This is a genomic window from Pseudomonas sp. MSSRFD41, from assembly GCF_014230245.1.
GTDB lineage: Bacteria > Pseudomonadota > Gammaproteobacteria > Pseudomonadales > Pseudomonadaceae > Aquipseudomonas > Aquipseudomonas piscis.
Genome location: NZ_JACKZK010000008.1, coordinates 1 through 115,343, shown reverse-complemented (window position 1 = coordinate 115,343; position 115,343 = coordinate 1). Strand labels below are relative to the sequence as shown.

General features: G+C 63.0%; 87 protein-coding genes, 1 tRNA gene, 2 pseudogenes and 1 CRISPR repeat array (1 of these 91 running past the window's edge). Of the genes and pseudogenes, 37 read left to right on the top strand and 53 right to left on the bottom strand.

The features are described from left to right. Window positions 1-103: pseudogene (locus tag H7A76_RS14535) on the bottom strand (FagA protein) (it extends 293 nt beyond the left edge of the window). 902 nt (window positions 104-1,005) lie between these two features. Here H7A76_RS14535 and H7A76_RS14530 point away from each other — a divergent pair. From H7A76_RS14530 to H7A76_RS14505, 6 genes are all read left to right on the top strand, one after another. After that, window positions 1,006-1,542: a fimbrial protein gene (locus tag H7A76_RS14530; protein ID WP_185699128.1), complete on the top strand. Its 537-nt coding sequence runs from the start codon at window positions 1,006-1,008 to the stop codon at window positions 1,540-1,542. A gap of 167 nt (window positions 1,543-1,709) precedes the next feature. Next, the gene (locus H7A76_RS14525; RefSeq protein WP_185699127.1) at window positions 1,710-2,492 is read left to right on the top strand and encodes a molecular chaperone; all 783 of its coding nucleotides are present in this window, start codon (window positions 1,710-1,712) and stop codon (window positions 2,490-2,492) included. Window positions 2,493-2,506: 14 nt separating this feature from the next. Continuing rightward, the gene (locus H7A76_RS14520; protein WP_185699126.1) at window positions 2,507-5,086 is read left to right on the top strand and encodes a fimbria/pilus outer membrane usher protein; all 2,580 of its coding nucleotides are present in this window, start codon (window positions 2,507-2,509) and stop codon (window positions 5,084-5,086) included. A gap of 86 nt (window positions 5,087-5,172) precedes the next feature. After that, window positions 5,173-6,171, top strand: coding sequence for a fimbrial protein (locus H7A76_RS14515; protein ID WP_185699125.1), 999 nt, complete (start codon window positions 5,173-5,175; stop codon window positions 6,169-6,171). A gap of 85 nt (window positions 6,172-6,256) precedes the next feature. Continuing rightward, entirely contained in the window at window positions 6,257-6,757 is a 501-nt protein-coding gene (locus H7A76_RS14510; RefSeq protein ID WP_221775231.1) for a FimD/PapC C-terminal domain-containing protein, read from the top strand. Between the two features lie 83 nt (window positions 6,758-6,840). Then, complete coding sequence (locus H7A76_RS14505) at window positions 6,841-7,821, top strand: fimbrial protein (RefSeq protein ID WP_185699123.1); 981 nt, start codon at window positions 6,841-6,843, stop codon at window positions 7,819-7,821. Between the two features lie 231 nt (window positions 7,822-8,052). Here the strand turns inward: H7A76_RS14505 and pmbA are convergent, their stop codons facing one another. After that, window positions 8,053-9,399, bottom strand: coding sequence for a metalloprotease PmbA (gene pmbA / locus H7A76_RS14500; protein WP_185699122.1), 1,347 nt, complete (start codon window positions 9,397-9,399; stop codon window positions 8,053-8,055). Window positions 9,400-9,507: 108 nt separating this feature from the next. On the opposite strand from pmbA, the gene yjgA reads away from it, so the two are divergent. Then, complete coding sequence (gene yjgA / locus H7A76_RS14495; protein ID WP_185699121.1) at window positions 9,508-10,029, top strand: ribosome biogenesis factor YjgA; 522 nt, start codon at window positions 9,508-9,510, stop codon at window positions 10,027-10,029. A gap of 49 nt (window positions 10,030-10,078) precedes the next feature. Here yjgA and tldD read toward each other — a convergent pair whose 3' ends face one another. From tldD to mreB, 8 genes are all read right to left on the bottom strand, one after another. Then, the gene (tldD, locus tag H7A76_RS14490) at window positions 10,079-11,521 is read right to left on the bottom strand and encodes a metalloprotease TldD (protein WP_185699120.1); all 1,443 of its coding nucleotides are present in this window, start codon (window positions 11,519-11,521) and stop codon (window positions 10,079-10,081) included. A 26-nt stretch (window positions 11,522-11,547) separates the two neighbouring features. Beyond that, the gene (locus H7A76_RS14485; RefSeq protein WP_185699119.1) at window positions 11,548-12,387 is read right to left on the bottom strand and encodes a carbon-nitrogen hydrolase family protein; all 840 of its coding nucleotides are present in this window, start codon (window positions 12,385-12,387) and stop codon (window positions 11,548-11,550) included. A 58-nt stretch (window positions 12,388-12,445) separates the two neighbouring features. Beyond that, the gene (locus H7A76_RS14480) at window positions 12,446-16,249 is read right to left on the bottom strand and encodes a YhdP family protein (protein WP_185699118.1); all 3,804 of its coding nucleotides are present in this window, start codon (window positions 16,247-16,249) and stop codon (window positions 12,446-12,448) included. Between the two features lie 75 nt (window positions 16,250-16,324). After that, entirely contained in the window at window positions 16,325-17,782 is a 1,458-nt protein-coding gene (gene rng, locus H7A76_RS14475) for a ribonuclease G (RefSeq protein WP_185699117.1), read from the bottom strand. A gap of 56 nt (window positions 17,783-17,838) precedes the next feature. After that, entirely contained in the window at window positions 17,839-18,435 is a 597-nt protein-coding gene (locus H7A76_RS14470) for a Maf family protein (RefSeq protein ID WP_185699116.1), read from the bottom strand. Between the two features lie 43 nt (window positions 18,436-18,478). Continuing rightward, entirely contained in the window at window positions 18,479-18,970 is a 492-nt protein-coding gene (gene mreD, locus H7A76_RS14465) for a rod shape-determining protein MreD (RefSeq protein ID WP_022642310.1), read from the bottom strand. Then, entirely contained in the window at window positions 18,970-20,058 is a 1,089-nt protein-coding gene (mreC, locus tag H7A76_RS14460) for a rod shape-determining protein MreC (RefSeq protein WP_185699242.1), read from the bottom strand. Before mreC ends, mreD begins: the two co-directional genes overlap by 1 nt. Before the next feature lie 142 nt (window positions 20,059-20,200). Beyond that, window positions 20,201-21,238 carry a rod shape-determining protein MreB gene (gene mreB / locus H7A76_RS14455; RefSeq protein WP_022642308.1) on the bottom strand — a complete coding sequence of 346 codons (1,038 nt, stop codon included), beginning with the start codon at window positions 21,236-21,238 and terminating at the stop codon, window positions 20,201-20,203. A gap of 211 nt (window positions 21,239-21,449) precedes the next feature. Between mreB and gatC the strand changes: the two genes are divergently transcribed. From gatC to H7A76_RS14425, 6 genes are all read left to right on the top strand, one after another. Next, the gene (gene gatC, locus H7A76_RS14450; RefSeq protein WP_022642307.1) at window positions 21,450-21,737 is read left to right on the top strand and encodes an Asp-tRNA(Asn)/Glu-tRNA(Gln) amidotransferase subunit GatC; all 288 of its coding nucleotides are present in this window, start codon (window positions 21,450-21,452) and stop codon (window positions 21,735-21,737) included. Window positions 21,738-21,753: 16 nt separating this feature from the next. Beyond that, window positions 21,754-23,205: an Asp-tRNA(Asn)/Glu-tRNA(Gln) amidotransferase subunit GatA gene (gatA, locus tag H7A76_RS14445; protein ID WP_185699115.1), complete on the top strand. Its 1,452-nt coding sequence runs from the start codon at window positions 21,754-21,756 to the stop codon at window positions 23,203-23,205. 10 nt (window positions 23,206-23,215) lie between these two features. Then, window positions 23,216-24,661: an Asp-tRNA(Asn)/Glu-tRNA(Gln) amidotransferase subunit GatB gene (gene gatB, locus H7A76_RS14440; RefSeq protein WP_185699114.1), complete on the top strand. Its 1,446-nt coding sequence runs from the start codon at window positions 23,216-23,218 to the stop codon at window positions 24,659-24,661. A gap of 109 nt (window positions 24,662-24,770) precedes the next feature. Further along, window positions 24,771-25,145 (top strand): septal ring lytic transglycosylase RlpA family protein, encoded by a 375-nt coding sequence (locus tag H7A76_RS14435; RefSeq protein WP_185699241.1) that lies wholly within the window; start codon window positions 24,771-24,773, stop codon window positions 25,143-25,145. Between the two features lie 48 nt (window positions 25,146-25,193). Continuing rightward, entirely contained in the window at window positions 25,194-26,258 is a 1,065-nt protein-coding gene (locus H7A76_RS14430) for a calcium/sodium antiporter (RefSeq protein ID WP_185699240.1), read from the top strand. Next, window positions 26,255-26,635, top strand: coding sequence for a carboxymuconolactone decarboxylase family protein (locus tag H7A76_RS14425; protein WP_185699113.1), 381 nt, complete (start codon window positions 26,255-26,257; stop codon window positions 26,633-26,635). The genes H7A76_RS14430 and H7A76_RS14425 overlap by 4 nt, the downstream gene beginning before the upstream one ends. A 40-nt stretch (window positions 26,636-26,675) precedes the next feature. Here the strand turns inward: H7A76_RS14425 and H7A76_RS14420 are convergent, their stop codons facing one another. Further along, a complete protein-coding gene (locus H7A76_RS14420) occupies window positions 26,676-27,617 on the bottom strand; it encodes an AEC family transporter (RefSeq protein WP_185699112.1) in 942 nt (313 codons plus the stop codon). Window positions 27,618-27,862: 245 nt separating this feature from the next. On the opposite strand from H7A76_RS14420, the gene H7A76_RS14415 reads away from it, so the two are divergent. Together H7A76_RS14415 and H7A76_RS14410 are read left to right on the top strand one after the other, a co-directional pair. Continuing rightward, window positions 27,863-29,500 (top strand): phospholipase, encoded by a 1,638-nt coding sequence (locus H7A76_RS14415; RefSeq protein WP_185699111.1) that lies wholly within the window; start codon window positions 27,863-27,865, stop codon window positions 29,498-29,500. 13 nt (window positions 29,501-29,513) lie between these two features. Further along, window positions 29,514-29,705 carry a hypothetical protein gene (locus H7A76_RS14410; RefSeq protein WP_022642299.1) on the top strand — a complete coding sequence of 64 codons (192 nt, stop codon included), beginning with the start codon at window positions 29,514-29,516 and terminating at the stop codon, window positions 29,703-29,705. 65 nt (window positions 29,706-29,770) lie between these two features. Here H7A76_RS14410 and H7A76_RS14405 read toward each other — a convergent pair whose 3' ends face one another. The 3 genes from H7A76_RS14405 to H7A76_RS14395 all read right to left on the bottom strand — a co-directional run bounded on the left by H7A76_RS14405 (window position 29,771) and on the right by H7A76_RS14395 (window position 33,412). Continuing rightward, complete coding sequence (locus H7A76_RS14405) at window positions 29,771-31,498, bottom strand: ABC transporter ATP-binding protein/permease (protein ID WP_185699110.1); 1,728 nt, start codon at window positions 31,496-31,498, stop codon at window positions 29,771-29,773. Between the two features lie 98 nt (window positions 31,499-31,596). After that, window positions 31,597-32,157 (bottom strand): response regulator transcription factor, encoded by a 561-nt coding sequence (locus tag H7A76_RS14400; protein WP_053138573.1) that lies wholly within the window; start codon window positions 32,155-32,157, stop codon window positions 31,597-31,599. Continuing rightward, window positions 32,150-33,412 carry an ATP-binding protein gene (locus tag H7A76_RS14395; protein WP_185699109.1) on the bottom strand — a complete coding sequence of 421 codons (1,263 nt, stop codon included), beginning with the start codon at window positions 33,410-33,412 and terminating at the stop codon, window positions 32,150-32,152. Before H7A76_RS14395 ends, H7A76_RS14400 begins: the two co-directional genes overlap by 8 nt. Window positions 33,413-33,662: 250 nt before the next feature. Between H7A76_RS14395 and H7A76_RS14390 the strand changes: the two genes are divergently transcribed. From H7A76_RS14390 to H7A76_RS14340, 11 genes are all read left to right on the top strand, one after another. Continuing rightward, on the top strand, window positions 33,663-34,382 hold the full coding sequence (locus H7A76_RS14390) for an SIMPL domain-containing protein (RefSeq protein ID WP_185699108.1): 720 nt from the start codon (window positions 33,663-33,665) through the stop codon (window positions 34,380-34,382). 223 nt (window positions 34,383-34,605) lie between these two features. Next, window positions 34,606-35,169, top strand: coding sequence for a helix-turn-helix domain-containing protein (locus H7A76_RS14385; protein WP_185699107.1), 564 nt, complete (start codon window positions 34,606-34,608; stop codon window positions 35,167-35,169). Between the two features lie 704 nt (window positions 35,170-35,873). After that, window positions 35,874-37,499 carry an ABC transporter substrate-binding protein gene (locus H7A76_RS14380; RefSeq protein WP_185699106.1) on the top strand — a complete coding sequence of 542 codons (1,626 nt, stop codon included), beginning with the start codon at window positions 35,874-35,876 and terminating at the stop codon, window positions 37,497-37,499. Between the two features lie 263 nt (window positions 37,500-37,762). Beyond that, window positions 37,763-39,364: an ABC transporter substrate-binding protein gene (locus tag H7A76_RS14375; RefSeq protein WP_185699105.1), complete on the top strand. Its 1,602-nt coding sequence runs from the start codon at window positions 37,763-37,765 to the stop codon at window positions 39,362-39,364. 169 nt (window positions 39,365-39,533) lie between these two features. Further along, on the top strand, window positions 39,534-40,910 hold the full coding sequence (locus H7A76_RS14370; protein ID WP_185699104.1) for an OprD family porin: 1,377 nt from the start codon (window positions 39,534-39,536) through the stop codon (window positions 40,908-40,910). 79 nt (window positions 40,911-40,989) lie between these two features. Continuing rightward, window positions 40,990-42,585 (top strand): ABC transporter substrate-binding protein, encoded by a 1,596-nt coding sequence (locus tag H7A76_RS14365; RefSeq protein ID WP_185699103.1) that lies wholly within the window; start codon window positions 40,990-40,992, stop codon window positions 42,583-42,585. 72 nt (window positions 42,586-42,657) lie between these two features. Continuing rightward, on the top strand, window positions 42,658-43,668 hold the full coding sequence (locus H7A76_RS14360; protein ID WP_185699102.1) for an ABC transporter permease subunit: 1,011 nt from the start codon (window positions 42,658-42,660) through the stop codon (window positions 43,666-43,668). Between the two features lie 11 nt (window positions 43,669-43,679). Beyond that, the gene (locus H7A76_RS14355) at window positions 43,680-44,591 is read left to right on the top strand and encodes an ABC transporter permease subunit (protein WP_185699101.1); all 912 of its coding nucleotides are present in this window, start codon (window positions 43,680-43,682) and stop codon (window positions 44,589-44,591) included. A 10-nt stretch (window positions 44,592-44,601) separates the two neighbouring features. Beyond that, window positions 44,602-45,570: an ABC transporter ATP-binding protein gene (locus H7A76_RS14350; RefSeq protein WP_185699100.1), complete on the top strand. Its 969-nt coding sequence runs from the start codon at window positions 44,602-44,604 to the stop codon at window positions 45,568-45,570. After that, the gene (locus tag H7A76_RS14345; protein WP_185699099.1) at window positions 45,570-46,550 is read left to right on the top strand and encodes a peptide ABC transporter ATP-binding protein; all 981 of its coding nucleotides are present in this window, start codon (window positions 45,570-45,572) and stop codon (window positions 46,548-46,550) included. The genes H7A76_RS14350 and H7A76_RS14345 overlap by 1 nt, the downstream gene beginning before the upstream one ends. Before the next feature lie 212 nt (window positions 46,551-46,762). After that, the gene (locus tag H7A76_RS14340) at window positions 46,763-47,194 is read left to right on the top strand and encodes a DUF2087 domain-containing protein (protein WP_185699098.1); all 432 of its coding nucleotides are present in this window, start codon (window positions 46,763-46,765) and stop codon (window positions 47,192-47,194) included. 75 nt (window positions 47,195-47,269) lie between these two features. On the opposite strand, the gene H7A76_RS14335 is transcribed toward H7A76_RS14340, so the two are convergent. The 10 genes from H7A76_RS14335 to H7A76_RS14290 all read right to left on the bottom strand — a co-directional run bounded on the left by H7A76_RS14335 (window position 47,270) and on the right by H7A76_RS14290 (window position 65,605). Beyond that, the gene (locus H7A76_RS14335) at window positions 47,270-49,525 is read right to left on the bottom strand and encodes a PhpK family radical SAM P-methyltransferase (protein ID WP_185699097.1); all 2,256 of its coding nucleotides are present in this window, start codon (window positions 49,523-49,525) and stop codon (window positions 47,270-47,272) included. Window positions 49,526-49,569: 44 nt separating this feature from the next. After that, a complete protein-coding gene (gene sbnB / locus H7A76_RS14330) occupies window positions 49,570-50,601 on the bottom strand; it encodes a 2,3-diaminopropionate biosynthesis protein SbnB (protein ID WP_185699096.1) in 1,032 nt (343 codons plus the stop codon). Between the two features lie 23 nt (window positions 50,602-50,624). After that, on the bottom strand, window positions 50,625-51,908 hold the full coding sequence (locus tag H7A76_RS14325; RefSeq protein WP_185699095.1) for a condensation domain-containing protein: 1,284 nt from the start codon (window positions 51,906-51,908) through the stop codon (window positions 50,625-50,627). A 3-nt stretch (window positions 51,909-51,911) separates the two neighbouring features. Continuing rightward, window positions 51,912-53,669, bottom strand: a complete 1,758-nt coding sequence (locus H7A76_RS14320; protein ID WP_185699094.1) for a non-ribosomal peptide synthetase — start codon at window positions 53,667-53,669, stop codon at window positions 51,912-51,914. Window positions 53,670-53,730: 61 nt separating this feature from the next. Then, window positions 53,731-54,684, bottom strand: coding sequence for a 2,3-diaminopropionate biosynthesis protein SbnA (gene sbnA, locus H7A76_RS14315; RefSeq protein ID WP_185699093.1), 954 nt, complete (start codon window positions 54,682-54,684; stop codon window positions 53,731-53,733). Next, entirely contained in the window at window positions 54,650-60,745 is a 6,096-nt protein-coding gene (locus tag H7A76_RS14310; RefSeq protein ID WP_185699092.1) for a non-ribosomal peptide synthetase, read from the bottom strand. Before H7A76_RS14310 ends, sbnA begins: the two co-directional genes overlap by 35 nt. 42 nt (window positions 60,746-60,787) lie before the next feature. Further along, the gene (locus H7A76_RS14305) at window positions 60,788-61,570 is read right to left on the bottom strand and encodes an ABC transporter permease (protein WP_185699091.1); all 783 of its coding nucleotides are present in this window, start codon (window positions 61,568-61,570) and stop codon (window positions 60,788-60,790) included. Beyond that, window positions 61,570-62,361, bottom strand: a complete 792-nt coding sequence (locus tag H7A76_RS14300) for an ABC transporter permease (RefSeq protein WP_185699090.1) — start codon at window positions 62,359-62,361, stop codon at window positions 61,570-61,572. The genes H7A76_RS14305 and H7A76_RS14300 overlap by 1 nt, the downstream gene beginning before the upstream one ends. Continuing rightward, window positions 62,358-63,356, bottom strand: coding sequence for an ATP-binding cassette domain-containing protein (locus H7A76_RS14295; RefSeq protein ID WP_260497978.1), 999 nt, complete (start codon window positions 63,354-63,356; stop codon window positions 62,358-62,360). Before H7A76_RS14295 ends, H7A76_RS14300 begins: the two co-directional genes overlap by 4 nt. Window positions 63,357-64,021: 665 nt before the next feature. Continuing rightward, window positions 64,022-65,605: a peptide chain release factor 3 gene (locus H7A76_RS14290; RefSeq protein ID WP_185699088.1), complete on the bottom strand. Its 1,584-nt coding sequence runs from the start codon at window positions 65,603-65,605 to the stop codon at window positions 64,022-64,024. A 455-nt stretch (window positions 65,606-66,060) separates the two neighbouring features. Here H7A76_RS14290 and H7A76_RS14285 point away from each other — a divergent pair, with 455 nt between their 5' ends. From H7A76_RS14285 to H7A76_RS14265, 5 genes are all read left to right on the top strand, one after another. Next, complete coding sequence (locus H7A76_RS14285; protein ID WP_185699087.1) at window positions 66,061-66,777, top strand: ABC transporter permease; 717 nt, start codon at window positions 66,061-66,063, stop codon at window positions 66,775-66,777. Between the two features lie 24 nt (window positions 66,778-66,801). Next, the gene (locus H7A76_RS14280) at window positions 66,802-67,695 is read left to right on the top strand and encodes a glycine betaine ABC transporter substrate-binding protein (protein ID WP_185699086.1); all 894 of its coding nucleotides are present in this window, start codon (window positions 66,802-66,804) and stop codon (window positions 67,693-67,695) included. A 12-nt stretch (window positions 67,696-67,707) separates the two neighbouring features. Next, window positions 67,708-68,376, top strand: a complete 669-nt coding sequence (locus H7A76_RS14275; protein WP_185699085.1) for an ABC transporter permease — start codon at window positions 67,708-67,710, stop codon at window positions 68,374-68,376. Continuing rightward, window positions 68,373-69,530, top strand: coding sequence for a betaine/proline/choline family ABC transporter ATP-binding protein (locus tag H7A76_RS14270; protein ID WP_185699084.1), 1,158 nt, complete (start codon window positions 68,373-68,375; stop codon window positions 69,528-69,530). The genes H7A76_RS14275 and H7A76_RS14270 overlap by 4 nt, the downstream gene beginning before the upstream one ends. 653 nt (window positions 69,531-70,183) lie before the next feature. After that, the gene (locus H7A76_RS14265; RefSeq protein WP_185699083.1) at window positions 70,184-71,347 is read left to right on the top strand and encodes a type III PLP-dependent enzyme; all 1,164 of its coding nucleotides are present in this window, start codon (window positions 70,184-70,186) and stop codon (window positions 71,345-71,347) included. Between the two features lie 69 nt (window positions 71,348-71,416). On the opposite strand, the gene H7A76_RS14260 is transcribed toward H7A76_RS14265, so the two are convergent. Genes H7A76_RS14260 through H7A76_RS14245 form a run of 4 tightly spaced genes read right to left on the bottom strand, consistent with a single transcriptional unit; the run spans window position 71,417 to window position 73,480 of the window. Further along, complete coding sequence (locus tag H7A76_RS14260) at window positions 71,417-71,695, bottom strand: type II toxin-antitoxin system RelE/ParE family toxin (RefSeq protein WP_185699082.1); 279 nt, start codon at window positions 71,693-71,695, stop codon at window positions 71,417-71,419. Beyond that, on the bottom strand, window positions 71,692-71,955 hold the full coding sequence (locus H7A76_RS14255; RefSeq protein WP_085596340.1) for a CopG family ribbon-helix-helix protein: 264 nt from the start codon (window positions 71,953-71,955) through the stop codon (window positions 71,692-71,694). Before H7A76_RS14255 ends, H7A76_RS14260 begins: the two co-directional genes overlap by 4 nt. Before the next feature lie 55 nt (window positions 71,956-72,010). Continuing rightward, window positions 72,011-72,796, bottom strand: a complete 786-nt coding sequence (locus tag H7A76_RS14250; protein ID WP_185699081.1) for a tetratricopeptide repeat protein — start codon at window positions 72,794-72,796, stop codon at window positions 72,011-72,013. A gap of 3 nt (window positions 72,797-72,799) precedes the next feature. After that, window positions 72,800-73,480: a Fe2+-dependent dioxygenase gene (locus H7A76_RS14245; RefSeq protein ID WP_185699080.1), complete on the bottom strand. Its 681-nt coding sequence runs from the start codon at window positions 73,478-73,480 to the stop codon at window positions 72,800-72,802. A 208-nt stretch (window positions 73,481-73,688) separates the two neighbouring features. On the opposite strand from H7A76_RS14245, the gene H7A76_RS14240 reads away from it, so the two are divergent. Both H7A76_RS14240 and H7A76_RS14235 read left to right on the top strand, forming a co-directional pair. Continuing rightward, the gene (locus H7A76_RS14240; protein WP_185699079.1) at window positions 73,689-75,962 is read left to right on the top strand and encodes a TonB-dependent receptor; all 2,274 of its coding nucleotides are present in this window, start codon (window positions 73,689-73,691) and stop codon (window positions 75,960-75,962) included. 152 nt (window positions 75,963-76,114) lie between these two features. Further along, window positions 76,115-78,646 (top strand): sulfite reductase flavoprotein subunit alpha, encoded by a 2,532-nt coding sequence (locus H7A76_RS14235; protein WP_185699078.1) that lies wholly within the window; start codon window positions 76,115-76,117, stop codon window positions 78,644-78,646. 25 nt (window positions 78,647-78,671) lie between these two features. On the opposite strand, the gene H7A76_RS14230 is transcribed toward H7A76_RS14235, so the two are convergent. The 10 genes from H7A76_RS14230 to ptsP form a co-directional block, all read right to left on the bottom strand. Then, window positions 78,672-80,213, bottom strand: coding sequence for an alkaline phosphatase (locus H7A76_RS14230; RefSeq protein WP_185699077.1), 1,542 nt, complete (start codon window positions 80,211-80,213; stop codon window positions 78,672-78,674). Window positions 80,214-80,443: 230 nt separating this feature from the next. Further along, window positions 80,444-80,891: direct repeats of the CRISPR family, unit length 28 nt; unit sequence TTTCTTAGCTGCCTATACGGCAGTGAAC. Between the two features lie 130 nt (window positions 80,892-81,021). Continuing rightward, entirely contained in the window at window positions 81,022-81,585 is a 564-nt protein-coding gene (gene cas6f, locus H7A76_RS14225) for a type I-F CRISPR-associated endoribonuclease Cas6/Csy4 (protein WP_185699076.1), read from the bottom strand. Between the two features lie 3 nt (window positions 81,586-81,588). Next, entirely contained in the window at window positions 81,589-82,611 is a 1,023-nt protein-coding gene (gene csy3, locus H7A76_RS14220; RefSeq protein WP_185699075.1) for a type I-F CRISPR-associated protein Csy3, read from the bottom strand. 18 nt (window positions 82,612-82,629) lie between these two features. Then, on the bottom strand, window positions 82,630-83,613 hold the full coding sequence (gene csy2, locus H7A76_RS14215; protein ID WP_185699074.1) for a type I-F CRISPR-associated protein Csy2: 984 nt from the start codon (window positions 83,611-83,613) through the stop codon (window positions 82,630-82,632). Then, entirely contained in the window at window positions 83,606-84,958 is a 1,353-nt protein-coding gene (gene csy1, locus H7A76_RS14210) for a type I-F CRISPR-associated protein Csy1 (protein WP_185699073.1), read from the bottom strand. Before csy1 ends, csy2 begins: the two co-directional genes overlap by 8 nt. A 66-nt stretch (window positions 84,959-85,024) precedes the next feature. After that, complete coding sequence (gene cas3f / locus H7A76_RS14205; protein WP_185699072.1) at window positions 85,025-88,117, bottom strand: type I-F CRISPR-associated helicase Cas3f; 3,093 nt, start codon at window positions 88,115-88,117, stop codon at window positions 85,025-85,027. A 405-nt stretch (window positions 88,118-88,522) separates the two neighbouring features. After that, window positions 88,523-88,900 (bottom strand): hypothetical protein, encoded by a 378-nt coding sequence (locus tag H7A76_RS14200; protein WP_185699071.1) that lies wholly within the window; start codon window positions 88,898-88,900, stop codon window positions 88,523-88,525. Between the two features lie 930 nt (window positions 88,901-89,830). Next, window positions 89,831-91,588 (bottom strand): PTS fructose-like transporter subunit IIB, encoded by a 1,758-nt coding sequence (locus H7A76_RS14195; RefSeq protein ID WP_185699070.1) that lies wholly within the window; start codon window positions 91,586-91,588, stop codon window positions 89,831-89,833. Window positions 91,589-91,599: 11 nt separating this feature from the next. Further along, entirely contained in the window at window positions 91,600-92,541 is a 942-nt protein-coding gene (gene pfkB, locus H7A76_RS14190) for a 1-phosphofructokinase (RefSeq protein ID WP_185699069.1), read from the bottom strand. Beyond that, the gene (gene ptsP / locus H7A76_RS14185; RefSeq protein WP_185699068.1) at window positions 92,541-95,402 is read right to left on the bottom strand and encodes a phosphoenolpyruvate--protein phosphotransferase; all 2,862 of its coding nucleotides are present in this window, start codon (window positions 95,400-95,402) and stop codon (window positions 92,541-92,543) included. Before ptsP ends, pfkB begins: the two co-directional genes overlap by 1 nt. A gap of 297 nt (window positions 95,403-95,699) precedes the next feature. Between ptsP and cra the strand changes: the two genes are divergently transcribed. Next, window positions 95,700-96,695 (top strand): catabolite repressor/activator, encoded by a 996-nt coding sequence (gene cra, locus H7A76_RS14180; RefSeq protein ID WP_185699067.1) that lies wholly within the window; start codon window positions 95,700-95,702, stop codon window positions 96,693-96,695. Window positions 96,696-96,698: 3 nt separating this feature from the next. Continuing rightward, window positions 96,699-97,490, top strand: coding sequence for a TatD family hydrolase (locus tag H7A76_RS14175; RefSeq protein WP_185699066.1), 792 nt, complete (start codon window positions 96,699-96,701; stop codon window positions 97,488-97,490). Here H7A76_RS14175 and H7A76_RS14170 read toward each other — a convergent pair. The 6 genes and pseudogenes from H7A76_RS14170 to H7A76_RS14150 all read right to left on the bottom strand — a co-directional run bounded on the left by H7A76_RS14170 (window position 97,476) and on the right by H7A76_RS14150 (window position 103,905). Then, window positions 97,476-97,847 carry a hypothetical protein gene (locus tag H7A76_RS14170; protein WP_185699065.1) on the bottom strand — a complete coding sequence of 124 codons (372 nt, stop codon included), beginning with the start codon at window positions 97,845-97,847 and terminating at the stop codon, window positions 97,476-97,478. The two genes, H7A76_RS14175 and H7A76_RS14170, sit on opposite strands and share 15 nt — an antisense overlap. Window positions 97,848-98,009: 162 nt before the next feature. Further along, window positions 98,010-98,714 (bottom strand): methyl-accepting chemotaxis protein, encoded by a 705-nt coding sequence (locus H7A76_RS32800; RefSeq protein ID WP_409519187.1) that lies wholly within the window; start codon window positions 98,712-98,714, stop codon window positions 98,010-98,012. A 153-nt stretch (window positions 98,715-98,867) separates the two neighbouring features. Next, a pseudogene (locus H7A76_RS32795) lies at window positions 98,868-99,071 on the bottom strand (HAMP domain-containing protein); the annotation flags it as partial. Between the two features lie 1,147 nt (window positions 99,072-100,218). Continuing rightward, entirely contained in the window at window positions 100,219-101,055 is an 837-nt protein-coding gene (gene ampE, locus H7A76_RS14160) for a regulatory signaling modulator protein AmpE (protein WP_185699063.1), read from the bottom strand. Next, entirely contained in the window at window positions 101,052-101,612 is a 561-nt protein-coding gene (ampD, locus tag H7A76_RS14155; protein ID WP_185699062.1) for a 1,6-anhydro-N-acetylmuramyl-L-alanine amidase AmpD, read from the bottom strand. Before ampD ends, ampE begins: the two co-directional genes overlap by 4 nt. A 64-nt stretch (window positions 101,613-101,676) precedes the next feature. Continuing rightward, complete coding sequence (locus tag H7A76_RS14150; RefSeq protein ID WP_185699061.1) at window positions 101,677-103,905, bottom strand: DUF1631 domain-containing protein; 2,229 nt, start codon at window positions 103,903-103,905, stop codon at window positions 101,677-101,679. A gap of 362 nt (window positions 103,906-104,267) precedes the next feature. Between H7A76_RS14150 and nadC the strand changes: the two genes are divergently transcribed. Then, complete coding sequence (nadC, locus tag H7A76_RS14145) at window positions 104,268-105,116, top strand: carboxylating nicotinate-nucleotide diphosphorylase (RefSeq protein ID WP_185699060.1); 849 nt, start codon at window positions 104,268-104,270, stop codon at window positions 105,114-105,116. A gap of 63 nt (window positions 105,117-105,179) precedes the next feature. On the opposite strand, the gene H7A76_RS14140 is transcribed toward nadC, so the two are convergent. Beyond that, window positions 105,180-105,476, bottom strand: a complete 297-nt coding sequence (locus tag H7A76_RS14140; RefSeq protein ID WP_031320853.1) for a DUF6388 family protein — start codon at window positions 105,474-105,476, stop codon at window positions 105,180-105,182. A 298-nt stretch (window positions 105,477-105,774) separates the two neighbouring features. Here H7A76_RS14140 and H7A76_RS14135 point away from each other — a divergent pair, with 298 nt between their 5' ends. Beyond that, the gene (locus H7A76_RS14135) at window positions 105,775-106,188 is read left to right on the top strand and encodes a hypothetical protein (RefSeq protein ID WP_185699059.1); all 414 of its coding nucleotides are present in this window, start codon (window positions 105,775-105,777) and stop codon (window positions 106,186-106,188) included. Between the two features lie 53 nt (window positions 106,189-106,241). On the opposite strand, the gene H7A76_RS14130 is transcribed toward H7A76_RS14135, so the two are convergent. From H7A76_RS14130 to rimP, 8 genes are all read right to left on the bottom strand, one after another. Continuing rightward, a tRNA-Thr gene (locus H7A76_RS14130) sits at window positions 106,242-106,317 on the bottom strand. 128 nt (window positions 106,318-106,445) lie between these two features. After that, a complete protein-coding gene (gene pnp, locus H7A76_RS14125) occupies window positions 106,446-108,551 on the bottom strand; it encodes a polyribonucleotide nucleotidyltransferase (protein WP_185699058.1) in 2,106 nt (701 codons plus the stop codon). Window positions 108,552-108,749: 198 nt separating this feature from the next. Beyond that, complete coding sequence (gene rpsO / locus H7A76_RS14120) at window positions 108,750-109,019, bottom strand: 30S ribosomal protein S15 (RefSeq protein WP_022642180.1); 270 nt, start codon at window positions 109,017-109,019, stop codon at window positions 108,750-108,752. A gap of 140 nt (window positions 109,020-109,159) precedes the next feature. Continuing rightward, window positions 109,160-110,077, bottom strand: coding sequence for a tRNA pseudouridine(55) synthase TruB (gene truB / locus H7A76_RS14115; RefSeq protein WP_185699057.1), 918 nt, complete (start codon window positions 110,075-110,077; stop codon window positions 109,160-109,162). A gap of 3 nt (window positions 110,078-110,080) precedes the next feature. Then, the gene (gene rbfA / locus H7A76_RS14110) at window positions 110,081-110,482 is read right to left on the bottom strand and encodes a 30S ribosome-binding factor RbfA (RefSeq protein ID WP_185699056.1); all 402 of its coding nucleotides are present in this window, start codon (window positions 110,480-110,482) and stop codon (window positions 110,081-110,083) included. Between the two features lie 159 nt (window positions 110,483-110,641). Next, entirely contained in the window at window positions 110,642-113,155 is a 2,514-nt protein-coding gene (gene infB / locus H7A76_RS14105; RefSeq protein ID WP_185699055.1) for a translation initiation factor IF-2, read from the bottom strand. A gap of 26 nt (window positions 113,156-113,181) precedes the next feature. After that, the gene (gene nusA, locus H7A76_RS14100; RefSeq protein ID WP_185699054.1) at window positions 113,182-114,663 is read right to left on the bottom strand and encodes a transcription termination factor NusA; all 1,482 of its coding nucleotides are present in this window, start codon (window positions 114,661-114,663) and stop codon (window positions 113,182-113,184) included. A 47-nt stretch (window positions 114,664-114,710) separates the two neighbouring features. Further along, window positions 114,711-115,169, bottom strand: a complete 459-nt coding sequence (rimP, locus tag H7A76_RS14095; RefSeq protein WP_053137000.1) for a ribosome maturation factor RimP — start codon at window positions 115,167-115,169, stop codon at window positions 114,711-114,713. Window positions 115,170-115,343: the final 174 nt, after the last annotated feature.

The following is a 115,343-nucleotide window of genomic DNA, read 5'->3' as shown; positions in this document are numbered from 1 at the left end:
GCTCGATCAGACGGGGTTCGTCCGGGTCCAGTGCGCAACGGATCTGGCGGCTCATCCAGCGCCAGCTTTCAAGGTAAGGCTGCTCGTGCAAGGCAGAACTCATGACCTGGGCTCATTGAATAATGGTTTTCATTATTAAATGATATTGAGAATCAAATCAATCTAGCTGTACAAATTTTATCCAGAGCTTGTAGCCGTCTCAACCCTCACTGCCGAGGGAGGAATCTGTCCATCGCAGCCATGCTTGACGAAAACCCGAAAGGCAAAATTTGCTGCAAATGTGCGCAAGGTCGCCCCCCGGCCATTTCGTGGCCCCACATCCGAGATTAAGCGATCTCGACAAGTGATAATTGGAACTCAAATTAAAATCTGCAAACACATATCAAAGTATTTAACTCCCGCACGAACAATTACTTTTTCCAATAACACGAACAGTCCGCCCAGATCGGCAAATACTGCAGCTCCCTACCTACTGAAAACTTAATTGCAAAAGTTTAACATCCTAAACTTCACGAACACCTGGCACACTCAAACTCAACAATATTGGCTGCTCGACATCCGGTTCGAGAACCCTCGCCTAGAAATTAAAAAATAAATGGCCTCGGCATAAGGCTTATGCTTGAGAACTGCCTGATTCACCTCAGTCGTGAAACGCCCACAAGTTCAGCCAAAATCAGCAATGACTAGTAGCACCGCGAAACTCAACGCGCAAACACATAACTATCACAACGCAAGACTTAATTGGTATCAGTAGCTCTGATGGTGCCTGAGGAAAAATCCCACTCAAGGCAGAATACTTGTCCTATATCGTCCGAACAGTAAATTCTCGATCCTTCACCGCACCCAATGCGCCAGCCCCCTTCAACTAATAAGACCCCAACTCAACCCTACCCCAATGATTCGAAATAAATGCCACTAGGACTAACACAAGAGAGGTCAATTTCTAGACACATAAAACGACAGTACTCACTACCCCTAAACAATTTTTAATTCTTCGAGAATAAAATGAAAAAACTCATTATCACCAAGCTTTCCGCTACAGCCGTCATCGCTCTCATGTCCCAGGCAGCACTCGCTGCCGATGGGACGATCAACTTCTTTGGAGAAATCGTCGATACCCCTTGTTCGATCTCTCCCAACAGCCAAGTCTTGACTGTTCCGCTAGGCAAGGTTTCACGTGCGACCCTGGATGGCGGTGCTGGCAAGAAAGCCACACCAGCACGCTTCAGCATCGAGCTACTGAATTGTGGCGCAAGCGCCAAAGGGGCGACATTGACCTTTAACGGCACCACCGATACGACCGTATCGGACAACCTGCGCATCGGCGCGAATGAAATGTCAGGCGGATCAGCCACCGGTGTAGCGATAGAACTCGGTGACTCCGCTGGTACCAAAATCCCGGTAGGTTCCGAATCGGCCCAATACACCCTGGTCCAGGGTGACAACCCCCTGAAGTTCCAAGCGGTCTATGTTTCCACTGCCGACAAAGTAACAGCCGGTACAGGTAACGCGACTGCTCAGTTCACAGTGAACTACAAGTAATACTGAATTCGCCCAGTTGTCTCGCAGACGGCTGGGCGATTTTTGTGCGCATTAATAAGTACATACTTTCGCCAGACCGCCTTTAACAAGTTCACATATAGGAACCCAGGAGTTTTAACTCCTGCGATGAAGCGTGTTTGGCGGCCAGCAATTATCGGGATAGATTCATGCTGAAGAAGAATGGCTTGAGATTGGCCAATAAACTTTTATTCGGTGCCGGCTTAGTAGTTTTTGCAGCAGCACCTGTTTTCGCGAGTGTGACCCTTGGTGGTACACGAGTGATTCTAGGCGAGCAGGATCGAGAAGCATCCATTCCGGTAAAGAACGCTGGTCGAGCCCCCTATGTGATACAGGCATGGGTCGATGCCGGCGAGGGAAAGACCAAGACTCCGTTCGTGGTCACCCCTCCGTTGTCGCGCCTGGATCCAGGAATGGAGAACATTCTACGCATCATGCGAATCTCCAATAATCTGCCAACCGATAGAGAGTCCGTATTCTGGTTGAACGTCAAGGAGATTCCAGAAAAAGCAAAGGAAGACAACGTTCTTCAAATTGCAATGCGCACACGCATCAAGTTGTTCTATCGGCCATCAGACCTGGAAGGCAAGCCTGCAGAATCACGTCATAAATTGAAGTGGGCAGTCATACCAGGGAAGAACAACGCAAACTCAGTGTTGAAGATAGAAAACCCAACACCCTACCACGTCACATTTACCAGCTTGAAGATCAATCAGGGCCAACAGGAAATCAACGCGCAGATGGTTCCTCCCAAGGGAGAATCCATTTATTCATTGAATGCAGTACAGATACAAAAAAGTATCGATGTCAGATTCACCACAATCAATGACTACGGTGGGGAGACACTAGAAGAACGGGCGACAGTACCCGTTGCAGTCAATCCGATCGTCTTACCTATCGAGCCGGTCACAACGCTGACCGTTAAGCAATGATGGCTCGCAGGGTCATGACAGTGACCTCTTCTTTCAACCCTACTTCCGCACGCGCAGTGGGATTACCGCTGTGTGCCTTCGTATTCGCGATGGCCAGTCAAGGTGCATTCGGCAAGAGTCAGGCGGGTACTGTATTCAACGAGCAATTCCTCAGCATCGGTGGCGACCAGCCAAGTGCCGACCTGTCGGTGTTCTCGTTTGGCAACCGCGTTTTGCCGGGTATCTACAGGGTGGACGCGGTGCTCAACGACAGTAGCATCGGACAAAACGAAGTGCGCTTCATCAAGCAGGAGGACGATGCACAGGACGCTAAACCTTGCTTGACGCGTCCCCTGCTCGAGGGCTGGGGCGTAAATATGACCGCTTTCCCGGCAATGGCGACCACGCCGGCCGATACCTGTATTGATCTGGGCAAAGCGATCGCACAAGCCACTGTAAGTTACGACGCCGGCAACCAGCGTCTTTTCCTGGGCATCCCGCAGGCGGCACTCAAGCGCTCCGCACGTGGCGCCATCAGCCCGGATCGCTGGGACAAGGGCATCAACGCAGCCATGCTCGACTATCAACTCAGCTTCTCGCGCTACGACGGTAATAACCTGCGCGGGAATACCGCCAGCCCTGTGCAGCAGAACGTTTTCGATAGCACGACTGCGCCCAACAGATTGGAGCGTGATACCTACTTCGGTGGTTTTCGCGGCGGTTTCAATATCGATGACTGGCGCTTCCGGCATTTCTCGACCTACAACCGCAGCATGGATGGGCAAGGTCGCTGGCAGGCCATCAATACCTACTTGCAGCGCGATATTGCATCGATTCGCGGCCAGTTGGTCATTGGCGACGGCAATACGCCGGGTAACTTCTTCGATAGCGTGCAGTTTCGCGGCGTACAACTGAGTTCCGATGACGCGATGCTCCCGGACAGCCAACAAGGATACGCACCCACCATCCGAGGCGTGGCACAAACCAACGCGCGGGTAGAAGTACGCCAGAACGGCTACCTCATCTACAGCACCTATGTCGCCCCCGGACCTTTCGTACTGGACGACCTCTACCCTACTTCGTCGAGTGGAGATCTCGAAGTCATCATCACTGAATCGGACGGGCGCGAAACGCGTTATGCACAAGCGTTTTCCGCCGTGCCAACGCTGCTGCGCGAAGGCTCCTGGCGCTACAGCGCCACAGCTGGCCAGTATCGTAGTGGCTATGGCTCATCGCGAGGCAAGGAACGCCCGACGCTGGTGCAGGGCACTCTCGCGCGCGGCCTGGCACAGGATTTCTCGATTTACGGTGGGACCATCCTCGCGGATAAATATCAATCCGCATTGTCCGGGGTAGGCAAGAACCTGCGCAGTTTCGGCGCGCTCTCGTTCGACATCTCCCATGCCCGCACCACTGACCGAGATGATCAAACGTTCAACGGCCAGTCGTTGCGTTTTCTGTACGCCAAGACGTTCGAGAAGACCAATACCAACTTCCGCGTTGCCGGCTATCGATACTCCACCAGTGATTACCGGACGCTCCAGGAAGCGGTTCAGATGCAGGATGTGCTGGATGGGCGACTCTTCAACAACCGTCGCAACGAATTGCGTTTTGAACTGGCGCAATCGCTGGGCAAATGGGGAACGCTTCACACCTCGGCTCGCCAGCAGAGCTATTGGAACAGCAACTCCAGGGATCGCCTGGTCCAGGTCGGTTACTCCGGTTCCTACCAGAAGCTGAGCTTCAACCTGTTCTATAACCACAGCACCCACCTGGACGCTGCCTCCAATCGCCAGCTCATGCTGACGCTGTCCCTTCCACTGGGCGATACACGTTCCAGCGCGCAGTACATGGTGATGAAGGACAACAACGACCAGCTTGTCCAGCAGGCGAGCGTGTACGGTTCGGCCCTCGACGACAACCGCCTGACCTACAACGTGACGGGCGACGATTCGAACCAATCGGGCACCAGCAGTAGCGCGAACATGAGCTACCTGTCGTCCATTGGCCGGCTTGACCTTGGACGCTCGCAAGGCCGTGGCTACGGCCAGACCACCATAGGCATGGCCGGAGGCGTGCTGGTACATGGCGAGGGACTGACTCTTTCCCAGCCCCTGGGTGAAACCATCGCACTGGCCCAGGCCCCCAAGGCCAATGACGTCGGCTTCGAGATCCGCCCTGGCGTGCGTACCGACAAATCCGGTGACGCCGTGATTCCCAACCTGAGTCCATACCGAGTCAACCGCCTGGCGCTGCTGACCGGCGATTTGGGCGACGAGGTAGAAGTCAAGAATGCGGCCCTGGACGTCGTACCGACCCGAGGCGCCGTGGTGAAGGCCAAGTTCGCCACATCGGTCGGCTACCGCCTGATGATGACACTGACAAACAAGGACGGCTCGCCGTTGCCATTCGGTTCCAAGATCGAGAATGAACTCGGGCAGGAAGTTGGCATTGTCGGTCCAGACGGACAGGCCTTCGTGACCGGTGCAAGTGAAAAAGGCAACCTGCGGGTGATGTGGAGTCGAAATGAGAAAGATCAGTGCACGATACCTTACCAATTTACCAAGAATGAAAGCCCAAGACCGATTCGCGAACTAAGCGGACAATGCCATTGACTCTTTCTCCAAACTCAATACTTAAACCCTCCAAGCATTAGCATCATTCAATGCAATAAAATTCATATAACATCAAGGCATCCCACATGAGCAGTTTGATCGCCAAATATTCAAAGATACTGTGCATTGGACTTTTCGTATTCGGCGTATCCGCTGGGTCCAACGCGGCTTGTTATGCACTACCGCAATGGACTCTGAAAACAGCAATGCTGGATATTGGAAAATTAAATATCCCACTAACTTCAAAAGTAGGAGATATTCTGTACACAAAAACAGTCAAACCATTTATCCCCGAGCAAATGACTTATATCTGCAAAGACGGCGGCGGCATACTTTCATTTCGAATAACCAAAGACTATGGACTAGCTCCAGGCTTTCAAAACGTCTACACCACGGATGTTCCTGGAGTAGGTGTACGCTTTACTTTGATATCGCCTACTGAAAGAGAATATATAATTCCTTTTACCACTAATAGGGGCGAAGCCAGCTTGTGGTTTAATTCAAAGGAAGGCCTTAATATTAAAATAATAAAAATCGCAGAAAAAACCGGCTCCGGTACATTAGCAGGAGGTATATATGCTGAATATTCCGGAGATGGAGACAACAAAGCTCTCGCTCGAATAATGTTGGCAGGCGGGGAAGCCTCCGTCATCACTACTCCCCCATGCGTTGTTTCGAATGAGTCAAAATTTGTTCAAGTACCATTAGGGAAAATCTCCCTGTCAATGTTCAATGGGGTAAACAGCACAGCAGTAGGGTCCAACTTCAAAATTCGCCTGAACTGTAATGTCAGTGCAAACACTACGATAAACACTGTTTACTTAAAATTCGATGCCAACAAAAAAGACCCGAATGGCAGGGATGGCGTCATCTTGCTCGATGACAGCCAGACCAGCGCAAAGGGCGTGGGCATTCAGATTACAGACAGCCAGCAAACTCCAATAAAGTTCGGACAAGATACTTTCGTTGGTCCAGCCCTGAATACATATGATCTTAACTACACGGCAAGGTATATCCAGACACTTAACACCATTACACCTGGGCAGGCAAACGGCACGGCCTTCTTTACTATCGAATACAAGTGATCAGAACGATTCACTCCAGACACCCCCGACACTTCACCCGGTCCGCGCGAGCATACTGGTCTCAAAGAAACACACAGAAAATCAAATGGGTGAAACCATCGCACTGGCCCAGGCCCCCAAGGCCAATGACGTCGGCTTCGAGATCCGCCCTGGCGTGCGTACCGACAAATCCGGTGACGCCGTGATTCCCAACCTGAGTCCATACCGAGTCAACCGCCTGGCGCTGCTGACCGGCGATTTGGGCGACGAGGTAGAAGTCAAGAATGCGGCCCTGGACGTCGTACCGACCCGAGGCGCCGTGGTGAAGGCCAAGTTCGCCACATCGGTCGGCTACCGCCTGATGATGACACTGACAAACAAGGACGGCTCGCCGTTGCCATTCGGTTCCAAGATCGAGAATGAACTCGGGCAGGAAGTTGGCATTGTCGGTCCAGACGGACAGGCCTTCGTGACCGGTGCAAGTGAAAAAGGCAACCTGCGGGTGATGTGGAGTCGAAATGAGAAAGATCAGTGCACGATACCTTACCAATTTACCAAGAATGAAAGCCCAAGACCGATTCGCGAACTAAGCGGACAATGCCATTGACTCTTTTTCCAAACTTAAAACTCAACCCTCGAGCATTAATATTATTCAATACAGTAAATTTATATAACATCAAGGCATCTCAAATGAGCAGCTTAATCACCAAATATTCAAAAATACTGTGCATTGGACTTTTCGCATTCGGCGCATCTTCAGGGGCCTACGCGGCTTGTCGCGCACCAGAAAAATGGACTCAGGTAACAGCAATGCTGGATATTGGAAAATTAAATATCCCACTGGAGTCAAAAGTCGGAGATATTCTGTACAAAAAATCCGTCAAGCCACTTATTCCCCCGCTAATTCCCCACATCTGCAAAAACGGTGGCAGTGTTTCATTTCGAATAACCAAAGACTCTGGACTAGCTCCAGGCTTTCAGAAAGTTTATACAACGGATGTTCCTGGAGTAGGTGTACGCTTTTCTTGGGGAAGAACTATAATCCCATATAGCGGTTTTTATAGCGAAGGTAGCTGGTCTATTCCAGCAGCGGACATGTTTACTATTGAGATAATAAAAATCGCAGATAAAACCGGCTCCGGTCCATTAGCAGGAGGTATATATGCTGAGTATTCCGGAGATGGAGACAACAAAGCTCTCATTCGTCTAATGTTGGCAGGCGGGGACGCCTCTGTCATCACTACTTCCCCGTGTATTGTTTCGAATGAATCAAAATTCGTTCAAGTTCCATTAGGAAAGATCCCCCTATCAACGTTCAGGGGAGTGAATAGCACCACAGCAGGATCCAACTTCAAAATTCGCCTGGACTGTAATGTCAGCGCAAAAAGCACGATAAACACTGTTTACTTAAAATTCGACGCCAACAAAAAAGACCCGAATGGCAGGGATGGCGTCATCTTGCTCGATGACAGCCAGACCAGCGCAAAGGGCGTGGGCATTCAGATTACAGACAGCCAGCAAACTCCAATAAAGTTCGGACAAGATACTTTCGTTGGTCCAGCCCTGAATACATATGATCTTAACTACACGGCAAGGTATATCCAGACACTTAACACCATTACACCTGGGCAGGCAAACGGCACGGCCTTCTTTACTATCGAATACAAGTGATCAGAACGATTCACTCCAGACACCCCCGACACTTCACCCGGTCCGCGCGAGCATACTGGTCTCAAAGAAACGTACAGAAAATCAAATGTAAGGGCCGCTCGCCAACAACAATGAGCAGCCTCAACCACGCTAAGGCGAACTTGGAGTAGCCCTGAGAATTTGTGCGTGAAAGTCATGCAATAAAAAACGCCACCTGCAAAGGTGGCGTTTGTTTATCGAAGCTTGCCGCAATCAACTACCGGCAACGGTCATGCGTTCGATCAGTACCGAGCCGGTGCGGATGTTGCTGCGCAGCTCCAGGTCGTTACCCACGGCGACGATCTGCTTGAACATATCCCGCAGGTTGCCGGCAATGGTCACTTCCTGCACCGGGAACTGAATCTCACCGTTCTCTACCCAGAACCCGGCGGCGCCCCGGGAGTAATCCCCAGTGACCATGTTCAAGCCCTGCCCCATCAGCTCGGTGACCAGCAGCCCACGCCCCATGCGTCGCAGCAAGGCGGCCTGGTCTTCATCGCCATGGGTGACGAACAGGTTATGCACGCCCCCGGCGTTGGCGGTGCTTGGCATGCCCAGCTTGCGTCCCGAATAAGTGCCCAATACGTAGGACACCAACTCGCCATCCTTGACGAAGGGCTTGGCGTAGGTGGCCAGGCCATCGCCATCGAAGGCCGAGCTGCCCATGGCGCGCAGCAGGTGCGGACGCTCGTCGATGGTCAACCATTGCGGGAACAGCTGCTGGCCCAGGGCGCCCTCGAGGAACGACGACTTGCGATACAGGTTGCCGCCGGAAATCGCCCCCAGGAAGCTGCCGAACAAGCCGCCAGCCAGCTCGGCGGAAAACAGCACAGGGACTTCGCAGGTAGGCACCGGACGGGCGCCCAGGCGGCTGGCGGCACGTTGGGCCGCACGCTGGCCGATGCTCACCGGATCCGCCAACAGTTGGCCCTGGCGATTGACGTCATACCAGTAGTCGCGCTGCATCTGGCCATCGGCCTCGGCGATCATCACGCAACTCAGGCTGTGGCGGGTGGATGCGTAGCCACCGATAAAGCCGTGGCTGTTGCCATATACCCGGCAGCCCTGGTGAGTGTTCAGCGTGGTGCCGTCGGCATTCTTGATTCGCGCATCCGCGGCAAAGGCCGCCGCCTCACAGGCCAGGGCTTGCTCGATGGCCTGCTCGGGAGTGATGTCCCAGGCATGGAACAGATCGAAATCCCGCACCTCGCGAGCCATCAGGGACGCATCGGCCAGGCCCGAGGCTTCGTCCTCGGAAGTATGCCTGGCAATCGCCAGGGCCGCGGCCACGGTTTCACGGATGGCGTCCGGGCCACTGGCGGAGGTGCTGGCCGAGCCCTTGCGCTGGCCCACATAGAGGGTGATGCCAAAGCCCTGGTCGCGGTTGAACTCCACGGTCTCCACTTCCCGCTGGCGCACCGAAGTCGACAGGCCCTGTTCCAGGGAGACCGCCACTTCACAGGCGCTAGCTCCCTGGCGTCGCGCTTCGGCGATGATCTGCTCGACCTGCTCCTGCAATGCCGGCAAAGCCTGCGGGCCGACGCTTTGTGCTGCACTCATGGTGTTCTCCACTCAAATTCTGCTTTCGATTAAGGCCGGCGAGCGACCGGGCCGGACAAGCGGCCCTCGACTGGTTATCATGGCGGCGTTTCTTTGCGGACTGCCACCATGGTTGATTCTTACGACGACTCCCTCGATGGGGAGAAAAGCAAATCCCAGGTCAAACGCGAGCTGCATGCTCTGGTTGATCTCGGCGAGCGCCTTACCACTCTCAAGCCCGATCTGCAGGCCAAACTGCCATTGACCGACGCCCTGCGTCGGGCCCTGGCGGAAGCCCCCAAGCATGTCGCCCATATCGCCCGTAAACGCCACCTGCAATTCATCGGCAAGCTGATGCGGGACCAGGACATCGACGCCATCTTGCAGTTGCTCGATCAACTCGATGCCTCCACCCGGCAATACAACGAACGCTTCCATAACCTGGAACGTTGGCGCGACCGCTTGATCGCCGGCGGCGACGACGTGCTGGACAAGTTCGTCAGCGAATACCCCGAAGCCGATCGCCAGCAACTACGCTCGCTGATCCGCCAGGCCCAGCACGAGGTGGCCCATAACAAGCCCCCTGCCACCAGCCGCAAGATCTTCAAGTACATCCGCGACGTCGACGAGACCCAGCGCGGCCTGCGCTGAGCCTTGTTCCGGCTGGGCCGCCCAGGCAGCCCAGCCGTCCCTTGCCCAATCACGCCCCTGTGCCGCCCACCGTGATCGCATCGATCTTCAGGGTCGGCTGGCCGACGCCTACCGGTACGGACTGCCCGTCCTTGCCGCAGGTGCCGACGCCACTGTCCAGGGACAGGTCGTTGCCCACCATCGATACCCGGCTCATGGCCTCCGGGCCGTTGCCGATCAGGGTCGCGCCCTTGACCGGCGCGGTGATCTTGCCGTCCTCGATCAGGTACGCCTCGCTGGTGGAGAACACGAACTTGCCGCTGGTGATATCCACCTGGCCGCCGCCGAGGTTGGCGCAGTAGATGCCCTTCTTCACCGAGGCGATGATGTCCGCCGGGTCGCTTTCGCCGCCCAGCATGTAGGTGTTGGTCATGCGCGGCATGGGCAAATGGGCATAAGACTCTCGACGACCGTTGCCGGTGCGGGCCACGCCCATCAGGCGCGCATTGAGCTTGTCCTGCATATAACCCTTGAGCACGCCGTTCTCGATCAAGGTGGTGCACTGGGTGGGAGTGCCCTCATCGTCCACGCTCAGCGAACCACGACGCCCGGCCAGGGTGCCGTCGTCAACGATGGTGCAGAGCTTGGAGGCGACCATCTCGCCGATGCGGCCACTGTAGGCCGAACTGCCCTTGCGGTTGAAGTCGCCTTCCAGGCCGTGGCCCACGGCTTCGTGCAACAGCACCCCGGACCAACCGGAGCCCAGTACCACGGGCAAGGTGCCGGCTGGAGCCGGAATCGCTTCCAGGTTGACCAGCGCCTGGCGCAGCGCCTCGCGGGCGTAACCCATGGCCCGGTCCTCGCTGAGGAAATAACGGTAGTCGGTACGCCCGCCACCACCATGGCCACCACGCTCGCGCCGGCCGTTCTGCTCGACGATGACGCTGACGTTGAAGCGCACCAGCGGCCGTACGTCCGCCGCCAGGCCGCCATCGGTGGAGGCCACCAGGATCCGTTCCCAGACCCCGGCCATGCTCACGCTGACCTGCTGGATGCGTGGGTCCAGGGCCCGGGTCGCGGCGTCCACGCGCTTGAGCAGCTCGACCTTCTCGGCACGGCTGATGACCTCCAGCGGATTGTCCGGGGCATACAACTGCGCCACGTCCTGGGTAGAGAACGCCTGTACCTTGCCGTTCTGTCCGGCCCGGGAAATCGAACGCGCCGCGCGAGCGGCCTGGCCGAGGGCCTCCAGGGTGATCGCATTGCTATAGGCGAAACCGGTCTTCTCGCCGGACTGCGCGCGCACCCCGACACCCTGGTCGAGGTTGAAGCTGCCTTCCTTGACGATCCCGTCCTCCAGCGACCAGGACTCGGAAATCTGCCCCTGGAAGTACAGGTCGGCAGCATCGATGCCCGGACCTGCCAGGTCGCCCAGCACGCCTTGCAGGCTTTCGATGGTCACGCCGCCAGGGGCTAGGAGATGTTCACTGACTGAGGACAACAACCCGCTCATATGCTTTGGCCTTAAATTCGTCGTACTTATGCAAGCCGTTGAACGCCTTGCGAGAAAATGCGCCGGTGGCTGAACACCGGCATCCGCGCCCGGATGGACGCCTGTTCGCTGCTGTCACGCTCGGCCAGCAGCACGCCTTCGCCCTGGTCCTGCTCGGCCAGCACCCGCCCCCAGGGGTCGACGATCGCCGCATGCCCGTAGGTCTCGCGGGGACCGGGGTGCACTCCGCCCTGGGCCGCCGCCAGCAGGTAGCACTGGGTCTCGATGGCCCGGGCACGAATCAATACTTCCCAGTGGGCGGCCCCGGTCACGGCGGTAAAGGCCGAGGGCGCGGTGATCAGCTCTGCCCCGGCAGCGCGCAATTCGCTGTAGAGCTCGGGAAAACGCAGGTCGTAGCAGACCGTCAACCCCAGGCGCCCCACCGGCGTATCCGCCACCACCACCCGGTTCCCATGAGCATAGTCATCGGATTCGCGATAGCGCCCGCGATTGTCCGCCACGTCGACATCGAACAGGTGCAGCTTGTCGTAGCGCGCCACCACTTGCCCCTGGTCATCCACCAGTAGCGAGCAGGCATTGGACTTGGCCTCGGGCTGATCCTGGGGTGGCAACGGCAAGGTGCCGGCGACTATCCATAACCTGAGGTCGCGGGCGGCCTGTTTCAACCAGGGCAGGATCGGACCTTCGCCCAGGGCTTCGGCGCGCCCGATGGCGGCCATGTCCCGGCGGCCCATGGCGGCGAAGTTTTCCGGCAGCACCGCCAGCTTCGCCCCACCGGCAGCGGCTCGCTCCAACAGGCCGCGGGCCTGTGCCAGGTTGGCCAGCACAGCGCTCTGGCTGACCATTTGAATCACCGCAAGAGACATGGCGAACTCCATATTGGGTAGAGCGCCATGCTACTCCATGGACGCCAGCCGAGAATGCTCAAAACGGCTTGTCGAAGGTGATCTTCGGCTCTTTCCACGGCCCCTTGACGTTGTACTTGACGCTGGCGAAGCGCGCTACGCGGTCGCCGATCAGCTTGTCGATCAGGAACAACGCCCCGCCCACCGCCGGGGCCCCGACGATCAGGGCAGCGATCGGCAGGTTGTTGGTCACCGGCAGGGTCACCAGCAGCTTGGCGTCCACCCGGTCGGCCACCATGTCCAGGGTGCCGTTGAGCTCCAGGTTGCTCGATGGGCCGGTGAGCGCGATGGGTTCCCGGGTGACGTACACCCCATTGCTGGCCGCCAGCACGCCCCGCACCCGGTCGTAGCTCAGGCCCTTGCCGAACAGGTCGGAGAAGTCCAGGCGCAGGCGCCGGCCAATGGAGTTGAAATTCAGCAGGCCGAACACCCGCAGGGCCTGGGCACCGCCTTCGACCTCGACGAACTGCCCCTTGCTCAGGGTCGCATCGAGGCTGCCGGAAAAGCGCTTCAAGCCAACCCAGGCCGGCGAGCCAGGCCAACGGCCATCGACGTCCAGGTGAAAGTCCTCGCTGGTGACCGTAGGGGCAAAGCCCCAGCCCTTGAGCACATCAGCCAGGTTCCTGCCGCCGATGCGCCCCCGGTACCAACTGCTGCTGGCACCGGCCTGCCCCTCCCAGCCGCCCTCGCCTTCGAGCAACATGCCCTTGAGCCCGAGGTTCAAGCTATTGAACGACATGCCCGTGGGCGTGGGCCGGACCTTGAGCGCCCAGCGGCCAATCAGGTCCGGGCCCTGGAACAGCTGGGCAATGGAGATGTCCAGCGGCGGCACGTTCTTGGGGTCCACCGAAGCCAGGGGATCAGGAGCGTTTTCATCGGCCTGGACCGTCGGGTCGACAGCCGGCAGGCGGATGTACTGCATGTCGATGGCCATGGGCGCCGCCTTGGCGTCGGGAATACCGACATTGCCCTTGGCCTGCTGGCTATCGATCTGCAGCTCCCAGGCGCCGGGCTTGCGAGTCAGTAACAAGTTGACCTGGTCCAGGGTGCTGCCGAAGGCCGTGAGCTTGCCGACCTTGAAGTCCGCACTGCTGAGCAATTGCTTGGCACTGCCTCCAGGATCTTGCCCGGCATAGCGGTCGGCCAGGGCCTTCCAGGGTTCGACATCCAGCTCCGACAACACGCCTCGCACCCGCAGGCCCTTGACCGTCGGCAACTGGGCATCGCTGCCACCGAGGAACAACTCCCCCCGGCCTTCGGCGAACTTGCCAGTGGGCGCGGCGAAGGTGAAACCCGCCAGGTCGCCGTAACTGAACCAGTAGCGACGCTCGGCCCCTTGCAAGGTCATGCGAAACACGCTGTTGCGCCCGGTATTGGCGGACATGCCGAATGGCGCCGGCAGGTCCACCACGGCGCCCTTGAGGCTGGAGCTGACCATCAGCTGGCTGTCGGCGCCATCGAGGTTCAACTGCAACTGGAACGGCAATTCGCCAGACACCGGCAATGGCTGGCTGACCTGCAACCAGTCGGTAAGCTTCTTGACCGCCACCTGTCCCTTGGCCACCACCCGGGTAGTGAGCTTGCCGGCGCGGCCATCGGCGAAGATCTGCGCCGTCAGCGGCCGCTCGAAAGCCTGGGCACTGATCCCATCGCCACTCAAGCCCTTGGCGCTGTCGAAGCGGAAGTCGCCCTTGAGCTGAGTCAGCTCCAGCGGTGGCTCGCTGAGCTTGAGACGGGCCTTGTCGGTCTTGAAGTCCACCACGATCTTCGGCTCTTCGCCCTTGGCCAGGGGGATATCCAGGTCCACCTTGCCTTGCAGGTCGCCCTCGCCTTGCCAACCCGCGAAGGTCGAGGCGGTGCCGATCGGCGCCTCCTGGAGGATCTTCAGGCCATCGCCCAGGCCACCGGCAAAGTCGCCGTCGATGTACATGTGCGAGCTTTGCCCGTCCGGCGCATGGGGGATGTTGACGAACACATCGCGCACCTTGGTATCGAGCAACTGGCCCTTGCTGGCGACGATACGCACCCGGCTGCCTTCGATGAACACATCGCCGTTGACCTTGGTCAGGTGCGGCCAGCCCGGCTGGAAGGCCAATTCGGCATCATGCACCTTGAAGAACAGGCTGATGCTGCGCGCGGCCTCGATGGCGTCGTGGTTCAGCGAGCCCTGGTACTGGAAGAACCCCTGGTCCACCGCGCCCTTGAGGATCGCCGTGCGCAGCCATTCATCCACCGCCGGGTTGAGCACCTGGGGCAGGTACTTGGCGGTATAGCGCCCATCGCCGTCCACCAGGCCGACCCGCAGGTCCATGTAGTCTTCCTGGGCATGATCGAAGTGCAGGCGGATCAGGAAGTCGCCGGCGATCTTGCCTTCCTCGCCCAGCACCTTCAGATAGGGGGCGATCAGGGTGAAACCTTCCTGGTCGAGCTTCCAGGTCAACGTCGCGTTGGCCTGGATGTACTGCCAGGGCTTGGCGAAGATCGGGTACAGGTGCAAGGAGAAGTCCTTGCTGTCCATGCGCAGCTCGCCCTTGCCCAGGTTGCCGCTGATGCTGCCACTGACGTTACGTGCCGCGGGAGCGCCGTGGTAGGCATCGAAACCGACACGATCGAGGTTGGCGGCGAAACTCAGGCGCTCGTCGCCGGTGGCCTGGGGTCGGTAGTCCAGCAACACATTGCGCAGCCCGCCAGTGACCTTGAGGTGGTCGACAGCCGTGGCCACGCCCTCGGGCAAGGGGGCCAGCGCATCGAGGATCGGGGTGATGGGCGCCAGGTCCAGGCGGTCGGCTTGCAGGTGCCAGAGTTCTTCGTTCTGCCCGCTGGCGTTGCGCTGCTGCAATTGCAGGCGCGATTCCCAACGGGTCTGCCCCAGGTTCAAGGCCAGGGAGTCCAGTTGCACTTGCAGGCCCTGGGCGTTGCGCTGCAGGTTGGCGTTGAGCGCCAGGTTCTTCAGGGTCACCGGGGTGCGCGCGGCGTAGGCTCCGGTCAGTTGCGGTGCATTGAGGCGCAGCGCCGCGCTTTGCACGGTGCCCTGGCCCCAGCTGAGCCACAGTTCGCCACCGGCCTTGAGCTGCGAGAACTTCCATTGCTGGGTCAGGCGCGGTGGCAGCCAGCGGGCCCAGTCGCTTTGCGGCAGGCTCAGATACAGCTCGGCCTGGGCATCGCGCCAGGCCTCGGCGCGGATCCGCGTGCGCAGGCTCAAGGCCAGGGGCTGGCCGTCCGGCAGGTTCAGACGCAAGTCCAGGCGTTGCCGGCTAGGTCCGGTGCGCAAGTTGAGGCCGACATACGACAGGGCGAGCGGCTGGTGATCGCGGGGCAGCAAGGTGACCTGGCTGTCCAGCACCGAGAGTTCCGCCAGTTGCTGCAAGCGCGACAACAGTTGTGCCGGCTCCATGGGCTGGTCTTGCTGCACCGGCAGGCCTTCGAGCTGCCACTGGCCGTCCGCGCCTTCCTTGAAGCTCAGGCTCAGGCCGCTGAGCTCCAGATGACCGATCCGCAAGTCACGGGCCAAGAGGCTGCCGAGCATGTCCGGGGCGACGCTGACCCGATCCAGGCGCAGGGCATTGGCACCCTCGCCCACCATCACGTCATGGGCCACAAGGATCGGCGACAGGCCGCTCCAGCGCCCCTCCAGGCTGCCGATATGCACGGGCAGGCCGACGGCGTCCTGGACCTTGGCCTCGACCTCGGCCTGGTATTCGGCTACCAAGGGCGTCAGCTCCCGACCCAGGCTGACGTACAGGGCAGTCGCCACCAGCGCCAGCGCACAGAGGCCCAGCCCCCAGCGGATCAGTGTGGTGAACAAGCGGATCAGCCGCTCCATGTCAGTTGGCTCCCATGGCAAATGTCATGCAAAAAGCTGAAGCCAGCCGTTTCCAATCATGTAGAACACGCGGAATCAGAGCAGCACCACGTCGTATTGTTCCTGGGAATACATGGTTTCGACCTGGAACCGGATGGTGCGGCCAATGAAACCTTCCAGCTCCGCGACATTGCCCGACTCTTCATCGAGCAGGCGGTCGACCACCTTCTGGTTGGCCAGTACCCGATAACCTTCGGCCTGGTAGGCCCGGGCCTCGCGGAGGATTTCGCGGAATATCTCGTAACAGACGGTTTCCGGGGTTTTCAACTTACCCCGTCCCTGGCAGCTGTTGCAGGGCTCGCAGAGCACCTGCTCGAGGCTTTCCCGGGTACGCTTGCGGGTCATCTGCACCAGGCCCAGTTCGGTGATGCCGATGATGTTGGTCTTGGCGTGATCGCGCTCCAGCTGTTTTTCCAGGGTGCGCAGCACCTGGCGCTGGTGCTCTTCGTCTTCCATGTCGATGAAGTCGATGATGATGATCCCGCCCAGGTTGCGCAGGCGCAGCTGGCGGGCGATGGCCGTCGCCGCCTCCAGGTTGGTCTTGAAGATGGTTTCTTCCAGATTGCGATGGCCGACGAAGGCGCCGGTGTTGACGTCGATGGTGGTCATGGCCTCGGCCGGGTCCACCACCAGGTAGCCGCCGGACTTGAGCGGCACCTTGCGCTCCAGGGCTTTCTGGATTTCGTCCTCGACCCCGTACAGGTCGAAGATCGGCCGCTCGCCCGGGTAGTGCTCCAGGCGGTCGGCGATTTCCGGCATCAGCTCGGCAACGAACTGCGTGGTCTTCTGGAAGGTTTCCCGGGAGTCGATGCGGATCTTCTCGATCTTCGGGCTCACCAGGTCACGCAAGGTACGCAAGGCCAGGCCCAGGTCCTCGTAGATCACGTTGGGCGCGCCGATGGTCTTGATCTGCGCACCGATCTGGTCCCAGAGCCTGCGCAGGTAGCGGATGTCCATCATGATCTCGTCGGCGCCGGCCCCTTCGGCGGCGGTGCGCAGGATGAAGCCGCCGGCCTCCTGGATGCCTTCCTGGGCCACGCAGTCGCTGACCACCTGCTTGAGGCGCTCGCGCTCGGCCTCGTCCTCGATCTTCAGCGAAATGCCGACGTGGGCGGTGCGCGGCATGTACACCAGGTAGCGCGAAGGGATCGACAACTGGGTGGTCAGGCGCGCGCCCTTGGTGCCGATGGGGTCCTTGGTGACCTGTACCACCAGGCTCTGCCCTTCATGGACCAGGGCACTGATGCTCTCCACCGCCGTGCCCTCGCGGGTGGAGATTTCCGAAGCATGGATGAAGGCCGCGCGGTCCAGGCCGATGTCGACGAAAGCCGCCTGCATGCCGGGCAGAACCCGCACCACCTTGCCCTTGTAGATATTGCCGACGATGCCGCGACGCTGGGTACGTTCGACGTGGACCTCCTGCAGCACGCCGTTTTCGACCACCGCCACCCGCGATTCCATCGGTGTGATGTTGATCAGAATCTCTTCACTCATGGCAAGGTCTCGTTCGGACGTGTTCATGGAGGGCCGCATGGGTCGGATGGAATGCCTTAGTGCACTGGAACGTCTTGCCAGCAGGAAATGCCGAAATCACCGAGCAGTTCCGCGGTTTCGCACACCGGCAAGCCGACCACGGCGGAATAGCTGCCATTGAGCCCTGCCACAAACACCGCTGCAAGCCCCTGGATCGCATAACCACCGGCTTTGTCCCGGGGTTCGCCACTGGCCCAGTAGCGCGTCGCTTCCTGTTCGCTGATCGAGCGGAACCGTACCAGGCTGCGGACCACCCGCGCCTGGCTGCGCTGGCCATCGAGCAGGGCGACCGCCGTCAGTACCTCGTGCTCGCGCCCGGAAAGCGCCATGAGCATCCCCAGGGCGTCGGCCTGGTCCCGCGGCTTGCCGAGGATGCGGCCATCGAGCACCACAGCGGTATCGGCGCCCAGGACACAGGCCGTGGAGTCGCGGGCCAGTGCCGCGCGACCGGCCGCCGCCTTGCCACGGGCCAGGCGCTCGACATAGGCGGCGGGGGATTCGGCGGCCAGTGGGGTTTCGTCGATGTCCGCGCCGATGACGGTGAACGGTACGCCGATCTGGGTGAGCAATTCACGCCGGCGCGGTGAGCCGGACGCGAGGTAGAGCGGATTCATCAAGACATCTCCCTGTCGAGGTGCGGGCCAATGCCTGACCGGCTCAGTTGATCTTGAAACGCCGGCGCAAACCGCGCAGGCCGAAGCTGACCCAAGGCCACAACAGGGCGCTGACCAGGGCCGGCAGGACCACCGCCAGGGTCGGCTGGCGGTTGCCGGTCAGGGCACTGAGCCAGAGTTGCACCAGCTGCGCCAGGCCGAAGATCACCAGGATCACCAGGCTCTGCTGCCACATCGGGAAAATCCGCAGGCGCTGCTGCAAGGACAGCACCAGGAAGGTGATCAGGGTCAGGATCAACGCGTTCTGCCCCAGCAACGTGCCATACAGCACATCCATGGCCAGCCCCAGGCACCAGGCAGTGACCATGCCCACCTTGTGCGGCAGGGCCAGGCTCCAGAATGCCAGCAGCAAGGCCAGCCACAGGGGCCGCAGGATCTCCATGAACTGCGGCATCGGCGACACGCTGAGCAACATGCCCACCAGGAATGTCAGCCAGACGATCCAGCCGTTATTCGAATAGGTAGTGCCCGCCATTATTCTCTTCCTCCGGTGGTGGCCGGTGCTGCGGCTGGCGGCTTGGCGGCCGCCGGCTTCACCACGGGTTTATGGACCGGCCTGGCCGGAGCATGGGCCGCGGGCTTGGCCGGGGTCGCCGGGGTCGCCGGCGTGGGCGCTGGAGCGCTGGCCGGTGCCGTCGTCGCTGGTGCGGGCTTGGCGACCGTGGCCGGTACAGCGGCGCCACCTTGCTGGTCCTGGGCCTCCTGGGCCTGGACCGCGTCATTGGCGCGCTCTTCGGCGGTACGCGAGTCACTGAATACCAACAGCAGGTAGCGACTGCGGTTCAGCGCCGCCGTGGGCACCGCGCGGACGATGGCGAACGGTTGGCCGGAGTCGTGGATCACTTCCTTGACGGTAGCCACCGGGTAGCCGGCGGGGAACCGCTGACCCAGGCCGGAACTGACCAGCAGGTCGCCTTCCTTGATGTCCGCGGTATCGGCCACATGGCGCAGTTCCAGGCGCTCCGGGTTGCCGGTACCACTGGCGATGGCGCGCAGGCCATTGCGATTGACCTGTACGGGAATGCTATGAGTGGTATCGGTGAGCAGCAGGACGCGCGAGGTATAGGGCATCAACTCCACCACCTGGCCCATCAGGCCACGGGCATCGAGCACCGGCTGGCCAAGGAACACGCCATCGCGCTCACCCTTGTTGATCAGGATGCGATGAGTGAAGGGATTGGGGTCCATGCCGATCAGTTCGGCCACTTCGACCTTTTCGTTGACCAGTGCCGAGGAGTTGAGCAGCTCGCGCAGGCGTACGTTCTGCTCGGTCAGGGCCGCAAGCTTCTGCAGGCGCCCCTGCAGCAACAGGTTCTCGGTCTTGAGTTTTTCGTTTTCGGCGACCAGTTCGGTGCGGCTGCCGAATTGGCTGGCCACGCCTTGCCATAGCCGTTGCGGTAGATCGGTGATCCAGTAGGACTGCATCAGCACCAGCGACATCTGGCTACGCACCGGCTTGAGCAGTGTGAAGCGCGCGTCGACCACCATCAGCGCGATCGACAGCACGACCAGCACGAGGAGGCGCACGCCCAGTGAGGGGCCTTTGGCGAAAAGCGGTTTAATAAGCCGCTCCTCCCAGGCAAATGTTGTGTCTATTCATAAGGCGTCGAACCGGCCTGGATGCAGATTGACAGAAGATAAACGCGACAGGCAGCACTGCAAAGTGCTGCCTGTGAGCGCAACAGCATAGATGCCAGCAGCGAAGTTATTCGCTGGAGAGCAGGTCCATGGTGTGTTTGTCCATCATTTCCAATGCACGGCCACCGCCGCGAGCGACACAGGTCAGCGGGTCTTCGGCGACGATCACCGGCAGGCCGGTTTCCTGGGCCAGCAGCTTGTCCAGGTCACGCAGCAGCGCGCCACCACCGGTCAGCACCAGGCCACGCTCGGCGATATCCGAAGCCAGTTCCGGAGGCGACTGTTCCAGGGCGCTCTTCACTGCCTGAACGATGGCGGCCAGGGACTCTTGCAGAGCCTCCAGCACTTCATTGGAGTTCAGGGTGAAGGCACGCGGCACGCCTTCGGCCAGGTTACGGCCGCGCACGTCGACTTCGCGCACTTCGCCGCCCGGGTAGGCGGTGCCGATTTCCTGCTTGATGCGCTCGGCGGTGGACTCGCCGATCAGGCTGCCGTAGTTGCGACGCACGTAGGTGACGATGGCTTCGTCGAAGCGGTCGCCACCGACACGGACGGACTCGGCATACACCACGCCGTTGAGGGAGATCAGGGCGATCTCGGTGGTACCGCCACCGATATCCACGACCATCGAGCCACGGGCTTCCTCGACCGGCAGGCCGGCACCGATGGCGGCGGACATCGGCTCTTCGATCAGGAACACTTCACGGGCGCCGGCGCCAAGGGCCGACTCACGGATGGCGCGACGCTCAACCTGGGTGGACTTGCATGGAACGCAGATCAGCACCCGAGGGCTGGGCTGCAGGAAGCTGTTTTCATGAACCTTGTTGATGAAGTACTGCAGCATCTTTTCGCAGACGCTGAAATCGGCGATCACGCCGTCCTTCATCGGACGAATGGCAGCAATGTTGCCCGGAGTACGACCGAGCATGCGTTTGGCTTCGGTACCAACCGCCACAACACTTTTCTGATTACCGTGGGTCCGGATGGCTACGACAGAGGGTTCATTCAGGACAATACCGCGCTCGCGCACGTAAATAAGGGTGTTGGCAGTGCCCAGGTCAATGGAAAGATCGCTGGAAAACATGCCACGCAGTTTCTTGAACATGGGAAAGGGACCCTAGGCAACGCGTGGGTAAAAAAGTGCGGCAAACTCTAACAACGACAGGGATTTTGGGCAAGGCGCCAATATGTTAAATTGGCGGCTTTTCTGTGCACCAACCCCCACAATCGCGGCCGTAAGACCGTAGAAATACGGTAGTGTTCCGACAATCTGACACGCGGACGATTTCCGCTTTTGTTTTCCACTGGAGAATCCCATGGCGCTTGAACGCTCCGATGTGGAAAAAATCGCTCATTTGGCCAGCATCAAGCTCAATGAAGGCGATCTTCCACACATCACCTCCGCCCTGAACAGCATTCTGGGGCTGGTGGATGAAATGCAGGCAGTCGATACCGACGGTATCGAGCCGCTGGCCCACCCCCTGGAAGCCAGCCAGCGCCTGCGCGCAGACGTTGTGACCGAGTCCAACCATCGCGAGGCCTACCAGTCCATCGCGCCAGCGGTCGAAAACGGCCTGTACCTGGTTCCGAAAGTCATCGACTAAAGGGAAAGAGCCTGCAATGCACCACATGACCCTGGCCGAGATCGCCCGCGGACTCGCCGACAAGAAATTCTCCTCCGAAGAACTGACCCGCACCCTGCTGGCGCGCATCGCCCAGCTCGACCCGCAGATCAACAGCTTCATCAGCCTCACCGAAGACCTCGCGCTGGCCCAGGCCAAGGCCGCCGATGCCCGTCGCGCAAGCGGCGAGAGCGGCGCCCTGCTGGGCGCGCCGATCGCCCACAAGGACCTGTTCTGCACCCTGGGCATCCGCACCAGCTGTGGCTCGAAGATGCTCGACAATTTCAAGGCACCCTACGACGCTACCGTGGTCTCCAAGCTGGCCGCCGCCGGCACCGTGACCCTGGGCAAGACCAACATGGACGAATTCGCCATGGGCTCGGCCAACGAGTCGAGCTGGTATGGCGCGGTGAAGAACCCGTGGAACCTGGAACACGTACCGGGCGGCTCGTCCGGTGGTTCCGCCGCCGCCGTGGCCGCGCGCCTGCTGCCGGCCGCCACCGCCACCGACACCGGCGGCTCGATCCGCCAGCCGGCTGCGTTCACCAACCTCACCGGCCTGAAGCCGACCTATGGCCGCGTGTCCCGCTGGGGCATGATCGCCTACGCGTCCAGCCTCGACCAGGGCGGCCCGCTGGCACGCACCGCCGAAGACTGCGCGCTCCTGCTGCAAGGCATGGCCGGCTTCGACCCGAACGACTCCACCAGCATCGATGAACCCGTGCCCGACTACAGCGCCAGCCTCAACGGCTCGCTGCAGGGCCTGCGCATCGGCGTGCCGAAGGAATACTTCAGCGCCGGCCTCGACCCGCGCATCGCCGACCTGATCCACGCCAGCATCAAGGAGCTGGAAAAGCTCGGCGCGGTGATCAAGCAAATCAGCCTGCCGAACATGCAGCACGCGATCCCGGCGTACTACGTGATCGCCCCGGCGGAAGCCTCCTCCAACCTGTCGCGTTTCGACGGCGTGCGCTTCGGCTACCGCTGCGAGAACCCCAGGGACCTGGAAGACCTGTACACCCGCTCCCGTGGCGAAGGCTTCGGCAGCGAAGTGCAGCGCCGGATCATGGTCGGTGCCTACGCGCTGTCCGCCGGCTACTACGACGCCTACTACCTCAAGGCGCAAAAGATCCGGCGCCTGGTGAAGAACGACTTCATGAACGCCTTCGAGGAAGTCGACGTCATCCTCGGCCCGACCACGCCGAACCCGGCCTGGAAACTCGGCGCCAAGAACAGCGACCCGGTCGCTGCGTACCTGGAAGACGTCTACACCATCACCGCCAACCTCGCCGGTCTGCCGGGCCTGTCCATGCCGGCAGGTTTCGTCGATGGCCTGCCGGTGGGCGTGCAACTGCTAGCCCCGTATTTCCAGGAAGGCCGCTTGCTCAACGTTGCGCACCAGTACCAGTTGAACACCGACTGGCACACCCGCACCCCAACCGGCTTCTGAGGAGACACACATGCAATGGGAAGTCGTGATCGGGCTGGAGATCCATACCCAGCTCACCACTCAATCGAAGATTTTCTCCGGTAGCTCCACCGCCTTCGGTGCCGAGCCCAACACCCAGGCCAGCCTGGTGGACCTGGGCATGCCCGGGGTGCTGCCGGTGCTGAACCAGGAAGCGGTGCGCATGGCGGTGATGTTCGGCCTGGCGGTGAACGCCGAGATCGGCCAGCACAACGTGTTCGCCCGCAAGAACTACTTCTACCCGGACCTGCCCAAGGGCTACCAGATCAGCCAGATGGACCTGCCGATCGTCGGCAAGGGCCACCTGGACATCCCCCTGGAAGACGGCACCGTCAAGCGCATCGGCATCACCCGGGCGCACCTGGAGGAAGATGCCGGCAAGAGCCTGCACGAAGAGTTCAACGGCGCCTCCGGCATCGACCTGAACCGGGCCGGCACGCCGCTGCTGGAAATCGTTTCCGAGCCTGACCTGCGCAGCGCCAAGGAAGCCGTGGCCTACGTCAAGTCGATCCATGCCCTGGTGCGCTACCTGGGGATCTGCGACGGCAACATGGCCGAAGGCTCCCTGCGCTGCGACTGCAACGTCTCGATCCGGCCCAAGGGCCAGGCCGAGTTCGGCACCCGCTGCGAGATCAAGAACGTCAACTCGTTCCGCTTCATCGAGAAGGCGATCAACTCCGAGGTCCAGCGCCAGATCGACCTGATCGAGGACGGCGGCAAGGTGATCCAGCAGACTCGCCTGTACGACCCGAACAAGGACGAGACCCGTCCGATGCGCAGCAAGGAAGAAGCCAACGACTATCGTTACTTCCCCGATCCGGACCTGCTGCCCGTGGTCATCGAGGACGCCTTCCTCGCCCAGGTGCGCGCCACCCTGCCGGAGCTGCCACCGCAGAAACGCGAGCGCTTCCAGGAGCAGTTCGGCCTGTCGGTCTACGATGCCAGCGTGCTGGCCTCCAGCCGCGAGCAGGCGGACTACTTCGAGAAGGTCGCCAACATCGCCGGCGACGCCAAGCTGGCGGCCAACTGGGTCATGGTCGAGCTGGGCAGCCTGCTGAACAAGCAGGGCCTGGAGATCGACCAAGCCCCGGTATCGGCCGAGCAACTGGGCGGCATGCTCCTGCGCATCAAGGACAACACCATCTCCGGCAAGATCGCCAAGACCGTGTTCGAAGCCATGGCCAACGGCGAAGGCAACGCCGACGAGATCATCGACAAGCGTGGCCTCAAGCAGGTCACCGACACCGGCGCGATCTCGGCGGTACTGGACGAAATGCTCGCGGCCAACGCCGAGCAGGTCGAACAATATCGCGCCGCGGACGAAGCCAAGCGCGGCAAGATGTTCGGCTTCTTCGTCGGCCAGGCGATGAAGGCCTCCAAGGGCAAGGCCAACCCGCAACAGGTCAACGAGTTGCTGAAAAGCAAGCTCGAAGGCTGACCGGGACATGAAGCCGTGGCTTGCCAGTCGAAACGCGGTCCGCGTACCGCCATTCTCGCTGGCAAGCCCTCCTTCCCCATCGATGCCCGCCCACCCTTTTCCCATGCGCCTGCAGGCCTTGCTCGGCGCCTGTGCCCTGCTGGCATTGCTCGGCGGCTGCGCCAGTAGCCAACTGGTCGATCCCCGGGGTTATGACGAGACCGGAACCGCCTCCTACTATGGCGCCCGGCATCACGGCAAGCGCACCGCCAGCGGCGAAGCCTTCGACCAGAACGGCCTCACCGCCGCCCATCGCCAGCTGCCCTTCGGCACCCGGGTGCAAGTCACCAACCTGGCCAACGACAAGCGCGTCGTGGTCCGCATCACCGATCGGGGCCCGCACACCCGCGGCCGCCTGATCGACCTATCCCGCAGTGCCGCCCAGCAGTTGGACATGCTGCGCAGCGGAACCGCGACAGTACGTGTCCAAGCCCTCAGCGACTGATACCCGGAGTTCACCATTACCGCCTTCGCCGAACTGCCCCTGCTCAGCCTGATCCAGCTCATCAGCGGCCTGCTGATGCTGGTCGCCGGTGCCGAGCTGCTGGTCCGCGCGGCCGTGCGCCTGGTAGTCCGCCTGCATGTGCGGCCGCTGATCATCGGCCTGACCATCGTCGCCTTCGGCAGCAGCGCCCCGCAACTGGCCATCAGCCTGCAAGCGACCTTGGGCGGCAGCACCGATATCGCCGTGGGTAGCGTGATCGGCAGCAGCATCTTCAACATCCTGGTGACCCTGGGCCTCTCGGCGCTGATCATTCCGCTGCGGGTTTCCCGGCAACTGGTGCGCCTGGACATCCCCTTGATGATCGGCGCCAGCCTGCTGGTGTTCGCCCTGGCCTCCAACGAGCACCTGGGCCCACTCGACGGTGCGCTCCTGCTGGCGGCGCTGGTGCTGTACCTGGCCCTGTTGTCGCGCCAGTCGCGCCACGCCAAGCGCCTGCCCCCTCCAGCGCCACCCGCGCGCAAGCACCCGGCGCCCTGGTTCAGCAGCCTGCTGCTGATCCTCCTGGGCCTGGGCCTGCTGGTATTCGCCGGGCACTTGCTGCTGGGCGCCGCGATCACCGTGGCCGACGACCTGGGCCTGTCGGAGCGGGTCATGGGCCTGACGGTGATCGCCGTCAGCGCCTCGCTGCCCCAGCTGGCCACCTCGCTGCTGGCCGCCCTGCGTGGCCAGCGCGATATCGCCGTGGGCAACGTGATCGGCAGCAATCTGTTCAACCTGCTGGGGGTCCTGGGGTTCACCGCCCTGGTGGCGCCCACGCCGCTGTCGGTCTCGCCCAATGCCCTGGATTTCGACCTGCCGGTGCTGCTCGGCGTCGCGGCCCTGTGCCTGCCGGTGTTCTATTCCGGCTACCGCGTAACCCGCGCCGAAGGCTTGCTGCTGCTCGGCCTGTACCTGGCCTACGGGCTGCACCTGATGTCCTTCACGACCGGCATGCCCCTGGCGGGCAAGCTGGAGCGCCTGATGCTGTTTTTCATCCTGCCCGCGCTGGTGGCGTTCCTGCTGTTCAGTTCGCTACGGGCCTGGCGCCGTCAACACAAGAGGGAAACGCCATGAGCGAAAACCATAAAAGCGGTCTGCAAATGCGTCGCCAGGTGATGGGCGATGCCTTCGTCGACCGCGCCCTGGGCAACGCCACCGAGTTCAGCCAGCCCTTGCAGGATTTCGTCAACGAACACGCCTGGGGCGGGGTCTGGAACCGCGAAGGCCTGCCGCTCAAGACCCGCAGCCTGATCACCCTCGCGGCCCTGACCGCCCTCAAGTGCCCGCAGGAACTCAAGGGCCATGTACGCGGCGCGCTGAACAACGGCTGCACTGTCGAAGAGATTCGCGAAGCGCTGCTGCACTGCGCGGTGTATGCCGGAGTGCCGGCGGCCATCGATGCCTTTCGCGCCGCCCAGGAAGTGATAGACGCCTACCAGCAGGACCAGTGATCTCTCGTCGCCGGTCGCCCCTGCGCGCCGGCGAACCTCCCTAGATCCAGCCGCCCCACTGCAGCAGGAAGATCCCGATATTGGTGGTCACTGCCGCCATCACCGTGGTGATGACGATGATCGCCGCCGCCAGTTCATGATTGCCGTTGGCCGCCCGGGCCATGACGAAGCTTGCCGCCGCGGTGGGGCTGCCGAAGTACAGGAACAGGATTCCCAGTTCGGCGCCACGAAAGCCGCACAGCCAGGCCCCGAGAGTCGCCAGCGCCGGCAGGCTGATCATCTTCATCAGGCTGGAACTGATGGCCATCCGCCCACTGTTGCGCAAGGCCGCCATGGACAGGGTGCCGCCGATGCAGATCAGCGCCAGCGGCAGGGTCATCTGCGCCAGGTACTGCCCCGAAGTCTCGAGCCAGCCAGGCAGGCCGATCTGCCAATAGGCGAACGGCCCAGCCACCAGCACGCTGACGATCAGCGGGTTGCTGATCACGTTCTTGAAGATGCTCCAGGGGTCGGACTTGATCACCGGGCTGTAGACCGCCAGGACGATGGTCGACAGGGTGTTGTAGAAAAGGATCACCAGCGCCGCCAGCACCGCTCCCAGGGAAATGCCATAGCTGCCATACATGCTGGCCGCCAGGGCCAGGCCGATGATCGCGTTGTTACCGCGAAACGCTCCCTGGGTATAGATGCCGCGATCCTCCCGCGGACAACGCCAGATCGCCCAGAGCCAAGCCAGGGCGAAGCACGCCAGGGTGGCCAGGGAAAAATACACCAGCACCCCGGGCTTGAGCGACGAACGCAGGTCGGCGTGGACGATCCCCAGGAACAGCAACGCCGGCATGGTGACGTTGAACACCAGGGCCGAGGCGGTATGGATGAAGTTGTCGTTGATCCAGCCCACCCGCTTGAGCAACAGGCCCAGCAACAGCATGGCAAAGACGGGCGCGGTGATCGTCAGCGTTTCGAAAAAGATGGCCAGCATGGGCGGGTGGACCTTGAGCCTGTCGTCAGGCGGCCAATGATAATCCAATCGTCCCGCGACCGCCCGAGGCTCGAGCCGCCAGCCCTTGGGCCAGAGGCCTGGCCTCCACTCCAGGCGGGGCGAAAAAACGTCGTGCCCCGGATGATTGCCATCTTGACGGGAAATGATTTTCGTTTATTCTCGAATTTAACTGTACATATATACAGTTAAATTCAAATAACCCATGACATATCAAGGAGCTAGAAATGTCAGGAGTCTCTGCACAGAAGCAGCAACCGCAACACGCCGGCAAGATCATCGCCGACCTGGACCGCCTGTTCACCGAACAAGGCATCGCCCTCAACGGCGATGGCGACAACCTGGTACTGGTCGCCGACGGCCACCACACCATCAAGTACCACCGCCCGGAACACCTGCCGCGTGCACCACAGCCCGTAGCGCCGGGCAAGCCATCGCTGCGTTTCGAAGGCGGCGAGCACACCGCCATCGGCGACAGCACCCTGCTGCGTTTCGCCAAGGACGCCCCCGCCATCCCTGCCTGGCAGGTCGAGCTGCACCTGCCCAACGGCCTGGCCCTGACCTACGGTCAGGTCGTCGCCCTGGGCGGTGACTTCTACGGTATTCCCGACCAACCGATCTGCGATGGCGCGACCCCGGCCGAACGAGTGCAACGCTTCATCGCCGCGTTCAATTCCCTGGCCGTGCTCCCCGCTGCCAAGGACGAGGCCCGGCAGATCCTGGCCGTGATGCAGAAGGAAATCGTCGCCGCCAACCAGGCCATCCGTGACGGCAAGCAACCCCACGAGGCCTATGACGCCCTTGGCGACAGCCTGTCCGAGGAATGGAACAAGATCACCGGCGGCGGCAGCGCCGTTTCCGCCCTGTTCCCCCTCGGCCGCTACCTGAAGCTGGCCGCCAACAACGCCGACCATTTCGGCGAATGGGCCCTGGCGGCCTACACCGCCGGCCATACCGCCGCCCTGCAGCAAGCGGTGCAGGCAGGCAAGGCCGCGGATGACAAGCAACTGGAACTGGCCTATGCGATGAGCGCCTTCGCCGACCACTTCCTGACCGACCTGTTCTCCGCCGGCCACGTACGGGTGCCGCGCAAGCAGGTGGCGGCGGTGGTCACTCCCAGCGACCTGGGTTCGCTGATCACCCGTTTCATGCATGACGAGGACAGCAAGTTCGGCCTCAATGTCAGCAACGCCCAGGGCGACCGCTGGCACTCTTACGGCGACAAACGCTATTTCGACAGTGTCGACCACCGCAATCGCCAGCTGGTGAAACTGGCGGTCCAGCGCTCGGCCGACGAGATCTTCGCCAGCTACCTCAGCGGCAGCCTGCCGGCCCCGGCCAGCTATGCGGCGCTGAAAGTGGTGCCGGACCTGAACGCCGCCAAGAGCGGCAACTTCTCGCCACTGTTCGTCACCAAGGGCGACCAGGTGCTGCGTCGCAGCGACGTCAACAACCTCAACGACAGCAAGACCATCGACAACTGGTGGGGCTGGAGCACCTACCTGCTGCTCAAGAACTACAGCCCCAACAAACCGGCGGGCTACCTGGAAACCCCCGGTGCGGTGCCTTCGATCGTCGCCGATGGCTGGCAGAGCCACACCCCCAGCGAGCCGAACTGGCTGCCGGGCCACGCGGTGCGCTACGCCGTCAGCGAAACCAATGGCTTGAACGAGTCGTACATCGGCCCCTGGTCGGCCTATGTCGAGCTCGGCGACAGCTTCCAGCCGACCCTGGCGATCCCGGCCGGCACCAGCAACAGCGGCGCCAGCGGGCGCAATGTGTTCCGCCAGTTCCGTGGCGGATCACCGGAGCTGATCGGCTCCATCGACAAGAACGCCACCCGCTTCATCGACCGCAACGCCTGACAAGGACATCACCATGGCTATCAATCTGAACCTGCAACTGGCCTCTGGCCAATCCCTCAAGGGCGCTCCGCTGGAGCTGCTGCTCAACGGCGCGCCCATCGCCCGGGCCAGCGTCGACGAACGCGGCAACGTGGCCTTCAACGCCAAGCCGGGCAGCGGCCAGCTGGCGGTGCGGGTCGACCGCACGATCCTCAAGAACGGCTGACGCCCGCGAAAAAAGGCCCGCACGGCAGCAGCTGCCGGGCGGGCCTTCGTACATCCGGGCGGTGATCAGGCGCTCAGGGTCTGCTCCACCAATTGGCCCTGGTCGATGCGAACATGCCGCGGATGGAAACGCTTGAGGCTGCTGCGGTGGCCGACACTGACGATGCTCAATCCCGGCAGTTGGTCGATCAACGCCTGGTACAACGCCGCCTCGTCTTCTTCATCCATGGCCGAGGTGGCCTCGTCCATGTACAGCCACTGCGGCGCATACAGCAGCGCCCGGGCAAAGGCCAGGCGCTGCTGTTCACCCGGAGAAAGCATGCGCTGCCAGTGATTGCGTTCATCCAGGCGCGGTACCAGATGCGCCAAGCGGCAAGTGTCCAGCACTTGCTCGTAGCGTTCCTGGGCATAGCTGTCGCCCGCTTGTGGGTAACTCAGGGCCTCACGCAGGCTGCCAATGGGTAGGTAGGGTTTTTGCGGCAGGAACAGCGCACGCTGGTCCGGCAAGCGGATATGGCCGTGGCCCGCCGGCCACAAGCGCCCCATGGCCCGCAGCAGGGTGCTCTTGCCACTGCCGGAACGACCGCTGAGCATCAGCCGCTCGCCCGGATTCACGGTCATCTGCGCACCGGCCAGCAGGTGCCGGCCATCGGCCAGGTCCAAGCCCAAGTCATGCACTTGCAGCTGCTCGCCCTCGGTTTGCACGTCGATGGCCGGGGGGCGTTCCTCGTTGTCGCTCATGGCCTGGCGGAAACTCAGCAGACGGTCGCAGGTGGCGCGCCAGGCGGCGAGGTCGGAATAGGCCGTGATGAACCAGCTGAAGTTCTCCTGGACGTTGCCGAAGGCCGAGTTGATCTGCATCAGCTCACCCAGCTCGATCTTGCCGGCGAAGTAACGCGGAGCGGCGACGATGAACGGGAAGATGATCGCGATCTGGCCATAACCGGCCGTGAAGAAGGTCAGGCGCTTGGACACTTTCATGATGTCCCAGAAGTTGTGCCAGACCTTGCCGAAACGACTGCTCAGGCGCTGGTTCTCGTTCTTCTCGCCGTCATACAGGGCAATACTCTCGGCGTTTTCCCGGACCCGCACCATGGAGAAACGCAGGTCGGCCTCGAAACGTTGCTGCTGGTTGTTCAGGCCGATCAACCGGCGCCCGATCAGGTGGGTCAGCCAGCTGCCGACCAGGGCATACACCAGGGCGCACCAGAACATGTAGCCGGGAATGGTATAGCCCAGCACCTCGATGCTGCCGGACACGCCCCAGAGGATGATGGAAAAGGACACCAGGCTGACCAGGTTGCGGATCAGCCCCAGGCCCAGCGCCAGGGTGTTGGTGGTGAAGCTGTTGAGGTCCTCGGAAATCCGCTGGTCAGGGTTGTCGGTGTAACCGCCCTGCTCCAGCTGGTAGTAGTTCTTGTTGTCCAGCCAGCGGGCGAAATGCTTCTCGGTGAGCCAGGCCCGCCAGCGGATAGTCAGCATCTGGGTCAGGTACAGGCGGTACACCGCGCCCAGGATCGCCACCGCGGCAATACCGCAGAAATACAGGATCAGGTGCCAGAATGCCGCTTCGTCCTTCTTCTGCAAGGCGTTGTAGAAGTCCTTGTACCAGCTGTTGATCCATACCGAGATGGCCACGCTGAACAGCGACAGGCCGATCACCGCGATCAACAGCAGCCAGGCCTTGCCCTTTTCCTCGCTGCGCCAGTAGGGCACGGTCATGGCCCACACCCGACGGAAGAATTGCCCGCGCACGGCATCGTTGACCGCGGAGTATTCAGCGTTCTGATTCATCATTGGAGCTCGATTGAGAGGGGGAAAGCGTCGAGCCGATCATAGTCGATCGGCTCGCTTTTTCACCTGCCCCGGGGGACATGGGCACCCGGCGCGGATCAGCGGCGGACGGGGCGCTTCTGCAGCTTGCGCTGCAAGGTACGGCGATGCATGCCCAGGGCCCGGGCAGTGGCGGAGATGTTGCCTTCGTGCTCGGTCAGCACCCGCTGGATATGCTCCCATTGCAGGCGGTCCACCGACATCGGGTTTTCCGGTACCAGGGTGTCGAGGTCGGCATGCTCGGACAGCAGCGCGGCCAGTACATCGTCGGCGTCCGCCGGCTTGCACAGGTAGTTGCAGGCACCGCGCTTGATCGCCTCCACCGCGGTGGCGATGCTCGAGTAGCCGGTGAGGATCAGCACGCGCATCTCCGGGTCCAGCTCCAGCAGCTTGGGCAGCAGCACCAGCCCGGAATCGCCGTCCATCTTCAGGTCCAGCGCGGCGTAGTCCGGCAGGTCCTGCTGGGCCAGCGCCAACCCCTCCTCGGCGGAACCCGCGGTGCTGACGCGAAAGCCCCGGCGACTCATGGCCCGCGCCATCACGCGGGTAAAGGTAGCGTCATCATCCACCAGCAACAGGTGCGGCAGTTCCTCGCCTTCGACTTGGTTCTCTTCACTCATGGTCGTCTCCTCGGGCGGCACGGGGCAGGCGCAGCTCGGTGAGCGTACCGCCTTCCTCATGGCTGTAGAGTTTTACTGAGCCACCAGCGCGGGTCACGCTGGCCTTGCTCAAGAACAGGCCCAGGCCGAAACCTTTGCCCTTGGTGGTAAAAAACGGTTTGCCAATCTGCTCGGCGATGGCCAAGGGTACTCCGGCGCCGTGGTCGCGGATACTGATGGTCAGGTCCTCCGCATTCCAGTCCAGGCGCACCTCCAGGCCTTCTGGGCAGGCGTCGGCGGCATTGTTGAGCAAATTGAGCAGGGCCTGGGTCAGGTCCGGTGGCGGCGCCAGGCGTGGCGCCGGGCCCTGGCCCAGCAGGTGGAAACGATAGCTGGCTTCCGGACGCATCAGGTGCCAGCGGTTCAGGGCTTCGTCAAGCCACTGGGTGACATCTTGCATCTCTACCGCCATCCGCCGATTGGCTTCGGCGGCGCGCACCAATTGCTGCAAGGTTTCCTTGCACAGCTTGACCTGGTCCTGAAGCACGGACAGGTCATCCTGCAGCAACGGATCGGGATGGTCCTGGCGCATTTCCTTGAGCAGCACGCTCATGGTCGCCAGCGGCGTGCCCAGCTCATGGGCGGCCCCGGCGGCCTGGGTAGCCACGGCCAGCAGCTGCTGGTCGCGCAGCCCTTCCTCGCGGCGGATCGCCCGCAGTTCTTCCTGGCGCCGCAGCTCCTCGGCCATCCGTGTGGCAAAGAAGGTAATCACCGCCGCAGCCAGGGCAAAGCTCAGCCACATGCCGTAGACCTGCAGGTTCTCGCGGGCGATGGGCAGGGTCTGCAAGGGATAGAACCACGCCAGCAGCAGGGTATAGAGCGCCAGGGCGATTCCGGAAAGCACCACCGAATAGCGCCAGGGCAGGGTCACCGCGGCGATGGTCAGGGGCACCAGGTAATAGGAGACGAAGGGGTTGGTGGAACCGCCGGAGAAATACAGCAGCACGCTGTGGATAAATAGGTCGCAGGCCAGTTGCAGGGCATATTCCAGCTCCGTCACCGGCCATGAAGTGCGCAAGCGGATAGCGGTGAAGGCGCACAGCACCATGGAGAACACCAGGGTGATGCCCAGTTGCAACCAGGGCAGCGGCAGCAGGTCCAGCCAGTAGGCAAGCCCCACCGAACCGGCCTGAGCGGCCAGAACCAGGGTGCGGATGAAGGTCAGGCGCCAGAGGTTCTGGCGGGTTGCGGACAGCAATTTTACGGGGGCGAGCATGAGCTCTCCTGATGAGCGCTCCAGGGCAATCGGCGGGAGTATAACCAAGCAGCCCCCGGCACAGGCAAAACTGCGGCAAAGCGCCACAGGAAAAGCAGCGGCAAGCTTTGAGCTACAAGCACAAGTCCCGGAATAAGGGACGCCAAGATGTATCAAAGTTGTAATGGGTGCAACTGGGAATAAAAGCTAGAGTCTTATCGCTCACGCAGGCGCGAACCTTTGGCTTGCAGACCGCACTCAAGGAGATCCCATGCAGCACTTCACCCGCAGCGTCGCCCTTCTGGCCCTTGGCGCCGGCACCCTCACCAGCCTGCCTGCCCTGGCCGCCGATGAATTGCACTACAACCAGGTTTCCCTGCGTGCCGAAGCCAGCCAGGAAGTGGCCCGGGACTTGATGATCGTGACCCTCTACAACGAGGCGCAAAACTCCGATCCGGCCAAGCTGGCGGCAGACGTCAGCACCACCATGAACAAGGCCCTGGAGCAGGCGCGGCAGGTCAAGGGCATCACCCTGAGCCAGGGCAGCCGCAACAGCTATCCGATCTACGACAGCAAGGGCCAGAAGATCACCGGCTGGCGCGAGCGCGCGGAACTGCGCCTGGAAAGCGCCGACTTCGCCGCCCTGTCCAAGCTGACCGGCGAGTTGCTGGCCAACCTGAAGATGGACGGCATGGACTTCGCCATCGCTCCCGCAACCCGCAAGGCCAGCGAGGATGCCCTGCTCAAGGACGCGGTCCAGGCATTCAAGGCCCGGGCCCAGCTGGCGACCGAGGCACTGGGTGGCAAGGGCTACAAGATCGTCAGCCTGAACCTCAACGCCGATGGCTATCCACAGCCCTACCTGCGCGCCCCGATGATGAAGGCCGCCAGCGCGGACTTCGCCTCCGCCCCCGTCACCCCGGAAGTCGAGGCGGGTACCAGCAAGGTCAACATGACCGCCGACGGCGCCATCGAAGTGCTGATGCAATAAGCCCTATACCCTCCACGCAAAACGGCGACCCCGTGCAAACGAGGCCGCCGTTTTGTGTTTCTGCCTGTCGTCAGGCGAATTAGGAAAACTCCCCCTGTTGTGTATGAATCCAACCGGCGAGGTGATGTTACAGTGACGTCCCCGTCATGAATCTGTCATACGTTATTGACGTCCACCGGATACACACCGGGTAAACTGCAGCTTTCCAATAAGAGTCTCTTCAATGACCGCAGATCGCATCGGCGAACGCCTGCGCCGCTATCGCCGCGCCGCCAAGAAAACCCTGCGCCAGATTGCCAGCGAGTCCGGTCTGACTGCCAGCTTTCTCTCCCAGGCAGAACGCAATCTCACCGGGGTGTCCATCTCATCCCTGGTCAACATCGCCAAGTCCCTGAACGTCCCGCTGAACGCCCTGTTCGACCAGCCCATCCAGGCCCAGCCCGATTCCCACGACGGTGAGCGGGTGCGCTATACCATCGAGGGCCAGCCGCTGGCCTATGAGCGCCTGTCCAGTTCCTTTCCCGGGAACATGATCAACGCGGTCAAGATGAACATATCAGTGGGATATCAATCAGAACTCATCTCCCATGATGGGTCGGAGTTTTCCTACGTTCTCTCTGGACAGATCGTGTACACCATCGAAGGCCGGCAATACCCCCTCGGCCCCGGCGACTCGGTGCACTTCGACGCGACCAAGGCCCACTTCCTGGCCAATGTCGGCGATGGACCGGCAGAGGTCCTGACCGTCACCACCATGGGCCTGTTCGACGACCATCCTGCCTCCTGAAATCCATCCCCGCCAAGCCTGCCGAACCTCAAGGACGAGGCTTTGCGCAGGAGAAAAGTTAGCCATGCTTAATTTTCGTTGACCGCAATTTCAGCATGACTTAATTTCGGCATCGGCGAGTGGCCATGCAAGCACATGACAGGCACTCGTCAGCGCCGCATAGGGTCCATGGGTTCATCCATTTCCCATGGCAAGGCGAGTTGCCACGGCCCACAAGGCCACCCTCAGGTAAGCCCTAGAAAAAGAAAAAATGAGGTTTGCATGTGTAAGTTCCAACCATTCCAGGTTTGGCAGGCCGCCGGTCTGAGCCTCGGCTCCCCGCTGCCCCACGCCGTTGGCAACCATTTCCCCTCTTCTTCCCTTCCGGCCGCCAAGGCGTTGCAGCTCCCCTGCGGGGCCGCCCGTGCGCCGGAAAATCCGCTACGCAAGCCGCTCGCCGTCCGCCCGGGGCGCGCACCATTACGGGGCACGACCGTCCATGCATGCCCACCCAAAAGGCGGAAAATGCACCATAAAGAACCGGCGCAAACGATCAAATGCGTCAAGATTTATACAAATGCGTCATTACTGTACGTTCGTTCCACTCTTTGATACCCGTGTCGGCCCCGCATCTTGCATTGGGTATGGGGCCTGCATAAGTATCGGCGGGTCGACTCACAAGGTCGCCCTCAACACCAACAACGACAACAAATCCTGAGGCCACCATGTTCAAACAAGCAGTCATTCCGTTTTTAGTCAGCGCCGGTCTGCTGGCCAGCGCCCCCATCGCCCAGGCGGCGACTAATCTGGTGTTCTGCTCCGAGGGCAGCCCTGCCGGTTTCGACCCGGGCCAGTACACCACCGGAACCGACTTCGACGCCTCGGCCGAGACCCTGTTCAACCGTCTCAGCCAGTTCGAACGTGGCGGCACCGCGGTGATCCCGGGCCTGGCCACCAGCTGGGACATCTCCGAAGACGGCCTGACCTACACCTTCCACCTGCGCGAAGGCGTCAAGTTCCATACCACGCCGTACTTCACCCCGACCCGCAACTTCAATGCCGACGACGTGGTGTTTACCTTCACCCGGATGATCGACAAGGACATGCCGTTCCGTAAGGCATACCCCACCGAGTTCCCGTATTTCACCGACATGGGGATGGACACCAACATCACCAAGATCGAGAAGCTCGACGACAAGACCGTGCGTTTCTCGCTGAAGACCGTCGACGCCGCGTTCATCCAGAACCTGGCCATGAGCTTCGCCTCCGTCCAGTCCGCCGAATACGCCGACAAGCTGCTCAAGGAAGGCAAGACCAGCGACATCAACCAGAAGCCGATCGGCACCGGCCCGTTCGTGTTCAAGAGCTACCAGAAAGACTCGAACATCCGCTACACCGGCAACAAGGACTACTGGAAACCCGAAGACGTGAAGATCGACAACCTGATCTTCGCCATCACCACCGACCCATCGGTGCGTATCCAGAAGCTGAAGAAGAACGAATGCCAGGTCACCCTCTTCCCGCGTCCGGCCGACCTCAAGGCCATCAAGGAGGACAAGGACCTGAAGATGCCTGAACAGGCCGGCTTCAACCTGGGTTATGTCGCCTACAACGTGATGCCGGTCCTCAAGGGCCGCACCGACGCCAACCCGCTGGCCGACCTCAAGGTACGCCAGGCCCTGGACATGGCGGTGAACAAGCCGCAGATCATCGAGTCGGTGTACCAGGGCGCCGGCCAGCTGGCGGTCAATGCCATGCCACCGACCCAATGGTCCTACGACACCACCATCAAGGACGCCAAGTACGATCCCGAAAAAGCCCGCCAACTGCTCAAGGAAGCCGGCGTCAAGGAAGGCACCCAGATCACCCTGTGGGCCATGCCGGTACAGCGTCCCTACAACCCCAACGCCAAGCTGATGGCGGAAATGCTGCAGTCCGACTGGGCGAAGATCGGCCTGAAGGTGAACATCGTCAGCTATGAGTGGGGCGAGTACATCAAGCGTTCCAAGGGTGGCGAGAACCAGGCGATGATCATCGGCTGGAGCGGCGACAACGGTGACCCCGACAACTGGCTGGGCACCCTGTTCGGCTGCGACGCCATGAACGGCAACAACTTCTCGAAATGGTGTGACAAGCCTTACGACGCTTTGATCAAGCAAGCCAAGGCCACCTCGGATGTCGCTAAACGCACCGAGCTGTACAAGCAGGCGCAGCACATCCTCAAAGATGCAGTCCCGATGACACCTATCGCGCACTCGACGGTGTTCCAACCCATGCGCGCCAACGTGCAGGACTTCAAGATCAGCCCGTTCGGCTTGAACGCCTTCTACGGCGTGAGCATCAGCAAGTAGCTTGCGACGACGGTGGCGTCCTGACGCCACCGTCGCCCTGCCCCCGACTGAGTCCCCCGGCCTCGACGCAACTGCGCCACCTCGCAGCCGCACGATCCCGGGGCCGTACCCGAAAAGACAGCCGGATACGGCCCAGGCCCTCGGCTTGCCAGGGCGACGGTGGGCATTTGGGCAACCATGGTTTGGCATCAATGACCTGTACAGGCTCCAGGAAGGAGCCATGGTCCCTTGATCATCACAACAAAAAATGGAGATGGATCGTCATGCGTCACTCCTTGATCATCCCGGCGTTGCTGGGCAGCGGCCTGTTGGTCGCCAGTTCGTTGGGCCAGGCCGCCGACCGCAGCCTGGTGTTCTGCTCCGAAGGCAGCCCGGCCGGTTTCGACACCGCGCAATACACCACGGCCACCGACAACGATGCCGCCGAGCCGTTGTACAACCGCCTGGTGGAGTTCGAGAGAGGCGCGACCAACGTCTTGCCCGCCCTCGCCACCCGCTGGGACATCTCCGAGGATGGCCTGAGCTACACCTTCCACCTGCGCGAGGGCGTGAAGTTCCACAGCACCTCGTACTTCAAGCCGACCCGTGACTTCAATGCCGACGACGTGCTGTTCACCTTCAACCGCATGCTCGACGCCGACCACCCGTTCCGCCGTGCCTACCCGACGGAGTTCCCCTACTTCAACGGCATGAGCCTGAACAAGAACATCGCCAGGGTCGAGAAGAGCGACCCGCTGACCGTGGTCATCACCCTCAATACCGTGGATGCGGCGTTCATCCAGAACCTGGCCATGAGCTTCGCCGCGATCCTTTCCGCCGAATACGCCGAGCAACTGCTCAAGGCCGGCACCCCGAGCCAGATCAACCAGAAACCCATCGGCACCGGTCCCTTCGTCTTCCAGCGCTACCAGAAGGATTCGCAGATCCGCTACACCGCCAACCCGCACTACTGGGACCCGAGCCGGGTCAAGCTCGACCGCCTGATCTTCGCCATCAACACCGATGCCTCGGTGCGGGTGCAGAAGCTGCGCGCCGGCGAATGCCAGGTCACCCTGCACCCACGCCCGGCCGATGTCGACGCCCTGAAGAGCGATCCGAAACTGCAAGTGATCGAGAAGCCCGGGTTCAACCTCGGCTACATCGCCTACAACGTGCAGCACCAGCCGTTCGACCGCCTGGAAGTGCGCCAGGCGCTGGACATGGCGGTGAACAAGCCGGCGATCCTCAATGCCGTGTACCAGGGCGCCGGCCAGCTGGCGGTCAACGCCATGCCGCCGACCCAGTGGTCCTACGACGACAGCATCAAGGATGCCGCCTACAACCCGGACAAGGCCCGCGAGCTGCTCAAGGCCGCCGGGGTCAAGGAGGGCACGCAGATCACCCTGTGGGCCATGCCCGTGCAGCGCCCCTACAACCCCAACGCCAAGCTGATGGCCGAGATGCTGCAGGCGGACTGGGCGAAAATCGGCTTCAAGGTGAAGATCGTCAGCTACGAATGGGGCGAGTACATCAAGCGCACCAAGAACGGCGAGCACGACGTCAGCCTGATCGGCTGGACCGGCGACAACGGTGACCCCGACAACTGGCTGGGCACCCTGTACAGCTGCGATGCCATCGGCGGCAACAACTATTCGATGTGGTGCGACCCGCAGTACGACAAGCTGATCAAGCAGGCCAAGATCGTCACCGATCGCGACCAGCGCACCTTGTTGTACAAGCAGGCCCAGCAGCTGCTCAAGCAACAGGTGCCGATCACCCCCATAGCCCATTCGACGATCAACCAGCCGTTGAGCGCGAAAGTCGAGGGCTTCAAGGTCAGCCCCTTTGGCCGCAATTCCTTTTCCGGGGTCGGCCTGACCCCATAACCGATGAGCCTAGAACCCTGAGGGCGTTTTTCGTCCTCATGCAGGCGTATTGCCTGGATTCAGAGAATGAGCACCCTGCAAACGTTTGCGATGCCTTGAATGAGTTCCAAAAAACCAGCCGGCCGAAAAAAACCGGCAAGTAAAAAAACAAAACAAAGGAGCATCACCCATGAAACTGAGCAGCAGCGCATTGTTAGCCCTGGCCATCAGTAGCATCACTGCTACGGCCTATGCAGAGAGCGTCAGCCAGGACTTCGTCCCGACTGAACTGAACAGCAAGAATGCCCAGGCCGAGTCCAAGGGGTTCATCGAAGGCCAGAGCCTGTCCGGGACCACCCGTAACTGGTACGCCAACGAATTGAAGCGTCGTAACGACCGCTTCTCCTACAACCACAACGGCCAGCCGACCTCCACGCCGCGCCGCATCAACTGGGTGCAGGGCACCATCCTCAACTACACTTCCGGCTTCACCGAAGGCACCGTTGGGGTCAGCACCGAAGTCGCCGCCTACAACGCCATCGCCCTGGACCGTGACCGCAAGCACATCGCCGGCAAGAACAACCGTACCCTGACCCATTCCGACGGCGACGCCGTGGGCCAGTGGAGCAAGCTGGGCCTGGCCAACGTCAAGTTCCGCGTCTCCAACACCACCCTGACCGTCGGCCGGCAGAACGTCAGCACACCGATCGTCGATGTCATCGGCAACCGTGCACTGCCTTCGAGCTTCGAAGGCGCCAGCATCCATAGCGAAGAATTCAACAACCTGTCGTTCGACGCCGGCACCTACGACCGGGTATCGCCACGGACCGAGCAGAGCCTGTCGAAATTCCGCGCCGAATACACCAACAACAAGGCCGAGACCGATCGCGTCAGCCTGATCGGCGCCAACTACCAGCCGCTCAAGAGCCTGAAGACCAGCCTCTACGCCTCCAAGGTGGAAGACTTCTGGAACCAGTACTACTTCGGTGCCACCCACGAACTGGGTGACAGCTCGGTGCTGGGCCTGACCACCGGCCTGAACTACTACAAGACCGTCGATACCGGCAAGAAAGAGATGGGCGAGATCGACAACGATACCTACTCGCTGTCCCTGGGCCTGGCCCACCAGGCCCACAGCCTGACCTTCTCCTACCAGGCGGTGAACGGTAACGAGTACTTCGACTACCTGCACGAAACCAACGGCATCTACCTGGCCAACTCCCTGCTCTCGGACTTCAACGGCCCGAACGAGAAGTCGTTCCAGATCGCCTACGGCCTGAACATGGCCGAGTACGGCGTGCCCGGCCTCAAGTTCAACCTCTACCAGGCCCGCGGCTGGGGCATCGACGGTACTCACTACCGCGGTACCGCCTACGACGTCAGGAACATGGACGGCGAAACCCACTACGAATACGGCATCGGCGCCAGCTACGCCGTGCAGAGCGGCCCGCTCAAGGCCACCGCGATCCGCGCGACCTACACCACCCACCGCGCCAGCAAGTACCAGGCCGACGGCAACATCAACGAGTTCCGCCTGGTCACCACGGTACCGTTCAATATCCTATAACCCACCAGTTGAAGGGCGGAGTCATGACGAGTCCGCCCTTCAAGCTACGCTGGCTCCATCGTTCGAAAGGGGGTTCTCGATGAAAATGCTACCCATGAAAGCGGCCATGAGCGCCGCACTGCTGAGCGTCGCCCTGGGCGCCGCGGCCAAACCCTTGGTGGTCTGTACCGAAGCCAGCCCGGAAGGTTTCGATATGGCCCAGTACACGACCGCGGTGACTGCCGACGCAGCGGCGGAAACCATTTTCAACCGGCTGGTGGACTTCAAGCCGGGCACCACGGACATCCGGCCAGCGCTGGCCGAGTCCTGGGAAATCAGCCCTGACGGCCTACAATACACCTTCCACCTGCGCAAGGGCGTCAAGTTCCACAGCACCGACTACTTCACCCCGACCCGCGACATGAACGCCGACGACGTGCTCTGGAGCTTCCAGCGCCAGCTGGACCCGAAGCACCCCTGGCATGACAAGTCCAGCGTGGGTTTCCCCTATTTCGAAAGCATGGGCTTCAAAGAACTGCTCAAGAGCGTAGAGAAAGTCGACGACCACACCGTGGTCTTCACGCTGACCCGCCGCGAAGCTCCGTTCCTGGCCGACCTGGCCATGGCCTTCTCGTCGATCTTCCCGGCCGAATACGCCGACAAGCTGCTCAAGGAAGGCAAGACCCTGGAGCTCAACAGCAAGCCGATCGGCACCGGCCCGTTCATCTTCACCCGCTATGCCAAGGACGCCCAGGTACGGTTCAAGGCCAACCCGGACTATTTCCGTGGCAAGCCGCCGGCAGAAGCACTGATCCTGGCGATCACCACCGACAACAACGTGCGCCTGCAAAAGCTCAAGGCCAACGAATGCCAGATCGCCCTGTATCCCAAACCCGATGACATCCCCAGCATCAAGGCCGACCCGAACCTGAAGGTCGATGAGCTGGCGGCCATGACCACCGGCTACATCGCCATGAACACTACCCGCAAGTACATGAGCGACGTGCGGGTACGCAAGGCGATCAACATCGCCTTCGACAAGGAAGCCTACCTCAACAGCCTGTATGGCCCGGGCAACGCCCTGGCCGGCACCGGCCCGTACCCACCGACCCTGCTGGGCTTCAACAGCAGCTTGAAGAACCCACCCCGGGACCTGGACAAGGCCCGCGCCCTGCTCAAGGAAGCCGGCGTGCCCGAAGGCACGGTGATCACCCTGTTCACCCGCAACGGCGGCGGCCCGACCAACCCCAACCCACTGCTGGGCGCGCAGATGATGCAGGCCGACCTGGCCAAGATCGGCCTCAAGCTGGATATCCGCGTGATGGAATGGGGCGAAATGCTCAAGCGCGCGAAGAACGGCGAACACGACATGGTGTCCGCCGGCTGGGCCGGGGATAACGGTGACCCGGACAACTTCCTGACCCCGAACCTGAGTTGTGACGCGGCGAAAAACGGCGAAAACTACGCCCGCTGGTGCAACAAGACCTTCCAGGACCTGATCGACCAGGCCCGCGCCGACACTGAACCGGCCAAGCGTGCCGAGCTCTATGAAAAGGCCCTGCTGGTCTTTGAGCAGGATCAACCCTGGATTCCCATGGCCTATCCGAAAATGTTCACCGCCATGCGCAAGAACGTCGAGGGGTATCACCAGAGCCCCCTGACCAACAACAACTTCGCTACCACCCAGGTGAAGTAATAAGAAACGCCCGCCGCTCCCGACCCGGGAGCGGCGGACACGCCTAACCGGCTGATTGAGGTACTTCAGAAGATGTTTAGTTTTATTGCCCGCCGTGTGGGGTTATTGATTCCCACATTCTTCGGCATCACCTTGTTGACCTTCGCCCTGATCCGCATGATTCCCGGCGATCCCGTGGAAGTCATGATGGGCGAGCGCCGGGTCGACCCCGAGATGCATGCCCAGGCAATGGAACGCCTTGGATTGAACAAACCGCTGTATGCCCAGTACCTGGACTACATCGGCAAGCTTGCCCATGGCGATCTGGGCGAGTCCCTGCGCACCCGCACCAGCGTCTGGAGCGAGTTCTCCTCGCTGTTCCCCGCGACCCTGGAACTGGCCATGGCCGCCCTGCTGTTCGCCGGTGTCATCGGCCTGCTGGCCGGGGTGATCGCCGCCCTCAGGCGCGGCTCGCTGTTCGACCACGGGGTGATGGGAATTTCCCTCGCCGGCTACTCGATGCCGATCTTCTGGTGGGGCCTGATCCTGATCATGTTCTTCTCGGTGAGCCTGGGCTGGACCCCGGTTTCCGGACGTATCGACCTGCTCTACGACATCGAGCCCAAGACCGGCTTCATGCTGATCGATACCCTGCTGGCCGGCGACACCGGCGCCTTCGTCGATGCCCTGGAACACCTGGTCCTGCCCGCCATCGTGCTGGGCACCATTCCCTTGGCGGTGATCGCGCGGATGACCCGCTCCTCGATGCTCGAAGTGCTGCGTGAGGACTACATCCGTACCGCCAAGGCCAAGGGCCTGTCGCCCAACCGGGTGGTCTTCGTCCATGGCCTGCGCAACGCGCTGATCCCGGTACTGACCGTGGTCGGCCTGCAAGTCGGCACCCTGCTGGCCGGCGCGGTCCTGACCGAAACCATCTTTTCCTGGCCCGGCATCGGTAAATGGCTGATCGAAGCCATCGGCGCCCGGGACTATCCCGTGGTGCAGAACGGCATCCTGTTGATCGCCTGCCTGGTGATCATGGTCAACTTCGTGGTGGACATCCTCTACGGCTTTGCCAACCCACGCATCCGTCATCAGCGCTGAGGCCAAGACTCATGAGTACTCCAACTTCCTCGGTAGCAGTCGATCAAAGCCTGCTTTACCCGTCCGTCTACAAAGAATTCTGGCAGCACTTCTCCCGCAACAAGGGCGCCGTGGCCGGCTTGCTGTTCATGCTGCTGGTGGTGTTCTGCGCGATCTTCGCCCCCTGGGTAGCGCCACATAACCCCAGCGAGCAATACCGCGACTTCCTGCTGACCCCACCCGCCTGGCTCGAAGGCGGGCAGATGCAGTTCCTGCTGGGTACCGACGAACTGGGCCGCGACCTGCTCTCGCGGCTGATCCAGGGTTCGCGCCTGTCGCTGCTGATCGGCCTGTCGTCGGTGGTGATGTCGCTGATCCCGGGGATCCTGCTGGGCCTGTTCGCCGGTTTCTTCCCACGCCTGCTGGGCCCGAGCATCATGCGCCTGATGGACATCATGCTGGCCCTGCCTTCGCTGCTGCTGGCCGTGGCCATCGTCGCCATCCTCGGCCCAGGGCTGATCAACACCGTGATCGCCATTGCCGTGGTCTCGCTGCCGTCCTATGTGCGCCTGACCCGCGCCGCGGTGATGGGCGAACTCAACCGCGACTACGTGACCGCCGCCCGCCTGGCCGGTGCCGGCCTGCCGCGCCTGATGTTCATCACCGTGCTGCCCAACTGCATGGCACCGCTGATCGTCCAGGCCACCCTGAGCTTCTCCTCGGCGATCCTCGACGCCGCCGCCCTGGGCTTCCTCGGCCTCGGCGTCCAGCCGCCTACCCCCGAGTGGGGCACCATGCTGGCCTCGGCCCGCGACTACATCGAACGCGCCTGGTGGGTCGTGAGCCTGCCCGGCCTGACCATTTTGCTCAGCGTGCTGGCAATCAACCTGATGGGCGACGGCCTGCGCGATGCGCTGGATCCGAAGCTCAAGAATGCCGCCTGAGGAGATTCCCATGTCACTGTTAGAAATCAAGAATCTCAATGTCCGTTTCGGCGACGCCAAGGCCGTTCCCGTGGTGGATGGCCTGGACCTCAAGGTCGACAAGGGCGAAGTACTGGCCATCGTCGGCGAGTCCGGCTCCGGCAAATCGGTGACCATGATGGCCCTGATGGGCCTGATCGAGCATCCCGGCATCGTCACCGCCGACGCCCTGACCTTCGACGGCAAGGACATGCTCAAGCTCAGTGCCCGCCAGCGCCGGCAGATCGTCGGCAAGGACCTGGCCATGGTCTTCCAGGACCCGATGACCGCACTGAACCCCAGCTACACCGTGGGCTTCCAGATCGAGGAAGTGCTGCGCCTGCACCTGAAGATGTCCGGCAAGGCCGCCCGCAAGCGCGCCATCGAACTGCTGGAGAAGGTCGAGATCCCGGGCGCCGCCAGCCGCATGGACGCCTACCCGCACCAGCTGTCCGGTGGCATGAGCCAGCGCGTGGCGATCGCCATGGCCATCGCCGGCGAACCCAAGCTGCTGATCGCCGATGAACCGACCACCGCCCTGGACGTGACCATCCAGGCACAGATCATGGACCTGCTGCTGAGCCTGCAGAAAGAGCAGAACATGGGCCTGGTGCTGATCACCCACGACCTGGCCGTGGTGGCCGAGACCGCCCAGCGCGTCTGCGTGATGTACGCCGGCCAGGCCGTGGAAGTGGGCAAGGTGCCGGAGCTGTTCGACATCCCCGCACACCCCTACAGCGAAGCCCTGCTGGCGGCGATTCCCGAGCACAGCCTCGGGGCCTCGCGGCTCTCGACCCTGCCGGGCATCGTTCCCGGCCGCTATGACCGGCCCCAGGGCTGCCTGCTGTCGCCACGCTGCCCCTACGTCCAGGAAAACTGCCGCCAGCAGCGGCCCAGCCTCGATCCGCAAGCCGCCAGCCTGGTGCGCTGCTTCTACCCGCTCAACCAGGAGGTGGCGTAATGGCCGTCGTTCTTACCGCCCGCGACCTGACCCGTCACTACGAAGTGTCCCGGGGCCTGTTCAAGGGCCATGCCACCGTCCGCGCGCTCAATGGCGTGTCCTTCGAACTGGAGGCCGGCAAGACCCTGGCCGTGGTGGGCGAATCCGGGTGCGGCAAATCCACCCTGGCCCGGGCCCTGACCCTGATCGAGGAGCCATCCTCGGGCTCGCTGCAAATCGCCGGCCATGAGGTCAAGGGCGCCACCAAGGCGCAGCGCAAGCAACTGCGCCGCGACGTGCAGATGGTGTTCCAGAGCCCCTATGCCTCGCTCAACCCACGGCAGAAGATCGGTGACCAGCTGGCCGAGCCGCTGCTGATCAACACCCAGCTGTCGGCCACCGAGCGCCGCGAGAAAGTCCAGGCGATGATGAAGCAGGTGGGCCTGCGCCCCGAGCATTACCAGCGCTATCCACACATGTTCTCCGGCGGCCAGCGCCAGCGCATCGCCCTGGCCCGGGCGATGATGCTGCAACCCAAGGTACTGGTGGCGGACGAACCGACCTCGGCCCTGGACGTGTCGATCCAGGCCCAGGTGCTGAACCTGTTCATGGACCTGCAGCAGGAATTCAACACCGCCTACGTCTTCATCTCGCACAACCTGGCGGTGGTGCGCCACGTCGCCGACCAGGTACTGGTGATGTACCTGGGCCGGCCGGTGGAAATGGGGCCCAAGGAGGACATCTACAACCGTCCCCTGCACCCTTACACCCAGGCCCTGCTCTCGGCGACCCCGGCCATCCACCCGGACCCGGACAAACCGAAGATCAAGATCGCCGGCGAGCTGCCCAACCCGCTGAACCCGCCGCCCGGCTGCGCCTTCCACAAACGCTGCCCGTACGCCACCGAGCGTTGCAGCACCGAGGAGCCGGTCCTGCGCCAGCTCGACACGCGCCAGGTGGCTTGCCACTACGCCGAGCAGTTCCTCGACGGCGCGGCCTAGCGGATCCGGCGGGCCGATAAGGCTCGCCCTGTCGTTGAAGCGTTACCCCCCTTCTGTCTCGATTGCGCATCGGTCGGGCAGAAGGGTTTTTTTTCGCCGCCGAATGGCGCAGACCGGAGCGCCCCATCGGCCGATGGCCAGTGCCATACTGGCTGCCGTGCTGCCCTGCGTCGGCGGCACCGCACCGATCCCTCAGACCCAAGGAGCAAGACATGGACAAGGAGTTTCCCAACGATTTCGACCAGTGCGTCGCGACCCTGACGCACCTGAGCAAAAAGAACGGGCTGACACTGGGCCGCCTGAACCGCCAGGAACTGGCCGCCCTGCTGCTTTACGTCAGCGCCGCGTTGTCGCCCGGCAAACGCTACAGCGAGCGCGAGGCCACCGTCGCGCTGGACCAGTGGCGCTCACGCTTCGCCCCCATGCTGCGCAGCGACATCGTCGAGCTGCGCCGCACCTTGATCGACGCCGGCTACTGGGCACGGGATCCCGACGGGCACGCGTATGAAATCGCGCCGGCCCTCAAAGGCAACGGCCTGTTCGTCAGGCTTATCGAGGAGCGCATCGAAACCCGCATCGCCGAACAGTTGCAGGCCGCCGCCCTCGAACGCGAAGCGCGCAAGAAGGCCGCCCTGCAAGGCTGACCGGCCTCTCCCGCCAGCCAGGGGAGCCCGGGATGAACCGCACGCTCCCCTCCCCGACCGCGCTGCGCCAGGCTTCTATTGCGCCTTGAGGATCACCAGCGGCTCCTCGGCCTCGCCGGCGCGGTCAGCGTCCTGGCGGGCATCCGTCCACCGGACGAAATTGGTGAGCGCGCTGGCGACGCGACCTTCGTGGCCGGAACGCGAAAGCACCAGGTGCATGTAGGGAGCGCTGTCCAGGCAGGCCTCAGCGTGCGGCACGCCTGCGAAGACCTTGAGCACTGGCTGATGCGCAACGATGCCAGCGGCACGCAGCCGTGAATGGCGCGATAGCAGGTACCGTTCATGGCTGTCGAGACGGGACGCCCGGGCCAACGATGCCGACACATCGGCGCAGAGCGCCTCATCGCTGCACCCGGCGAGCGCGTCGACGGCGATCAGCCGCTCACCCTCGCCGTCGATCCACTGCACCAGGAAACGATCGCTGCCCAGCGTCTTCGAGGCCTGCCTGAGAAACTGCACGGCCACGCCGACGTCCGGATCAGCGCCGCGGTCCCTTTGCGCAACGCCCATGACCGACGTCTGCGTCTGCTTGCCGGTCTGCACGCCCAAGGCGTGTGCCGGGTCGGAATCCACCCGCCTCGCGGTTTCCCGCAAGCGCGCCTCGGCTTGCTTGAACCGCACGGCGGCCGCCCTGGAAAGGCTGACCGCGCCGACGCGCGGCGCCTGGGCCGGCAGCGCCGCGCTGAACCGGAAGCGCTCCGTGACCGGATCCGGCAGGGGCACATCGTCCCCGTGCAACAGTTGATGTTTCACCGCCGCATTGAACCCGTCCAGGTAACCGAGGATGTTGCGTTTCTCCATGCCCATACGGTGCAGGTAGAACAGGCTCCACTGCTCGAAGCCGAACTGCGGCAGCCAGGTCGAGTGCTCGGCCGTGAGGAAGAACCGCTCGGTGATGGACGCCGCCTGCTCGCTGTCCATCGTGGCGTGGGCCCAGTCAAACCCCGCCCCTGTGATCCCGTACTTCTCCCGGTCGTTCCAGATGGGGGTCAACGGATCGCAGTACCACACCTGGGCACGGAAGGTGTCCGGTCGGAAGGTCTCGATGAAGTCCAGGCTCTCCTGCACCGTTTCCAGGGTTTCCCCGGGAAACCCGATGATGAAGGAAGCGTGCGTCGCGATGCCGGCAGCGCGGAACGCCGTGATCGCCTGCTCGTAGTTCTTTCTGCGCGAGGTCTTGCGCATCAGGGCGAGCATCTTGTCGGAGGCCGACTCGATGCCCAGAAACACCCCTTCGCACCCAGCCCGCGCCATCAGCTCAATGGTCTGCTCATCGCCCTGGTCTGAACGGTAGAACGAGTTCCACTTAAAACCGTATCGGTTGTCGATCATCATCTGCATGATTTCGCGGAACCGTTGCTTGGGCACGTTGAACGTGTCGTCCAGGAACGTGACCGTGTCCACGGTGCCGATGGCCTTGATCGCGTCCAGTTCCCGCTCCACGTCGGCGGTGGACAGGTAGCGGTACTTGCCGGCCCGCTGCGGGAATCCGCAGAAGGCGCAGGAATAGGGACAGGACTTGGCCGTGCGCGTCGACAGGAAACGCCCGATGCCCCTGGGCTGGAACAACCGGTAGTTGACGAAGTTCTCCTTCAGTTCGTTGTATTCGGGCTCGTCCGCCCCGAACACCCAACCGTCGCCCTCCATCACCGCCGTGCGGCTCAGGCCCGCCACGGGACGGCCTGCGTTCACGGCCTCCAGCACCTGCCGCAGCGTGTCCTCGCCCTCGTTGCTGTTGATGTAGATGTCACCGCCCAGGACGCTCAGATAGTCGCCAAGCATGTCGCGCTCGTGGGCCTTGAACAGTCCGCTGATATAGGGGCCGCCAATGATGATCCGGACCTGCGGCGCGCAGGCGCGCACGAAATCCACGATTTCCTGCACCGGGTGCGGCATCACGTAAAGGGTCGTGGTGATGACCACGGTGCTGAAGTCGCCGGTGCTGAGCTTCTGCGCCAGGACGTCCTTTTCGTGCTGGAACAGGTTCACGTAATCGAAGGCGATTGCGTGCTTTTCCAGGTAGGAGCCCAACACCATCACCACGGGCCACAGGAAATCGGCGTTGTTGAGGTTCAGGTCACTCAGGCCTTGCATCCTGCGGGTCTTGTTCAGGACACCCAGGGCGTGGCACCGCTCCCCGTCGTAATCGACGAACGCCAGCCGCAGGTCGCGCTTCGCCGCAGCGTCCGGCGCGAGCTGGTCAAGCATCTGGCAATACTCTTCGAACGAAAAGTCGTTGAAACCGATGATCATGCATTTCTTGTTTTGCATCGGGTCGTTCCTCCCTGGAATGGATGGCTGTGGCGAACGGCCGGTCAGCCGGCGGCCGGCGCCCAGCGCCGCGTATCGGGAATGAAGTCCGGGATGCAGGTATGCCTCCCCGTTTCCAGGCACCGTTCGACGAACAGCTTGCCCACCGCAATGTCCAGGACCCCCAACCCGAAGGGCGAGAAGATCAGGGGGCGCGAGCGGTCCACCTGCTCCGGGTGGTTCAGGACATCGGCGAGCGTGCCGTTGACGAAGGAGCGGTCGCCGTACTTCTGTTCGGTCAGGTGCGGTGACGTGTTGGCCTTCATGCAGTGCTCGACGTCATCGAAGATGTTGAACGACCGCCAGATGATGTCCGGACCGATGTCGCGCAGCGAGACGTTCAGAACGATCTGCCCCGGCGCGAACACCGAGTCCCCTGTCACATAGGGCTGCCCCGCGTTGGTGGCGAACACGACGATCCCGGCGCCATCGATGGCGCTCTCCAGGTCTTGCGCGGCTTGTGCGTTGTGGCTGCCCTGCGCTTGCGCATGCCGGCAGAGCTCGGCGGCCGAAGCGGCATCGAGGTCGAACACGTTGACTTGCCCGAACGTCCAGCCGTCCGCCATGAAGAAATCGAAGATCGCCCTGGCAATGACGCCGGCGCCCACGAAGGCGATGGTCATGGCAGGGCGGCGCCCGGCGCTCAGCGCCCGGGCGGCGATGACTGCCGAGGCGGCCGTGCGCGCGGCGCTGATCTGCGAGGCCTCCAGGCAGGCCACGGGATAGCCGGTCTCGTAGTCGTTGAGCAGCAGCACCGCCGAAGCCCGCTGCAGGTTGCGCTCGATGTTCCCCGGATAGCTGGCGATCCACTTGATCCCGGAAACGGGTGAGTCGCCGGCGATGGCCGCCGGCAGAGCGATGATGCGGTCCGCCTGGCGATCCGCGAAGCGCAGGAAATAACTGTCGGGATTGTTGGTCAGCCCGGCGTCGTGCTGCAGATAGGTGGTTTCGACCAGGCTCAGGATGTCCGCCCGCAACGAGGGCATGAGCGCGGCAATCTGGGCGCCGGAGACGATGGTCAGGGGATGGGACGACATGTTTGCGGCCTTCCGTGGAGGGTTTACTGGAGAGTGAGATGATTCAGGGCGCCTGCAACGGCAGGCGCCTGCCGTTCCGACAGGACGAACCGTTCCAGGGTCTCGTCGAGCAGGCGCTTGAGTTGCCCCATGCGCTCGGCGCTGATCCTGTCGGCCTGGTACTGAAGCTTGATGAACGAATGACCGGTCGCGGCAGGCACCCATAGGAACAGGGGCCAGGGCTGGAAGTCCGGCAATTGGACCTGGGACACGGCGACGTTCTCAAGATCCCAGCCCTCGAACGGGCTTTCGGCGCCGATGTGGATGGGCAGACCCTGTTTGAGGCTGGACTCGGCCAGGATCTCGCCGATGTTCAGGCCGACGTTCTCGAAGGTTCCGTAGAGCGCGTCCGCCACCTCCAGGACGTGCGCGTCCGGCGTCACTTCAGGGGCGACGCGAAGGCGCAGGGGGATCCGCGCAGACAGGTAGGACACGACGGTTTCCGTGCCCTCCGTCCAGCGGGGCGTCACGTTGGTCTGGATCACCAGGTCAGCGGTTGCGCAAAAGCGGGCCAAGGCGATGGACGCCACGGCGGTGTAGACCACGAACGGCGTGGCATCCAACCGCTGGCAAAGCCGGTCGAGCGCCTCGCGGACCTCGTCCCGGGGCGTGATCACATCGAACGTCGATTTCCCTTGTTCGCCCAGGCCATCGACGAGACCGGGAATCACGGGGATCGCCGCCCCCTCGAGGCTCTCGCGCCAGAACTGCGCCTGCAGGCGGCGCTCATCGGCCCCCAGGGGCGCCGCCAGCGTTTCGTGATCGAACGTCAAGGGAGAGAGCAGCGGCCCGCTGCCTCCGGATTCAGCCCGGGCGTAGGCGCGGGCCAGGTCATCCAGGATCACCTCGAGCGACCAGGAGTCGACCACGACATGGTGGATGATCAACGCGAACAGGTACCTGCCTTGGCCGACCGGCTTCAGGTAGGCCCTGAACGGGATGTCGACGCTCAGGTCGAACGGTATCCGGCACAAGGCTTCGATGCTGGCCTCGGTCTGCGCCAGGTCGAACGGTGCGTCCCCCACCTGCAGGACACCGCTCACATCCGACTGGGGAAAGCGGCGCACCCCCGCTTGCGTTTCGAGGAAAACCGACTTCAGCTGTTCATGACGATTCACCACCGCGTCGATCGCCCGGCCGAACCGCGGGACATCCAGCTCCCCGTCCAGGACAAAGCCGATGCTCACGCAAGCGGCTTGCGGAAGGTCGTAGGCGCTTGAAGCGCTCCAGTAATACCGTTGGTACGGGTTCAGCCCTTTTCCAGGCATCCTTCAATCCCCCATCAGGCAAGCCATTTGCGACAACGTCGGCGCACTGAACAGGCGCTTCAGTGGTACCTGGAAACCGCTGCGTTTCATGAGCGCGACAAGCCGCATGGCCAGCAACGAGTTGCCGCCGAGGGCAAAGAAATTCGCGTCGCGGTCTTCGACCGGGCGCCCGAGGATCTGGCTCCAGAGCAAGGCCAGGGCCTCTTCACGGCCGTTCATGGGCGCCGCCGGGGCACCGGCCTGCTCGGCCTTGAGTCGCTCAAGCAGCGCCGTCCGGTCGACCTTGCCCGCCGGGCTGCGAGGCAATGCGTCGAGGGCGAGAAAGCGGGCGGGCATGAAGTACTGGGGCAGGTTCCGGGCAATCCTGTCCCGCAAGGCCGCCTCGACCGCAGCGGCGTCGGCCCCGCCCGATGGCACGAAGAACAGCGCGAGGCTCACCGGTGCGCCGCTGCCGCCAGCGTTGCAGGCGTGACAAGCGTCGACCTGCGCCGAAGCCATAGCGCACGCTTCGATTTCGGCGAGTTCGATCCTGTTGCCGTTGACCTTGATCAGATCGTCCCTGCGTCCCTCGAACAGAATGTCGCCCTGACGGTCGAGCCTGGCATAGTCCCCCGTCCGGAAGACACGTGCGTGTCCCCCGTCCCCGCCGCCGACGAACCGGGCGGCGGTCAGATCCGCCAACCCCAGATAACCGTCGGCGACGCTCACGCCCGAGATGCAGATCTCGCCCACTTCATCGACGCCCACCGGCTCCATCCGCTCGTTCAGCACACGCACCGTCACATTGGCGAGCGCCCGGCCGATGTTCGCGGGCGAGGTGTCGGCGCCACACAGCTTCACCGTGGCCGCGACCGTGGCCTCGGAGGGCCCGTAGGCGTTGAGCAGCCGGGTTTTGCCGGACCAGGTGGCGATCACGTCCTGGCTGCACCGCTCACCCGCGACCACCAGCGTCGACAGGCTGAGCGCAAGGTCGGGCGGCAGCAACGACACCAGCGAAGGCGGCAACGTGGCGACATCGATCCGGCGGTGGCACAGCAGTTCCTGGAGCCGGTCGAAATCCTTGAGCTCCTCGTCCGCGACCGCCACCAGGCAACCGCCCGCGTGCAGCGTCATCACGGTCTCGGCGATGATCGCGTCGAAGCAGACAGGGGAAAACATCAGCACCCGACTGCCCGGCCCGATGCCGTAGGTCACCGAATGACGGGCCAGGTTGCCGATGCCGCGGTGGGGCACCAGAACGCCCTTGGGCTGGCCGGTGGAGCCGGAGGTGAAGATGATGTAGGCGAGCGAGCTGGAAGCGATGTCCGGCCCCACGAATCCTTCGACCGGCGAGTCCGGCACGGCGTCCAGGCTCATCACCCTCGGCGCGCCATGGGCGGCGTGCTCCGCCGGGTCTTGGGCGTCCGCCACCAGGACCAGGCCGGGCCGGGCCATCCCGAACTGCATGGACAGCCGTGCGGGCGGAGCGTCCGGCTCGAACAGGAAAAAGGCCGCCCCGCTTTTCATGACCCCCAACATCGCGACCAGCAGGTCCTTGCCCCGTGCGATACCGATGGCGACCACCTCGCCTGGGCCCAGGCCGTTCCGGGCCAGGCAGCCAGCGACCTGATCGCTTTGCGAATCGATTTGCCCGTAGCTGTAAAGGGTGCCGTCGCTTTCGATGGCCGGCGCGTCGCGGTAGTCACGGCTGGACTGGCGCCACAGTTCGAGAAAGAGTCGGGGCTCGGCGACGCCGTCGGGAGGGAGCTGAAGTTCTGGCAAGATGGGATCCTTCCATTCAGGAAATTGAGCAGGGGGTACGGCCGGCGTCCTCAAGGCGGCGTCAGCCGACCAGGGCATGCTGGTACAGCCGGTCGCCGAAGTTGGCGTCACACCATTTGTCCGAGTAGATCGTCTCCAGGTAGCGCTCACCCATGTCCGGGCTAATGACGACCACTTCCTCACCCGCCGGAATCTGCGCGCCCAGGCGCTTGACCGCCGCCAGCACGGTTCCGGTGGAGCCGCCGAGCAGCAGGCCATAGTCCTGCGCGACGCTGCGGCACATGCGGATCGTTTCGACTTCATCGACGAACTCGATGTGCTCGATCAGCCCGCGGTCCAGGATCTCCGGGCGCCGGCTGGTGCCCAGCCCGGGGATCAGGCGTTTTTGCGGCACATCCTGAAAGTTGATCGAACCGACGGTATCGACGGCGACGAGCTTCACGCCGGGCGCCTTGTCCCGCAGGTAGCGCGCGCACCCGGTCAGCGTTCCGGTCGTGCCCGCCCCCACGAAGAGCCACTTGCAGTCCGGGCGCGACTGCAGCACTTCGGGGGCGGTGAGGTTGTAATGGGCCAGCGGATTGGCCGGGTTCGCGTACTGGTTGGTCCAGAAGTACGCCGGATCCTTCCGGATCATGTCCTTGATCAGGGCGATCCGCGCCCCGAGGAAACCGCCGTTGCCGTCACGGGTGTCGCAGACGATCACCTGTGCGCCATACGCCCGCATCAGATTGACGCTCACCTGATTGACATTGGGATCCGTCACGCAGGTGAACGGGTAGCCGCGCTGCGCACAGATGATCGCCAGCGCGATGCCCAGATTCCCCGAACTGGACTCGATGACCTTTCTCCCCGGCGAAAGAAACCCCAGCCTTTCGCTTTCCTCGATCAAGGACACCGCCGTCTTGAGCTTTATGGAGCCTGCCGGATTCAGTCCTTCGATCTTCAGGTAGACCGGTACGTCGCCGATGAAGCGTTCCAACTTATGACACTGATTCGCACCGTAAACTTGCATCATGCTCCAGGTATCCATTTCCAAGAGAAGACAGTCGGTCGGCTTCAAGAACAATCCTTTCCTGAAGATCGGCCATTTGCGCAACGCAAAATCTTTCGCGGTCGAAGTTGAGTTCGATCAGGACGTCGTCCGAAGGGATCACGCCCAGCACCAGAGGAAACTCAGAGCGCTCGACCCATTCCAGACGGTTCACCCGGTAGCGCTCGCCCGCCGGCAGGTTGTCCTGAAGCTCGAAGTTCTCGATCACCAGGACCGTATTGAAGAGTTCCTCCTCCTGAGTCAGGCCAGCCGCTGCCTTGAAGTGGCTCATGGAGACATGCCCCTCTTCCTGCAAGGCGGCGTTGCTGCGCTGCAGCCCGCGAATGCCCGCTCCGGACAGCGGCGCGGCGACATCGACCTTGCAGGGCACGACCGATGTCATGAGCCCGATGATCTGTTCGGCGCCCTCAAGGTCAGCGGGCCTGCCGGATATCGCCCAGCCGAAGACCGGCGTGAGGTTGCCCGTGCCCTGTGCGAGAACCTGTGCCCAGATCCACTGGAAGGCGACGGCGACGGTCACTCCGTGCTCCGTGCAGAAACCTTCGATGCGACGCGACAGGTCGCGCCCTAGCGTGAAGCGGTGGACGTGACGGGCGTCGTGCCCGGCAGGCCGGTAGGCGACCGGGCTCGAGTAGAGGCAGGGCCTGACGCCCGTCAGGTAGCCCTTCCAGAAGGGGCGGTGTTCCCGGGGGCCTTGTCGGGTCAGCCATTGGATGTAGTCGCGGTAGACGCGGCCAAAGGCCGGCTCAGGGCGGTCGCCCCTGACCAGCTGATCGTAAGCGCCAAAAAGCTCTTTGATGACTCTGGCCACGCACCAGCCGTCCATCAGGATGTGGTGGTAGGTCCAGATCAGCCTGTGGGCCTGCCCTCCGTCGGACAGCAATGCGAAGCGCGTCAGCGCCGGCGTCCCGAGATCGAAGCCGTGCGAGCGCTCGCTGGCCATCAGGCGTTCGAGCGCCGCAGGGTCGGTGCTGCCCGCCACGCTGGACCAGACGCTCCTGTCGCTCTGCAAAACGTACTGCACCGGTCCGGCGACCGCGTCCCAGCAGAAGCCGCTGCGAAGGATCGGATGACGCCCGGCCACCACCCGCCACGCCGCTTCCAGCAGCGCCGGGTCGATCTCACCGGCGATGTCCAGGACGTATTGCAGGATGTAGACATCGTCGTCACTGACCAGGTGCTGGAACAGGATTCCCTTTTGGCTGGCGGACAAGGGGTAGATCTCCGTCGGCACCGCCCCCGCCGTGTCGATCAGCCCCTTGAGTTCGTCCGCCGTCAGGTCGGCATCGGGATAGTCGGACGGCGCGCGCACCATGACGCCCGAGCGACAGTGGTCGATGAGTGCGTTCAGCGCGGCGCAATAGCGCTGGACGAACGCCTGCGCCTCGCCGGACGACACGACCCCCTCGTCGAAGTGCCAATCGGTCTCCAGGCGCCCCTGGACGATCCGCGCTTCGATTTCCAGTGCATGCTGGCGCCTGTTGCGCGGATCGACCGACGCTTGGTCGATGAGGCTCAGGATCGCGGCCGACGGCATCGACACGTCCGGGTCGTCGAAGGACACGTTGTCCCATTGCCCCAGGTAGTTGAACTGCACCATGGGCTCCACGGGAGGAATGACCGCGGCTTCCTTGCGCAGGTAACGCAGCATCCCGTAGCCGATGCCCCGTTGCGGAATCTGCGCCAGCGTGCGCTTGGTTTGCTGGATCAGGCTGGCCGGGCCGTCCTGGGGATCATGCAGGCAGACGGGAAACACCGACGTGAACCATCCCACCGTACGGGAGATGTCGACGCCCTCCAGGACACCCTCGCGTCCATGCCCTTCGAGGTTGATCGCCAGGTCGGCCTTGCCCCGCCAGCCGGAGAAGGCCCGCACCAGCGCCGAAACCAGAATGTCGTTGATGCGGGTGTCGTAGGCCGCCGGCACATCCCGCAGCAATGCGCTGGTGGCCTCGAGGCTCAGCCCGCCCGATACCGTGCGGATGCGTCCGCAGGCTTGCCGGTGCGGCTCGAAAGGCATCGACGCCGGAATGGCGCCGACCACCGACGACCAGTAGGCGGTCTGCGCCAGGATTTCATCGCTCAAGGACTGCCCCTCGCCCGCCAGCTGCTGCGCCCAATGGCGCATCGGTGTGGCTTGCGCAGGGACGTTGCCGCCCGCGCAGACGTGCAGGATGTCCTCGACCAGGATGCGCAGGGACACGGCATCCACGACAAGGTGGTGGGCCAGCACCACCAGGAGGTCGGCGGCGCCCTCCGGCGTGCGGAACAGCACGGTACGGAACAGGTCGCCCGCGGCCAGGTCCAGGCTTGCCATGGTGCGGTTCAAGGTCTCCCGGATCACGTCCTGCGATCGCTCGACCCCATCGTCCAGCGTCACCGCCGTGCAGCAGGCCGGCACATGGACAGGAGACTCGGGAATCGTCTGCGCATAGCCATCGGCGGCGTTGAACCGCGCGCCCAGGACCGGATAGCGTTCCAGCACCGTCCGGGTCGCCGAGGCCAGGTCATCCATCCGCAGCGACCGACGGATCTCGATGGCGGTGCCCAGGCACCAGTGATCGGCGTTGGCCCAAACCTGCTCGGCGAACCATCGCTGCACAGGCACCAGAGCGGTTGGCCCGGTCGGCGCATGGCGCGTCGCGTCGTGGCGGCCGTCCAGGCAACGGACGGCTTGGGCGATGTCGGCGAGCGACCGGCTGGCGAAGATCCGGTCAAGGTCGACCACCAACGCCTCCCGCCTCAGCCGCGCAATCAACTGGAGGGCACTGATCGAGTCGCCGCCGCGGGAGAAAAAGTTGTGGTGCAGCGCCAGGCTGCCATCCCCCAGGATGTCGCTCACGGCGGCGAGCACCGTCTCGTCGAAAGAGCTGCGCACACGCTCGGGCTCGGGCTGCGCCCCGGCAACGGACGGCGCGCCGACGCTGGCCGGCTGGCCCTTCCAACCCTGCCAACGCTCCAGCGGTTCGTCGGCATGGCAGAGGTAGGCGAGCGCGCTGAGGAACTGTTCGGACAATTCCGCGGCCCGCGCCTCCGACACCCGCTCAGGGTCCCGGATGAAATCCACGGTGATTCCGTCGGCGCTGCCGAGCACCTCGACCGCGAACGGGAACTCGGTGAGGTCCGTCACGTGGGTGAGTTCCACCCGGGCCACGCCGGTGCCGGCACCTTCGAGCGCCGTCCAGTCCGCCAGGGTCTCGACGTTCAACGCCGTATCGAACGCCTCGTGACCCAGGCGCGCCCGGGTGCCGGCAAGCACCTCGCTCATCGACGCCGACTCGAACCGCAGCAGCCGGGCGATGCGTCGGGCGACCTGCTGCAGGTTGGCTTCAGGCCGCCCGGACGGATGCAGCGTGACCGGCAGCGGCAGCGTATTGGCGTACATGCCGACGTCGTTCAGCCCCACGCCCGTTTCCGCCCTGCCCGAGACGATCATGCCGAACAGTTGATCCTGACCGCCGCATGCGGCATTGAGCGCCATGGCCCAGGCCGTGGCCGCGACCGCCGACACAGTGGTGCCGGCACGCAGGCCGATCTCGCCGATGGCCTGCACCAGCTCGGCAGGCAGGCGCTTCTGGAAACACGCATGCCGCACTGGGGCCAGCGAGGGTTCGGCCAAACCGTCGGAAACGAGTGTCGCTGCCCGGACAGGTTCCAGCAGTTCGGCCCAGAGCGACCGATCCTGTTCCCCGAGCCGGAATTTCTCCTGATCGGCGATGTAGCTTGCGTAGGCATCGACGGAGGCAGGCACTGCGCCGAGGGCCTCGCTCATCAAGGGAAACACCGAGGCACCGTCCATGATCAGATGGTGCGCGCTGAGGACGAACTGATAATCGGCGCCGCCCAGGCTGAACAGGTGCAGCCGGTAGAGCGCCGGCCGGTCCAGCGCAAAGCCGGCCTGCCGGTCTTCGTCCAGGAACGCCTCGAGGCGGTTGCGTTGCCCTGGCTCGTCCATGGACGACAGGTCCGTGTCCGTCCAGCTCAAGGGGGCGTCCGGAACGACCCGCCTGACCGGCTGGCCGGACGCCCCGAGAACGAATGCGCTGCGCAGCAGCTCGTGACGCTCGTGCACCTTGCGCCAACCGGCTTCCAGCGACTTACCGGCATCCGGCAATGTCATGCGGAAGGAATATTGAAGGACATAGGTGTTGCGGTGCCTGGCACGCAGGGATTGCACGAAGATCCCCCGCTGGGCAGGAGACAGGCGCGAAAGGGCCTCGGCCTGCTCCGCTTCACACTGTCGGCCTGCGCCGCTCGGAAGCGGCGCCGAATCCTTGGCTCGGACGGCCTTGAGCAGACCTGCGGCGGTCGGGTTGCGAAACACATCCCCCAGCGTGAAGACATGGCCGAGCGCCTTCGCCCGGGCGATGAACTGTAGCGCGAGGATGGAGTCCGCGCCTTGCCTGAATACGTCATCGGCGGGCTGCAGGGCCGGGTTGCGCAACAGCTCGCGCCATACATCGAGCAGCTCGCGGCCGTCCCTGGCGTCCTTCTCTGCGGCGGCCGGCGAAACGACAGCCGACGGCGTGTCGTTGGCAATGGCCGCGAGCCGCTTCTTGTCGATCTTGCCGTTGGGCGTCTCCGGCAGACACGGCACGACCCGGAACTCGGACGGGATCATGTGCTCCGGCAGATGCTCGCGCAGTTGCAGGCGCAACGGCTCGGGATCTGCCGACGCGCCGTCGTGCACGACGATGAAGGCGGTCAGGAACGCACGCCCCTGGGCCGTGTTGAGTACCACGGCCGCCTGCTTGACCTGCGCCAGCCGCCGGATGCCGAACTCCACCTCGCTCAGCTCGATCCGGTGCCCCCGCACCTTGACCTGATCGTCGGTGCGGCCGTGATAGTGAAAGACGCCCTCGCTGTCGCAACTGGCCAGGTCGCCCGTCTTGTAGGCACGTCCGCCGTCGAGGGTAACGAACGCCTTTTCGGTGAGGTCGGGCCGACCGATATAGCCCAGCCCCACGGCAATGCCCTCGACGTACAGTTCCCCCGTCTCGCCGACAGGCAGTACGCGCCGGTCGGCGTCACGTACGGTCAGGCGAACGCCGCGCACGGCCCGGCCGATCGGAATGGCCTGATCGGCGCGGGGCATCTGGACGATGACCTGATGCGTGACGTCGTCGCTGCACTCGGTCGGCCCGTAGGCGTTGACCAAAGGAACGTGGGGCTTGATCGCCAGCCAGCGGCGGGCCAGCGACACCGGTAGCACTTCGCCGGTGGCCACCAGGCACGCGAGCCGGTCGAACCGTGAATTGTCGCTGTCGGTGACAATGGCATCGAGGATGGCCAACAGGTGGCTGGGGACGACCTGCAGAATGTCGATCTCATCCTGCACGATTCGCGAGCCGAGCCGCTCCAGGTCCAGGAACTCCGCCCGCGTCAGGATGGCAGTACGCCCTGCGCAGACCAGTGGGGCGAGGAACTGCCAGACCGAGATGTCGAAACTCTGCGGCGCCGTCTGCGCGACATTGGGCGTCCTGCGCATGTCCAGGTCTTCCACCTTGGCCAACAGGTGATTGACCATGCCGCCATGGTGCACCATCGCCCCTTTGGGCATGCCGGTCGAGCCGGAGGTAAAGATGACATAGGCAAGGCTGTCGTCCGCCAGGACAACCCGCTCGGGGGCCGCCCCTCCGGCCATGCCCTCGAACCGCTCCGGCATCCGCAGGGAAGCGACACCGTCGAATTGCGCCTGGCCGTCAGGCTCCTGGATCAGCCACCGGCACGCGCATTGCTCCAGCATGTAGGCGCGCCGGTCCAGGGGCAACGCACGGTCGAGGGGCAGATAGGCGGCGCCGACCTTGAACAGGCCTATCATCGACACCAGAAAGCCGAGGCCACGCTCCAGGCCAATGGCGACGATATCGCCCCGCTTGACTGAGGCAGCGCCGAGCATGCGGGCGAAGCCATCGGTGATTTCGTCGAGTTCGCGGTAGCTCAGGCGGTCCTGTCCGTCGGACGCTGCAGTGGCGAGCGGAAACCGCCGAACCTGCTCAGTGAACAAATCCAGAAAATGTTCCATATCATCCATGTCTTATGGTTTGGATTTCAGTCGCTTGGTCTATCAGGATCCTTCCCGAAGATACTTCTTGACCCCCCAGTGCCAAAGCAACCGTGACAGCAATGCAAAACCGGCGGTGGCCGCCAGTGCTCCGAGCAGCGTCGCGCCTGTCGTCATCCCCAACGCGGATTGCGCCGGCACCTCCATGATGAAAAAGACCGGCACTATCGTCATGATCACGATCTGGATCCACTCCGGATAAGCACCGGACGGGAAACGGCCCGTGGTCAGGAACATGAACAGCAGATGGGAGATGTTGCCGGTCTTCTGGGTCCAGAACGCCAGGCTGGCGATGCTGAACCAGACGGCATGCACCAATGCGCATGACAGCGTCAAGAACACGACGAAAGCGCTCACGGAAGCCACCGTCAGTTGCCCTTGGGCATGACTGCCACCCAGCATCAGCCCCAGTCCCAGCACCACACCGAAGATGTGCCAGAGGCGCAACTGGCCGAAGGCCAGGATGGTCTGGATATCGATGGGTTTGGACAGGTACGTGTCGATGGACTTGCTGATGATCAATTTCGACGCCGCCTCGCAGTTCGGCAAGACGACCATCTGCACAAAGGAACGAATCAGGATGAAGGCACCGTACAGGACGACGGACTGCTCCTTGTTCCATCCGCCGATATCATCGACATTGCCGAAGAATACTTCGATCACCACATAGACGGACAATGCCAGCAGGGCCGTATTGAGCAAACTTGAAAACACCGGCATGCGGTCTTTCAGGTTCGCACGCAACCTGGCGGACAAAAGCGCTTTGACAGCGCTGAACGTTTTCATCAGCCGAACACCGAATAGTGTCTTACGCCCCGGCTCCAGATCAGTCGGGCCAGCAAAGACAAGAACAGCACCAATGCCAACTGGAACATCAAACCGTTCAACAGTTGCTGATGACTGAGTTCACCCATGATGATCTTGATGGGGAAATTGATGATGTAGGGAAATGGCGACCATTGCAGGATCGATTGCATCCAGCCTGGATAAAGCGAAAGAGGCGCCAATACTCCGCCGAACAACGTCAACATATAAGTCAGCACCAAATCGAATGAACTTGCCTGGTCCGACCAGAACGCCGCCAATCCCCCGATAAAATAAAGTAGATAGTTGATGGCGAAGCCCAGGGCAATTCCCAACAATGCGGGCAGCAGATAAGCCAACTTCACGTAGTTGCCTGCCTGGGAAAATAAAAAGACGCCCGCCACAAGGAAAAAGATGGGTATTACCCTGACGAGTGCCGAAGCCAACTCACTCAAGAAGTAATAAAGACCAATGTTGAATGGCTTCAGGAGAAAACTTCCGATATCGCCCGAGTGAATATCGTTTTCCACCTCTTCGGCGGCGGTGCTGGATACGATTTCTCCGATCAGGAACACGAGCGCGAAGTAGGCCGCGAACTTGGCGGGGGTGAAACCCTCCAGGGCGGCATCCTTCGCAATCCCCATCCAGATGACCATCATGAACAGCGGCACAAGGGATGCCAGCACCAGCACGAACAGTTCGGCGCGATGGGCGACCTTGCGGCGGATGGCGGTGCGGGCGACCCCCGCGACCTTCAGGAAGGGCCGGCTCATGCGACACACTTCCCGGAGCCGTCGATACGCGCGGCGACCTCAGCCTGCGAGTTCACGAACAGCTTCAGCAATGCTTCTTCGATGGGCGGATCGCTGATGGAGATGTCCACCACCGGCTGCTCCGACAGCACTCGCGAGCAAACGGCAACCACCTCCGCCGCCGGCACCGTCAGCTCGTGGACGAAGCCGTCCGCCGAGCGCACCAGGCCATAGCCGGCCAGCGCGGAAGCCGCGACGGCCTCGGACAGCTCCACCGTGATGATACGGTGATCGGACATGCGCCTGCGCAGTGATTCCAGGGAGTCGTCGAACGAAACCTTGCCGTCCGACACGACGATGACCCGCTCGCACAGGGCCTCGATGTCCTGCATGTAATGCGATGTCAGCAGCACGCTGACATTCCGCTCGCGGCTGTACTCCCGAATAAAGGAGCGCACCGTTTTCTGGACCCCGACATCCAGCCCGATGGTCGGCTCGTCCAGGAAAAGCACCTTGGGATCATGAAGCAGCGAGGCGACGAGCTCGCATTTCATCTTTTCGCCGAGCGACAGGGTTCGCACAGGGGCCTTCGCCAGTTTCGAGACTTGCAGCAGCTCGTCCAGGTAGCCATAGACCCGCTTGAACTGTTCATCAGAGATTTCGAATATCTTCTGGTTCAGCCGGAAGGTTTCCATTGCCGGCAGATCCCAGATCAATTGCTGGCGCTGTCCCATGATCAGGGAAATAGACTTGAGGAATTCTTTGTTGCGCGTCCGCGGCGTATGGCCCAAGACCGAAATTTGTCCGGCCGTTGGATGAAGTAGCCCGGACAGCATCTTCAAGGTCGTTGTCTTTCCCGCGCCATTGGGACCGAGAAAACCGACGACTTCACCTTGCCTGACGGTGAATGAAATATCGTCAACGGCGATCTTTTCGGACGTCTTGGGAAGAACGAGATCTTTCAGCCAACCGAGAGCCCCTTCCGAGCGCTCTTTGATTCGATAAGCCTTCGACAAATTATTAACACTTATGCAGTCCATTGCTTATCAGACCCTGAAAAAATGAGCTATCCATTGCGCATATAGTTTCAACGTGCGCTTGAATATCACGCACTCTTCGGCGTGGTCAAGAAACATCAATTCAAATTTATTTTTTCAATCTCCCGAACCAGAAAGTCGTTGGCCAAGGGTTGCAAAAAGTATTCAACGCCCGCCGCACGACCATAACAGCGCCACTCGCCGCCCGTTTCGCCGATAAAACCAGTGACCGGCGAATAAGGGGTCGAGGGCAAAAGAGGTTTAGTCGCAAAAGAAGAGCAAAGCTACGGAAAGAAGCCAAACACTTAAATAAAGTTCTTATAAAACAATGAATTGAATGCGTCTAAAAGGTCGGCGCCCCTCCTTCCTGTGCAACCCGTGGGAGGCGCAGGAAAAAAAGCCGCCTACAGCTCACGTATCGCTGTCACCTTGATCCGAATCGTCGGAATCCGGTTCATCAGTGGCCGAGTCATCATCGCCGGCGCTGCCGCCCTGTCCCTGATATAGGGGACGCTCACCTCCAAGTCACCAGCATGGTCACCACAACCAAGCTGGTTGCGCCGACGCGCCACGCGCCATGCCGGGCGCATCAATAAAAAGCCCCGCGGCTTTCGCAGCGGGGCTTCAGGCATAAGGCTCAGCGCTTAGTGATGCTCACGCGTTGCCCGGAATTTCACGTCCGGCCAGCGCTCTTCCATCAACGCCAGGTTGACCCGGGTCGGCGCCAGGTAGGTCAGGTGACCGCCGCCGTCCAGGGCCAGGTTCTCCACCGCCTTGTTGGAAAACTCCTCCAGCTTCTTCTTGTCGTCGCAGCTGATCCAGCGGGCGGACCACACGGTGATCGGCTCGTAGGCGCATTCGACCTTGTATTCTTCCTTCAGGCGGCTGGCCACCACATCGAACTGCAGCACACCGACGGCGCCGAGGATGATGTCGTTGCTACGCTCGGGGAAGAACACCTGGGTCGCGCCCTCTTCGGCCAGCTGTTGCAGGCCCTGGCGCAGCTGCTTGGACTTGAGCGGGTCCTTGAGGCGCACGCGACGGAACAGTTCCGGGGCGAAGTGCGGGATCCCGGTGAAGCCCAGGGCCTCGCCTTCGCTGAAGGTGTCGCCGATCTGGATGGTGCCGTGGTTGTGCAGGCCGATGATGTCGCCGGCATAGGCTTCTTCCAGTTGCTCACGCTCGGAGGAGAAGAAGGTCAGGGCGTCGCCGATGCGCACGTCCTTGCCGGTGCGCACGTGGCGCATCTTCATGCCCTTCTCGTACTTGCCCGAGCAGATGCGCATGAAGGCGATGCGGTCGCGGTGCTTGGGGTCCATGTTCGCCTGGATCTTGAAGATGAAGCCCGAGAACTTCTCTTCCTGGGGCGCCACGCTGCGCTCGTTGGCTGCCCGTGGCAGCGGCAGCGGCGCCCAGTCCACCACGGCGTCGAGCACATGGTCGACGCCGAAGTTGCCCAGGGCGGTGCCGAAGAACACCGGGGTCAGCTGGCCGTCGAGGAACTCCTGCTGGTCGAACTCGTGGCAGGCGCCCTGCACCAGCTCCAGCTGCTCGAGGAAACGCTCGTACTCGTCGCCCAGGTGGGCGCGGGCTTCGGCGGAGTCGAGCTTCTCGATGATCTTGGTCTCGGTGCGCTCGTGGCCGTGGCCCGGGGTGTAGACGATGATGTAGTCACCCGCCAGGTGGTACACGCCCTTGAAATCGCGGTAGCAACCGATCGGCCAGGTGATCGGCGCGGCCTTGATCTTCAGGACCGCCTCGATTTCGTCCAGCAGCTCGATCGGGTCGCGGATGTCGCGGTCCAGCTTGTTGATGAAGCTGACGATCGGCGTATCCCGCAGGCGGCAGACGTCCATCAGGGCGATGGTCCGCGGCTCTACGCCCTTGCCGCCGTCGAGCACCATCAGCGCCGAGTCCACCGCGGTCAGGGTGCGGTAGGTGTCTTCCGAGAAGTCTTCGTGGCCGGGGGTGTCGAGCAGGTTGATCATGTGCTCGCGATAGGGGAACTGCATCACCGAGGTGGTGATGGAGATACCGCGTTGCTTCTCCATCTCCATCCAGTCGGAGGTGGCATGGCGGTCGGACTTACGCGACTTGACGGTACCCGCCACCGCAATGGCCTTGCCCATCAGCAACAGCTTCTCGGTGATGGTGGTCTTACCGGCATCCGGGTGGGAAATGATGGCGAAGGTGCGGCGTTTCGCGACTTCGGCGGCCTGTTGGGTCATGGGAAATCGCCTGGCGGTGATCAAAAAAGGGCGGCGAGTATAGCGCAAAGCAGCCTCCCCGAACCACCGTCCGGCCCCGCCATCCCCTGTAGCCCCGTAGCCGCTGTCAAGCGCCAGCGCAGGCTGCGACCGGGCGCGCAGCGTTCGTAATCCGGCCATCACTCTGGAACCCGTTAGATTCCACACTCCCAATCACACCCTCGCGCCCCAAGGCTGGCCAAACGCCGCCGACTATGGAACCTTTTAAAAGGTGGAGACGTCCACTTCCCTGCCAGGCGCTCGTCAGAAGCCTGGAATATCAGCAAGTTAGCTTGACGAAGCTGCGCTCATGGTTCGTTCGCCGCCGCCCTGCCGGCACTCGACGAACTGCTTTTCGCGGGGACTTCCCGGCAGTCGGCCACGGCCCTGCCACAGGGGAAAGCGCCCGCCGACCGATAAGAAGAAGGAGTCCGCCCGTGGCTATTCGCTATGGCAAAGGGCTGATAGGAGGGGGTGCGGTCATTGCCCTCCTGGCCCTGCTGGTCCACTGGATCGGCATCAAGACGATCGAACACTACCGCGACGATCTACTGTTCTACCTGCAAGCTCATCTGTTCCTGGTCCTGGCGTCCATGTGCGCCGCCCTGCTGGTCGGCATTCCCGCCGGCATCCTCCTCAGCCGCCCCGCCATGGCCAGGCGCGCCGAACGCTTCATGCAAGTGTTCAACATCGGTAACACCATCCCTCCCCTGGCCGTCCTGGCCATTGCCCTCGGGGTCCTCGGCATCGGCAGCGGGCCGGCGATCTTCGCCCTGTTCCTGGCCTCCCTGCTACCCATCGTGCGCAACACCTATGAAGGCCTGAAGAACGTCCAGGGCTCGCTCAAGGAAGCCGCCACCGGCATCGGCATGACCCCGCGCCAGGTGCTGTGGAAAGTCGAATTACCCAATGCCGTGCCGATCATCGTCGGCGGCGTGCGGGTAGCCCTGGCGATCAACGTCGGCACCGCGCCCCTGGCCTTCCTGATCGGCGCCAACAGCCTGGGCAGCCTGATCTTCCCCGGCATCGCCCTGAACAACCAGCCGCAGCTGCTGCTCGGCGCCGCCTGCACCGCCTTGCTGGCGCTGCTTCTGGACGGCCTGGTGACCCTGGCCAACCGCCTCTGGCTGGAACGCGGCCTGCGCCCGTCCTAAGCCCGTCAGAGACAAGGAACCGACATGAAGAAATTGAGCCTGATACTCGGCTGCGTCCTGCTTTTCAGCGCACTGGCCCACGCCGCGGAAAAACCGCTGATCCGCATCGGCGCCCGGGTCTTCACCGAACAGACCCTGCTGGCGGAAATCACCTCCCAGTACCTGCGCAGCAAGGGCTACGACACCCGCGTCATCGGCGGCCTGGGCAGCAACCTGGCGCGCAGCGCCCAGGAAAGCGGCCAACTGGACCTGATCTGGGAATACACCGGGGTGTCGCTGGTGGCCTACAACCACATCGACGAGAAGCTCGACAAGCAGCAGTCCTACGCCCGGGTGAAAGCACTCGACGCGAAAAAAGGCCTGGTCTGGTTGTCGCCGTCCAAGTTCAGCAACACCTACGCCCTGGCGCTGCCGGAAAACGTGGCCAAGGAACATCCACGGATCAACAGCATCAGCGACCTGACCCGGGCCCTGGCCGAAAACACCCGGGAAAACCGCCTGGTGGCCCTGGACACCGAGTTCGCCAACCGTTCCGACGGCATGGCCGGGATGGTCAAGCTGTATGACATGGCCCTGACCCGCAAGAACACCCGGCAGATGGACGCCGGCCTGGTCTACACCGCCCTGCGCAATGGCCAGGTGTTTGCCGGCCTGGTCTACACCACCGACGGACGCCTCAGCGCCTTCAAGCTCAAGTTGCTGGAGGACGACAAGCACTACTTCCCGGACTACACCGCCGCTCCCGTGGTGCGCCAGGCCTACCTCGACGCCCACCCGCAACTGGCCGCCGAACTCGAGCCGCTGGCGGCGCTGTTCGACGACGAAACCATGCGCCAGCTGAACGCGCGGGTCGACGTCGACCATGAAAGCCCCTCCGCCGTCGCCGCAGATTTCCTGCGCCGGCACCCGCTCAACTAAAGAGGAGAAGACATGGAGTTTTTCAACGCCTTTTCCCATCTCGATTGGGCCCAGGTCCTGCACCTGACCTGGCAGCACATCACCCTGGTGGGCATCGCCGTCACCCTGGCCATCGTCTTTGGCGTGCCCCTGGGCGTGCTGATGACCCGCTTCCCCAGCCTCGCCGGCCCCTTGCAGGCCAGCGCCACGGTGCTGCTGACCATCCCGTCCATCGCCCTGTTCGGCCTGCTGCTGCCGTTCTACTCCACGTTCGGCCAGGGCCTGGGGCCGCTGCCGGCCATTACCGCGGTGTTCCTTTATTCCCTGTTGCCGATCATGCGCAACACCTACCTGGCGCTGACCGGCGTCGAACCGGGCATCCGCGAGGCCGCCCGGGGCATCGGCATGACCTTCGGCCAGCGCCTGCGCATGGTCGAGTTGCCGATCGCGGTGCCGGTGATCCTCGCCGGGGTACGCACCGCGGTGGTGATGAACATCGGCGTCATGACCATCGCCGCCACCATCGGCGCCGGCGGCCTGGGGGTGCTGATCCTGGCCTCCATCAGCCGCAGCGACATGTCGATGCTGATCGTCGGCGCCGTGCTGGTCAGCCTCCTGGCCATCGTGGCCGACCTGCTTCTGCAATGGCTGCAACGTTCGCTGACGCCAAAAGGATTGAGCCCACTAGGAGCCCTGAAATGATCGAACTACAGAACCTGAGCAAGACCTTCCGCAGCAACGGCAAGGATGTCAAAGCCGTCGACTCGGTCAGCCTGACCGTCAACGAAGGCGAGATCTGCGTATTCCTCGGCCCCTCCGGCTGCGGCAAGAGCACCACGCTGAAGATGATCAACCGCCTGATCATGCCCACCTCGGGCAAGGTGCTGATCAACGGCGAGGACACCACCGGCCTGGACGAAGTGACCCTGCGCCGCAACATCGGCTACGTGATCCAGCAGATCGGCCTGTTTCCCAACATGACCATCGAGGAAAACATCACCGTGGTGCCGCGCCTGCTGGGCTGGGACAAGCACAAGTGCCACGACCGCGCCCGCGAGCTGATGAGCATGATCAAGCTCGAACCCAAGCAGTACCTGCATCGCTACCCACGCGAGCTGTCCGGCGGCCAGCAACAGCGGATCGGGGTGATCCGCGCCCTGGCCGCCGAGGCCCCGCTGCTGCTGATGGACGAACCCTTCGGCGCGGTGGACCCGATCAACCGCGAGATGATCCAGAACGAGTTCTTCGAGATGCAGCGGGCGCTGAACAAGACCGTGATCATGGTCAGCCACGACATCGACGAGGCCATCAAGCTGGGCGACAAGATCGCCATCTTCCGCGCCGGCAAACTGCTGCAGATCGACCACCCGGACACCCTGCTGGCCCATCCGGCGGACGATTTCGTCAGCCACTTCGTCGGCCAGGACAGCACCCTCAAGCGCCTGCTGCTGGTCAAGGCCGAAGATGCGGCCGACAACGCGCCGTCGGTGAGCCCGGACACCCCGGTGGCCGAGGCCCTGGAACTGATGGACGAGCACGACCGGCGCTACGTGGTGGTGACCTGCGTCCAGAACAAGGCCCTGGGCTACGTGCGCCGACGCGACCTGCACCGCCAGGGCGGCACCTGCGGCCAGTTCCTGCGCCAGTTCAACGCCACCGCCGCCTATGACGAGCACTTGCGCATCCTGCTGTCGCGCATGTACGAGTTCAATCGCTCGTGGCTGCCGGTGCTGGACGCCGAAAGGGTGTTCCTCGGCGAGGTGACCCAGGAGTCCATCGCCGCCTATCTGAGTTCGGGACGCTCCCGCGGGATGAAGACCAACATCGTCTCCCCGGCCGAGGCCGTGAGTGCCTGATCAATAAATGATCAAAAACCAACCTGTGGCGAGGGCGACTGTCCGGGCCGGGCCGTGGAGCGACCCCTCTTTGCAAGAAAAGTGGGACTGCTGCGCAGGCTGGCGGGAGCAAGCGCCCTCGCCACAAGGTTTTCCGGCCCTTTCACGCGCCGAAAAAAAAGATCAACAGCCGCGCCGGTGACGGCTGTCCGGCGACCTGCCCCAAAACAGCCAAAATCCCCCTTGCACCGCCCTCTCGCCGCTAACGTCGCCGATGTTGGCGCCTTCGGCAGTTCATCGCCAGTTGGCGCGCAAAAGCCGCGAACGTGCAGGTATTTTTAACACTCGGGAATTCTTCGGGAACATCGGCCCGTCATCTGTGTCGGCTACAAAAGGACAGGCCGACAACGCACGTCAGACAAGTGCAAAAACGCGACATTTTTTGTTGATCTCAGCCCCCTCACCGCCTAAAGTTCGCGCCGAACGTCCATGCTGGAAACGATCCATCCGGCTCAAGTACTGACGACGAGACAGCAAGGCCAAGGGCAGATTTCCCATGGCCTTTTTGCTTTCGGCGACATGCCTTGGGAAGTAGGCGAACCAAAGTGGGGATACGGAGGACGTTCATATGCACCCATTGATTACCAACGTTTGCCATCAGGAGCTCCCAACGCATGTCGATTAACGTCGAAGACTATTTCGCGCGCGAAACCTTTCAGAAAATGAAGGCGTTCGCCGACCAGAAAGAAACCCCGTTCGTGATGATCGATACCCAGATGATCGCCCAGGCCTACGACGACCTGCGCGCCGGGTTCGAATTCGCCAAGGTCTACTACGCGGTCAAGGCCAACCCGGCCGTGGAGATCATCGACCTGCTGCACAAAAAAGGCTCGAGCTTCGACATCGCCTCGATCTACGAGCTGGACAAGGTGCTGGGCCGCGGCGTCAACCCAGCCAACATCAGCTACGGCAACACCATCAAGAAGTCCAAGGACATCCGCTACTTCTACGAGAAGGGCGTGCGCCTGTATGCCACCGACTCCGAAGCCGACCTGCGCAACATCGCCAAGGCCGCCCCGGGCTCCAAGGTCTACGTGCGCATCCTCACCGAAGGCTCCACCACCGCCGACTGGCCGCTGTCGCGCAAGTTCGGCTGCCAGACCGACATGGCCATGGACCTCTTGATCCTGGCCCGCGACCTGGGCCTGGTGCCTTACGGCGTGTCGTTCCACGTCGGTTCCCAGCAGCGCGACATCAGCGTCTGGGACGCGGCCATCGCCAAGGTCAAGGTGATTTTCGAGCGCCTTAAAGAAGAAGACGGCATCGAACTGAAGCTGATCAACATGGGCGGTGGCTTCCCGGCCAACTACATCACCCGCACCAACAGCCTGGAAACCTACGCCGAGGAAATCATCCGCTTCCTCAAGGAAGACTTCGGCGACGACCTGCCGGAAATCATCCTCGAGCCGGGTCGTTCGCTGATCGCCAACGCCGGCATCCTGGTCAGCGAAGTGGTGCTGGTGGCGCGCAAGTCGCGCACCGCCGTGGAACGCTGGGTATACACCGACGTGGGCAAGTTCTCCGGCCTGATCGAAACCATGGACGAGTCCATCAAGTTCCCGATCTGGACCGAGAAGAAAGGCGAAGTGGAAGAAGTGGTGATTGCCGGCCCGACCTGCGACAGCGCCGACATCATGTACGAGAACTACAAGTACGGCCTGCCGCTGAACCTGGCCATCGGCGACCGCCTGTACTGGCTCTCCACCGGTGCCTACACCACCAGCTACAGCGCCGTGGAGTTCAACGGCTTCCCACCGCTGAAGTCGTATTACGTATAAAGGCAGCGGCAAGCGCTTAGCTGCAAGTAAAAGCCCATGAGCAGTCATGGGCTTTTTTGTGGGCTGCGCTTACCGATCTTCCCTGACGTGCCAGATACGCAGGATGGACAAGGTCATGCCTTGAATCTCGTAACGCATCTCATAGCGCCCCACCAGCAGACGTCGCACATCCCGTGGCCTGAACTCTTCCAACTGCTCTCCCAATCGAGGGTTATGTAGAAGAGTGTCGGGGGCCTGTACCAGGGATTGGACAGTCAGTGCGGCAGAGGAGCGATTGACCTGGGCAAGAAACTCGAAAAGACGGGCCAGCTCGGAAAGCGCCTTGCTCGTCCAATCCAGCTGTCTCATTTCGGCAGCGGCAGAGGACTATCACCCGACAAGCTCTGCGCCCAGGCCTGCACAGCCTGGTGATCGATAACCCTACCGGCATCCACATCAGCCAGGGCCTCAAGAGTCAGGCGCCGACGCTCCTCCTCCTGGTCTACCCAGGCAACCAGCGCCTGCTTGACGATCCAAGCACGCGAACGCTCCAGGCGCGAGGCCAACTGGTCAACCTTGTTGGCCAGATCCAAAGGAATATGTGCAGTCAGCACTTTTGTCGCGGGCATGAGGCAAGACCTGCATCAGAATGATTGAAAGCGATTAGCTTTGAATCATGGTGATTTATATCAAGGCAGCCAGCCGCTCGGCATCCCGCTCATCACCCAGTTGCGCCGCACGCTGGTGATAGGCCAGGGCCAACTGGCGGATCTCGGGATGGCGGGCATCAAGCAGTGCGCCACGGGCCACCCGGAGGAAATTCAGGTTGCCGCCGACCAGGGCCCGTTGCAGCCACTCCACCGCTTCGCCAACACGCCCGGCCTCGGCCAGCACCGCGGCGTAACTGAACTGCCCACGAAAGTCACCGCCCTCGGCCGAGCGACGATACCAATCCCGAGCCGCCTGGGGATCGGCCGGGCAAACCAGCCCCTCTTCCAGATAACGCCCCAGCAAGTTCATCGACTTGGCATGGCCCAGTTGCGCGGCGCGCTGGTAGCAGGCCAGGGCCCGACCGTGGTCCTGGGGCACGCCACGACCGGTGGCCAGCAGGTTGGCGTAGTTGTACAGACCCCAGTCCAGGTCGGCTGCCGCGGCCTGGCGGTAATGCTCGGCAGCGACGCCTGGGTCCGCCGGGCAGCCCCAGCCGTGTTCATGACAACGGCCGAGCATGTTGCGCGCCATCAGGTGCCCGCGCTGGGCGGCGATGCCGAACCAGCGCAGGGCCAGGGCCTGGTCCTGCTCGATGCCGCGACCATCGAGCAGGATCTGCCCCAGCAGCGCCTGGGCGTCCACCAGGCCTTCGCCAGCGGCCAGCAGGATCGCCTGGGCGGCGCGGGCCGGGCTCTCTTCGAGCATGGCGCTCAGTTGCCCGCCATCGAGGCTTTCCTCGCGGCGCAGTCGAAAAGCCATGGCCTAGACCTCGACCCAGCGGCGCAGCAGGTTGTGATAGGTGCCGGTCAGGCGGATCAGCGATGGGTGTTCGGGCAGGTCCCGGGTCAGCTCCTGGATCGCCCCGTCCATCTCGAACAACAGCGCCCGCTGGCTGTCTTCGCGCACCAGGCTCTGGGTCCAGAAGAACGAAGCGTAGCGGGCGCCCCGGGTCACCGGGTTGACCTTGTGCAGGCTGGTGCCGGGGTACAGCACCAGGTCGCCGGCCGGCAGCTTGACCCGCTGCACACCGTAGGTGTCCTGGATCTCCAGCTCACCGCCGTCGTAGTCCTCCGGGTCGCTGAAGAACAGGGTCGAGGACAGGTCGGTGCGCACCCGCTCGGCGCTGCCCTTGGGCTGGCGCACGGCATTGTCGATATGGAAGTCGAAACTGCCACCTGCGGTGTAGCAGTTGAACAGCGGCGGGAACACCTTGTGCGGCAAGGCGGCGGACATGAACAGCGGGTTCTGCCATAACCGTTCGAGCATCGCCTCGCCGATCTCCCGGGCCAGCGGATGGCCCTCGGGCAGTTGCAGGTTGTGCTTGGCCTTGGCCGACTGGTAGCCGGCGGTGATCTTGCCGTCCGCCCAATCCGCCTGCTCCAGGGCTCGGCGGATGCGCCCTACCTCATCACGGGTGAACACGCCGGGGATGTGCAGCAACATGGCCAGGTACCTGGAAGCCGAAAGTGCGGCAATGGTATTGATTCTTATTGACTGTGTAAAACGCCCGGGACGGATGGGAATGCAAAAACCGTAAAGATAAATTGTAAAGAATGTAAATTCAGTGCGAATAGCAATATTTCGCAATTGATAACGAATGCTCGCATCCCCTATATTCCGCGGCCTCAAAACCTCGGGGAGGGGACAAGACATGACACGCCAACCACCATTATCCGCTGTCAGTTCGCCACGTCTGCTGGCATCGGCCATCGGCGTCGCCATCACCGCCGGCTCCGCCGCGCACATGGTCCAGGCCGCCGAGGACACCGGCAAGAAAGCCTCGGGAGCAATTGCCCTGGAAGCCACCAGCATCACTGGCGAGGCCCAGGACGCGACGTCCTACCAGGTGGAAAAGGCTTCTTCGCAGAAGTACACCGCGCCGCTGGTGGATACTCCTCGTTCGGTAACTGTCATTCCCCAGCAAGTTCTCAAGGACACGGCGGCGACCTCGTTGCAAGACGCACTGCGTACCGTTCCAGGTATCACCTTCGGTGCTGGCGAAGGTGGCAACCCCCAGGGCGATCGCCCGTTCATTCGTGGTTTCGATGCCCAGAGCGACACCTTCCTGGATGGCGTGCGTGACGCTGGCGGCCAAAGCCGCGAAATCTTCGATATCGAATCGGTGGAAGTCAGCAAGGGCCCGAACTCCTCGTTCGGTGGACGTGGCTCGGCCGGTGGCAGCCTGAACCTGGTGAGCAAGCTGCCCAAGCAGCAGGACTTCCTCAACGGCGGCTTCACTTATGGCTCCGACCAGACTCGCCGCTACACCCTCGACGTCAACCGCCAGTTCCTCGAAGGCGCGGCGTTCCGTCTGAACCTGATGAGCCACGAGCAGAACGTCGCGGGTCGTGATTCCATCAACTACGACCGCTGGGGTGTCGCACCTTCCCTGACCTTCGGCCTGGGCAGCCCTACCCGGGTCAACCTCAGCTACTACCATATGGAAAGCGACGACCTGCCGGACTCGGGCATTCCCTACGGCTACAGCTCGGCAACCGCCACCGCCCACGGTCACGACAAACCCACCGACGGCGGCGACAGCAACAACTTCTATGGTCTAAAGCATCGGGACTTTCGCAAGACTCGCGCCGATATCAGCACCCTCTCCATCGAGCATGACCTGAACGACAACATGACGCTGAAAAATACCCTGCGTCATGGCAACACCGGCCAGGACTACATCCTCACTCAGCCGGACGACAGCAAGTTCAACGTCAACAAGTACGGCACCGTCTGGCGTCGCGCCAACAGCCGGGTATCGACCACGGAAACCACCACCAACCAGACCGATCTGTTTGGCGAGTTCCATGCCCTGGGCTTCAAGCACAACTACTCCACCGGTCTTGAGTTCACCGGCGAAGAAACCCGGGTGAGCAGCTACACCGTTTCCCCCAACTCCAACCCCACTTGCACCCCTGGCAAGACGAGTGGCGGCAACTGCACATCCCTGGGCAATCCAAACCCGAATGACGACTGGACCGGCTCCAGCGAACGCAACTACTACGGCACCAATACCAAGGCCACCAGCCGTGCCGCCTATGCCTTCGACACCATCGAACTGGATCCGCAATGGCTGTTGAACCTGGGTGTGCGCTACGACACCTTCGACACTGAAGCCAACACCAACGCGGTCAAGGGCCGGAGCAAGATCAAGAGTGACAGCCAGTTCTGGAACTGGCAGGCCGGACTGGTCTGGAAACCGGCTGATAACGGCAGCATCTACGCTTCCTACGCCACCTCGGCCAACCCTGCCGGTGGCGTACTCGATGGCGCCCCCGACAACCCCTTGTCGGCAGGCCTGGCCACCAGCGACCTGAAGCCCGAGGAAACCGTCAACTACGAGTTGGGTACCAAGTGGGACGTACTGAACAACCGCCTCTCGCTGACCGCCGCGGTGTTCCGTACCGAGAAAAAGAACACTCGCATCCTGGTGGACTCCATGACCTACCAGAACGCTGGTGAATCCCGCGTCGACGGTATCGAACTGGGCGCCAGCGGCAAGATCACCGACAAATGGCAGGTCTTCGCCGGCTACAGCTACTTGAAAAGCGAACTGGTGGATGCCGGCCTGAACGGGCGTAACGGCGTAGTGAGCGCCGGTTCCAACAAAGGCAACCAGATGCCCAACACGCCGAAGAACAGCTTCAGCCTGTGGACAACTTACGACGTCACCTCGAAGTTCACCGTCGGTGGCGGTGCCTTCTATGTCGACGACGTGTATGGCGACCCCGCGAATACTGTCTACGTACCGTCCTACACCCGCTACGACGCCATGGCCAGCTACAAGCTGACCAAGAACGTCGATCTGCAACTGAACGTGCAGAACCTGACGGACAAGACCTACTACGACAAGGCCTACGCGGCGCACTTCGCCAACCAGGCCCCAGGCCGTACCGCCCTGATGAGTGCCAACTTCCACTTCTGATCGGTAACGACACCCTGTGGCCCCGGCCATAGGTGCCCAAGCCCCATGCACCCGCTGCCTGGGGCTTTTGCCTGTAAAGAAGAATGCTTCTCGCTCACACACGGCATAATGCGCGCCGTGTTTCACCTCTTCGGACGAACAAGGCGGTCGATGTGTTGAAGAAAACCCTGTTCCAGCTGCACTGGTTCTTCGGCATCAGCGCCGGGCTGGTCCTGGCCCTGATGGGCATCACCGGGGCCACGGTGTCGTTCGAGGATGAGATCCTGCGCGCGCTCAACCCCTCGGTGCTGCAGGTCGACAAGCGGCCCGCCGGCACCCTGCCGCCGGCCGAGCTGGTGGCCAAGCTCCAGGCGGCCGAGGGCAAGGACGTGTCCATGCTCTGGGTCGAGACCGACAGCGGCAATGCCGCGCGGGTGTTCTACACCCCGCCGCCCGGGGAGCGCCGTGGGCAGATGCGCTACTTCGACCCCTACACCGGCCAGTTCACCGGCGAGGCCGTGGGCCAGGGCTTCTTCGGCTTCATGCTGCAACTGCACCGGTTCCTGGCCATGGGCGACAGCGGCCGGCAGATCACCGGCGCCTGCACCCTGATCCTGATCTTCTTCTGCCTGTCCGGGTTGTACCTGCGCTGGCCGCGCCAGGTCGCCAGCTGGCGCGCCTGGCTGACCCTGGACTGGGCCAAGCAAGGCCGGGCCTTCAACTGGGACCTGCACGCGGTATTCGGCACCTGGTGTTTGGTGTTCTACCTGTTGTTCGCCCTCACCGGTTTGTACTGGTCGTACGAGTGGTACAGCAAGGGGCTGACCCGCCTGCTGTCCGACTCGCCACACAGCGAGCGCGCCCGGGGCGGGCGTGGCGGCCCGCCGGCCAAGGGCCCGGCCCCGGTGGCCGACTACAACGCCATGTGGAGCAGCATCTACAGCGCCGCCGGCAAGGACCTTAGCGCCTACAACGTGCGCATGCCGCCCGTGGCCGGGCAGCCGGCGACGGTGTTCTACCTGCTCAAGGACTCGCCCCACGAGCGCGCCCTGAACCAGATCACCCTGGACCCGGCCACCGGCGTCATCAGCCGGCACGAGCGCTACGCCGACAAGCGCTTCAAGGCGCAATTGCTGACCAGCGTCTACGCCCTGCACGTGGGCAGCTACTTCGGCCTGGTGGGGCGCATCGTGCTGACCCTGGCCTCGCTGTGCATGCCGCTGTTCTTCATCACCGGCTGGTTGCTGTACCTGGATCGCCGGCGCAAGAAGCGCCAGATCAAGGACGCCCGCCAGGGCCTGGAACAGGCCCCCGATGATGCCCACGGCTGGCTGATCGGCTTTGCCAGCCAGAGCGGTTTCGCCGAACGACTGGCCTGGCAGACCGCCGGGCAATTGCAGGCCGCCGGCATCGGCGCCCGTGTCCGCCCGCTGGCCAGCCTGGACGAGCAGGACCTGCGCAGTGCCCAGCGGGCGTTGTTCGTGGTCAGCACCTTCGGCGATGGCGAGGCCCCGGATAGCGCCCGGGGCTTCGAGCGCAAGCTGCTGGGCCGCGAGCTGGCCCTCGACGGCCTGGAATACGCAGTGCTGGGCCTGGGCGACCGCCAGTACCCGCAGTTCTGCGGTTTCGCCCGGCGCTTGCACACCTGGCTGTCGAACCAGGGCGCCAGCAGCCTGTTCACCCCGGTGGAAGTCGACAATGGCGACAGCTACGCCCTGCGCCACTGGCAACAACAACTGGGCCAGCTCACCGGCCATGCCCCGGTGGACCTGTGGCAGGCCCCGGCTTTCGCCAACTGGACCTTGAGCCAGCGCCGCCTGCTGAACCCCGAGAGCAGCGGCTCCGGGGTCTACCTCCTGCAACTGCAGCCGCCCGGCACCAGCAGCTGGCTGGCCGGCGACCTGGTGGAAGTCATGCCGCGCAACTGCCCGTGGCTGGTGGAGCACTTCCTCGAGGGCCTGGGGCTTTCCGGCGAGAGCCCGGTGCAGCTCGACGGCCTGGAAGAGAGCCTGGAGCAGGCCCTGGGCAGCCGCCAGCTACCGGAGAATCGCGCCCACCTGGTGGGCCTGCATGCCCAGGCCCTGGTGGATGCGCTGGTGCCGCTGACCCCGCGCGAATACTCCATCGCCTCGATCGCCGCTGACGGCTGCCTGGAACTGCTGGTGCGCCAGGAACGCCACGCCGACGGCAGCCTGGGCATCGGCTCCGGCTGGCTTACCGAGCACCTCCAGGTAGGCGCGAGCATCAGCCTGCGGGTGCGCCGCAACAGTGGTTTCCACCTGCCGGCCGATCCCTGCCCACTGATCCTGCTGGGTAACGGCACCGGCCTGGCTGGGCTGCGCAGCCTGCTCAAGGCGCGGATCGCCGAGGGCCAGCAACGCAACTGGCTGCTCTTTGGCGAGCGCAACGCCGAGCATGATTTCTACTGCAAGGACGAGCTGCAGGAATGGCTGGCCCGGGGCGACCTGAGTCGCCTGGACCTGGCCTTCTCCCGCGATCAGGAACAGAAGATCTACGTCCAGGATCGCCTGCGCGAAGCCGCCGCGACCTTGCGACAGTGGCTCGACGACGGCGCCGCGCTCTACATCTGCGGCAGCCTGCAAGGCATGGCCTCGGGGGTGGACCAGGTGCTCAACGAGCTGCTGGGCGCCGAACAGGTCGAGCGCCTGATCGAACAAGGCCGCTACCGTCGCGACGTCTACTGACCTACCCATGGGCCATAGGCGTGCATCAGGCCGGTTGCAGCGTGCGCTCGAACACCGCCACGCCATCGAGATCACGCAGGATCACGCTCATCTGCGCCGTCTGGCCATCGATCTGCACCTCGCCAAAGAACTGGAACCCGGCGAACGGCGAGGCGTTCTGGGTCGGCGGCGCCTTCTGGAACACCACCTCGGGGCCGAAGGTCTTGTCCAACACGTTGGGCCCGAAGCTGCCGGCATTCAATGGGCCGGCGACGAACTCCCAGAACGGCTCGAAATCCTGGAACGCCGCCCGGTCCGGGTGGTAATGGTGGGCCGCGCAGTAATGCACGTCGGCGGTCAGCCACACATGGTTGCGCACCCGGTGCTTGCGCAGGTAGGCCAGTAACTCGGCGATCTCCAGCTCGCGGCCCTGGGCCGGGCCCGGGTCGCCGTTGGCGATCGCCTCCCAGCGCGCCACGCCGGGGCTGACCTCGCCGTCGGGCACGCCCAGGCCGATGGGCATGTCCGCCGCCACCACCTTCCACTGCGCCTGGGAATCCTTGAGCTCGCGCTTGAGCCAGTCCAGTTGCTCACGGCCGAGGAACGGCTTCTCGCCGCCGAGGTTGTCATCGTTGGGCCCGCGATAGCTGCGCATGTCCAGCACGAACACATCCAGCAACGGCCCGTAGCTGAGCTTGCGATAGATGCGCCCGCCACCGTCGGCGCTCTGCCGGCGCATCGGCGCATATTCCAGCCAGGCCTGGCGCGCACGGCCCACCAGGGTCTGGATGTCCTTGACCAGGTAGCGCTCGTCCAGCTGCTTGCTCGGCGACCAGTTGTTGACCACCTCGTGGTCGTCCCACTGCCAGATCTGCGGCACCTCGGCGTTGAACCGGCGCAGGTTCTCGTCCAGCAAGTTGTAGCGATAGTTGCCGCGATATTCGTCCAGGGTCTCGGCCACCTTGCTCTTGGCCTCGGTGGTGATATTGCGCCAGATGCGCCCACCCTCGGTGGTCAATTGAGCCGGCACCGGGCCATCGGCGTAGATGGTGTCGCCGCTGTGGATAAAAAAATCCGGCAGGCGCAGGCGCATCGCCTCGTAGATACGCATGCCGCCGATGTCCGGGTTGATGCCGAAACCCTGGCCGACGGTGTCGCCGCTCCAGACGAAACGGATATCCCGGCGCTGGCTCGGGGCACTGCGCAAATGGCCGAACCAGGGTTCGCTGGCCACCCCGGTGCGGGCGTCCTCGAAGGTCACCCGGTAGAAGATCGCCTGGTTGACCGGCAGCCCGCTCAAGTCCACCCGGGCGGTGAAGTCGGTGCGGGCATCGGCCAGCGGCGACACCAGGCGCCGCGGGTTGGTGAACATGCTGCGGGTATCCCACTCCACCACCATCCGCGCCGGGCGGTCGCTGCGGCTCCAGATGATCGCCCGATCGCCCTGCAAGTCCCCGGACTGCACGCCATCGGTGAGCTTGGGCCGATCCTTGACCGAAGCGATCACCGCCGGCGCCAGGCTGGGCAGCAACAGCCCCGCCCCGGCGATTTGCATGATCCGTCGACGGCCGAGGTTGAACTCGCTCATGGTGACTCCCTGACATGGTCAAAAGAGGCCACCTTAGCCAGCGGCGATGAAGGGGATGTGACAAAGACGCGCCCGGCCCGAGAGTCCCAGGCCGGCCCGCGACGGGTGCAGCGGGTCTCTCAAGCTGCCTCTACGGCAGTAACGGGTGCCGATGGATTGATGATGGATTGTGTGTTGCCTGCCTGTTCGGCAATCGAGATAAACAGCACCGAAGGACGCTGAAGGACTGGTTTCTTAGCTGCCTATGCGGCAGTGAACGAGGACTACACCGATGAACTGGTGGACGCCGATTTCTTAGCTGCCTATACGGCAGTGAACAATGTAATCGCCCATTACTTGCTGACCTTAACTTTCTTAGCTGCCTATACGGCAGTGAACTCTCTGCCAGCGCTTGCTGCTCGTTAGTCATATTTCTTAGCTGCCTATACGGCAGTGAACCGGCCACGCTGCTTGGCCATCTTGCTGCTGATTTTCTTAGCTGCCTATACGGCAGTGAACCCGGAGGCCGACGCCAGCAGCGGGCCCCGACTTTTCTTAGCTGCCTATACGGCAGTGAACATGCTGGGCCATCCACATGTTCGGCGCGATCTTTTCTTAGCTGCCTATACGGCAGTGAACAGGCCGATGCGCCCTGGTGCTGGGGAGTACCATTTCTTAGCTGCCTATACGGCAGTGAACTAGAGCACTTTCTCTATAACTTCCTGAATTTCAAAAGAAAGGCCGTTAAAGGTTGCTGTACACCCTTTTTCTGAAGCGCTTTGTAAGTCATTGATTTTACAAAGCGCTCCACTGCACCCGGAAAAAAGGGTCAGAACCAGGGCACTGTCGCGCTGGAGCTCAGGCCATAGCCGTTGAACGTGCCGGGCTGGGGTTGTTCGAGCAACGGGCCGTGGCGGATGAACAGGTTGAACAGCTGATGGCTGGTCTGGCTGCGCATCACCGCGAACGGCAGGTCGCAACGTTTCGCCGCGCTGTCGGGCAGGCGCTGGCGGGCTTCGTCCTCGGTCAACCCATGGCGCTTGATCAGGCGGCGACGCAGGCGTGCCGGACTGCTGTCCACCTGTACCCGGCTGACATGGCGATGCTGCACCGGCGTCGGCACCGAGCAGGGCTGGCCGATCTGTACATGGTCACGCATACCGGTCAGCCAATCGATGGCCAGCAACTGGTCCAGGGCCTGGCGATTGCCGTGGATGCGCAGGTGCGAGCCCAGGTGCCTGATCGGCCGCCGGGTATCGGGAAAGCTGATGCCGATATCGTTGCGCCGCAGATCATGCAGGGCCCGATGGAATTTATTGAGCAAGGCGCTCATCAACTGCGGCTCGGGAAACTCCGGGTCCGGCAGCAGTTTCAAATCCAGGTAATGGTCCATGGCTCAACCTGCCTCGCCGAACACGCCGCCGCGAATCAGGGTGGCGATCACGAAGTGCTGCTGTTCCAGCGCGGGTACTCGATCCTTGAGCACCCAGCTGTCCAGCAGGGTGTAGAAATCGTCCTGGCTGCCGCGGGGCTGGCGATAGGCCTTGCCCTGGGTGGTCACCGAGCCATAGGGTTCCACGGCGATCGGTCCGTTGCTGTCGGCGCCCTGGTACCAGGTGTCGATGCTGCGCAAGGCATTGCCGACTTTCTGCGAGTGGATGCCGGCGATGTTGCCCACGCTGTACAGCGTCTTGCTCTTGTCTCCGCGCCCACGGTCCAGGATCAGCTCCTGGGACGGGAACACTTCCTGCCCGGCGCCCATGCGCGCGTAGGCCGTGATGCGCAGCAGCACATGCTGTTCGCCGGCCAGGCCCCGGGCAATCAAGCCAGCCAACGACTGCAAGGCCTCGCCCTGCTCACCGGCAGCGTCGAACTGACGCAAGGACAGGCTCAGGCTGTCGAAGCGCCATTGCGTCGCTGCCTGGCCCTCCACCAGATGCTCGACCTCCACCTCGACCTGCTCGGCGCCAATGCGGTTGCGCCACAGGAAGCGGCCATTGGCCAGGTTATGGGCGTAGCGGCGGGCCAATTCGCCGAAGCCATTGGCCTGGACATACCCCTGTACAGTCTCGAGCAGTTTCTGCCGGTAGGCGAAATCGTTGCAGGCCGAAGGCTGGCCAGTACCGGCCAGCACCCGCAGGGTGAAGCTGACCCGCAGGGTGTCGGCATCATGCGGCAGGGTCGCCACGTCCACAGTTTGCAGATTGGGGCTTTCAATGGCGGCATCCAGCTTGGCTGGGTCCAGCTCCTTGGCCTTGAGTCGGTTGGAAATGGTTCCGCGTACGGATTTTTCCCGCACCACCACCGGCTCCCACTGACTGCGCGACTGCCAGTCGCCGGCATGGAACAGCGCATCGGAAGGGTCCAGCTTGCGCTCGAAGGCCAGGACCGAAGCGGTTTTCAGGGCGTCATTGCTCATGTTCGAACTCCTTTGCAATCAGTCGAAGTGCGCCAGCGATGGCGCGCGGTAGTCATTGCGGCAGCGGTACAGGCCCTGGTCGCTGCGAGAGTCGGCGTACCAGAGCAGTTGTTGTGGCGATTGCAAACGGTGTGGGCTGATCCACTGCCCGATGCCATAGAGGTTTTCCACGAAGCGAAAGGCCGTTTGCGAGTCGCGAGCCCGGGCCACCGTGCCCGGCGCCTGCAAGGCGGTGAGCGCGCCATAACCCACGGGGATCGGCACCAGCCAGCCGAGGTCGGCGCGGTCGTTGCGCCACTGCACCGGCCCTGACGCGTCCCCGTCTGCGCCGGGGGCCACGCTGGACCAGTTGATCCGTGACAGCGACAGCCAGGCGTCCAACACCGAAGCCCCGGGTTGCCTGGCTTGCAGATCGCGATGGCGTTGCTCCAGCAGGTCCTGGCGCTCCACCAGGGTGAAGCCCGGCAGCAGGCGCAACTTGGCCTGGTAGAACAACACGTCCCGTGCCTCTTCATCCCCCGTCATGGGGATCGAATAGGGCTGTTGCTGGCCCTGGGGGGCACGGGAGGGAATCAGGCTGCCGCCAGCAATACGCATCTGCAGCAAAAGCTCCCGCACTTGGCGGGCGACGGTACTTTCCTTGTCGTCAAGGGCCTGGCTCTGGACCGCGAATACCAGGCTGATGCGCAGATGGACCCGCCCTTCCTCGACAATCGCGGCGGTGCTGCCATCGCGATTGAGGGGATTGCGAGTCAGGCGCAGGGTGTTGACGAAATCACCATCGGTGACCTGTTCTTCGTGATCGTGGACCACCACACCCACCGCGTTGAATTGCAGATCCAGGCCCGTATCGACCGTCTTGCGTTCCAGGGCCCACATCAGCCCGAGAAAGGCGGTGATCGACGGAAAGCCATGGGTCAGCGGGCTGGAAAGGCTATTGGCGTTCTGTACTTGCAGGTGAGGGATGACCAGCAGGTGCTCGAAATGTGGGCACTCAGCCATGGCGCACCTCCTGTTCCGCCACCTCATGGGTAGCGCATGAGATCTCGGCATCGACCACCGCCTGCCGCGCCCAATGCGCCTGTTCGGTATCGCCCACCGGCAGGCCCCGTTGCAGCAGGATGGCATTCAACCAGTGGCCGAAACGCTGGGCGATCTCGTCCGGCCAACGGCGTTGGGCGAAGGCCGCAGCGAAGGCCTGGTCCGCGTCCTGGTGGTCATCACCCGGTGCCAACTGCGCGCGTTGCGGGTCGAGCCAGAGTTGTTCGCACAGCGGCAGCTGGCAGTGCCGATCACGGCTCCAACCAGGAGGTAAAGAGGCCCGCAAGCTCAGGCCAAAGGCCGCCAACGCCCGGCCCAGGGCGCGCTCTATACGTTCACGTTGAGCCCGAGTGCGCAGGCTGCGCGCCGGATCGGCTTGCAGCAGGAGGCAGAGGGCCTCGATCAGCTCGCCCATGTCTTCGAAACGCCGCAGGCGACTGAACACCGACTCCAGGTGCAGCAGGTTGCCCGGATGCTGCTGGCGCCATTTAGGGGGCAAGGACGCCAGCAAGTAATTCACTCCGCCACGCTCACTGTTGAGCTGGCTGATGTTTTGCGGCTTGGTCCCGCCGAGCTTGCGTATCACCAGTTGTGGATAGTCGCGATAGATTCCGTCGTGGGCTTGACGCTGGCGCCGGGCCTGGCGCGCCGCCTGGTTGCGCTCCCCAAAACGTGCATCGTTGATATCGGCATGGACCGCATGGACCAGGCTGCTGGGAAACATCGGTTGCAACAGTTCGAAACCGGCATCGTCGCCAGGCTCGCCCGACACGCACCAGAACACCTGCTTGGCCATGGCGTGGGAACTCAAGGTCTGATGGGGGCGAACCAGGCCCTTGAAGGCTTCGGCCCAACTTTGCGCCAGGGCCGGGTCCGGGCTCAGGGCGGCCAACAGGTCGGCATCGTCCTCCAGCAGCCAGTCCAGTAGCCGACGTTGATCCACCTCCAGCCTGAGGAACTTGTAGACATCCAGCGCGGAGGCGTTGCCGACGATGTCCTGCGCGTAGTCGCTACCCAGCATGTGGCTGCCGACTTCCCGGTGCCGCGGCAATGTTTGCGGAGCGACATGCAGGCTGCTGCCGCGAGCGTCGGGATGGGTGGCCTTGAGCACATGGGTGACGGCCTGGATCTGCCCTACTCGACGGGCCGCGTCGGCGAGCCAGGTGGCGTATTCATATTTTGCGGCGTTGAGCGCATCACTGGCCTCAACGCCTTTCAGTTTTGCGTCCCGCCGTTCCTGGACGAACGCGGTGATGGCGTAACGGAAAAGCAGGATGCGCGGTAACTGATCCGATCCTTCGTTCATGTCTCCTCCCTGTAGAAAATACGGCTTGATGACCCATCTCTAACGGCTGCAAGTGGCACCTGGCCACTACCGCTTTCTAGCAAACCCCAATACCGGATGAAAGCGCCAGCCATTGGTGCTGTCGCTCAACTTGACCGCCGTAAAGCGCTCGGCGCAGGCCCGCAACGACAGGCCTTGAATGTCCGCCTGCTCGACCAGCAGCGACAACAGCTCATGCCGCCCCCACGGGCTGATGCCTGGGCCGGACAGTGCCTCCAGATCGATTTCCTGCAACAACGAAGACGTCGGCAGATAGAGGTCTGGCGTACGAAACCCGGGCTGCTCATGAATACGGTGCAAGACCAAGCGTTCTTCATCGTCATCGGGCAACCACAGCAACTCTGTCTCCCTGATGGTGTTTTCACGAAAAGGCTGGTGCTGGGGCAAGGCCCAGGTCAGGGCCGCCCTGGGGTATTGCCAGGCACAGGCCGCGTCCAGATCGAAAACCACCGGCTTGACCCCGCGTGGGGCCGGTTGGCCTGCGCGGCTGCGATCCTTGGGCAACATCTGTGCGCTGAGCCGCGCCTGCTCCAGGTCCACCAGGTTGTGCCGTGGACGCCACGCCTGGCTGGCCCTGGGCTGGATGCGCGGGCGGGCGCTGAGCTCCTGGTAGTCGGCCGGATCCAGCAGCTGCCCGAGGCGATGGCTGGCCAGGCGCAGGGGGTGATCCGGCTGGCGGCTGTCATGCTCGAAACCCGGGCGGATGAACGCTGCGGCTCCTGGCTGCTCGAAATGCCGCAGGTTGCTATCGAAGATAAAAATATTGGCGTGCCGGCACGGCTGCTGGCGGTGGCGCTGTACCCGCCCGGCCAGCTGGATCAGCGAACGCATCGATGAGGGTTCGACCACGGCCCAGTCGTAGTCATGGTCGCGCCCGACTTCAGTGACCGGCGAACCCAGGACCACGAACAGATGTTCCTCTTCGGGGTACTGGTCGAGCAGCTGGCGGATCTGTGGTTGGTCATAAACCGCGCCCGGCTGGCGACGGTCCAGGCAGGTGTCCAACTGCGCCTCGATGGCCGAGCGCAGTAGCAGCGGGAACCGCGAGTGGTAGACGCACAGATGAATGCGCTGGCCGGCAGGTGCACCGAGAGCGAACAGGGCCAGGGCGACCTCGAACAGCGGTTCGATATTGGCCATGCGCACCAGGCCAAAACTGACGCGCTTGCCACTGTGCGGGCACACCTCGGCATGCCGGGCATGGGCCTGCAACATCGTGGTTCGAACCTGCTCGGCGAATGTCCGGCGTATGTCCGCCACTGGCTGCGCGCCCATGCTCAAGGCAACCAGTTCGCCACGCCGCCTGGGCTCGATACACCCGAGCGCCTGCACCCGCTGATCGACGAAGGTCCGATGCTGTTGGCTGAAGGTCTCGGCGTCGTGGCAGTTGAAGGGCTGGGCCGTGAACTCATCGACCCACAGGCACGGGATCTCATCAGGCGTGTCGAGCGCTCCACGATTGCGCCGATAGTGCCGGCGCCCGGCGCCATAGGCCTGGAACATCCCCTGCACCAGGGCCGCTGGCAGGGTCGCCGACGACAACAGCACCCGCGTGCCCAGCAAACCCGCCCAGTACACCAGGCGCGTCAGGGCCGGCAGGTCGGCCAGGTCGAAATCATCCAGTTCATCGAGCACCAGGTCGCTGCTGAGCAAGCGCAACATCGGTGCAATCTGCCGCCCGGCCCTTTGCGCTTCGGTGGCGGGCATCAAGTGATCGATGGTACAGACCAGCATGGGCGCATTGAGCAACGCGGTGATCTGGGGCTGGTTCACCACCTTGGACAACAGGCCGTGGGCGGCCAGCGAGCCCTCGTAGCGCACATGGCTGTCTTCTTCGATCAGGGCCTGGGTCGAAGCTGAACCGCTGGCTTCGGCCCGGGCCTGGTAATGCTCGAACAACGCCCGGCTGGTGCAGCCGCCAACCCGGATGGCCAGGCCGTCGTCGCCCAGGTTCAGTAGCTGGCGGTAGCTGTTGCCGGTCTGCAAGGTCAGGCTGCGCAGCCCCAGGGCGAAGGTGCAACGCATGCCGGCCTGGGGGTCGGCCAGGGCATGCATGATCCGTGCATTGGCCAGGGTCTTGCCGCATCCGGTAGAGGCCATGTTGACGATAAAGGCGCCTTGTCGCTGCGACTGGCCACGCAAGCCGGTCGCTGCATCCACCGCCTGGTCCTGCCAGGCAAAACGCCCGGAGCCACTGCGCTTGCGCAAGCCTGCATGACGCGCCAAGCGCGGCAGGCGCCGCTCGAAATCGGGCAAGCCATGGACGATGCTGCGGGTCATGCGGGCAACCCCGAGCAAGTGTTCATCCAGGGGCTGCTTGAGCTGGCCATCGCTATGAGTATTGGCGAACACCAGGCCCTGGTTATCGCCCCTGACTCGCTGATTGGACGCCGGCGGCAGGCTGGAATAGTGATGATCAGCCAACATCAGGCTCATCCGCGCCAGGTGCATCACATAAGGGTTGTCCAGCCAATCGTTATGCCCGGGTTTGGCCTGCAGCACCCACAACCGCTGGGCGATCTTGGCCGCCTGGGCCCGCCACTGGGGATAGACCACGGGCAGGCCGTGCTCGAATTGCCAGAACGCCTCGACCTCGTTGAGCGGCGCCGAACGACTGCACTCGTTCCACTCGTGGGTGATGCCCTCGATCAGGTTGTCCAGCATCGCGGGATTGAAGCGCGCGGACTTCTTGCCCAGCCACGACTGCTCGCCATCACCGGCCTCGTTCCAGCTGGGCAGCGTCGGCAAGCGATGATGGCTGACCACCAGCCAAGCCACGGCAGCCGCCAAGGGCGCGAGCTGCTTGAATGGCGGCGTCGTGGCATCGAGCCCGTCCCGCTGAAACCGCCCGGCAGCCAGCCAAGCCTGATCATCCTCGGCACTGGGCGAGGCCAAGCGCCGGAGCCAGGCAGGGTCATCGTCCGTCCCGACAAAGGCCAGGAACAGCCGCAGCGATACCCACTCATGGCGATACAGGTTGTGTGCCAGGCCGCGGCGCCGCAGCTTCTGCTGGAAGGCCCGGCTGGCCTTGCCCAAGTCATGCAGCAGCGCCGCCAACTGCGCCAGCAGCGAGATGTCTTGGGCGGTGTGCCAGCCCTTGTTCGCGGCACGACGCGACAAGCCTGGCCTTCGAGCGCGTTTGCCATGAAGCGTTGTTTCTAGAGTCGCGGAGTGGATGTCTTCCATGAAATACAACCGCCTGCTGCATCGTCCATTGAGCGCTAGCGGTTATAAGCAATGTCCGATTGTTCGTCCATGGCGTATTGGAAGTTCAAATAGAGGGCATGAAGGCACGCACCAAGCCCCGGCAAACAGCAAGCAGCCCCTACTGGTGCCAGGGTTTGCGGGCACAAGGCCAAGGTAAAGCAAAGGTTATGGCGAGCTGCCCACGAGCCCATGACTGAAGATCTTGGCCGGCAGATTCCGGGCTCTCCAAGGCGTCCCGCTGATGAAGTCGAACACTGGGCACTGGGGCGAGAAAGCGCCCCAGCGGGAGCACGCTCCCTCGCCATAGGTGGTGCGTATTCAGTCAGGGGAAAGACGATGGCCATCGAGCAACGCATCCACCACGCCGCGAGCCATCTCCACAGAATGCACCAGGGACCAGATCAACCCACGCTCGACGCCGCTGGCCTGCTCGGTGATCTCATCGGACACCTCCTCGGCAGCCTTGAGCAACATGGACACATGGACCAGGGCCTCCTCGGCACTGATACCGGAGCGGACGTTGAACAACGAATCGCGACCCACAGGCGCGGCGACCGTGGGTTTCAGCGTCCGGATCAGCGAGCCGGTACGGGTGTTCATCAGCGCATGGAGAATCACCTCGTTGGCCCGGTCATGCTCCGGGTTGCGACGTGAAACAGAAGAGAAAACGGGGGGATCGGGAACGAGCCTTTTCATGGTGGCACTCCTGACTATGGAGCTTTCACCCATCGCTGCTAAACGGAGGGTGGCAGCTGGACGCGGGTTAGCAGACCAGGCAGTCAGGCAAGCCCAGCGCACCCGAAGGTGCCCCGCGTACAGCTGCCATAACGCATTGACCAGCATTCGCATGCTGGTCGGATGGAGATGGAGCTTGGCGTGCCTGAGTTTGGTCGGGCTGCTAAACCCGGTCACTGATGACCAGTGACGACCGGAGACTAGCCAGCGGATTCGTCAGGCACAAGCGCACCGGAGTCTCTCGGAAACCCCTTACAAAAGAAAGAGACTTGGATGGGTTTTGAGCCTGTCGAAGGCTAAGAAAGGCCACAAAATCTTCGGCGGACTCACGATCCAGGCGGCCGCTGCGCGCCCGTACGCAGCCTCCGGCAGCGGCTACACGAAGCGGTCCTGTAGCCGCTGTCGAGCCACGGCGAGGCTGCGACAAGGGCCGAAGGACCTTCAGCGCATTCAAGACCCAGCGGCCGCTACGCGCCCGTACGCAGCCTTCGGCAGCGGCTACACGAAACGATGTCAAACACGCACACCCAACACCCGCGATGCGCCGCCCGGTAGGGCGCGCCGTACGCTGGTGATCTTGATTCACCCGCCCCCTGGGAAGGCCGAGTGCAGGTGCTTATCAGGGGAATGGCGCGCAGCGCCCCTCGACGCAGTCGAGGACATCGCTGGAAGCGATGCCCCCTGAGAAGTACCGGAACGAGGGAACCCGAGCGCAGCGAGCGGCCGGACGTGGGGGCAAGACCTTTTGGTTCCTTTTGTCTGGGCCGGCACCCCGGGCGACTGACAAAAGGGACTCGCCGTAAGGGCGAAACCGCCAGCCGCCACACCCGCAGCAACGGATATGTACCCAAAACCCCAAGAGCCCAAGATCCCAAAAGCCCGGGCCGGCTATCAGGCCGCCCCGCCCACCTGCCCCACCCCAGGCTCAGGCTCCACCCCCATATCCCCCCGCCTCACCACCGCATACACCCCCGCCGTCAACACACTCCCCGCCACGATCGCCAGCAAATACAACACCCCATGATTGATCGCATTCGGAATCAACATCACGAACAACCCCCCATGGGGCGCCATCAACTTGCAGCCAAAGTACATCGACAAGGCCCCCGTCAACGCCCCACCGGCCATGCTCGCCGGGATCACCCGCAACGGGTCCTTGGCCGCGAACGGAATCGCCCCCTCGGAGATAAAGCACAACCCCAGCACCAGCGCCGCCTTGCCCGCTTCCCGCTCGGTCTGGGCGAACTTGCGCCGGGCGATGAAGGTCGCAATGCCCAGGCCAATGGGCGGCACCATCCCCGCCGCCATGGCCGCGGCCATCGGCGCATAACTCTGGGACGCCAGCAACCCCACCGAAAACGCATAGGCCGCCTTGTTGATCGGCCCGCCCAGGTCCACGCACATCATCGCCCCCAGCAACACCCCCAGCAGGATCGCATTGGTGGTGCCCATGCTGTCGAGGAAATGGGTCAGGGCCCCGAGCATGCCGGCCACCGGCTTGCCCACCACGTAGATCATCACCAGGCCAGTGAACAGGCTGGCCAGCAACGGGATGATCAGGATCGGCTTCAGGGCTTCCAGCCCCTGGGGCAAGCGTATGTAGTGGTTGATCGCCTTGGCCGCGTACCCAGCCAGGAACCCGGCGACGATGCCGCCGATGAACCCCGCGCCCAGGGTACTGGCCAACAGGCCACCGATCATCCCCGGGGCCAGCCCCGGCCTATCGGCGATGGAGTAGGCGATGTAACCGGCCAGCAGCGGCACCATCAGCTTGAACGCGGTGTCGCCACCGATCTGCATCAAGGCCGCGGCCAGGGTGCCCTCCTCCTTGTAGGCGGTGATGCCGAAGACAAAGGACAGGGCGATCATCAAGCCGCCCGCCACCACCATCGGCAGCATGAACGAAACCCCGGTCAGCAGGTGCTTGTAGACCCCGGCCTGGTCTGGCTTGGCCGGCGCCTGGGCGCCACTGGCCACGGACTCCGGCCGGCCCTCGGCCAGGGCCTTGTCCAAAGTCGCCTCGGCCTGCTTGAGCGCCACCCCGGTGCCGCAGCGATAGATGCGCTTGCCGGCAAAGCGTTCGGTGGCCACTTCGATGTCCGCTGCCAGCAACACCACGTCGGCTTGCGCGATGGCCTCGGCGCTCAGCGGATTGCGCGCGCCCACCGAGCCCTGGGTTTCCACGTGCAGCTGGTAACCCAGGCGCTTGGCCGCCTGTTGCAAGGCCTCGGCGGCCATGAAGGTGTGGGCCACGCCGGTGGGGCAAGCGGTGATCGCCACCACCCGTGGCACCGACTGTTCGGCGCTGGGCGCGGGCTCGCCCGGCTCTTGCGCGGCCATCAGCACCTGGGCGTCCTCGGCGCCCCGGCGCAGCAAGGCATCCACATCCTGCAGGGCCTGGGACGGGCTGCTGCGATAGACCCGCTTGCCGACGAAACGCGACAGATCCACAGGCCCACTGCTGACCAGCAGCACCCACTCGGCCGCCGCCAGGGTCGCGGCCGACAATTGGCGCTCGGGACGGGCCGGGTCGTGGACCTCGACGCTGGTGCTCCAGCCCTGGCGCTGGGCCGCGGCGTCCAGCAGGCGTGCGCAGAGCACACTGGTGACCATGCCATTGGGGCAGGCGGTAACGATGGCTAACTTCATGGGCACCTCTCTTATTGTTCTGCCAGGGGCTGCACGCGCACCCCCTGTTCCAGCCGGGCCAGTTGGGCCCGGTCGCCGATGCCGAAACCGATCTGGGTCACCGCCATGACGGCGATGGCCGTGGCCGTGCGCAGGGCCTGGGCGGCGTCCTGGCCGACGAGCAGGCCGTGCAGCACCCCGGCCAGCAACGAGTCGCCGGCGCCCACGGTACTGACCACCGCGACCTTGGGTGGCAACGCCTGCAAGGCTTGGCCAGTGGCGAACCAGTGGACGCCGTCGGCGCCATGGGAGACCACCACATGCTCGACCCCCTGGGCCTGCAGCTGGCGCGCAGCGGCGGCTTGGTCCGCCGGCGTGGCCACCGGCCGGCCCAGGGCATCGGCCAGTTCCTCGCCATTGGGCTTGACCAGCCAGGGCCCGGCCGCCAGCCCGGCACGCAAGGCGGCGCCGCTGGTGTCCAGGGCCAACTTCAGGCCCATGGCCTTCAGGCGCAGCAGCAGGGCCTGGAACCATTGCGGGCTCACGCCCTGGGGCAGGCTGCCGGCGACCACCACCGCGTCATGCCCGGGGGCGATCTGCTCCAGGCGCGCCAGCAGCGCTTGCTGGGCGACGGCGTCGACCCGCGGGCCCGGGCCGTTGACGTCGGTAACGCGCCCATCGGCCTCGGCCAGCTTGATGTTGCTGCGGGTTTCCCCCGGCACGCGAACGAAGGCATCGACGAACCCACGGCGGGCGAACAACTCATCGAAAGCCTGGGGATTGCCAGCGCCGAGAAAGCCGCTGACGGTCAGGCGATGGCCCAGGTCGGCCAGGACCTGGGCCACGTTCACCCCCTTGCCGGCGGCATGCACGTGCAGCGCCTGGCTACGGTTGACCTGCCCCACCTCCAGGTGGGCCAGGGGCACGGTCAGGTCCAGCGCCGGGTTGAGGGTCAGGGTGAGAATCTTCGCCATTACATGGCCTCCACTAAGGCGCGCACATCGTTGGCGCTGCCGACGGCCAGGGCCTGTTGAGCAAGGGTTCGGGCCTGGGCCAGGCTGAGTTCGCGAATGCGCGCCTTGACCTCGGCGATGCTGCGTCCGGAGACGCTCAGTTCATCCACGCCCAAGCCCACCAGCACCGGCACCGCCAGCGGGTCGGCCGCCAGCTCGCCACACACGCCGACCCACTTGCCCTGGGCATGGGCGGCGCGCACGGTGATGTCGATCAGTTGCAGCACCGCCGGGTGCAGGCCATCGGCCTGGGCCGAAAGGGTCGGATGGCCGCGATCGATGGCCAGGGTGTACTGGGTGAGGTCGTTGGTGCCGACGCTGAAGAAGTCCACTTCCTTGGCCAGCACCGGGGCCAGCAGGGCCGCCGAGGGCACCTCGATCATGATCCCCAGTTGCAGGTCGGCCACGGGAATTTCCCGGCGCAGGCGCTCGGTCATGTCCCGGGCCTGGCGCCATTCCTCGACGCTGCCGACCATGGGGAACATGATCCGCAGCGGGCGGTTGTCCGCCGAGCGCAGCAGCGCCCGCAACTGCGCTTCCATGATCTGCGGGCGTTGCAGGGTCAGACGGATGCCGCGCACGCCTAAGAAGGGGTTTTCCTCCTGGGCGATCGGCCAGTAGGGCAGCGGTTTGTCGCCGCCCACATCGAGGGTGCGCACCACCAGCGGCCGTCCGCCCAGGCCATCGAGCACGCGGCGGTATTCGGCTTCCTGGGTGGCTTCGTCCGGGGCCTGGGGATGGGCCATGAAGATCAGTTCGGTGCGCAGCAGGCCGATGCCTTCGGCGCCCTGCTCCACCACCGCGGCGACGCCGGCGCTTTCGCCGACGTTGGCGAACACTTCCACCGCGTGACCGTCGGTGGTGCGGGCCTGTTGATGGCGTTGTTCGGCGGCGGCCTTGAGGCGTTGCTCGCGGGTGTCACGCTCCTCGGCGGCCCGCTGCAGGGTCGCCGGGTCCGGGGCGACATGCAGCCGGCCGCGCTGGCCGTCCAGCAGCAAGGGCGTGCCGGACTTGATCAGCAGCACGCTGGCGCCCGCGCCCACCAGGGCCGGAATGCCCAGGGCCCGAGCGACGATGGCGCTGTGGGCGGTGGCGCCACCGCGAGCGGTAAGAATCCCGGCGACCCGGGTCGGATCCAGGCGCGCGACGTCCGAGGGGCCAACTTCGTCCATCACCAGGATGTAGGGCTGGTCCGGCTCGGCCGGGGTTTCGATGCCGCACAGTTGCGCCAGCACCCGGCGGCCGATGTCGCGCAGGTCGGCGGCGCGTTCGGCGAGCAGCGCATCCTGCAAGGACTCCTGTTGCCGGGCGGCGCATTCGATCACGCTCATCCACGCGGCCTCGGCGCTTTCGCCCTGCTGGAGGCGGGCCTGTACCTCGTCCACCAGCTCGGGGTCGTCGAGCATTTCCAGGTGGGTGATGAAGATCTCGCGGATGGCCTTGGCCTGGCTGCGCTGGATCAACCCCTGGATGTCCTCGCGCACCTCGCCCAGGGCCTGCTGCAGGCGCTGGCGCTCGATGGCGGCGGACTCGCCCCGCAGCGGGTAGTCGATGACTTGCTGGACCTGGATGTGGGCCGGGCCGATGGCGATGCCGGGAGCGGCGGCGATGGCCTGGATCAGGCTGCCGGAAGCCGGGGCGCTGATCGGCACCACGACGTCCTGCGGCTCTTCCCGGGGAGCGCTGACCGCCGGCAATGGCTCGACGGATTCGCCCAGGCCTTGTTCGATGGCCGCCAGCAATGCGGGCAAGGCATCGGCGGCAATGCTCGGTTCGGCGATCAGTTCCAGCACCTGACCGCGCCGCGCGCCGAGGCTCAGCAGCTTGCTCAGGCTTTTCACAGACACGGCGGCGTCTTTGCCATCGGCGATGCGGATGCGGATTTCGCCTTCGAAGTTCTTCGCCAACTGCGCCAGTTCCTTGGCCGGGCGGGCATGCAGGCCGTGGGCGTTGGCCAGGGCGATACGGGCGCTGGGCCAGTCCGCCGGCAACTCACCGCCGAGCACTTCGAGCACCGCGCGGCTGCTGGTGGCGCGCCACAACTCCTGGCCACGGCCATCGATCAACAGCGCGCACAGGCGCTCCAGCAGGGCCTGGTGGGCTTCCCCCAGGCTGGCCAGGCAGAACAGGCCGCTCAGAGGCTGGCCCAGGTAACGGATGGGTTTGTCCGGGGTGACGAACGCCAGCCCTGGGCGCAACACGGTCTGCTCGCTGTGCAACCACCAAAGACCGTCGCCCAGGGGCAGCGCCTCCACCTGTTGCAGCACCGCGGCAAAGCCGTTGCTCACGCACTCGGCCTGGCGCAGCAGGCGTGCGCCGCGCCAGACCAGCTCTTCGAAATCTTCCGCCGCCACTCCAAGGCCGATCATCTGCGCGTCCAGCGCCAGTTCCTGAGGCGCGCCCTGCAACAGCTTGAGCAGGGCTTCCGGGGAACTGGCGCGCCGCAGGGCCTGGCCCAGGTCGGTCTCGCCCAGGGCGCGGGTCAGCAATTGCAGGAGGCGCAGGTGCTCGTCGGACTTGGCAGCGATGCCGATAGCCAGGTAGACGATCTGCCCGTCGCCCCAGTCCACGCCCTCGGGAAATTGCAGCAGGCGCACGCCGGTGGCGAAGACCTGGTCGCGGGTTTGCGGGGTGCCGTGGGGGATGGCGATGCCTTGGCCGAGGAAGGTCGAGCCCTGGGCCTCGCGCTGTTCGAGGCCGCTCAGGTAACCGGCGGCCACCAGGCCATCGGCCACCAATGTGTCGGCCAGCAAGCGTAAGGCCGCGGACTTATCCACAGCCGTCTGGCCCATGGATATCTGCTCTACGGTGAGTTCGAGCATGGGTTCTCCTATTTAGCGCGGGGGCGCGCTAGGTATTGTTTTAAGTCAGCAGCGTAGGCGCTGTCATGGCCAAGAATGGGACTGGCCAGCGGGCGGAAGCGCTTCTACGTTTAGGCTGTGGCCGAGAAAATACGCCTGCTGAAACGTTTAATCTAGCAGGATCGGCAAGTTACTCGATAATCTTCGCCTCTTGAAGTCCTGATGGTCGCCTGCCGCTTCCGACATTGGTCGCCTGCACAGATCAGGTAGGATTGGCGAAAATGTCGGGGCAAGCACCAAAAATAAGGAAATCCCGGGTTGAAACTCAGTGATATCGCTCGACTGGCCGGTGTGTCCGTCACCACCGCCAGTTACGTCATCAACGGCAAGGCCGAACAGCAGCGCATCAGCAACGCCACCGTGGAACGGGTGCGGGCAGTGGTCGAAGAGCACGGCTTCACCCCCAATCCCCAGGCGGCCGGCCTGCGCAGCCGCCATACCCGGACCCTGGGTTTCATTCTCCCGGACCTGGAGAACCCCAGCTACGCGCGGATCGCCAAGTTGCTCGAACAAGGGGCGCGGGCCCGGGGCTACCAGTTGCTGATCGCCAGTTCCGACGATGCGCCGGACAGCGAACGGCAACTGCTGCAACTGTTTCGTGCGCGCCGCTGCGATGCCCTGATCGTCGCCAGTTGCCTGCCGCCGGAAGACGACAGCTACCAGCAATTGCAGGCCCAGGGGTTGCCGATCATCGCCATCGACCGGGTGATGCCGGCCGGGCAGTTCTGCTCGGTGATCAGCGACGACCTGCAAGCCAGCCTGCAACTGACCCAGAGCCTGCTGCAACCCGAGCCCCGGCAGATCGTGCTGCTCGGCGCCCGCCCGGAGCTGAGCATCAGCCATGAGCGGGCCGCGGGTTTCCGCCAGGCCCTGGAAGGTTTCGGCGGCGACGTGGTGATCGAGCATGGCGAAGCCTTCAGCCGCGATTGCGGCCGGCAGTTGATGGAAGAGTTGCTGCAGCGCCTGGGCCACCTGCCCGACGCCCTGGTGACCACCTCCTATGTGCTGCTGCAAGGAGTATTCGATGCCCTGCACGACTTCCCGCTCAAGTCCCGGCCGCTGCGCCTGGGCACCTTCGGCGATACCCAGTTGCTGGACTTCCTGCCGCTGCCGGTCAACGCCATGGCCCAGCAACATCAGCTGATCGCCGATACCGCCCTGCAACTGGCCCTGGCGGCCATCGAAGAAGGCCAGTACCAGCCCGGCGTACAGGCCATCGCCCGGACCTTCAAGCAGCGTATCCAGCAGGGCTGAACCGTGGAGCTGATCGACAGCCACACCCACCTGGATTTTCCGGATTTCGACGCCGATCGTGCGGCGCTGCTGGCCGACAGCCGCGCCCGGGGCGTCGGCCGGATGGTGGTGCTGGGGGTCTACCAGGGCAACTGGCAGCGGGTCTGGGACCTGGTGCAAGGCGACCCGCAGCTCTACGCGGCCTTCGGCCTGCACCCGGTGTACCTGGACGATCACCAGCCCGCCGACCTGCAACACTTGGGCGATTGGCTGGCGCGCCTGGCCGGGCATCCGCAACTGTGCGCGGTGGGCGAGATCGGCCTGGACTACTTTCTCCAGCACTTGGACCGCGAGCGCCAACAGGCGCTGCTCGAGGCTCAATTACAGCTGGCGGCGGACTTCCAGTTGCCGGCCCTGCTGCATGTGCGGCGCAGCCATGCGGCGGTGATCGCCACCCTGAAGCGCTTCAAGCTCCAGCGCGGCGGGATCATCCACGCCTTCGCCGGCAGCCGCGAGGAAGCCCGGGAATACCTCAAGCTGGGTTTCAAGCTGGGCCTGGGCGGCGCCGCGACCTGGCCCCAGGCCCTGCGCCTGCGCAAGGTGCTCGCCGAGCTGCCGCTGGAAGCCCTGGTGCTGGAGACCGACGCGCCGGACATGGCCCCGGCGATGTACCCCAACCAGCGCAACAGCCCCCAGCACCTGCCGGAGATCTGCGCGGCCCTGGCCGCGATCATCGGCGTCGACGCCGAGCAGTTGGCCGGCGCCAGCACCCGTAACGCTTGCGCGGTGTTCGGCTGGCCCTCAGCCGGCCTGTAGCAGCAAGGGCCGGCGCTGCCGACGCCGGACAATGGCCATCACCAGCAGATAACCCACCAGCACCAGTGCCGAGATGCCCAGTTGCAGGCTGCGCTCCAGCAGCCCGATCCACTGCAACGCCAGGCTCACCAGCAGCACCGTGGCACAGAGCACGATCAACAGCGCCCGCAGGGTGGCGAACGAGCCCAGGGTCTTGAGGCGCTTGATCTGCTCGGGACAGTCGAGCTTCAGCGGCTTGTGGCAGTGCTTGCAGGCAAAGGGTTCCTGCATGGCCATGGCGTTGAGTTGCCAGGGCTCGAGGTCGAGCAGGGCCTGGCAGTGGGCGCAGCGTCCCAGGACTCCGGAAGAAACGGTCATCGGCGTATTTCCTCAGGGCCATGGACACGCCATGGCTGACTGGCCGGGCGCAGGCGGCGCCCGGAAAAAACGCAGAAAAACAGGAAAAACACCCCGGACAAAGCGATTAATTACTACAGCTTGTGGCAGCCCGGCCGGGCCGGGCTGCACGGCAGGGCTGGCTCAGACCCGGAACGCGCCGATCAATTGCTTGAGCTGGAGCACCTGGGCCGCGAGCTGGCGGCTGGCATCCTCGGTCTGGTGCGCACCTTCGGCGGTACGCTCGCCAGCGCGATTGATCTCGACGATGTTCTGGTCGATGTCATGGGCCACCGCCGTCTGTTGCTCCACCGCCGCGGCAATCTGCTGATTCTGGTCGACGATCATGCCCACCGCGCCGAGGATGTTCTCCAGGGCCTGCTGGACCTTCTCCGACTGATCGACCGTGCCATTGGCCATGGCATGGCTGCTGCCCATGGCCTTGACCGCCGCACTGACCCCGCCGTGCAGCTTGCCGATCATGTCTTCGATTTCCTCGGTGGACTGCTGGGTGCGCTTGGCCAGGGTCCGTACTTCATCGGCCACCACGGCGAATCCACGCCCCTGCTCACCGGCCCGGGCCGCCTCGATGGCGGCGTTGAGGGCCAGGAGGTTGGTCTGCTCGGCGATGCTCTTGATCACCTCCAGTACCCGGCTGATGGATTGGCTATCGCTGGCCAGCTGGTTGATCACCCGCACCGACTGGTCGATCTCGCTGGCCAGCCGGGCAATGCTGCCTTGCTGGGATTCCACCAGGCCCCGGCCGCTGATGGTTTCGTCGTTGACGCTATGGGCACTGCTGACCGCCGCCGCGGCGCTGCGGGCCACTTCCTGGGAGGTGGCGGACATCTGGTTCATCGCCGTGGCCACCTGCTCGATCTGGCTGCGCTGGCCGGCCACCGCCTGGTTGCTCCGGGCCGAGACGTTTTCCACTTGCCCGGCCTGGCGCTCGACCTCGCTGACGGTATGCCCGACCCGCTCGATCAGATCGTGGATCTTCAGCACCGTGCCGTTGAACAGGCTGCCCAGCTCTCCCAGCTCGTCGCGACTGTGGGCGGTGAACGTGACGGTCATGTCGCCGGCCGCGACCTTGTCCATCATCACGCCCAGGCGACGCAGGGTGGTGCGGGTCGAGGCGTAGAAACCGCCATACAGGTAGACGATCGCCAGGAACACCAGGGCCAGGGCCGCCACCAGCAGCACCATGTGGCTACGGTTCTGCGCCAGGCGCTTTTGCAGCTCGACGTCGAGGAACTTCAGGGTGTTTTCGTTGAGCTGGTAGGTCTGCCCCATCAGCTGGCTGACCTGCTCGTAGAACGCCGGCCAGGGCGCCTCCAGGGTCTCGGCCATCACCACTTGCTCCTCGAACAGCTCGCTGGCCTGCTTGAGGCTGGCCTTGCTGGCATTGGCCGCGCCGTCGAGGGCATCGTGGGCGGCGCGGCTGGAGCCCAGGGCGTCCTGGAGCTTGAGGCCATACTCGGCCTGGAGTTTTTCGATCTGCACCAGCAGTTCATCGAAACGGGTGCTGGAGGACGAATTGAGAAAACCCTGGCCCAGGGAGAAGGCGCCCATGGCCCGGCCCTCACCCAGGATCTGGGTGACTTGCGGGGTGACGCTGGTGATCAGCTCGCTGAGCTGGCGGATATCGCCCTGGGCATCACGGCTGAGGCCCGACTGGCTGGCGATGATCTGGCTGAACAGCTGCGCGCTGCCCAGCAACTTGCCGATCAGTCCGCTCTTGTTCAGCAGCGAGTTTTCCACTTGCTGGGCCTTGAAGGCCGTCACCAGTTCATCGCGCTTGGCGTTGAAGATCTCCACCTGCTGGGGGTCGCTGGTCACCGCTTGCATGGCTTGCAGGCGCTCGAGCACCAGGCGCTCCTGGGCGGCGATCTTGCTCTCCAGGTCCCCCGCCTTGCCGGACTGGCCCAGGCCGGCGTTGATTTGCACCTGGTTGTTCAGGGTCTCCAGGTCGCGGCGCAGGGCCAGGCTGCTGCCCAGCAGGTCAAGGCTTTGCAGTTCGACCCGGGTGCCCTGGAACTCGCGGTAGGAATCGCGCACCAGATAAAAGTTGGTCACCAGCATGGGGACAAAGAACAGCACGCTGATCAGGCTGAACTTCATGCCGAAGCTCAGGCGATTCATCAGCGCGACGGCGGGATAGAGCAAGCTCTTCACAAAGAAGTCTCCCTTTTCTTTTATTTTTATTGGCAGGCAGGCGAAGGCAGCAGATAGCCACTATTCGGCGCTCCGTCTGTATAGCGTAATTTCGGGAGAGGTTTTGTAACTTAAAGTTAATCGCGCCAGGGGGCTGCGGGGAACAAGGGCGAGGGAGCCGGCCCCCTCGCCAGAGGGCTCAGATGAGCACGGTATACAGGGCGAAACCGGCGTACCAGAGCACGGCGGCCCGCAGCAACAGTTCCCAGATGCGATCCAGGCTGTTGATGCCTTCGGGGCCTGCGACTGGCGGCGGGATCTCAGCGGCCACCAGGCCGACCTCCTCCACCAGATGCGCGGCGTCGATGTGCCAGTTGAGCAGTTCGTGGAGCATCACCCGGCCCACCGCCACGAAGTTGCCCACCAGGGCGAAGCTTGCCGCCAGCAGCCGTACCGGCAACCAGTCGAAGGCATGCCGCAGCTGCGCCGCGCGCTCCACCAGCGCCGGGTTCTTGCCATGCTCGGCGGCCAGCGCCAGCAAGCGGTAGCTCAGCGCCGCGACCGGACCCAGCAGGAAGTACCAGAAGATCACCGCGAAGAAGCCCTGGTAGGCCTGCCACAGCAGATGGCCCTGGACCCGCTCCAGCAACTGCTCGCCAGAATCGGCGCAGATGTCCAGGTCACGCTTGGCCACATGCAGCGCCGCTTGCAGGTCCTCGCGCCGCCAGGCATCGCGAAACGGCCCCAGGCCGCCGAGCAAGTCGCCGCGCCCCAGGGCGTAGATCACCACCAGCAGGTGCAGCGGCGCCGCCAGCAAGCCGTAGGCCAGCGGCTGCACGATCAGCAACAGCAAACCGAGCACCAGCACCGGCAGCAGCACCAGCAAGCCCAGCAGGCTCCAGGGACGCCCGGCCATGCGCGGGCTCGACTCCCATCGCGCCAGGCGCGCCAGCCACCAGCCGTCGCGCTGCACTTTCTGGCGCAAGGCCGAGAACTTCTCGATCCACACCGCCAGCAGCAACACCAGAAAACTCATTGTCCTTCCCCTTTTTCCAAGGCGGCACGATAGCGTGCCCAGTCGAAAGCCTGGCCCGGATCGGTCTTGCGCCCGGGCGCGATGTCGCTATGGCCACAAATCCTGTGTGGCGTGATGGCGCTGAAGGCCGCCTGCAATTGCTCGGTCAACAGACTCAACGCCTGGTACTGGGCATCGGTGAACGGCAGCTCGTCGGTGCCTTCCAGCTCGATGCCCAGGGAAAAGTCGTTGCAGGTCTCGCGCCCCTCGAAACTCGACACCCCGGCATGCCAGGCCCGCTCCAGACAGGAGACAAACTGGGTGACCGCGCCGTCACGTTCGATCAGAAAATGCGCGGACACGCGCAAGTCGGCGATCCCGGCAAAATAGGGATGCTCTGTGACATCGAGGCGATTCTGGAAGAATTCCTGCACCTTGCCGGTGCCGAACTGCCCCGGCGGCAGGCTGATGTTATGGATCACCAGCAGGGAAATCTCGCCCGCCGGGCGTTCATTGAAATTGGGTGACGGACAGTGACGTACGCCATCGCACCAACCCGTGGCAGGGTCCAGCCGCATACCGATTCCTTCAACATAAAGCCTTGAGTGGCCCAGTATGCCGCGATCCCGGTGCCGGTTGCGATCACTTGCCGTGATTGAGACGCCGCAGATGGCCAATCACCGATTCCAGAGCCCGGTCGAACAGCAGGGTGTCGTCCAGGGCGCGTACCGCGCCACGCTGGAATTCCAGGGCCAGGCCCATGCGGGTGCGCTCCAGCACCTTCATCCCGGTACGGTTGACGAAGACGTACTTGGCCACGGGATGGGGAACGATGGCTGCCAGCTTGCAGCGCAGGATGCTGTCTTCATCCTCCTGGAACTCGACCCAGGCCCCCAGGCGCAGCTGGTCGACCAGTTGCAGGCTCGGGTCGTTGACCGGCAAGGCCAGGGGCGCCGCTTCCAGCGGGCCTTCCTCGGCGCTGGGCAGGACGATCTGCTGGGCCACCTCGACCATGTCCGTAGGTGCCGGCTCCCGAGCGACCACGGGCGGTGGCGTGGCCAGGGCCTGGTGCTCGAACGCCTGCAGGTGCAAAAGCTCCAGCTGGGCGAAGAATTCGCTGGTGGCGAAGGGATCGAAGGCCGCGCCACTCAGGCCGTCGCGCAGCCCCTTGAGCAAGCCGGGCACCAGGGCCAGCAGGCGCATGGCGATATCCGGCTCGGCGTGGCGCTGCACACTCCAGATCAGTTGTTCCATGGTCTGTTCGGCCGCCTGCCACTGCGGCGAGTCGTCGCCGTGCTTCAGGCAACTGAGCAACAGCACCTGGCTCCAGGCATCGCGGATGAAATCCACCACCACCTGGGGCATGACCTTGCCCAGCAAGGCCTGGTTCAGCGCCTGTTCCACCCGGCGCCGGGCCAGCTCGGCCTTGGCCCGGCCTTCTTCGGCATCGCGGGTGCGCTGTTCGAGCAACTCGGCCCGACGACGCTCGTCCGCGGTGAAGGCCAGGAAGTCCGCCAGCAGCTCGGAAAAGATCGCCGGGTCGTCGCGGAACTCGCTCAACAGCCGCTGCACCACTTGTTCGATACGCAGGTACAGGCTGTCACGCTGGTGGTCGTCACAGCCGCCCCAGCCCATGGCTGCGGCGGCGATTTCATTGAGCAGGCGCCGGGCTGGATGGCTGCCACGGCTGAAGAAGCTCTTGTCCAGCACCGCCACCTTGAGCATGGGGATCTGCAGGCGGCCGATCAGCGCCTTGAGCGAGTCCGGCAGGTTGCGGTCGTCAAGGATGCATTCGAACAGCATCGCGATCAGGTTGATCACGTCTTCGTCGGCCACATCCACCACTCGCGACTTGCCGCTCTTGACGCTGACCCGGGTCAGCAGTTGCTCCAGCTGGTTGCGCAGGTCGAAATCGTCCTGGTGGCTGGGTGGCGGCACGTACTGCTGCAGGTGCGAGAGCAGGCGCAGCAGGTCGCGGGTGGAAATCGGCAGGGGCTCGGCACTGGCTTCCAGGGTCGGCGCCACACTGCCGCGCACATGGAGCAACAGGGTCTGCAGGGCAGCGAAGACTTCCTGGACGCTTTCGTCGAAGGGATGTTGTCCGGTTTTACCTGCGCCGCCCTGGCCAGCCTCGTCCTGGACCTCGGCGTGGACCCGGTCCGAAGCACGCCGCGCCGGGGCCGGCAGCAGGTCGGGGAGGATGCCGGTGGCGATCAGCAGCTGGTTGGCCTCGGCATAGAGCTGCTCGGCCTCCCTGAGCACGTAGCGCTCGAACAGCTTGAGGATGATCAGCTTGACCTTGATCTCCACCCCCAGGCTGCGCCCGGCCTGCAGGAAATATTCGCAGAGCAGCGCCGGCCCCAGGGGGTTCTCGCCTTCGGCCAGGCGCCGGCCCAGCAATACTCCCAGGCGTGCGGTCAGGTGCCCCAGGGCGAAGCCGGCCCGGTTGAGCACCCTGGCCACCATGGCCTCCACGGCGACGGTCTTTTCCAGGTCATCGCGGGAGGGTTGCTGCTCCGGGTCGTAGGCCGCGGCATGGGCGATGACCAGGGCCGGGTCGTACTGGACCAGGCCGGCGAAGGCCTCGAAGAACTTCTCGAGAAAGCCGCGCTCGATGCTCTTGCGCTTCAGGCGCAGGTCGCGCATGGCCTCGAACAGGATGTTCTGCTCGATGTTGTCCTGGGCCCGGTCGGCCATCTCGAACAAGGTGTCGTCGGCGTTATCGAACAGCTCTTGCAAGCCATGGCGCAGCTGTTGGGCGGCCTTGTCACGAACCTGAAGCAGAATCACCGGCAGGCGGGCCAACGGCGAAGCGCTCGCCTGATCTGTAGCGGCCTTGTGCAAAGGCACTACATTCCCGTCGTTGTGCATCCACGCCTCCTGCAAAGGTGTTTCTTCGGTTCGATATCAAGGTCCTGCCGAGCCGGTGACGCTCACAACCGACTCTGAGCGAAGGCATAAATGCACTGCGCTGCACTTCATGTAAGGGGAAGCCAAAGACACGTCAAAGCTATGACGTCAATTACAAGTCACATTATCTTGCAAAACTCCCCTGTTGCGCCAGCAGACTCTGTCGACTCCTCGGAAATAACCCTTATGTTTCTAGGAAAAATCTCTCATCCATTCAGACAAAGCGACGAAACACAGGTTCGGCCCGGGCTTGCCGATTAGCCGCCTTGGGTTCGCCGATCCCATGCCCCTATAATCGGCGCACCTTGTTTGTGGAGTCCGTTATGCCGAATCTACGCCTCGCCGACCTGACCGCCGAAATCGAAGCCAACGTGCGCCGCGCACTGCTGGAGGACATCGGCAGCGGCGATATCACCGCGCAACTGATCCCGGCCGAACGCCTGGCCAAGGCCACCATCATTACCCGGGAAGCGGCGGTGATCAGTGGTACCGCCTGGGTCGATGCGGTATTTCGCCAGCTGGACCCACGGGTCGCCGTGCACTGGCAAGTGGCGGATGGCGAGCGGGTGGTGCCCAACCAGGCGCTGTTCCATCTCGAAGGCCCGGCCCGATCGCTGCTCACCGGCGAGCGCAGCGCCCTGAACTTCCTGCAACTGCTGTCGGGGGTGGCCACCCGCGCCCGCCACCTGGCCGACTTTGTCGCCGATACCCAGGTCAAGCTGCTGGACACCCGCAAGACCCTGCCCGGCCTGCGCCTGGCACAAAAGTACGCAGTCACCTGCGGCGGCTGCCACAACCACCGCATCGGCCTGTATGACGCCTTCCTGATCAAGGAAAACCATATCGCCGCCTGCGGCGGTATCGCCCAGGCGATCAGCGCCGCCCACAAGATCGCCCCGGGCAAGCCGGTGGAGGTGGAAGTGGAAAGCCTGGTGGAATTGAAAGAAGCGCTGGCGGCGGGTGCCGATATCATCATGCTCGACGAGTTGAGCCTGGACGACATGCGCGAGGCCGTGCGCCTGAATGCGGGCCGGGCCAAGCTCGAAGCCAGCGGCGGGATCAACGAGAGCACCTTGCGTCCGATCGCCGAAACCGGCGTGGACTACATCTCCATCGGCGCCATGACCAAGGATGTGAAGGCCCTGGACCTGTCCATGCGCCTGAGCCTCTGAGAACGGCGATGGGCTTGGCGACCAGCTTCAAGAAGCACTCTTGAAGCTGGTCGCCGCTCGTGCTCAATCGTCGATTTCGTTGAGTTCCAGATAGTCCTGAAGATCCATGCCCAGGGCCTCGGCAACCTCCTGGTGCACTTCCAGGCGCATGGCCTTCAGTTCCTCGGGTGTCTCGGCCACCAGGTCGAGTACCAGCTCCCACGGCTCGATGCCGCGAGACTCCGCCTCGTCTTCAAAGGCCCATTGCGCCTGTTGCTTCTGCTCCTCAGGGCTCAGGGCACTGATTTCTTCTTGCAAGGAAGGCGTGGCAGCCAGGTACCTTTCAAGCGCTACGTCGATTCTTGCCTCTTTAGGAATCATCTCGTTCTCTCTGATCATGGGAATGGAGGTGGATCGGGGTCGCTGGGATCTCTGGGCCGCTCGGTTCAACCGGCCTGCAGAGCCATTCGAGATCATCTGAAAACAGCATGCTGGTACTCAGACAGAGACCGAATATAGGGACTTTGGTCGGTGATTTATATGACTCAATGCAGCCTTGTGGGAAAAACCGCGGATTTCCCTGCAACCGTGGCATTCGCTCCGCTTCCCTCGGGAACCAGGTTCGTCGGCCATAGTCATAGCAATGTGCCATACCGGCATCTCACAAGGAACTGCAGTGATGTCCCGTCGCCCTTCTTTTGCCCCCATCCTGTTCGTGACCTGCACCTTGGCACTGCTGGGCAGTACGGCCCAGGCCGCTGTCGAGTTCGACGACACCCACCCTTCCTCCTACGACAAGCTTGGCACTGTCCATCGAACGCCCAGCGGCGATATCAGCCTGCGCAGCTCGGATTTCAGTAGCGAGGACCTGCAAAAACTGCGGGACGCCTTGAAGAACACCAGCGCCGAGGTGGAAAAGCTCAAACGCACCGTCGACGACCAAGCCAGGACGATTGCCGACCTCAAGCGCAACAACGGCAGTAGTTCGAGCGCTGGTGACCTGTCCGACATCAAGCGTGAACTGCGCGACCAGGGTAGCGATCTGCAACGGCTCCAGCGCGATGTGGATAACCTGAACCGCAAGCCCAGATAACACTTGGCCAGGAACGACAAAGCCCGCGGCAGGCGGGCTTTGTCGAGTGTCAGTGGTGCCGGAGACAGGAATCGAACCTGCGACCTTCGCGTTACGAGTGCGCTGCTCTACCGACTGAGCTACACCGGCGTGGGCTAAACCTAGCACCGGCGCCTGGGGCGCGCCAGGCAAGAGGGCAAAGAGATATCAAGCGCAGATAGCAAAACGCCCCGAACCAGTCGGGGCGTTTGCTTATTCAGCGTAAGGCCAAGGGGAGATTAAACGCCCGAAGCCTTGGCCGCCGCCACGTCCTTGATGGACAGCTTGATACGGCCGCGGTTGTCCACGTCCAGTACCAGCACTTCCACTTCCTGGCCTTCTTTCAGGATGTCGGTGACTTTCTCTACGCGAGCGTCGCTCAGCATGGAGATGTGCACCAGGCCGTCCTTGCCCGGCAGGATGTTGACGAAGGCGCCGAAGTCGACGATACGCTCGACCTTGCCCAGGTAGATCTTGCCGATCTCGGCTTCTGCGGTGATGCCCAGGACGCGCTGGCGAGCTGCCTCTGCCGCTTCCTTGGTTTCGCCGAAGATCTTGATCGAACCGTCGTCTTCGATGTCGATCGAAGCCTTGGTTTCTTCGCAGATCGCGCGGATGGTGGCGCCGCCTTTACCGATGACGTCACGGATCTTGTCGGTGTCGATCTTCATCGCGATCATGGTCGGAGCGTTAGCCGACAGCTCGGAGCGGGACTGGCCGATCACCTGGTTCATCTGGCCGAGGATGTTCAGGCGAGCTTCCAGGGCCTGGCCCAGGGCGATCTCCATGATTTCTTCGGTAATGCCCTTGATCTTGATGTCCATCTGCAGCGCGGTCACGCCCTTGGCGGTACCGGCCACCTTGAAGTCCATGTCGCCCAGGTGGTCTTCGTCACCCAGGATGTCGGTCAGGACGGCGAACTTCTCGCCTTCCTTCACCAGGCCCATGGCGATACCGGCAACCGGAGCCTTCATTGGCACACCAGCGTCCATCAGGGCCAGGGAAGCACCGCAGACCGAAGCCATGGAGCTGGAACCGTTGGACTCGGTGATTTCCGATACCACACGGATGGTGTACGGGAACGCGTCGGCGTCCGGCAGCATGGCCTGGACGGAACGACGAGCCAGGCGGCCGTGGCCGATTTCACGACGACCGGCACCGCCCATGCGACCACACTCGCCCACCGAGAACGGCGGGAAGTTGTAGTGCAGCATGAAGGGGTCTTTCTTCTCGCCTTCCAGGGTGTCCAGCAGCTGTGCGTCACGGGCGGTCCCCAGGGTCGCGACGACCAGGGCCTGGGTTTCGCCACGGGTGAACAGGGCCGAACCGTGGGTCTTGGACAGGACGCCGACTTCGATATTCAGCGGACGCACGGTGCGAGTGTCGCGGCCGTCGATACGTGGCTTGCCGTTGACGATGTTTTCGCGAACGGTGCGGTATTCGATCTCACCGAAAGCCGCCTTGACGTCGGCAGCCGATGGCTGGCCTTCTTCGCCGGAGAGCTTGGCGACCACTTGCTCCTTCAGCTCGCCCAGGCGGGCATAACGGTCGGCCTTGACGGTGATGGTGTAGGCCTGGGAGATGGCGTCGCCGAACTCGGCGCGGATGGCACCCAGCAGCTCGGTGGCTTCGGCGGCAGGCGCCCAGTCCCAAGTTGGCTTGGCGGCTTCGGCGGCCAGTTCCTTGACGGCCTTGATCACCGACTGGAATTCGTCGTGGGCGAACAGCACGGCGCCCAGCATCTGGTCTTCGGTCAGTTCCTTGGCTTCGGACTCAACCATCAGTACCGCTTCTTCGGTACCGGCTACGACCATGTCCAGGCTCGAAGCAGCCAGTTGCTCGTAGGTTGGGTTCAGCAGGTAGCCGGTGCTTTCGTGGAAAGCGACGCGGGCAGCGCCGATCGGGCCGTCGAAAGGAATGCCGGAGATAGCCAGGGCAGCGGAGGTACCGATCATCGCAGCGATGTCCGGATCGGTCTTCTTGCTGGTGGAAACGACGGTGCAGACAACCTGCACTTCGTTCATGAAGCCTTCTGGGAACAGAGGACGGATCGGACGGTCGATCAGACGCGAGGTCAGGGTCTCTTTCTCGGAAGGACGGCCTTCACGCTTGAAGAAACCACCAGGGATCTTGCCGGCGGCGTAGGTTTTTTCCTGGTAGTGGACAGACAGAGGGAAGAAGCCTTTGCCTGGATCGGCTTGCTTGGCACCGACTACGGTCACCAATACGCTGACGTCGTCGTCAACGGTGACCAATACTGCGCCGGAGGCCTGACGGGCGATACGGCCAGTCTCGAGGGTTACGGTCGACTGACCGAACTGGAATTTCTTGATTACCGGGTTCACGGTGTCCTACCTTCTTTGTGGCTCTTGGGGAAACTTGTGTTCTTGCGAAATTCTTGGGCAACGGTGGGAATCGGCCCAGCCTTTATTGTCCAGGTAAAACTGCTTTCCAGATAAAACTTGAGGCTGGAAGCCTGCCATACGCCGGCGGAAAAACCGCTGACGCATGGCAAGCAACCAACCTCATAGCGCAATCGCTGATTAGCGACGCAGACCCAGACGACCGATCAGGGTGCTGTAACGGCTCAGGTCCTTGCCCTTCAGGTAGTCCAGCAGCTTACGACGCTGGTTTACCATGCGGATCAGGCCACGACGGGAGTGGTGGTCTTTACCGTTGGCCTTGAAGTGACCTTGCAGTTTGTTGATGTTGGCGGTCAGCAGTGCAACTTGCACTTCTGGCGAACCAGTGTCACCAACAGCTTGCTGGTAGTCGGCTACGATCTGAGCTTTTTCTTCAACGCTGAGTGCCATGTGGGCATTCCTTATATCAGGAAACTGTTCAAGAACAGTTTCAACAGGCCAGGGACAAATCCCTGTATCTAAAAAAGAGTGGTGACCGTGCCTGCTGACAGCCACACTCGCCAGCCCGCTGTTACGCGGACTGGTTTCGGTCACTCTGACCGAATCAGTCGACGCGGCGCGATGCGCCCGTCTTCGCTCACTTCACCGATACCGATGAAGCGACCGTTGTGATCTTGTACGCGCACCATGCCGAACTTCGGTGCATCGGGAGCGCGTACCGGTTGGCCATTGAGCCAGTAGAACGCACTGTGTTCCGAGAAGCGCAGCAACGGCCAATCCTGCAGGCCGCTATCCGATGGCATCAGGAAACGATCAACCGCCTCGTTGCCACCTTCGGCATGCACTGCTTCGAGCTCTTCCAGGGTGACCGTCTGGGCCAGGCTGAAAGGGCCGGCCTGGGTCCGCCGCAGTTCCGCGACGTAAGCACCACAGCCGAGCTTCTCTCCAATATCCTCCACCAGGGTGCGGATATAGGTGCCTTTGCTGCAATCCACCGCCAGGCGGGCGGTGTCACCTTCGCAGGCGAGCAATTCCAGGCGCGCAATAGTAACAGAACGCGGTTCGCGCTCCACCACTTCCCCTGCACGAGCCAGCTTGTAGAGAGGCTGGCCGTCGCGCTTGAGGGCCGAGTACATCGGCGGTATCTGCTTGATTTCACCACGAAATTCCGGCAATACCGCTTCGATATCGGCACGACCAACGGTCACTTCGCGAGTACGCAGGACTTCGCCTTCGGCATCCGCGGTGCTGGTGGTCTTGCCCAATTGCATCAGGGTTTCATAACCCTTGTCGGAATCGAGCAGGTATTGCGAGAACTTGGTGGCCTCGCCGAAGCACAGCGGCAGCACGCCGGTGGCCAGGGGGTCGAGGCTACCGGTATGGCCGGCCTTCTCGGCATTGAGCAACCAGCGAACCTTCTGCAATGCCGCATTGGAGGTGAAGCCCAGGGGCTTGTCCAACAGGATGATGCCGCTGACGTTACGGCGGATACGCTTGACCTGGGCCACCGCTTACTCCTTGGTGTCTTCAGGAGCAGAGGCTTCGCCGTGCAGGCTGTCTTCAGCCACGGCGCGCTCGATCAGGGCCGACAGGTGCGCGCCACGGGCCACGCTCTCGTCGTAATGGAAGTGCAGTTGCGGCACGCTGCGCAGCTTCATTTCGCGGGCCAGTTGCATGCGCAGGAAACCTGCAGCCGAGTTCAGTACCTTGATGCTCTGGGCAATGGACTCGGCACTTTCCTGGCCCATGACGGTGATGTAGATCTTCGCGTGGCCGACATCGCGGCTGACATCCACGGCGGTGATGGTCACCAGGCCGACGCGTGGGTCCTTGACTTCGCGGCGGATCAGTTGCGCCAGTTCGCGCTGCATCTGATCGCCGATGCGTTGGGTACGGCTATATTCTTTTGCCATGTCTTGTTACCTGTTACTGCCTCACGGCGAAACCCGTGTGGTCTGAAAGCGGCAAACGCCCGGCCTGGCAGAAGCCGGACCGGGCGTTGCGTTTAGAGCCCGCCAGCGCTACCGCGCATTTGCATGCGGCGGTCCATCGGGACTCTTGAAGTGCACGAGTCAGAGGCTGCGAGCAACCTGGACCTTCTCGAAGACTTCGATCTTGTCGCCAACCTTGACGTCGTTGTAGCTCTTGACGCCAATACCGCACTCCATGCCGGCACGAACTTCGGAAGCGTCATCCTTGAAGCGGCGCAGGGATTCCAGCTCGCCTTCGAAGATAACGATGTCCTCACGCAGTACGCGGATCGGACGGTTGCGGTGCACGACACCTTCGATGACCATGCAACCGGCGATCGCACCGAACTTCGGCGAGCGGAACACGTCACGAACCTCGGCGATACCCAGGATGTTCTCCCGAACGTCGCTGCCCAGCATACCGGTCAGGGCTTTCTTGACGTCTTCGATGATGTCGTAGATCACGTTGTAGTAACGCATATCCAGACCTTCCTGCTCGACGATCTTGCGCGCGCCAGCATCGGCACGCACGTTGAAGCCGAACAGTACAGCATTGGAAGCCAGGGCCAGGTTGGCATCGCTCTCGGTGATACCACCGACGCCACCGCCTACTACACGCACTTGCACTTCGTCGTTGCCCAGGCCGTTCAAGGCGCCTTGCAGGGCTTCCAGCGAACCACGGACGTCGGACTTGAGGACGATGTTGAGCGTCTTCTTCTCTTCCTGGCCCATGCTTTCGAAAATGTTTTCCAGCTTGCCGGCGTGGGCGCGGGCCAGCTTGACTTCGCGGAACTTGCCTTGACGGAACAGGGCCACTTCACGGGCCTTCTTCTCGTCAGCCACCACGCTCATCTCGTCGCCAGCGTCCGGGGTACCGTCCAGGCCGAGGATCTCGACCGGAATGGCCGGGCCCGCTTCCTTGATCGGCTTGCCGTTCTCGTCGAGCATGGCGCGCACGCGGCCATAGTTCGAACCGACCAGCACCATGTCACCCTGACGCAGGGTACCGTCCTGAACCAGCACGGTAGCGACTGGGCCACGGCCCTTGTCGAGACGGGATTCGACCACCACGCCACGGCCAGGAGCCGAGGGCATCGCGGTGAGTTCCAGTACCTCGGCCTGCAGCAGGACAGCTTCGAGCAGGTCGTCAACGCCAGTACCCATCTTCGCGGAGACCGGCACGAACGGCGTATCGCCACCCCAGTCTTCCGGAGTCACGCCGTGAGTCGCGAGCTCGCTGCGGATACGGTCCAGGTCAGCGCCCGGCTTGTCGATCTTGTTCACCGCGACCACCAGTGGAACACCGGCAGCCTGGGCGTGCTGGACAGCCTCGATGGTTTGCGGCATCACGCCATCGTCCGCCGCGACCACCAGGATCACGATGTCGGTCGCCTTGGCACCACGGGCACGCATCGCGGTAAACGCGGCGTGGCCTGGGGTGTCGAGGAAAGTGACCATGCCACGCTCGGTTTCCACGTGGTAGGCACCGATGTGCTGGGTAATGCCACCGGCTTCGCCCGCAGCCACTTTGGCGCGACGGATGTAGTCCAGCAGCGAAGTCTTACCATGGTCAACGTGGCCCATTACGGTCACGACTGGCGCGCGGGCAACCGCTTCACCTTCGAACTTCAGAGACTCGGCCAGGGAATCTTCCAGGGCGGTGTCGCTGATCAGGGTCACCTTGTGACCCAGCTCCTCGGCAACCAGCTGGGCAGTTTCCTGGTCCAGTACCTGGTTGATGGTGGCTGGAGTGCCCAGCTTGAACATGAACTTGATGACTTCAGCAGCCTTCACCGACATCTGCTGGGCCAGTTCGCCCACGGTAATGGTCTCGCCGATCTGCACGTCACGAATCACCGGCCCGGTAGGGTTCTGGAAACCGTGAGCGTTGCGTTTCTTCAGCTTGGCCTTGCCGCGACCACCGCGACGGAAACCATCGCTTTCTTCGTCGGTAGTACGCGGGGCAACGCGAGGCGCCGGAGCCTTTTCCTTGACCGAGGCACGATGCGGAGCGTTCTTGCGCTCGCCATCGCCGCCACGGCGGTTGTCGTCGTTGCGGGACTTGTCCGCACGACGCTGATCATCCTTCTTGCGAACATCGGCCACGGGAGCTGGAGCCGCCACTGGAGCCTCCTGCACAGGCTCGACCGCCGCAGGAACAGGCTCCGCGACCGCCTCGACAACAGGCTCGGCAACCGGAGCAGGCTGACGACGTGCTTCTTCTTCGGCGCGGCGCTTGGCTTCTTCTTCAGCCTTTTGACGGGCAGCATTTTCTACTGCGCGACGTTCTTCCAGCTCACGCTGGCGCTCGGCTTCGATTTCTTCCGGGCTGCGCTGCACGAAGACTTTCTTCTTGCGCACTTCAACGCTGATGCTCTTGCTACCAGCGACACGCAGGGTACTGGTGGTCTTGCGCTGCAAAGTGATCTTGCGCGGTTCTTCCACCTTCGCCTTGTGGCTGCTTTTCAGGTGAGTCAGCAGCGATTGCTTCTCGCTGTCGCTCACATGCTCCTCGGCGGCGGTGTGCGGCAGACCTGCCTCACGCATCTGCTGCAGCAGGCGCTCTACCGGTGTTTTGACCTCATCGGCCAGTTGTTTCACCGTGACTTGCGTCATGCACTTCTCTCCTCAGGCCGCGCCTATTACTCGAACCAGTGGGCTCGGGCGGCCATGATCAACTTGCCGGCACGATCATCGTCGATGCCGTCGATGTCGAGCAGGTCGTCAATAGACTGCTCGGCCAGGTCTTCGCGGGTAATTACGCCGCGCACCGCCAGTTCCATCGCCAAATCCTTGTCCATACCCTCGAGCGAGAGCAGGTCTTCGGCCGGATGGGCGTCTGCCAGCTTTTCCTCAGTAGCGATGGCTTTAGTCAACAAACGGTCCTTGGCGCGAGCGCGAAGCTCGTTGACGATGTCTTCGTCAAAGCCGTCGATGTTGAGCATTTCTTCCAACGGTACGTAGGCAATCTCTTCCAGGCTGGTGAAGCCTTCATCAACCAGAACCTGCGCCAGCTCTTCATCGACTTCCAGCTCTTCGATGAAATTGCGCAGGATGTCGCCGGTTTCTGCTTGCTGCTTGGCCTGGATGTCCGATTCGGTCATCACGTTCAGGGTCCAGCCAGTCAACTGGCTGGCCAGGCGCACGTTCTGACCGCCGCGGCCAATGGCTTGGGCCAGGTTGTCAGCGCCAACGGCGATGTCCATGGCATGGGCATCTTCGTCGACGATGATGGCCGCGACTTCGGCCGGCGACATGGCGTTGATCACGAACTGCGCCGGGTTCTCGTCCCACAGGACGATGTCTACACGCTCACCGCCCAATTCGCCGGAAACGGCCTGGACGCGCGAGCCGCGCATACCGATGCAGGCGCCCTGCGGGTCGATGCGCTTGTCCTTGGAGCGAACGGCGATCTTGGCCCGCGAACCCGGATCACGGGAAGCAGCCATGACTTCGATCAGGCCTTCGGCGATTTCCGGCACTTCGATACGGAACAGCTCGATCAGCATTTCCGGAGCGGTACGCGACAGGATCAGCTGCGGGCCGCGGTTCTCGGTGCGGATTTCCTTGAGCAGCGCGCGCAAGCGCACGCCAACCCGGAAAGTTTCACGGGAGATGATGTCTTCACGAGCCAGCAACGCCTCGGCGTTGTTGCCCAGATCGACGATCACGTTGTCCCGGGTCACCTTCTTGACGGTGCCGGAGATGATCTCGCCCAGACGCTCGCGGTAGGCATCCACCACCTGTGCGCGCTCGGCTTCGCGAACCTTCTGCACGATGACCTGTTTGGCGGTCTGGGCAGCGATGCGGCCGAACTCGATGGACTCGATCTTTTCCTCGATCACATCACCGACCTTGGCATCGGGATGAGTCTCGCGGGCCTTGCTCGGCCAGATCTCCACCGCCGGATCATCCAGATCGGCTTCTTCGACCACAGTCCAGCGACGGAAAGTTTCATAGGAACCGGTGTGGCGGTTGATATCCACACGCAAGTCCACTTCGTCTTCAAAACGCTTCTTGGTAGCAGTGGCCAGGGCCAGCTCCAGCGCTTCAAAAATCACGCTTGCCGGTACACCCTTTTCATTGGATACCGACTCAACAACCAGCAGTACTTCTTTGCTCATCGTACGCCTCGCCTTTCGCAAGCCATTGGATCCGCGGGATCCGCGTCTCAGTCAAAACTGGGAATAATGTTGGCCTTGTCGATCATATCGATCGGCAACAGGAACTCGTGGTTATCCACCTGCACCACGACATCCTGCTCCTCCACCCCGCGGAGAAGGCCCTGGAAATTACGCCGGCCTTCGAAGGGCGAGCGCAGTTTGATCTTCACTTGCTCACCGACATACTTGGCAAACTGTTCAAGGGTGAACAGCGGGCGTTCCATGCCAGGAGAGGAAACTTCAAGGGTGTATTCAACGGAGATTGGATCTTCAACGTCCAGGACACCGCTGAGCTGGCGGCTGACGATGGCGCAATCATCCACCAGTACACCGCCTTCTTTATCGATATAAACGCGCAACAATGAATGGCGGCCCTGAGCCGAAAACTCGATACCCCAGCATTCATAGCCAAGGGCCACGACCACCGGGGCCAACAAGGCCTGCAACTGTTCTAGCTTGCTCGACACCTGAACCCCCTCGTGCATGCTTGTGCAAATAAAAAATGGGCGAAACGCCCATCCCGGAAACGCCGTCGAACAGCGGCGCTATAAAGTGTCCAGCTAACAAAAAGCCCCTGGAAAGGGGCTCTGCTAAAACTGGTTGCGGGGGCCGGATTTGAACCGACGACCTTCGGGTTATGA

Excerpts from the sequence above, each read along its gene's own strand:
- H7A76_RS14255 (WP_085596340.1), bottom strand. The coding sequence starts at position 71,955 with ATGCCCGCGACAAAAGTGCTGACTGCACATATTCCTTTGGATCTGGCC.
- H7A76_RS14200 (WP_185699071.1), bottom strand. The coding sequence starts at position 88,900 with ATGAAAAGGCTCGTTCCCGATCCCCCCGTTTTCTCTTCTGTTTCACGT.
- H7A76_RS14350 (WP_185699100.1), top strand. The coding sequence starts at position 44,602 with ATGTCACTGTTAGAAATCAAGAATCTCAATGTCCGTTTCGGCGACGCC.
- H7A76_RS14470 (WP_185699116.1), bottom strand. The coding sequence starts at position 18,435 with ATGAATCCGCTCTACCTCGCGTCCGGCTCACCGCGCCGGCGTGAATTG.
- H7A76_RS14480 (WP_185699118.1), bottom strand. The coding sequence starts at position 16,249 with ATGGAGCGGCTGATCCGCTTGTTCACCACACTGATCCGCTGGGGGCTG.
- rng (WP_185699117.1), bottom strand. The coding sequence starts at position 17,782 with ATGAGTGAAGAGATTCTGATCAACATCACACCGATGGAATCGCGGGTG.
- H7A76_RS14300 (WP_185699090.1), bottom strand. The coding sequence starts at position 62,361 with ATGAGCCGGCCCTTCCTGAAGGTCGCGGGGGTCGCCCGCACCGCCATC.
- H7A76_RS14425 (WP_185699113.1), top strand. The coding sequence starts at position 26,255 with ATGAGCGAAAACCATAAAAGCGGTCTGCAAATGCGTCGCCAGGTGATG.
- rpsO (WP_022642180.1), bottom strand. The coding sequence starts at position 109,019 with ATGGCACTCAGCGTTGAAGAAAAAGCTCAGATCGTAGCCGACTACCAG.
- nadC (WP_185699060.1), top strand. The coding sequence starts at position 104,268 with ATGCCGAATCTACGCCTCGCCGACCTGACCGCCGAAATCGAAGCCAAC.
- H7A76_RS14360 (WP_185699102.1), top strand. The coding sequence starts at position 42,658 with ATGTTTAGTTTTATTGCCCGCCGTGTGGGGTTATTGATTCCCACATTC.
- sbnB (WP_185699096.1), bottom strand. The coding sequence starts at position 50,601 with ATGTCGTCCCATCCCCTGACCATCGTCTCCGGCGCCCAGATTGCCGCG.
- H7A76_RS14340 (WP_185699098.1), top strand. The coding sequence starts at position 46,763 with ATGGACAAGGAGTTTCCCAACGATTTCGACCAGTGCGTCGCGACCCTG.
- H7A76_RS14245 (WP_185699080.1), bottom strand. The coding sequence starts at position 73,480 with ATGTTGCTGCACATCCCCGGCGTGTTCACCCGTGATGAGGTAGGGCGC.
- H7A76_RS14505 (WP_185699123.1), top strand. The coding sequence starts at position 6,841 with ATGAGCAGCTTAATCACCAAATATTCAAAAATACTGTGCATTGGACTT.
- ampE (WP_185699063.1), bottom strand. The coding sequence starts at position 101,055 with ATGAGTTTTCTGGTGTTGCTGCTGGCGGTGTGGATCGAGAAGTTCTCG.
- nusA (WP_185699054.1), bottom strand. The coding sequence starts at position 114,663 with ATGAGCAAAGAAGTACTGCTGGTTGTTGAGTCGGTATCCAATGAAAAG.
- H7A76_RS14375 (WP_185699105.1), top strand. The coding sequence starts at position 37,763 with ATGCGTCACTCCTTGATCATCCCGGCGTTGCTGGGCAGCGGCCTGTTG.
- H7A76_RS14530 (WP_185699128.1), top strand. The coding sequence starts at position 1,006 with ATGAAAAAACTCATTATCACCAAGCTTTCCGCTACAGCCGTCATCGCT.
- H7A76_RS14345 (WP_185699099.1), top strand. The coding sequence starts at position 45,570 with ATGGCCGTCGTTCTTACCGCCCGCGACCTGACCCGTCACTACGAAGTG.
- H7A76_RS14135 (WP_185699059.1), top strand. The coding sequence starts at position 105,775 with ATGTCCCGTCGCCCTTCTTTTGCCCCCATCCTGTTCGTGACCTGCACC.
- H7A76_RS14390 (WP_185699108.1), top strand. The coding sequence starts at position 33,663 with ATGCAGCACTTCACCCGCAGCGTCGCCCTTCTGGCCCTTGGCGCCGGC.
- H7A76_RS14420 (WP_185699112.1), bottom strand. The coding sequence starts at position 27,617 with ATGCTGGCCATCTTTTTCGAAACGCTGACGATCACCGCGCCCGTCTTT.
- H7A76_RS14230 (WP_185699077.1), bottom strand. The coding sequence starts at position 80,213 with ATGAGCGAGTTCAACCTCGGCCGTCGACGGATCATGCAAATCGCCGGG.
- H7A76_RS14290 (WP_185699088.1), bottom strand. The coding sequence starts at position 65,605 with ATGACCCAACAGGCCGCCGAAGTCGCGAAACGCCGCACCTTCGCCATC.
- H7A76_RS14195 (WP_185699070.1), bottom strand. The coding sequence starts at position 91,588 with ATGAAGTTAGCCATCGTTACCGCCTGCCCCAATGGCATGGTCACCAGT.
- H7A76_RS14140 (WP_031320853.1), bottom strand. The coding sequence starts at position 105,476 with ATGATTCCTAAAGAGGCAAGAATCGACGTAGCGCTTGAAAGGTACCTG.
- csy1 (WP_185699073.1), bottom strand. The coding sequence starts at position 84,958 with ATGAACGAAGGATCGGATCAGTTACCGCGCATCCTGCTTTTCCGTTAC.
- csy2 (WP_185699074.1), bottom strand. The coding sequence starts at position 83,613 with ATGGCTGAGTGCCCACATTTCGAGCACCTGCTGGTCATCCCTCACCTG.
- H7A76_RS14275 (WP_185699085.1), top strand. The coding sequence starts at position 67,708 with ATGGAGTTTTTCAACGCCTTTTCCCATCTCGATTGGGCCCAGGTCCTG.
- H7A76_RS14405 (WP_185699110.1), bottom strand. The coding sequence starts at position 31,498 with ATGAATCAGAACGCTGAATACTCCGCGGTCAACGATGCCGTGCGCGGG.
- mreB (WP_022642308.1), bottom strand. The coding sequence starts at position 21,238 with ATGTTCAAGAAACTGCGTGGCATGTTTTCCAGCGATCTTTCCATTGAC.
- gatC (WP_022642307.1), top strand. The coding sequence starts at position 21,450 with ATGGCGCTTGAACGCTCCGATGTGGAAAAAATCGCTCATTTGGCCAGC.
- H7A76_RS14305 (WP_185699091.1), bottom strand. The coding sequence starts at position 61,570 with ATGAAAACGTTCAGCGCTGTCAAAGCGCTTTTGTCCGCCAGGTTGCGT.
- H7A76_RS14365 (WP_185699103.1), top strand. The coding sequence starts at position 40,990 with ATGAAAATGCTACCCATGAAAGCGGCCATGAGCGCCGCACTGCTGAGC.
- tldD (WP_185699120.1), bottom strand. The coding sequence starts at position 11,521 with ATGAGCGGGTTGTTGTCCTCAGTCAGTGAACATCTCCTAGCCCCTGGC.
- H7A76_RS14415 (WP_185699111.1), top strand. The coding sequence starts at position 27,863 with ATGTCAGGAGTCTCTGCACAGAAGCAGCAACCGCAACACGCCGGCAAG.
- rbfA (WP_185699056.1), bottom strand. The coding sequence starts at position 110,482 with ATGGCAAAAGAATATAGCCGTACCCAACGCATCGGCGATCAGATGCAG.
- H7A76_RS14260 (WP_185699082.1), bottom strand. The coding sequence starts at position 71,695 with ATGAGACAGCTGGATTGGACGAGCAAGGCGCTTTCCGAGCTGGCCCGT.
- H7A76_RS14515 (WP_185699125.1), top strand. The coding sequence starts at position 5,173 with ATGAGCAGTTTGATCGCCAAATATTCAAAGATACTGTGCATTGGACTT.
- ampD (WP_185699062.1), bottom strand. The coding sequence starts at position 101,612 with ATGCGGCTGGACCCTGCCACGGGTTGGTGCGATGGCGTACGTCACTGT.
- H7A76_RS14410 (WP_022642299.1), top strand. The coding sequence starts at position 29,514 with ATGGCTATCAATCTGAACCTGCAACTGGCCTCTGGCCAATCCCTCAAG.
- H7A76_RS14485 (WP_185699119.1), bottom strand. The coding sequence starts at position 12,387 with ATGTCTCTTGCGGTGATTCAAATGGTCAGCCAGAGCGCTGTGCTGGCC.
- H7A76_RS14525 (WP_185699127.1), top strand. The coding sequence starts at position 1,710 with ATGCTGAAGAAGAATGGCTTGAGATTGGCCAATAAACTTTTATTCGGT.
- H7A76_RS14170 (WP_185699065.1), bottom strand. The coding sequence starts at position 97,847 with ATGACCGTTTCTTCCGGAGTCCTGGGACGCTGCGCCCACTGCCAGGCC.
- infB (WP_185699055.1), bottom strand. The coding sequence starts at position 113,155 with ATGACGCAAGTCACGGTGAAACAACTGGCCGATGAGGTCAAAACACCG.
- H7A76_RS14150 (WP_185699061.1), bottom strand. The coding sequence starts at position 103,905 with ATGCACAACGACGGGAATGTAGTGCCTTTGCACAAGGCCGCTACAGAT.
- H7A76_RS14265 (WP_185699083.1), top strand. The coding sequence starts at position 70,184 with ATGTCGATTAACGTCGAAGACTATTTCGCGCGCGAAACCTTTCAGAAA.
- H7A76_RS14380 (WP_185699106.1), top strand. The coding sequence starts at position 35,874 with ATGTTCAAACAAGCAGTCATTCCGTTTTTAGTCAGCGCCGGTCTGCTG.
- H7A76_RS14510 (WP_221775231.1), top strand. The coding sequence starts at position 6,257 with ATGGGTGAAACCATCGCACTGGCCCAGGCCCCCAAGGCCAATGACGTC.
- pmbA (WP_185699122.1), bottom strand. The coding sequence starts at position 9,399 with ATGAGTGCAGCACAAAGCGTCGGCCCGCAGGCTTTGCCGGCATTGCAG.
- H7A76_RS14335 (WP_185699097.1), bottom strand. The coding sequence starts at position 49,525 with ATGCAAAACAAGAAATGCATGATCATCGGTTTCAACGACTTTTCGTTC.
- H7A76_RS14355 (WP_185699101.1), top strand. The coding sequence starts at position 43,680 with ATGAGTACTCCAACTTCCTCGGTAGCAGTCGATCAAAGCCTGCTTTAC.
- pfkB (WP_185699069.1), bottom strand. The coding sequence starts at position 92,541 with ATGGCGAAGATTCTCACCCTGACCCTCAACCCGGCGCTGGACCTGACC.
- H7A76_RS14270 (WP_185699084.1), top strand. The coding sequence starts at position 68,373 with ATGATCGAACTACAGAACCTGAGCAAGACCTTCCGCAGCAACGGCAAG.
- csy3 (WP_185699075.1), bottom strand. The coding sequence starts at position 82,611 with ATGAGCAATGACGCCCTGAAAACCGCTTCGGTCCTGGCCTTCGAGCGC.
- H7A76_RS14250 (WP_185699081.1), bottom strand. The coding sequence starts at position 72,796 with ATGGCTTTTCGACTGCGCCGCGAGGAAAGCCTCGATGGCGGGCAACTG.
- ptsP (WP_185699068.1), bottom strand. The coding sequence starts at position 95,402 with ATGCTCGAACTCACCGTAGAGCAGATATCCATGGGCCAGACGGCTGTG.
- H7A76_RS14325 (WP_185699095.1), bottom strand. The coding sequence starts at position 51,908 with ATGCCTGGAAAAGGGCTGAACCCGTACCAACGGTATTACTGGAGCGCT.
- cas6f (WP_185699076.1), bottom strand. The coding sequence starts at position 81,585 with ATGGACCATTACCTGGATTTGAAACTGCTGCCGGACCCGGAGTTTCCC.
- yjgA (WP_185699121.1), top strand. The coding sequence starts at position 9,508 with ATGGTTGATTCTTACGACGACTCCCTCGATGGGGAGAAAAGCAAATCC.
- H7A76_RS14395 (WP_185699109.1), bottom strand. The coding sequence starts at position 33,412 with ATGCTCGCCCCCGTAAAATTGCTGTCCGCAACCCGCCAGAACCTCTGG.
- H7A76_RS14310 (WP_185699092.1), bottom strand. The coding sequence starts at position 60,745 with ATGGAACATTTTCTGGATTTGTTCACTGAGCAGGTTCGGCGGTTTCCG.
- sbnA (WP_185699093.1), bottom strand. The coding sequence starts at position 54,684 with ATGATGCAAGTTTACGGTGCGAATCAGTGTCATAAGTTGGAACGCTTC.
- H7A76_RS14240 (WP_185699079.1), top strand. The coding sequence starts at position 73,689 with ATGACACGCCAACCACCATTATCCGCTGTCAGTTCGCCACGTCTGCTG.
- gatA (WP_185699115.1), top strand. The coding sequence starts at position 21,754 with ATGCACCACATGACCCTGGCCGAGATCGCCCGCGGACTCGCCGACAAG.
- H7A76_RS14370 (WP_185699104.1), top strand. The coding sequence starts at position 39,534 with ATGAAACTGAGCAGCAGCGCATTGTTAGCCCTGGCCATCAGTAGCATC.
- H7A76_RS14385 (WP_185699107.1), top strand. The coding sequence starts at position 34,606 with ATGACCGCAGATCGCATCGGCGAACGCCTGCGCCGCTATCGCCGCGCC.
- H7A76_RS14520 (WP_185699126.1), top strand. The coding sequence starts at position 2,507 with ATGACAGTGACCTCTTCTTTCAACCCTACTTCCGCACGCGCAGTGGGA.
- H7A76_RS32800 (WP_409519187.1), bottom strand. The coding sequence starts at position 98,714 with ATGTCCGCCACCTCCCAGGAAGTGGCCCGCAGCGCCGCGGCGGCGGTC.
- H7A76_RS14400 (WP_053138573.1), bottom strand. The coding sequence starts at position 32,157 with ATGAGTGAAGAGAACCAAGTCGAAGGCGAGGAACTGCCGCACCTGTTG.
- H7A76_RS14280 (WP_185699086.1), top strand. The coding sequence starts at position 66,802 with ATGAAGAAATTGAGCCTGATACTCGGCTGCGTCCTGCTTTTCAGCGCA.
- mreD (WP_022642310.1), bottom strand. The coding sequence starts at position 18,970 with ATGGCGGGCACTACCTATTCGAATAACGGCTGGATCGTCTGGCTGACA.
- gatB (WP_185699114.1), top strand. The coding sequence starts at position 23,216 with ATGCAATGGGAAGTCGTGATCGGGCTGGAGATCCATACCCAGCTCACC.